This window comes from Xanthomonas citri pv. citri (genome assembly GCF_000961215.1).
Lineage (GTDB): Bacteria > Pseudomonadota > Gammaproteobacteria > Xanthomonadales > Xanthomonadaceae > Xanthomonas > Xanthomonas cissicola.
On sequence record NZ_CP008998.1, the window covers coordinates 1667631 to 1782220 of the forward strand.

Consider the following 114590-nt stretch of genomic DNA (forward strand, 5'->3'; position numbering starts at 1 on the left):
CACCGCCGTGCGTTCGCTGGAGCTACGCGCGCAGGCGCAGAACGACGCCGTGCAGACAGCCACGGCCGCTTTCGATCTGGCGCAGCAGCGCTACCGCGCCGGCATCGGCAGCTATCTGGACGTGCTCAGCGTGCAGGAGCAGTTGCTCGTCGCACGCCAACGCATGGCCGGGCTGCAGTCGCAACAACTTCTGGCCTCGGTGAGGTTGCAGCGTGCGCTGGGCGGCGGATTCACGCCGGAGCCCGCACGCGATACCGCACGCACCGCGCCCACTTCCGCACAACCGAATTCCTGAGACATCGACGATGAGCCAGACGACTTCAACTTCTCCTCAACCCGCACCGGCCGCGCCCAGCAAGCGCCGTGCTGCGCTGCGCATCGTGGCCATTGTGGCGATCCTGGCGATCATCGGCCTGGTGGTGTGGTACTTCCTGGTCGGCCGTTGGCACGAAGACACCGACGATGCGTATGTGCAGGGCAACCAGGTGCAGATCACCCCGATGGTGGGCGGTACCGTGGTCAGCATCGGCGCCGAAGACGGCATGCGCGTGGAGCGCGGCCAGTTGCTGGTGCAGCTGGATCCGGCCGACACCGAGGTGGCCTTGCAGCAGGCCGAAGCCAACCTGGCCAAGACCGTGCGTCAGGTGCGCGGTCTGTATCGCACCGTGGAAGGTGCGCAAGCCGAATTGTCCGCACGCGAAGTCACGTTGCGCAGCGCGCGCTCGGACTTCGCGCGGCGTAAGGATCTGGCCGCCACCGGCGCGATCTCCAACGAAGAACTGGCCCATGCCCGCGACGAACTGGCCGCCGCCGAAGCGGCCGTGAGCGGCTCGCGCGAGAGCCTGGAGCGTAACCGTGCGTTGGTGGACGACAGCGCGGTGGCCAACCAGCCGGACGTGCAGACCGCCGCCGCACAGCTGCGTCAGGCGTATTTGAATCATGCGCGCACCGGCGTGGTGGCGCCGGTGTCCGGCTATGTCGCACGGCGCTCGGCCCAGGTGGGTCAGCGCGTGCAGCCGGGCAGCGTGTTGATGGCGGTGGTGCCGCTGGAGCAGGTGTGGGTGGAAGCCAATTTCAAGGAAACCCAGCTCAAGCACATGCGCCTGGGCCAGGAAGTGGAACTGCATTCTGATCTGTACGGCGGCGGCGTAAGCTACACCGGCCGTATCCAGAGCCTGGGCCTGGGCACCGGCAGCGCGTTCTCTCTATTGCCGGCGCAAAACGCCAGCGGTAACTGGATCAAGATCGTGCAGCGCGTGCCGGTGCGCATTGCGGTGGATTCCAAGCAGCTTGCCAGCAATCCGCTGCGGATTGGTCTGTCGATGAAGGTGGATGTAAACCTGCACGATCAGCAGGGCAGTGTGCTGCCGACCAAGGTCGCCAACGGCGCGGTGTTCGCCACCGACGTGTATGCGCAGCAGCTCAAGGCTGCCGACGCCGACATCCAACGCATCATCCAGGACAACCTGCCGTCGCAGGCTGCCAGCAAGGCGGGCTAAGCCACCATGTCTTCGCAAGCTCCCACCGCGTCCGGCGGCCCGGCGGCACCGGCGCCAGCGGCCGGTTTTCGCCCGGCCAGCGTGGCGTTGTGCACCGTGGGCCTGGCCATGGCCTCGTTCATGCAGGTGCTGGACACCACCATCGCCAACGTCTCGCTGCCGACCATCGCCGGCAACCTCGGCGCCAGTTCGCAGCAGGCCACCTGGGTGATCACCTCGTTCGCCGTCAGCACCGCCATTGCGTTGCCGCTGACCGGCTGGTTGAGTCGCCGGTTTGGCGAAACCAGGTTGTTCGTGTGGTCCACGCTGGCGTTCACCATTGCCTCGCTGCTGTGCGGTCTGGCGCAGAGCATGGGGATGCTGGTGGTGGCGCGCGCGTTGCAGGGCTTTGTTGCCGGGCCGATGTATCCCATCACCCAGAGTCTGCTGGTGTCGATCTATCCGCGCGAAAAACGCGGGCAGGCGCTGGCGTTGCTGGCGATGATTACCGTGGTGGCCCCGATCGCCGGGCCGATTCTCGGCGGCTGGATCACCGACAACTACAGCTGGGAATGGATCTTCCTGATCAACGTGCCGCTGGGCATCATCGCCAGCAGTATCGTGGGTTCGCAGTTGCGGCATCGCCCCGAACAGCTCGAAAAGCCGCGCATGGATTACATCGGCCTGATCCTGCTGGTGGTCGGCGTGGGCGCCCTGCAGCTGGTGCTGGATCTGGGCAATGACGAAGACTGGTTCTCTTCGGACAAGATCGTGGTGTTGGCCTGCATTGCGGCAGTAGCGTTGGTGGTGTTCGTAATCTGGGAGTTGACCGACAAGGATCCCATCGTCGATCTCAAGCTGTTCCGGCATCGCAATTTCCGCGCTGGCACGCTGGCAATGGTGGTCGCATATGCCGCGTTCTTCAGCGTGAGCCTGCTGATCCCGCAATGGCTGCAACGCGATATGGGGTACACCGCGATCTGGGCCGGCCTGGCCACCGCGCCGATCGGCATCCTGCCGGTGCTGATGACGCCATTCGTCGGCAAATACGCGCTGCGCTTCGACCTGCGCATGCTGGCCACCATCGCCTTTATCTTCATGTCCTTCACCAGCTTCTTCCGCTCCAATTTCAACCTGCAGGTGGACTTCGGCCATGTGGCCACGATCCAGTTGGTGATGGGTGTGGGCGTGGCATTGTTCTTCATGCCGGTGTTGCAGATCCTGTTGTCGGATCTGGACGGTCGCGAGATTGCGGCCGGCTCCGGCCTGGCCACCTTCCTGCGCACGTTGGGCGGTAGCTTCGCCGCATCGTTGACCACGTATCTGTGGGCACGCCGTACCCAGGTACACCACGCGCACATCACCGAGCACATTTCGGTGTACACGCCCGGCATGCAGGAGCAGGTCACTGCGATGGGGCAGGGCGACCTGCAACGCGGCGCGGCATCGCTCAATAACATGATCAACCACCAGGCTTCGCAGATGGGTTTCAACGACATCTTCTATCTGCTTGGATGGACCTTCCTGGCGATCATCTTCTTCCTGTGGTTGGCAAAACCGCCGTTCGGTGCCGGGGCCGGGAGTGCGGCGGCGGCCGGGGGGCATTGAGCGACGTTGAGGGTTGAACAACGAAAACCCCGCTCGAATGCGGGGTTTTCGTTGTGACGGATTTGACGAGCTTGGCCGATTGCCGCAGCGTCGAGCCGGTCGATGCGACGCATGGCCTGCCGCAGACGCTGGCAAATGCGGATGTCGCAACCCGAATGCCTAAACGAAAAAACCCCGCCGAAGCGAGGTTTTTACGATCTACCGTGAGTCGTGGTGCCCAGGAGAGGACTCGAACCTCCACGAAGTTGCCCCCGCTAGCACCTGAAGCTAGTGCGTCTACCAATTCCGCCACCTGGGCGACTCAGGGGGCGAATTGTGCAAGCTGCGCGCAAGACTGTCAACGCACGCGGCACATTTTTTTCGTCTCCCCATACGCGGCACGGCAACGAACCAGTGCGATGGTGGCGCACGCATGCATCGGTGCCTGCACCACGTGCGCTCACGGCAACTGTGCCGCCTGCAGCGTGACCTCCGCAGTTTGCACCGGCTCGCTCGTCGAACGCGCCAGTTGCACGCGGTAAGTGCCCGCGGCGATCGTCCAGCGACGTGCCTTGGCATCGAAATCGGCCAAGGTCTTGGGTTCTGCGACGACCTGCACGCTGCGTTTTTCGCCAGGCTTTAGCGTGAGCTTTTGCCAGCCGATCAGCCGCAGCGGGGTGGCGTGGCCGTCGGGCAGGGCGACGTAGAGCTGCGGCACGGCGGCGCCTTCGCGCGGGCCGGTATTCTCCACCTCGAAGCTGGCGGTGAGCTGGCTGCCGCGTGCCTCCACCTGCAGCCCGCCCATGCGGAACTGCGTGTACGACAGGCCATGGCCGAACGGGTAGCGTGGTGTCAGCTTGCGCGCGGCGAACCACTTGTAACCGACATTGGCGCCTTCGATGGCGTAGTCGATGCTGTCTTCGCCCGGTTTGGCCGGCTTGAAGCCCAGCCCCGGAATCGACGGGCGCGGCAGCTGCGACTCGTCCACCGGCCAGGTCACCGGCAGGTGGCCGGAAGGATTCACCGCGCCGGTCAGCAGGTTGGCGATCGCCTCGCCGCCGCCGATGCCCGGATACCACGCCTGCAACACCGCCGGCACGCGTTCGGCCCACGGCATGCGCACCGGTCCATTGGTTTCCAGCACCACGGTGGTCTTCGGGTTGGCCTTGGCCACGGTCTCGATCAACGCGTCCTGGTTGTCGGGCAAGCGCATGTCCGGCAGATCCACCGATTCGGCGGCCCACTGGGTGGCGAACACGATCGCCACATCGGCCGCCTTGGCGGCGCGTGCGGCCGCGGCGCGGTCGGTGCCGTCCAGGTAATCGATCTGCACGTTCGGCAGTGCCGCACGCAGTGCCTGCAGCGGCGAGGACGGATGGATGATCACCGGGCCGGGCCAGGTGGTCGGCGTGATGCCCGGTACCGCGTTGCCGCCGTTGATGGTGTAGTCCACGCGCGAAGAGCCGCCGCCGGACATCACGCCCTTGTCGGCGTAGCCGCCGATCACCGCGATGCGGCGCACGTCCTTGGACAGCGGCAACGCGGCCTGTTCGTTACGCAGCAACACGCTGCCTTCTTCGGCCACGCGCTGCGCAGCCAGAAGACCGGCCTTGCCATCGATGGGTTGACGCTGGGTAGGATGATCGAAGGCGCCGTGCGCGAACAGGCTGCGCAGCACGCGCTTGACCATGTCGTCGAAACGCGCGCGCGGCACCACGCCGGCAGACACCGCCATGCGTAACGGCGCATCGAAAAACACTGCCGCGTCGAACACTTCGCCGGCCGATTGTTGATCCAGCCCGGCCAACGCCGCCTTGGATCCGCTATGCACGCCGCCCCAATCGGACATCACGTAACCGGGGTATTTCCATTCCTGCTTGAGCACCTGGTTGAGCAGGTAATCGTGCTCGCAACCGTAGATACCGTTGATCTTGTTGTACGAACACATCACCGAGGCCGGGTCGCCGATCTTCAGCGCAATCTCGAAGGCCAGCAGGTCCGATTCGTGCATCGCCTGCTCGCCGATCTGCGCGCTATGAAAGTTGCGCCGCGTTTCCATGTCGTTGAGTGCGAAGTGCTTCATCGTGGAAAGCACATGTTCGCTTTGCACGCCGCGAATCGATTCGCCGACCATGGTGCCGGCCAGCAACGGATCTTCACCCGCGTATTCGAAATTGCGCCCATTACGCGGGTCGCGCTGCAGATTGACGCTGCCGGCGAGCAACACGTTGAAGCCCTGCTGCCAGGATTCGCGGCCCATGGTCTTGCCGCCGGTATACGCCAGTTGCCGATTCCAGCTCGATGCGGTCGACGGTCCCGACGGCATCGCGGTGGCATAATCGCCCTTGCGGATGCCGCCGGGGTTGGTCACGCCCACGCCGGCATCGGCCAGTTGCTGGGCGGGAATGCCCAGACGCGGGATACCGGGAACGTAGCCGGCCGAACCGAGCGCGCCTTCGGGCTTGGGAATCTTGTCGGTGCCCAGGCCGAAATAGCTGCGCAGCATCTGGAATTTTTCATCCTCGCTCATCTGCGCCAGCAGGCGGTCGGCGCGCTGGTCCGGGGTCAGTGCGGTGTCCATCCACGGCTGCGAAGATGGCGCGCCCTGCGCGACTGCCAGCGGTGCGGCGAAGGCGACGCCAAGGCCCATCACGACCGCCAGAACCAAGGGGCGCGGACGATTCTGATGGGCTGTAAACGGTTTCATATCGAGCTGTGGCACGGGATTTCCTTGTAGTGCTGGTTCAAGACATAAAGAGGGGCACCAAAATGCCCACAATCGGGAGGGCGCGAGCATTCCGCGCGACGCGTGCAGAATCGGCGGACGGCTAGAAGTCGGTCTGCGCGGTGCGGAGTACCGGGTAGAGCTGGTAGCGCTCATCCCACGATGCGTGGCGCTTGGCGAAGAATTCCAGCCGCGCCTGCGGGTTGTTGGAAAAGTCCGGATCGCTGGCGATGCGCTGTTCGAACTGCGCCCTCAACGCGGCATCGCGCCCAAGCATGTCGCGCGCTACCTCTTCGGCGACGTAGGCTTCCATGTATTCCTTGCGCTCGAACGCGGTATTGAAAAAGCCCCACTGCAGCAGCGAATCCGGCGCCTGCGGTTCCAGGATCGCCATCACCAGACGCGCCTTGGGTTGGGCGATCGGCACGAACAAGGAGCCGGCCGGCACGCTGCGGGTTTCATTGCGCCATTGCCCGCTGAGTTCGACTGTCTGATGGCTTTCGTTGGAGCGTGCCGAGAACTTGACCGCGTCGGCGCGGAAGGTTTGCACCGGCCGCTCCGCCGCATTGCCGATGGTCGTGAATTGAATGCCATGCAGGCGCAGTTTTCCGCCGACCAAGGCGGCTTGCGCAGCCGGGACCAGGTAGCCGCCGCGTGGCGCATCCACCACCGCATCGGGTTTGATCTGATCGCGCAGCGGCACCTTCCAGACTTGCGGCTTGCTCTCGTCGTAGCGCGTCATCAGCGCGCCGGAAATCGGCGACGGTGTGCGCGTATACGCGTAGCCACGAAACGCGACGGTGCGTGCGTCTGGGCCCGCAGCGAAGCTCAACGGTTCGGTCGTGCCGGCCAAACGTGTGGCGCGCTGATCGGCAGCCAATGCATCGGCGCGCCACTGGCTGCCATGGCGTGCGGCCTGCTGCAGCACCGAAACGATGGCATTGCGGGTGATCCGCACACGCGTGGGGTAATCCTTCCACGAATGCGTTTCCACCAACATGCCGAAGCGGTTGCGTAGCAGGAAATAGCCGTGCGAAAAGCGCGGCGGCGACACATCATCGGCGAAGCCGGAACTGGGGTCGTCTTCGTGCACGAAGGACGGGTAGTAGGGCAGCGGCAGCGAGCCCTGTTTTTTCAGGTCGGCAAGCACTGCGTCGCGCCAGCGGGTGCCATCGCGCTGCAAGGTCGTATCGCCGGCATGCACCGGTTCCACCTGCACTGACACATCGTGCTCGAACTTGGCGCCGTCGGTGACGTGCAGGTCTACGACCATCAGCGGGTCCCACTGCTGCACCAGTTGCAGCATGGCCTGCATTTCCGGCGCGTCCGCTTTGACGTAGTCGCGGTTGAGATTGAGGTTCTGCGCGGTGGTGCGCCAGCCCATCTGTTCGGGGCCGCGCTGGTTGGGGCGGTTCCAGGCACCGAAGCGCTCATGTCCGTCGACGTTGAATACCGGTACGAACACCCACACCAGCTTGTCGAGCACGCCGTTGCCGGCCTTGCCGTCGAGCAACTCGCGCAGAGCGAGAAAGCCCGCATCCTTGCCATCGATCTCGCCGGCATGGATGCCGCCCTGGACCAAGACCACCGGCAACTTGCGTTGCGCGGCCGATTGCGGGTCGAGCGCGCCACTGGTGGAGGCGATCAGGGCCTTCATCGGCCTGCCCTCGGGCGTAGTGCCGAACTGGATGCAACGCACGGCCTGCGGGTAGCGCTGCGCAAACGCATCGCACAATGCAATGACTTCGTCGTAGCGGCCGGTCTGGATAAAACCGCTGCGCTCTGCCTGAGTGGTCAGCGGCGCGGCAGCCAGCGCGGCGGGGGCGGAAGTCAGCAGCAACAGGCTCAGGGCCAGGCGAGTGAAGCGGGGCATCCAGCGGTCCAGTGTTCCAGGAAAACGTTTGCAATGTAGCCGAGCCAGCGTGCAAGGCCAATCTGCACTGCGTCATGATCCTGCTGTGATCGGTGCCATGTGCGTGGGTTTCACCTGGGACGCGGGGCCGGTTTTCGTTGGCCAGCTGAGCGACATTCGAGGTAGGCGCAAACGACGCGGAGGCTGTGCAACGCTTGGAGCAATGTCGTTTCCGGCCGGCCTGTAGGTCATCGATCATGCCGAAGTGAGGTCCGCCAGGCGCATCCGCTCGGTGCCCGCGTCCGGCACTCCCGGGCGGGCGATGGCGGCCGGCGGGTGGGCGCCGGTACGATAGGGCCTGTTTTCAGCATGACCGGACTGCCTTTGACCACCTCCATCTCGCCAGGCGCATCTGCCGGCGCGCGGCTGCCGCTCCAGATTCCTTTCATCATCGGCAACGAGGCCTGCGAGCGTTTCAGCTTCTACGGCATGCGCAACATCCTGGTGCAGTTCCTGATCACCTCGCTGTTGCTGCAGGAAATCAGCGGGCCGGGACGCGAGGCCGAGGCCAAGCACATCCTGCACAGTTTCATGATCGGGGTGTATTTCTTCCCGTTGCTGGGCGGTTGGCTGGCCGACCGCTTCTCCGGCAAGTACAACACCATTTTGTGGTTCAGCCTGGTGTATTGCGCCGGCCACGCCTGCCTTGCGCTGTTTGAAGGCAGCCGCGACGGGTTTTTTCTCGGTCTGGGCCTGATCGCGCTGGGCGCAGGCGGCATCAAGCCGCTGGTGGCGTCGTTCATGGGCGACCAGTTCGACCAGTCCAACAAGCACCTGGCCAAGGTGGTGTTCGACGCTTTCTACTGGATCATCAATTTCGGCTCGCTGTTCGCCTCGCTGCTGATTCCGCTGGCGCTGAAGAATCTGAGCCCGGCCTGGGCATTCGGCATTCCCGGCATCCTGATGTTCGTGGCCACGCTGGTGTTCTGGCTGGGGCGCAAGCGCTATGTGCTGGTGCCGCTGCCGCCGAAGGACCCACATGGGTTCGCTGCGGTGGTGCGCACCGCGTTACTGACGCACGCGCCGGGGCAGGGGCGCCCGGGCCTGCTGCTGGCGGTCGTCTCGGTGCTGCTGGCGCTGGCTGGCTTCGCGCTAATCGAGCCATTGGGCATCGTCGTGTGCCTGTGCATTGCGCTGGTGCTGTTGCTGGCCGGGATCGGCGGCGGGACCTGGTGGCAGCTGGAACGCGCGCGTGGCACCCATCCGGATGTTGCGGTGGAAGGCGTGCGTGCGCTGTTGCGGGTGTTGGTGATCTTCGCGCTGGTGATGCCGTTCTTTTCGTTGTTCGACCAGAAGGCCTCGACCTGGGTGCTGCAGGGGCGCGAGATGACCATGCCGGCCTGGTTCACCGCCTCGCAGATGCAGGCGCTCAATCCGCTGCTGGTGATGCTGCTGATCCCCTTCAACAACCTGGTGCTGTACCCGCTGCTACGCCGTGGCGGCTGGGAGCCCACCCCGTTGCGCCGCATGACCAGCGGCATCGCCTTCAGTGGCGTGGCCTGGATTGCGGTGGGCGCGATCCAGATGATCATGGATGGTGGCGAGCCCATGCACATCGCCTGGCAGATCCTGCCGTACGCACTGCTCACCTTCGGCGAGGTGCTGGTGTCGGCCACTGGCATCGAGTTCGCCTACAGCCAGGCGCCGCCGTCGATGAAGGGCGTGGTGATGAGTTTCTGGTATCTCACTACCACCGTCGGCAATCTATGGGTGCTGCTGTCGAACGTGGCGGTGCGCAATGCGACGGTAACCGCGCATATCGCCGATACTGGACTCAGCGAAGCGGCCTTCTTGATGTTCTTCTTCGCGGCCTTCGCGTTCCTGGCGGCACTTGCCTTCGGCTTGTACGCACGCCGGTATCGCATGGTCGACAATTACCGTACTGCCTGAGGTCTGCATGATTACCCTGATCCTGATCGCCATCACCGGCATCGTCTCGTGGATGGCGTTCAACAATCGCAAGTTGAGCGACCGGCTGATCCTGTGGCCGCCGGCGGTAGACAAGCACAAGCAATACGACCGCCTGGTGACCTATGGCTTCATCCATGCCGATCTGGGGCACCTGATCTTCAACATGATCACGCTGTTCTTCTTCGGACGGGTGATCGAGAACGTGATGGCCCAGCTCACCGGCAGCGTGCTGACCTATCCGTTGTTCTATCTGGCCGCACTGGTGGTCTCGATCCTGCCGAGCTACCTGAAGAACCAGAAGAATCCGAATTACCTCAGCCTGGGCGCGTCCGGTGCGGTGTCGGCAGTGCTGTTTGCCTTCATCCTGCTGCAACCGTGGACGATCATCCTGGTGCTGTTCATTCCCGCCCCGGCAATTCTCTATGCGGTGTTTTATGTGGGCTACAGCCTGTGGATGGACCGCCGCGGCGGCGATCGCATCAACCACAGCGCACATCTGGCCGGCGCCGCGTTCGGCGTGATGTTCATGCTGATCATGGAGCCGCGCGTGTGGCAGGTGTTTCTGGAGCAGCTGTCCAATCCGCGCTTCGGCTGAGCGCGGCCGGCGGCGGTTAGGTCACCCAGGCTCAGCGCGCTGGACGCCGTCGCAGGTGGGCGTGGACTTTCGTGCGCGGCCGGCGCATGCCTTCTGCAAGCCGAAAGCGTGGTTGCAGCTAGCGCAGTGGCACGCCCGACGACTGCTGGCGTGTACGGACTGGACCGTTGCGGGAGCGGATCAAATCCGGGGCCTGATGAGGCCGAGCCAGGTCAGACCCGCGCGATGGCACGGTCTCGACAGACTTGCCAGATGAGAGCAACGACTGCACAGCGGATGAGACCGCTGCGCAGCGATGCGCCAGCTCAAGCCGCGTTGCGTTCCTGGTCGGCGCTGGATGCCACGCCGTAGGCCTGCTGCAGGCGCTCGTACACCGTATCGTTGAGCTGCGTGAAATCCGGATTGTGGGTGTCGCCCTTGAGAGCGAACTGGAACAAGCCCTCCAGCAACGAGCTGTCGCTGTCTGCGCTGTGTCCTGCCGAATCGTTGTTCATGCGGTGGCTCCCTCGTAGGTAAGGCGAAGACGTCGCTGCTTCCGCACACCGGTTGCCGCGATTGCCTTCAGGTCAGCTATCGGCGCCCCCCCGGGAGAACTTGAGGGCGCGTTGCGCAAGCTGCGCGGCCGATCACAGCAGCGATTCACTTTCACGCAGGCGCGGCATCGCGCTGGTCACACTGACGCCACTTCTTGCAGGCGCAGAACATGACGGAGGCGTCGACAGTGCACGTAGAACACGATCCGGTCCGGCAGCGTTTCAACGTGGACACCGATGGACATCGTGCCGAACTGGCCTATCGGCGCGAAGGCGAGATCATGACCATCACCCACACGCAGGTGCCGGACGCCGTCAGCGGACGCGGAATTGCCGCGGCATTGGTCGAGGACGCTTTGGCATTCGCACGGCAACATGGTTTGAAGGTGGTTCCGGCATGTCGCTATGCCGATGCATATGTGCGGCGACATCCGCGGTATCAGGATCTGCTGGCCTGACCGGCATTGGCCTTTCGTAACACGATTCAGACAGGGGAGCGGGCGGTAATGGGGCGGTTGCTTGAAGTGAAGGCAGTGCAGGGCTTGCTGGTGCTGGCCGTGTTGGCAGGGTGTACGCAGCGCGCGCCGACAACGGCAGAGCCGAACGCGCCTGCGGCCGATTCGGCGCCTGCGGCAGCGCCGCCTGCAGAGCCGACCGTGGTACAGAGCGGCCCGCTGGAAGATGTGATCGAACATGCACCGGCCTATATGGTGGGCATCAGCTATCCGCACGGGCTGGATGCATATCCGGAACTCACTGCGCTCATTCGCGGCTATGCGCAGGACGCACGTGCCGAACTGATGCAGGCCGTGTCCGGTCTGGGCAACGACAAGCCGCCCGCGCCGTATGAGCTGTCGCTGGCATTCGAAACCGTGTTGCAGACCCCGGATCTGATCGTGATTTCCGCCGACGGCAGCAGATACACCGGCGGTGCGCATGGCGAGCCGCTGGTGGCGCGCTTCGTCTGGCTGGTCAAGGAGCACAAGCAATTGGCCGCGCAGGCGCTGATTCCGGATCCGGCAGCCTGGGAAAAGATCGGCCGGGAGGTCGCAGCGCAATTGCATGCAGCAGCGACCCAGCGTGTCCAGGCCGATCGCGTGCCGGTAGAAGAGCAGGCTGAGCAGGTGGCTTCGGCCGATCGCATGATTGCCGAAGGCACTGCCGCGCAGGTGGACAACTTTGCGCAGTTCGTGCCCGTGTTGAATGCAAATGGGCAGATCACTGCCGTGCGCTTTGTGTTTCCGCCCTATCAAGTCGGCCCCTACTCGGATGGCACGCAGATGGCAGAGGTGGCTGCCTCCACATTATTGCCTTCGGTCGCACCGGAATATGTACATCTCTTCGCGCGCTGAGGTGTCGCATCGCGCATGTTGTGATTGAATGGCCCGGCCATTCAGCAATGTACTCGACGGGTGATATGAGTAGTTTCGATCCGACCGCAAGTCGCGTGGACCACACCTGCGTGCGTTATCCGGCGTTCCCACGGGAGCCGGCAATATTGGTGAGACTGATCAAGCATCTCTACAAGCGCCTGCATACGCTCGGGTGCGTGCGGCTCAAGCCTTATGGCATCAGTCCGCCGGAATACGAGATCTTGATGATGCTCTATGGCACACCGGAGCAGTCGATCACTCCGACCGAGGTGGCCGAAGCCGCCAGCGAAAAGCCGGCCAACATCACCCGGCTCACCGATCAGCTGTGCGAGAAAGGCCTGATCACGCGCACCAGCAGCCCCGAAGATCGGCGCAAGATCGTACTGACGCTGCAACCGGCAGGCTCGGCCTTGATCGAAAGCCTGTTGCCCGATGCCTGCACGCTGTTGCATGCAGAGACCGCCAGTATGAGCGAGGCCGAGCAGCTACGGTTGGAGAAGCTGCTGAAAAAGCTTCTGGATGGCGTGGACGCGGTCGAACTCTGAGCGGCGCGCGTTGCGCGTGCGATAAGCGCTGCAAACGCAGCACGCAAAAAAACCGCCCTGGTCGCCCAGGGCGGCGTTGTCATCTCATCGGTTCTCAAGCAAAGACTTGTCGATCGCGAGCATTTGATGTCTCGTCTGATGTCCAAGATCGGCATGCCCGAAGGGGATATGCCGATCCTGCCGCCACACGCGCGGCCTCACCACCGCGCGCGGATCGTGCAGCCGATTTACGGCCTGGACTGCGGCGCTTCCGGTGTCGCACCATCGCCGCCTTGCGCGCTGAGACCGCGCTTTTCGAGCAGCGGCTCGATCTGCGGGGCATGCCCGGCGAAGTTCTGGAACAGCTCCATCGCATCCACGCTACCGCCGCGCGAAAGCAGGGTTTTGCGGAAACGATCGCCATTGGCGCGGCTCAGGCCACCGTGCTGCTTGAACCACTGCTGGGTGTTGGCGTCCAGCACTTCCGACCAGATGTAGGCGTAGTAGCCTGCCGCGTAACCGCCCATGATGTGGCTGAAATACGGGGTCTTGTAGCGCGGCGGCACCGGTGCATAAGCAATGCCGTCCTGCTGCAGCGCCTTGGCTTCGAATGCCATCACGCCAGCGGCGTCTGGCACCTGGTTGGCGCTGACCTGGTGCCAGTTCTGATCCAGCATTGCCGCACCCAGGTACTCGGTGGTGGCAAAGCCCTGGTTGAACTTGGATGCGGCAATCACCTTGTCCAGCAATGCCTGTGGCATCGGCGTGCCGTTCTGATAATGCTTGGCGTAGTTCTTCAGGATGGACGGCTCGTCGGCCCACATCTCGTTGACCTGCGAGGGGAACTCGACGAAGTCGCGCGGCACGCTGGTACCGGAGAAATACGGGTATTTGACGTCGGAAAACATGCCGTGCAGCGCATGCCCGAACTCATGGAACATGGTGGTCACCTCATCCCAGGTCAGCAGCGTCGGCTGGCCGGCCGGCGGCTTGGGAATGTTGAGGTGGTTGGCCACCACCGGCTTGAAGCCGGTCAGGTCCGACTGCGACACATAGGAGTTCATCCATGCGCCACCGCGCTTGGATTCGCGCGCATACATGTCGGCAATGAAGATCGCCAACTGCTTGCCGTCCGCGTCGAACACGTCGTAGACGGTGATGTCGTCGCGGTAGGTCGGCAGGTCGGTGCGCTGCTTGAAGGTCAGGCCGTATTCCTGATTGGCCGCATAGAACACGCCGTTTTCCAGCACGTTCTTCAACTCGAAGTACGGCTTGAGCTGCGATTCGTCGAAGTTGTACTTGGCCTGGCGCACCTTCTCGCTGTAGTAGGCCCAATCCCAGGCTTCGAGCTTGAAGGTCGGCTTGCGCGCGGCCTTTTGTTCCTTGTCGATCATCGCCTGCAGATCGGCGGCTTCGCGCTTGGCATTGGCCACCGCGGCCGGTGCCAGTTTGCCCAGCATCGCGTTGACCGCTTCGGGGGTCTTGGCGGTCTGGTTTTCCAGCGAGTAGGCGGCATAGGTTGGGAAGCCCAGCAACTTGGCCTTGTCGGCACGCAGCTTCATGATGCGCGCCACCAGCGCGGTGTTGTCGTACTGGCCGCCGTGGCTGCCGCGCGACACCGAGGCGTCGTAGATCTTCTTGCGCAGCTCGCGATTCTTCAGCTGGGTCAGCGGCGGTTGGCCGGTGGTATTGAGCAGCGCGATGACGTACTTGCCGTCGAGCTTGCGTGCCTTGGCGGCTTCGGCGGCAGCGGCAATCTGCTCCTGCGACAAACCATCCAGTTGCTTGACGTCGTCCACGACCACAGCGGCAGCATTCACTTCGGCCAGCACGTTCTGGCTGAAAGTGGTGCCCAGGTTGGCCAGCTCGGCATTCATAGCCTTGAGCGTGGTCTTGTCGGCGTCGGAGAGCTTGGCGCCGTCGCGCACGAAGTCGCTGTAGTACTTCTCGACCAGGCGCACGCCCTGCGCATCCAGCCCCAGCTTGGCGCGTTGGTCGTACAAGGTCTGGATGCGTGCGAACAGCTTGCCGTTGAGCGAAATCGCATCGCGGTGCGCTGCGAACTTCGCCGAATAGTCGGCTTGCAATTTCTTGCGTGCGTCGTTGGTGTCTGCGCCGACCAGGTTGAAGAACACCGTGGTGGCGCGGTCGAGCGTGGCACCGCTCTTTTCCAGCGCGATGATGGTGTTGTCGGAACTGGGCTTGGCCTTCTGGCTGGCGATTTTTTCCACTTCCTTCAACTGCTCGGCCATGCCCGCATCGAAGGCAGGTGCGAAATCGCTGTCCTTAATTTTGTCGAACTGCGGGTAATGCAGCGGCAGCGTGCTGTCGGCGAAGAAGGGGTTGGCTTGGGTGGCGGCCTGCGTGGCAGCGGGGGCGGCGATGCTGTAGGACGGCATGGCAAGTCCCAGGGAGGCGGCCAGGGCAAAAGCGAGACGGGTGGTCAAGAGAGTTGCTCCAAAGTGCGAACCGCCGAGGCTAACCCAGCCAGTCGGGACAGGCGTGTGACAAAAGGCATGGCTGCCAAGCCAATGCAACGCCATCAGGCGGGCACAACCGTCGCTCGCGTTGCATGGTACGAGTCGATGCAAGCGGAGCATGGACCGCCGCAGGACGTGCGCCCGCTGCACTCCGTGGCAGGCCCGAGCTGGCTGTCTTCGGCTGGCTTTGGAAGATCCCGGGCCGTCTGTTTGACGATCCCGGCCTGTCGCGCGGAAGGCGATCTGTCGCACGACTGACCTCTGCCATCCTTCTTCCGCCGCGTGGCCGCCGTGCAGGCGGCTACGGTACGCTGCCCGTCTCGCACATTGCAGGGCAACCATGAGCGACATCTCCACCTTCGCATTCACCGACCTGGAAGGTCGCACCCAGTCGATGCGCGATTATGCCGGCAACGTACTGCTGGTGGTCAATGTCGCCTCCAAGTGCGGGTTTACGCCGCAATACGCGGGGCTGCAGGCCCTGTGGCAGCGTTATCGCGAACGTGGACTGGTAGTGATCGGTTTTCCATGCGATCAGTTCGGGCACCAGGAGCCGGGCGATGCGGCGCAGATCCGCCAGTTCTGCTCGCTCGACTATGCGGTGGATTTTCCGCTGGCCGCGAAAATCGACGTCAACGGCAACGGCGCGCATCCGCTGTGGCAATGGCTCAAGCACGAACAACGCGGCGTGCTCGGGTCCGAGGCGATCAAGTGGAACTTCACCAAGTTCCTGATCGGCCGCGACGGCCGCGTGCTGGAACGTTATGCGCCCACCACCAAGCCGGAGGCATTGGCTACCGAGATCGAGCGCGCGCTGGACGCATGATCCGGCAGGGCGTGGTGCTGGAATCGTAGGGGCGCACCCGGGCGCGACGAGGCGTTACCGGGAACGCTTCGTTGCGCCCGGGGGCGCTCCTACGACAGCGGGTTTTTCAGACGAAACGCCGCGCCGCACGGGTCTTGCATGCGCGGCGCGTCACTTTTCGACGAATGCGCGCTCGAACACGTAATGCCCCGGCGTGCCGATGCGCGGCGAGGTCTGGAAACCGCGGCTATCCAGCAGGCTGCGCAGGTCGGCCAGCATCTGCGGGCTGCCACAGATCATGAAACGGTCGTTGGCCGGATCCAGTGTCGGCAACCCGAGCGTCTGCTGCATGCGTCCATCGGCCATCAGCTCGGTCAAACGGCCTTGGTTGGCGAAGGTTTCGCGCGTGACGGCCGGGTAGTACAGCAATTTTTCGCGCAGCAGGTCGCCGAGAAATTCGTGCTGCGGCAATTCGCGTTCGAAGTAATCGCGGTAGGCCAGATCCTGCACGAACCGCACGCCCTGGGTGAGGATCACCTTGTCGAAACGCTCGTAGGTTTCCGGGTCCTTGATGATCGACAGCCACGGCGCCAGACCGGTACCGGTGCCCAACAGATACAGGTTGCGCCCGGGGTGCAGATCACTGATCAGCAGCGTGCCGGTGGGTTTCTTGCCGACCAGCACCTTGTCGCCGGGCTGGATGTGCTGCAGCCGCGAGGTCAGCGGGCCGTCCGGCACCTTGATGCTGAAGAACTCCAGATGTTCTTCCCAATTGGCGCTGGCGATCGAATACGCACGCAGCAACGGACGCGTTTCGGTTTCCAGCCCGATCATCACGAACTGCCCGTTTTCGAAACGGAAGCCGGCATCGCGGGTCGTGGTGAAACTGAAGTAGGCATCGGTCCAATGACGGACCTCAAGCACCGTTTCGGCGCCAAAAGCGGAAGACATACCGGTCGTGTCGTGGGAGGAGTACGCGCCAATTCTACCTCAAGCTGGCCAAATGAGATGAACTCTCATTTGGGCGGGAATCGGGAATCGGGAATTGGGAATCGGGAATGAGGTGCAGTGCCGAAAGATCTGTGCCCCTTCAGGATCCGCAGGCTCAGTACCTGGCAGCCGCCGGGGCGCCGCTTCTAACAATTCCCCATTCCCCATTCCCAGCTTCACCGATACCCCGCCGCCTGCAATTCGAACAATTCCGCATACCGGCCGCCCTGCGCCATCAGCTCTTCGTGGGTGCCATTGGCTTCGATGCGGCCGGCAGCGAGCACCAGGATGCGGTCGGCCATGCGCACGCTGGAGAAACGGTGCGAGATCAGCACCGCGGTGCGGTTATCCGAGAGTTCCTTGAAGCGCTGGAACACCTCGAATTCGCTGCGCGCATCCAGCGCGGCGGTGGGTTCGTCCAGGATCATCAGCTGCGCATCGCGCATGTAGGCGCGGGCGATGGCGATTTTCTGCCATTGCCCGCCGGACAGATCCACGCTGTTCTTGAAACGCCGCCCGATCAGTTGGTTGTAGCCATCGGGCAGGCTGTCGATCAGCTCGCCGGCCATGGCGCGTTGTGCGGCGGCGCGGATGCGTGCCGTATCGTCCATCGCGTCCACCTGGCCGACGCCGATGTTTTCGCCAACGCTCAGGTGATAGCGCACGAAGTCCTGGAAAATCACGCCCAGGTTGGCGCGCAGCTCGTCCAGATCGTAGTCGCGCAGATCCTGGCCATCGAGCAGGATGCGGCCTTCGTCGGGGTCGTAGAGCCGTGCCAGCAGCTTGACCAGGGTGGTCTTGCCGGCGCCGTTTTCGCCGACCAGCGCCAGCACTTCGCCGGCGCGCAATTCGAAATCCAGATGCCGCACCGTCCACTGTTCGGCATCCGGGTAGCGGAAGCCGACATCTTCGAACACGAAGCCCTGGCGGATCGGGCGCGGCACCGGCAGCGCGTTCGGGCGCGAGCGGATTTCCGGCACGATGTTGAAGAACGAGTACAGATCGTCCAGATACAGCGCCTGGCCGGCGACCTGCGAAAAGCCGATCAGCAAGCCTTCCAGCAATTGCCGCAGGCGCAGGAAGCTGCCGGCCAGAAAGGTCAGATCGCCGATGCTGAAGTCGCCGCGCACGGTGCGCCAGGCGATGTAGCCGTAGGCCATGTAGTAGCCCAAGGTGCCGAGCGCGGCCAGCAACGCCCCCCACATTGCGCGCTTGCGTGCCAGCGCACGGTTGGCCTGAAAGAACTTGTCGGCCAGCCGGCGGTAGCGCGCAATCAGGAAGCGGTGCAGGTTGAGGATTTTGACTTCCTTGGCCGTCTCCACGCTGGCGCCGACCTGGCGCAGGTAATCGAGCTGGCGCCGTTCCGGCGTCCACTGGAAATTGAGCGAATACCCCAACGCATTGAAGTGTGCCTCGCCGATGAAGGCCGGAATCAACGCAACCGCCAGCAGCACGATCAACCAGGGCGCGTAGACCACCAGGCCCACCGCCAGGCTGATCACGGTAATGGCGTCCTGCACCTGGCCGAACAGCTGGCTCATCAGGTTCATGCGGTTCATGGTCTGGCGTCGCGCGCGATCCAGCTTGTCCTGCCGGTCCGGGTCTTCGAAATCCTCCAGATCCAGCTGCGCGGCATGTTCCATCAGACGCACGCTGGCGGCGTTGTTGAACAACTCCGACAGCAGCGCATCGGCGTAGCCGACCAGCCGGCCGAGCAGGTCCGAGCCGATCGCCAGCGCCAGTTCCAGCGCCAGCAGTTCCAAAAGCCGGTTCAGGCGGCCGCTGCCCAGGGCCTGCGCGAACGAGTCGAATGCCGACGGTTGGCCGACCAGATGGATCGCCTCGTCGATGATCAATTTGCCGATGTATAGCGTCGCCACCGGCATCAGCGCGCGCAGCACGCGCAAGCCGATGCTGCTGGCACTCAGCCAGCGGCTGGTCTGCCAGATCTGCTGCAGGAACGGCGGGAGATTGCGCAGCGCATCCAGGCGCTCGCGCAGGGTAGGGCCGGTACGGGGGGCGGCAGGCGCAGTAGCGCCGGAACGGGAAGCTGACATCGCGCCAGTGTGCCGCGCCCGGCGTGGGCGCGGGGTGTTGGGCTGGGTGACTGGCTGATGGGGCTGGGCGCGGGCCAATTACGTGCCTGCCCACGGCGCGCCGAGATACCGCCAGCCGCTGCAGGGGCAACGGTCGGCGCATTCGTCGCTGGCTATCACCCGAGCGCCACCGCAGTGGCGCACTGACGAAACGCACTCTCCGGCAACGCTCAATCGCATCGATTGACATTGCGCCCGGACGCGCCTGCGGTTTGCTCTAAAATGGCCGGATTGCCCCCGCCAGCCGTAGAGCCAGCCGTGACCTCGATCAAGCAGGAAGACCTCATCCAGTCCGTCGCCGATGCGCTGCAGTACATCAGCTACTACCACCCGGTCGATTACATCAAGAACCTGTCCGCCGCCTACGAGCGCGAAGAATCGCCGGCCGCCAAGGACGCCATTGCGCAGATCCTGATCAATTCGCGTATGTGCGCCGAAGGCCACCGCCCGATCTGCCAGGACACCGGCATCGTCACCGTGTTCCTGGAAATCGGCATGAACGTGCGATGGGACGACGCCACGCTGGGCGTGGAAGACATGGTCAACGAGGGCGTGCGCCGCGCCTATAACCACCCCGACAACAAGCTGCGCGCCAGCGTGCTGGCCGATCCGGCCGGCAAGCGCGCCAACACCCGCGACAACACGCCGGCGGTGGTCAACACCAAGATCGTGCCCGGCGACCATGTCGAGGTGATCGTCGCGGCCAAGGGCGGCGGCTCGGAGGCCAAGAGCAAGTTCGCCATGCTCAATCCGTCCGATTCCATCGTCGACTGGGTGCTCAAGACCGTGCCGACCATGGGCGCCGGCTGGTGCCCGCCGGGCATGCTCGGCATCGGCATTGGCGGCACCGCAGAGAAGGCGATGCTGCTGGCCAAGGAAGCCTTGATGGAGCCGATCGACATCGTCGACCTGCAGGCGCGCGGCCCCTCCAACCGTGCCGAAGAGCTGCGTCTTGAGCTGTACGAAAAGGTCAACGCGCTGGGCATCGGCGCGCAGGGCCTGGGCGGCCTGACCACGGTGCTGGACATCAAGGTCAAGGATTATCCGACCCATGCCGCCAACCTGCCGGTGGCGTTGATCCCCAACTGCGCCGCCACCCGCCATGCGCACTTCACGCTGGACGGCAGCGGCCCGGTGATGCTGGATCCGCCGTCGCTGGAAGATTGGCCCAAGCTCACCTACAACCCGACCAATGCGCGCCGGGTCAATCTGGACACCATCAGCAAGGAAGAAGTGGCCAGCTTCAAACCGGGCGAGACGATCCTGCTCAATGGCAAGCTGCTGACCGGCCGCGATGCCGCGCACAAGCGCATGATCGACATGCTCAACCGCGGCGAAACCCTGCCGGTGGACTTCACCAACCGCTTCATCTACTACGTCGGCCCGGTCGATCCGGTGCGCGACGAAGTGGTCGGCCCGGCTGGCCCGACCACCGCCACGCGCATGGACAAGTTCACCCGGCAGATGCTGGAACAGACCGGCCTGCTCGGCATGGTCGGCAAGTCCGAGCGCGGCGATGCGGCGATCGCCGCGATCCGCGACAACAAGGCCGTCTACCTGATGGCGGTTGGCGGCTCGGCCTATCTGGTGTCCAAGGCGATCAAGGCCGCGCGCGTGCTGGCGTTCGAGGATCTCGGCATGGAGGCGATCTACGAATTCGAGGTCAAGGACATGCCGGTGACGGTCGCGGTGGATTCCAGCGGCGAATCGGTGCACAAGACCGGCCCGCGCCAATGGCAGTCGCGTATCGGCAAGATTCCGGTGGTGGTGGAGTAACTGCGACGATCCAACCGGCTGCACCTGCGTTGCGCAGGCGTGGCCGGTGCCGGTGAGTTGCAGGGACGATGCGCGCATGCGGCACCGCGTTGAGGGCGTTGCGATATCGAGGCGCGTGCCGGTGCAGCGGGGATTGCAGCACACAGGTCTTCGACAGCCCGGTAAAAGCAGCGACAATTGCAGTGACCCGCGCAGGCGTTGCCCGCCTTGCGCACCTGTCCCTACCGATCCCGGAGCCCGCATGGTCGCCACGTTGTACCACTCCCCCAGCACCGCAGCGTTGGTGGTGCATTGGCTGCTGATCGAACTGGATATCCCGCACGCACTGCACCCGCTGGATTTCGAACGCGGCGAACACAAATCGCCGCAGTATCTGGCGCTCAATCCGGCCGGCGTGGTGCCCACGCTGGTGCTCGACGGCCAAGTGCTCACGGAAGCCGCAGCCATCGTGCTGCAGCTGGCCGATCTGCATCCCCAGGCCGGGCTGGCCCCGGCAGTCGGCACGCCCGAGCGTGCGGCGTACTACAAGTGGATGTTCTTCTGCGCCAACACCCTGCAGCCGGCGTACCGCGCCTGGTTCTATCCGAGCGAGCCTGCCGGGGCCGGGCAGGCCGAGGCGGCGCAGATGCACGCCCGCCGCAAGCTCGAAGCGGCCTGGACCCAGGTCGATGCGCATCTGCAGGCCCATGGCCCGTATCTGCTCGGCAAGACCGTGTCGGCGGCCGATTTCATGTTGACCATGCTGATGCGCTGGTCGCGCAACATGCCGCGGCCGACCGATACCTGGCCGGCGCTGCGGGCGCACGCAATGCAGATGAAGGCGCGCCCAGCATTCCAGGAAACCTATCGCCGGGAAGGCCTGACGGACTGGACCTGAACCTGCGTCCGCGCAATGCGTCGGCTGATCGCAGATGCCCATCCGGCCCGTTGGGTCGCGTCCGCCACATAGTACGATCGCGACACCAACCACACAGCAGGGGGGCTCGTCCATGTCGCATTCCGCATCGCGTCGAAAATTGCTGCAGTGCGCCTGTTGCGCGCCGATCGCGGCCGCTGCGGCGTCCCTGCCGTTCGCCTTACGCGCGGCGCCGTCCAAGAAAACCGATTTGAATGCCGAGCAGGCGCTGGAGATTCTGCGTGACGGCAACAATGCATTCGTCCAAAACCGGCCCAGGAAAGTGATCTCCGACAGCAAGCGCCGTCTGGAGCTCGCGCTGGGCCAGACCCCGTTCGTCGTCCTGGTGTCGTGCTCGGATTCGCGCGTGCCGCCGGAGCTGCTGTTCGGCCGCGGCCTGGGCGAAATGTTCATCGTCCGCAACGCCGGCAATACCGTCGATACCACCGCGCTCGGTTCGATCGAATATGCAGTCAGCCAGCTCGGCGTGCCGCTGGTGGTGGTGATGGGCCACGAAAGCTGCGGTGCGGTGGCGGCGGCAGTGTCGGTCGTGGAGAACAACACGTTCTTCCCGGGCGCCATCGGCTCGATGATCGAGCCGATCGTTCCGGCGGTGCTGACCGCCAAGGCCAAGGGCGGTACCGACCTGCTGGCCGATTCGGTCAAGGCCAACGTCAAGCGTACCGTCGACCGCTTGCGCGCGGCGTCCGAACCTGCGTTGCTGGAACCATTGCGCGCCGGCAATGTGCGCGTGGTCGGTGCGTACTACACCTTGCAGGACGGCAAGGTGGACTTTTTCGACGTTTGAGTCGGGCGCAGGCAAGCCTCGGCCATCGCAATATGCTTTGGTCCGCCGGTAACGTGTCCTGCAGCATGGTTGCGTAAGACGAAAAGGCCGACATGCGCACATGCCGGCCTTCTATTTGATCGGCTCGGTACAGTTTGCCGATCAACTCCCTCGCACGATGCGCCGCCCGTGATGCAGGCGATCATCGGCAGCAGCGCTTGTCGTGAGCACCTACAAGACCATTGACCGCTGCCAGAGCGATCAAGAAAAGTGGCCGGCAGTGGGCACGGGCGCATCGGGCTCGCAAAGTTGAAGTAGTACACACCGAACACCGACACCGGCTGCGCCCGCGTGGCAGTGAGCGCAGCCGGTGCTGGGAGTGCTTAGAACCACTCCAGCAACGACACGCCCACACCGATGTAGGTTGCCTTGTGGTTGTAGTCGATCATGCTTTCGCCGTAGCCATCGAACACCTGCACATGGCCGCGCAACAGGTTGGTGATCGGGAAGCCGTAATCCAGCTGCACCGAACCGTGCGAGCGGTCGCCGCCACGCAGCGAATGGCGCGCGATCAGCGCGAATTCGTGGCCGTCCTTGTTGTACACCAGCGTTGCATCGCCGCGGCCCATGTAATCCTCGATATCGGGATTGTTGTCGTCGGCGCGGTCTTCCTTGATGCGGAACCACGGGCGCAGTGTCAGCGCCCAGTTCTCCCGATCCAGCCCGAAGTTCAGGATCACCCGATTCCACGAGCGCGACAGCGGGTCGGCGCGCCCGTTGGACATGTGATTGAGGCTGATGCCGCTCATGCGGCCCTTCCAGCCGAAGATGCTGTAGTTGTTGCGAAAGAGCAGCATCGCTTCGGGCTCGTAATTGGTCTCGCGGAACGGGCGCGACGCATCGGTGTTGTAGGCCTGCCAGCGCGAGCTCTGGGTGTAGCCCATCCAGATATCGCCGTTGTCGCCGAACAGGTCTTCCACCACCTTGGTCTTGAAGCTGAGCTGGAACTTGAGCTCGGTGCTGTCCAGCTGCTGCGGGGTATTGACCGAGTTGGCCGGATTCGGCGACTGCGGGGTGCGGTTGGTGTCGCTGGTCCAGAACGCCGGCAACAGGTACACCGGCTTGTAACCGCGTAGCTGGAAAGTGCCCAGCTTGGAGTCCTTGGCCAGTTCCCAGCGTCGGTCCAGCAACGAGCCGCGGCCGGCATTGGCCACGGCTTCTTCTTTCGGTTGGTCCTGGCCGTCGGCGCGGAAGAAATCGCCGACCCGGCTGATCGCGCGCGTATCGTCGGGCTTGGCCTCCTTCTGCTTGGCCAATTGCGCTGCGGCATCTGCCTCTGCGGTTTGCTGTGGCGTATAGCCCAGCGCCTTGTCGTAACAGGCCAGACGAGCGGCATCGGAGGTCACCGAGGTGCAGGCTTGCGGCGAGGCCGGCTGCGGTGCGATTTCCTGCGCATATGCCAATGGCGCGGCGGCCAGTGCGATCAGCATCAGGGGGCGGGTGTGGTGCTTGGACATGGGCAGTCTGGCCGAAGTGAAGGCGCCAGGCAGGCGCAGAGATGCGCAGCTTAATGGTCGCGTCTGCATACGCAGTGTGTACACGGCGGCATAACATTCGACCGAATCACCTCAACTCGGCGTTTGCTTGCAACGTGCCGCCCTAACGCGGGCATGTGGATGGTCTGCCCCGCCACGCGTCAGCCACTGAGCGCATGTGGCCGTCACGCGCTCATGGACAAAGAGCGCATGCACCGACCTCAAGCTTTTCCGAAGCCCTAGAAAAACCAGCCGATGGCGAACGCGCCCAGCATGCACAGGCCGAGCGCCAGCTTGGTGGCGGTGCCGAGCATGATGCCCACCCAGGTGCCGATCCCGACCTTCGTGGCCTGGCCGGACTTGCGTGTCTGGTAGTACTCGCCCAGCCAGGCGCCAGCGAACGGGCCGATGAACAGCCCGATCGGCATGAAGAAAATGCCTGCAATGCCCCCAATGACCGAACCCCACAACGCCATCTTGCTCGCACCTACCCGCTGCGCTCCGTACAGCGTTGCCAAGAAGTCGACCAGGTACGACAGCGCAGTGATCAACCCCAGCACGACCAGCGTCACCCAGCCGATGTGGGTGAAATTGTCGGCCCAAGCGGCGACCAGCAGGCCGGCGAACACCAGCGGCAGGCCCGGCAGGGCCGGCAGGATGACGCCAGCCAGGCCGATCAGCACCAGCGCTGTGGCCAAGACGTAGTAAACGACGGCGGTGTCCATGATGGTTACACAGGTCCTGATTCAGGCTTGACAAAAAGGCGCAAGGGGTGCTTGAAAATTCATTTTGCGCAGGTTAAGTTGCAGCCGCTGCTGTTTGCAAAGGTCACCGTGAATCGTGGCCTGATGCGGTAGATCGTCTGATCCGCTACATCCTTGTACCTCGCTTCCTCCTTGCAATCACAGCCACCACCGCTAGTCCATCACAGTGTCGTAGGGAGTCAGTCGAGATGTCCAATATCGAACGCGAAAATGGTGTCGTGAAGTGGTTCAACGACGCCAAAGGCTTTGGATTCATCAGCCGCGAAAATGGCGAAGACGTCTTCGTGCATTTCCGCGCGATCCAGATCCAGGGCTTCAAGAGTCTCAAGGAAGGTCAGAAGGTCAGCTTCACGGTCGTGCAAGGCCAGAAGGGCCTGCAGGCCGATGCAGTGCAGGTGGTCTGAGCCGGCTGCGCGGAGCGCGGTAGCCACGCAACAAAAAGGCCCGTCGCCGGGCCTTTTTGTTGCGTGGCGACTGTGTTGTCGCGGCCGTTGCCGAAGGGCACTGCAGTGGCGGCACGTCTACGCCACCAAGCCGATGGATCAGCGCAGCACGACCTTGCCGTTGACCACGCGCACATACGCGTTCTCGCGCACGCCCGCCAGGTCGCGCTGGTTGACCACGATCACGCGGCCGTCGTCCATGCGCACCTGCACGTCGAAGCTGGCGCTGGTGACGTTGTTCTGGATGGCGTTACCTGCCAGCGCGCCGGCAGCGGCGCCGGCCACGGCCGAAACGTTCTTGTTGCCCGTACTGCCGCCGGTTTCCTTGGAAATCTGGCGGCCGGCCACCGCGCCTACGATGCCGCCGAGCACGGCGCCAGTGCCGGTCGGCGCGGTGCGGGTCGGGCCGACTTCGTCGATCCGGGTCACGATGCCGCAATCCACGCAACGCTGCGTCTGCGGGTAGCCCTGGTCATAACCGCGATCGCCGCGATAGCTGCCGTATTGGGGTTGGGAGGTGGCGCAGCCTACCAGGGTCGCGGTTGCAGCCAGGCCAATGACGAGCAGTCGGGTCTTCATGAGATCTCTCCGGGGTGGTTCGAAAAGGCGGCCGGGGCCGCGGCGACGTCATCCTGTGATGGTCCAGGTGAACGGCCCGCCAACTACGGCACTGCAGGCTTAACGAAACCCGAGCGTCGTATTCATCAAACCTCAGCGAAAGTCGCGATGGCAGGCCTCGCAAGCATCGGAAACGCGGGTGTGGAGTTGGCCTAGCTGCCTGCAATCGGTCGGCGTCACGCCCTGGGCCCGATCCAACACGGCACGCAATGCCTGTGCGTGCTCGCCGAAGCGGCGGTCCTCGCCAATCGCGGGGAAGGCCGGCTCGACTTCGTCGGCCAGCAGGCGCAGCGATTGCAGCCGCCGCTGTTGCTGCGCCGGCATGCAGGCGGCGCCTGCGTCCGGCCGCAGCGTGCGTAGCTGGTAGGCCATGATCTGCATCAGGCTGTCGGGCACCGGGTCGCGCCGCGCTCGTAGTGCGTTGGCCACCATGACCGTGGCGACCAGGCCGATCAGCAGGCCCAACACCAGCATGAAGGCGTAGCGGGCCGCGCGGGACTGGGTGGGAGGCGGGGCGTGCATGAGGTGGCTCCTGGGACGCAACGTTCGTTGCGGCAGCGTGGGCGCGCCCTGAGCGGGGCGCGTAAAATAGGCCGATGAAAGCACAATGGCGTGAACGCTTTGCCGGTATCGACCGGCTGTACGGGGTCGGCACGGTCGAGCGCTTGTCGGCGTGCCGCGTGGCGGTGGTCGGCATGGGTGGGGTGGGCTCGTGGGTGGTCGAGGCATTGGCACGCACCGGGGTGGGGCACATCCGCCTGATCGATGCCGATGACGTGTGCGTGTCCAACACCAACCGGCAGCTGCCGGCGCTGGCCGGGCAGTACGGTCGCAACAAGGCGCGGGCGATGGCCGAGCGCTGCGTGGCGATCAACCCGGACATCGAAGCCGACGCGGTCGAGGCTTTCCTGACCTCGGGCAATATCGAAACCTTGCTGGGTCAAGGCTTGGACCTGGTGATCGATGCCTGCGACAGCTTTCGGGTCAAGGTGGAAACCATCGCCTGGTGCCGTCGGCGCAAGTTGCCGCTGCTGACCGTGGGTGCGGCCGGTGGGCGCACCGACCCCACGCTGGTGCGCGTGCGCGATGTCTCGCGCACCGAGCACGATGCGATGCTGGCGCTCACCCGCAAGAAGCTGCGCAGCGAATTCAATTTCCCCAAGAACCCGCAGCGCTACTTCGGCGTGCCCGCGGTGTATTCGCTGGAAAACGTGAAATACCCGCAGGCCGATGGCAGCGTCTGCGGCATCCGCCCACAGCTCGATGCCGATGCCACGCTCAAGCTCGATTGCGGGGCAGGGCTCGGTGCGGCCACGCATATCACCGGCACCTTTGCATTCGTGGCGGTGGGCAAGGCGCTGGACATGTTGCTCAAGCCCAAGGCTGCGGTGGCGATGCCGGCAGCCGAGGCGGTTGCGGCGTCGTGATGCGGCCTGCGCGCTGTCGTGCTGACCGCGCGCGCTAATGCGCACGCTGCGCTCAGTGCGGTAGGCCGAACAAGTTGCGTGCGTTGGCCGACGTCTGCGCAGCAATGTGCGCAGGATCTTGCCCGCGCAGCTGGGCGATGCAGTCCAATACCGTGCGCAGATACGCCGGCTCGTTGCGTTGGCCGCGGATGCCGGCGTCGGGCTGATCCGGCGCGTCGGTTTCCAGCAACAGGTGCTGCAGCGGCATGCGGGCCACCAGCCCGCGCAAGCGATTGGCGCGGGGGTAGGTCACCTACCGCCTTGATGCGCGCGATGACCTCCTCGGTGGCGCGGCGTGCATGCACGATCAGCGGCAGGTCGAAGCGCTTGGCCAACTGCAGCTGAGCATCGAAATAGTCGCGCTGCGCGTGTGCATCCAGTCCGTCGACGAAAAAGTCCAGGCCGCATTCGCCGATCGCGCAGGGCCGCTCGCGTTCGATCCACTCGGCCAGCTGCTGCAGGTGCGCAGGGCGGTGCTGCTCCAGAAACAGCGGGTGCAGGCCGTAAGCGGGGTGGAGGCCAGGCGCCTGATCGCAGACCGCACGCAGGCCCGGCCAACTGGCAGCGGTGATCGCCGGCACCACTTGCTGCATGACGCCGGCGGCCTGCGCGCGCGCGATCACCGCCGCGCGGTCGTGGTCGAACTCGCCTGCATCCAGATGGCAATGGCTGTCGATCAACCGCATCAGTCGCGGCGCACCGGTGCCGGCACCGGCGCCTTGCGGGTTTTCCAGTTGGCCAGCAGCAGCGTGGCCAGGCCGAACAGCAATTCGTCCAGGAACGGGATCGGATCCGGCATCACCATGTCGATCAGAAACAGCGCGGCGGCCAGCTTGAACAGGGTGGGATATCGCAGCGTGCTGGCCCAGTCCAGCGCGCGTGCGGTCAAGGGATTTCGCATGCGAATGCTCCGGCTGTTAGAGATGCATGAAGTAACCGCTAGCTGAACTTAACCGTCGTGTTCATGAGCGAGCGCCTTTTCGTTCAGGGTTCCCATGCTGGAATCACGGCCGTCAACAACGCGGTGCGTCCGCAGGGAGCTGGTTATGAAGAGCAATACGACAACTATACTGGTCTCTGCTGGTGCCTTGCTGGTCGGAGGCGTCGCCACTGCCGCTTTCATGAACAACCGCCCATCGTCCGGCGATTTTGTCGCCAACGGCCAGCCAGCGCCGCGCGGCCTGGAATATGCCGATGTGGTCAAGGTTGCCCCCATCACCCAGCGCGAGCCGCAGTACGCGCAGGTGATCAACAGCAACGCCGTCCGCGAGACCACCACCAGCACCTCGCCGCGTGAAGTGTGCCGCGATGTCGTGGTGCAGGAGCGCCTGCCCGAGCGCGACGGTAACGTGGGCGGCACCGTGGCCGGTGCGGTCATCGGCGGCCTGATCGGCAACCAGGTGGGCGGCGGCAACGGTCGCAAGCTGGCGACCGCCGCAGGCGCGGTGGGTGGCGGCTTTATCGGTAACCGCATCGACCGCAACCACGTTGGCGGCCGGGTGGTCGATCGCACAGAGCGCCAATGTCATACCGAAAATGCCAACTCGCAGTCCTCGCGCGTGGTGGGCTACGACGTGACCTATCGCAATGCCGATGGCACCACCGGCACCATGCGCATGGACAGCAAGCCGGGCGAACGCATCTCGCTGGGCGACGCCGACAACGTGGTGGCCTATGACGTCACCTACCGCTACGACGGCTTCGAAAAGACCGTGCGCATGAACGACAAGCCCACCAGCGACCGTCTGCCGGTGGTCGATGGCCAGCTGGTGACCCAGATGGCATCGACGGCGGGCGATTCCAACGTGCGCCAGGACGGTTTGAGCACCCGCCAGTAACGGGTAGGCCGAAGCGACGCGCAGTCAGCGCAGTGGTAAGAAAAGAGCCGGCATTGCCGGCTCTTTTCGTCTGCGCCATCCCCTGGAGCGGTGCACTGCCATGTTGGTCCGGCAACTGGCAGATAATCGCGCTTTCAGCTTGCGATGGAAGCCAACATGCCGGTGCACCCCGATGACCTGTTCGACGTACGCGCGCTGCTCACCGACGAAGAGCGGGCGGTGCAGGACGCGGTCGCGCGCTTTACCGATACGCGGGTTGTACCGGCCATCGGCGACGCCTTCGATGCCGGGCGCTTTCCGCGCGAGTGGATTCCGGAGCTGGCGGAACTGGGGCTGCTGGGTGCCAGCCTGCCGGTACGCGACGGCGGTGCGGGCCTTGGCGCGGTGTCCTACGGATTGATCTGCCAGGAACTGGAGCGCGGCGACAGTGGCCTGCGCAGCTTCGTCAGCGTGCAATCGTCGTTGTGCATGTATCCCATCCACGCCTACGGCAGCGACGAACAGCGGCAGCGCTGGCTGCCGGAGATGGCGGCAGGCCGGGTCATCGGCTGTTTCGGCCTGAGCGAGGCGCAGGGCGGATCGGACCCGGCCGCGATGACCACCCGCGCGGTGCGCGAGGGCGAGGGCTGGCGTTTGAACGGCGCCAAGATGTGGATCACCAACGGCAGCATCGCCGGGCTGGCGATCATCTGGGCGCAGACCGACGATGGCGTGCGCGGCTTTCTGGTCCAGACCGACAGCGCCGGTTTCAGCGCGCACGACATCAGCCACAAGATGAGCCTGCGTGCGTCGGTCACCTCGGGCCTGTTCCTGGACAACGTGTTCGTGCCCGAGCAGATGCGGTTGCCGCAGGCGGCCGGTTTGAAGGCGCCGCTGAGTTGCCTCAACCAGGCACGCTACGGCATCGCCTGGGGCGCCATTGGCGCGGCAGTGGCCTGCCTGCGCGAGGCGCTGGCCTATGCCGGCGAGCGCATCCTGTTCGGCCGCCCGTTGGCGGCCACGCAAAGCGCGCAGATCAAACTGGCCGACATGGCGCGGCGGATTTCCACCGCCCAGCTGCTGGCATTGCAGCTTGGGCGCTTGAAGGAAGCCGGGACGCTGCAGCCGGAGCAGGTCTCGCTGGCAAAATGGAATAATTGCCGCATGGCGCTGGATGTGGCGCGCGAATGCCGCGACCTGCTGGGCGCGGCCGGCATCACCACCGAGCATGTGGCGATCCGGCATGCGCTGAACCTGGAATCGGTGATCACCTACGAAGGCACCGAAACCGTGCACCAGCTGGTGGTGGGCCGTGCGCTGACAGGACTCAATGCGTTTTGACGAGGAGTGGGGGTTTGATCAGCAAGGATGTGATGCGACGCCTGTTCGGCGTCTTCTGGACCATGTGTCTGCTGGTCGGCGCGAGCCTCGTGCCAGCACGGGCCAACGAGGCGCCACGCATGGCTCCGACGCCGGGCTGGGTGGTGGCAGATGCCGTTTCCGAGAACGTGCCCGGCGCTGCGGGGCTGCGCTACGAGCTGGTGTCAGACCAGGTCGATCTGACCGGCCGCGTGCCGCAGGCTTACCGCCGGCTCAGCTACACCGTGCAGCGCGCCAAGAGCTTGGAGGAAGCCGGGCAGATTTCCATCGACTATCAGCCGCAGTACCAGCAGCTGGAGCTCAACAGCCTGGATGTCTGGCGTGCCGGCAAGCGCATCGATATGCGCACGCAGGCGCATTACGCCAGATTGCGGCGCGAGAGCGGGCTGGAAAATGGGTTGATCGATGGCGCGCTGACGCTGTCGATCACCTTGCCGGACCTGCGCGTGGGCGATCGCGTCGACTATGGCGTGACCATCAGCGGCAGCAATCCGGTGTTCGGCAAAGGCTATTACGACGTGTTCGAAGCGCGCTACGGCGTGCCGCTGGGCGAGCGCCGGGTACGTGTGCGCTATCGGGCCGACATGCCGCTGCAGTGGCGCATCAGCGCCCCGGGGTTCGGCCGGAACGTGCGTACGCTCGATGGGGTGACGCAGTTGGACATCGGCGCCCGCAACATCGCGGCGGTGCAGGAAGAAAAAGACGCGCCGGACGATGTGGACCCGTATGGCGCGATCGAAGTGTCCACCGCCGGCAGTTGGGGCGCGGTGGCGGCCTGGGCGTCGCAGCTGTATCCGCGTGCATTCAACCAGACGCAGGTGGCCGCCAGGATGGCGCAGAGCCTGACGTTGCGTCGCGGCGACCCGCAAGGGGCGTTGCTGCGCGCCGTGGCGTTCGTGCAGGGCGAGATCCGTTACGTCGGGCTGGACATGGGAGAAAACTCGCACGCCCCGCACGCGCCCGAAGTGACGCTGCGCAACCGCTATGGCGACTGCAAGGACAAGGCGACGCTGCTGATCGCACTGCTGCAACTGGCCGGCATCCGCGCCGAGCCGGTGCTGGTCAACAGCGACAAGGGGCATGGGCTGGAAAAGCGGCTGCCCAGTCCGTACGCCTTCGATCATGTGGTGGTGCGTGCGCATCTGCCGCAGGGGGAGGTGTGGGTGGATGCCACGCGCGATCGCGAAGAGGGCCCGTTGGCACAGCGGCGGCCACTGCCGTTCGTGCGCGGATTGCCCGTGATTGCAGGGCAGGACACGTTGGTTGAAGTGCCTGCGCCGATGCCCGCGTTGCCACAGATCGAAGTGAACGAAGAAATCTCCATTTCGCTGCGCACGCCGCAGCGCTGGGCAAGCTTCACGGTGGACACCATCTATCGCCAGGGCCGCGGCGAGCGTGTCGCCAGCAGCTTCGACGACGATGGTGCGCAGACGGTGGGCGAGCACTATCTGGAATTCATGCAGCAGTACTACACCGCACTGACCCAGGTGAGCGTGCCAAGCATCGACGCTGCCGACCCGCTGAATGTGCGCACGCACGAGGCCTACCGGCTGGAGTGGCCAGCGAAGGAGGGCGATGAGCTGGGTTTCCCGTTGTTCCAGCTTGGCGAGTGGATGGATGCGTTACCGAAAGAGGCGCGCAAGAGCCCGCTGGCGCTGGGCGGGCCGCGGCTGGCGCGGCAGACCGTAAGCGTTCAAAGCGACCCGGCGACTCAGGTGGCAGCAGACACCCAAGTGGTCGCCAATCCGTGGTTCCGCTTCTCGCGCAGCATCGCGATGCGCGACGGAAAGCTGGTCATCGTGGGCGAGTGGCAGCGCTTCACCGACCGTATTCCGGCCAGCGGCGTGGCGCGTGCGGCTGCCGACATGGAACGCGCGCGCGACCTGCTGTATTTCAATCACGATCTCGCGCCGCGGCGGCGCACGCAGCCTCCGGACTGGCGTGCGCTCGGCTACCCTGTGGCCGGCTTGGCGGCCTTGGTGTTGTTGCTGGTGGCATGCTTTTTCTGGTGGCGCGGCGGTGGCCTGGGCGGAATCGTGTTCGATCCACATGCCACGGTGACGCGGATGCCGCAGCATGCTCGGATGCGCCGGAGCGCCTGGGCGGTGTTTGCGGCCACCACGCTGCTGTCGGCGTGGGTGTGGCTGCATGCGCTGCCGCTCTGGGCCAAGGCCGGTGGGGTCAGTGTTGTGGTTGCAATCGCCTTGCTGGGATGCGTGTTGCTGAAGCAGATCCTGCGTTGGGTGGGCAGCAGCGCCCGGCTTGGGACGGTGTTGCCGGCAATGGCCGGCTGTGCGTTGCCGTGGCTGGTGTGCCTGCTGGCGGCCGTGGTCGCGCTCAAGGGCCAGGTCGCATTGCTGCGCATCGGCGCGACCGATCCGGCCGGCATGGCGCAACTGGCGACATGCATCCTGCTGCTGATGCTGGGGGCGCTGTGGTGGTCGGTCTGTTCGGTACAGGCCGCCGCCGCCGCCGCCGGCTGTGCGCGCACGCGTGCGTTCGGCGCCTGGGCGCTGACGGTGGCGGCACTGGGCATCCTGATCGCGGTATTGAGTGTGCCGGTGGCGGTAGTGGTCCTGGCCTGACGCAGGTCGGCGCGGCAGTGCACGCAAAGCTGGCATCGGTGCGTCGCTGCTGCGTGGAGGGCTTTGCAAAGGCACGCGGGGCTGTGACACTGCCAGCCCCTCGTTGCTGCCGCGGAGCCAGCCAGATGTCGACCGTGCGTCCCCCGTTGACCGTGCATGGCATGTCCGGTTCCGGCAATTGCTACAAGGTGCGCCTGCTGCTGGAACAACTGGGCAGCCGCTATCACTGGGTCGAGGTGGACAGCGTGGCCGGGCAGACCCGCACGCCCGACTATCTGGCCAAGAACCCTAACGGCAAGGTGCCAATGGTCGAGCGCGACGATGGCCGCGTATTGACCGAATCCAACGCGATCCTGTTCTGGCTGGCCGAAGGCACGCCGTATCTGCCCACCGATGCGTGGCAGCGTGCGCAGGCATTGAGCTGGATGTTCTTCGAGCAATACAGCCATGAACCCTATGTGGCAGTGGCGCGGTTCATCAGCCTGTGGACGCCGCGCGATGCCGCACGCCGCGCCGAGTTAGCACAGCTGCGCGCACGCGGCGAGCAGGCGCTGGCGGTGATGGAGCAGCACCTGCAGCAGCACACCTGGTTCACCGGTAGCGACTACGGCATCGCCGATATCGCACTGTTCGCTTACACCCATTGCGCCGAAGACGGCGGTTTCGATCTGGAGCGCTGGCCGGCGATCACCGCCTGGTTACAACGCGTGCAGGCGCTGCCGCGTTATGTGCCGATGCCGGCAGCTGCATCGGTGGCGGCATGAGCCGTCTGCGCGATCTGCACGTGGCGCGCTGCGTCAGCGCTGCGTGCTCGGCGGACGGCTGTCTTTACTCTCCGGCATCGGCATCGGCATCGGCATCGGCATCGGCATCGGCATTCGCCGTGCGCCTGTTCGGGCGCGTACGACGCGTCGTGCGTGCCGGCGCCGCCCGGTTAGTCGCGGCCGGCCGGCAGGAGCGCTGACGATGTGCGGATTGGCAGGAATGTTGCTGGCCTCGCCGCGCCTGCATGGCGAACAGCTCGATGCGCTGGTGCGGCCGATGGGGGCCGCCTTGCGCCACCGCGGCCCCGACGATGCCGGCACCTGGTGCGATGCGCAGGCCGGCGTAGCGCTGGCGCATCAGCGCTTGAGCATTCTGGATCTGTCGCCGCTCGGCCATCAGCCGATGCGCTCGGCTGACGGCCGCTACGTGCTGGCCTATAACGGCGAGGTCTATAACTTCGCGCAATTGCGCGCAGCGCTTTCCGCGCTTGGGCATCGCTTTCGCGGCCATTCCGATACTGAGGTGCTGCTGGCGGCCGTGGTGGAGTGGGGGCTGGACGAGACGTTGACCCGCTGCAACGGCATGTTCGCCATCGCGTTGTGGGACGAGCGCGACAACTGCCTGTTCCTGGCCCGCGACCGCGTCGGCAAGAAGCCGCTGTACTACGGGTGGGCCGGCGACACCTTGGTGTTCGGTTCCGAACTCAAGGCCTTGTGGCAGCACCCGGATTTCGACAACGGCGTGGATCGCGATGCGCTCACCCTGCTGCTGCGGCTTGGCTATATCCCGGCGCCGGCCTGCATCCACGAGCACACCTTCAAGCTGATGCCCGGCCGCGTGCTGCGCATCGATGCACAAGCCGTCGCAGCCGGCGCGGCCGCGCATCGTCCCGATCAGGCGCAGCAACCGTTCTGGAACGCGCGCGAAGCGATGCAACGCGCGCTGGCGACGCCGTTCACCGGTACCGACGCGCAGGCCGAAGAGCAATTGGATCGCGTGCTGCGCGATGCGGTGGCCTTGCGCATGGTGGCCGATGTGCCGGTTGGCGTGTTTCTCTCCGGCGGCACCGACTCGTCCATCGTCACTGCGATGATGCAGGCGCAGAGCGCGCAGCCGGTGCACACCTTCAGCATCGGCTTCGAAGGTTCGCATCACGACGAAGCGCCGCTGGCGCGCGAAGTGGCCACGCATCTGTGCACCGACCACACCGAACTGTATGTCAGCGGCGCCGATGCGCTGGCGGTGGTGCCGAACCTGCCGGACATGTTCGACGAACCCTTCGCCGATGCGTCGCAAGTGCCGACGGCGTTGGTCGCACGGCTGGCGCGCGGCGGAGTCACGGTGGCGCTGTCCGGCGATGGTGGCGACGAATTGTTCTTCGGCTATGGTCGGTATCAGCGCGCACTGCGCAATTGGCGCATGCACGGCCTGGTGCCGGGCCCGCTGCGGCGGTTGATGGCGGTGGCGGCGCGCCGCAACGGCGAGTCCTCGCGCACCGGCGGCCTGGCCGCGCTGGTGGCCGAGGCCGGCGCACGCGGCATCGGCGATATCTACCGCAACCGCATTTCGCGCTGGCGCGATCCGGCCGCGGTGGTGCTGGGCGCCACCGAGCCCGACAGTTTCTACAGCCTGGCCGACCCGCTGCATGGGTCCGGTACGCCGGCCGACGCGATGATGCTGGCCGATTTTGCCGCCTACTTGCCGGACGATCTGCTGTGCAAGGTGGACCGCACCACCATGGCGGTGGGGCTGGAAGCGCGTGCGCCGCTGCTGGATTGGCGCGTGGCCGAATTCGCCTGGTCGCTGCCGCTGTCGCTGAAGTATCGCGATGGAGTGAGCAAGTATCTGCTCAAGCGCGTGCTGTGCCGCTACCTGCCGGACGCGATGGTCTACCGCGGCAAGCGCGGCTTCGGCGCACCGGTCAGCGCATGGCTGCGCGGCGATCTGCACGGCTGGGCAGACGATCTGCTGGCGCACGGCGCCCTGCAGCGCGAGGGCGTATTCGCCGCAGACAGCGTGGCCCGCCTGTGGCGCGACTTCAACGGTGGCGAGCGCAAATGGCATACGCATCTATGGACGGTGCTGATGTTCCAGGCCTGGCAGGCACACTGGCGCGAACAGCGGGCGGCCGTGGTGCGCTGACGCCTGGCGCTGCGGTGTGGACGCTGGTCGGCAGTGGGCGAAGCCTCCTGCGAACGTTGCCGCGCTCGCGTGTACGCACCGCCGCTTGCGCCACAGATGCCGGCGGCGTTTCACCAGCCCTGAGCATCCGGCTGGTTAGGGTGGGGCTCTGTTTTCCACGGAGCATTCCCCATGAGCAAGCTCACCATTGCCGTACTGGTCGGCAGCCTGCGCGCCGAGTCGTATAACCGCCAGCTGGCGCGCGCGCTGGAGCATCTGGCCGGCGACAGGGCCGTGTTCGAGTACCTGGAGATCGGCGATATCCCGTTGTACAACCAGGACCCCGATGGCGATTATCCCGCCGAAGGCACGCGCCTGAAGCAGCAGATCCGCGCTGCCGATGCGGTGCTGTTCGTCACTCCCGAATACAACCGCTCCATTCCCGGCGTGCTCAAGAACGCCATCGACACCGGCTCGCGCCCCTATGGCGATAGCGCGTTTGCCGGCAAGCCGGCGGCGGTGGTGGGCGTCTCGGTCGGCGCGATCGGCACTGCCACCGCGCAGCAGCACCTGCGTAACGTGTTGGCGTATCTGGACATGCATGTGCTCGGTCAGCCGGAAGTGTTCCTGCAATACAAGGACGGCCTGTTCGGGCCCGACGACCAGGTCGCCAACGCCGACAGCCGCAAGTTCCTGCAGGGCTTCATCGACCAGTTCCTGGGCCTGATCGGGCACCTCAAGCGCTGAGTTGACCACAGCGGCGCCGTGCGCACGTGCGGCGCCACGTTGGGACCTGAGTGAGGGCGGAAACCCAAACGGCGCAAGGGTCTCGGTACTTGCGACGGCCGGCGCGTAGAACGCTGGTGCACTGGCTATACACCAGTTATCCACAGAGTTGTGCATGGTCGCCGGCTGCGCCGATGACTATGCTTCCTGCCCTCGTCTCCTCGCGTCAGGTTTGTTTGTCCATGTCCGCTCGTCCTGGTTTCCGTTCCAAGCGCAGTCGCGATCGCGACGACGACGATTACGATCGTCCCGAGCCGCGTCTGGACCAGCTGCGGGTACCGCCGCATTCGGTCGAGGCCGAGCAGGCGGTGCTGGGTGGCTTGATGCTGGCGCCGGACGCGTTCGACCGGGTCAACGACCAGCTCACCGAAAACGACTTTTACCGGCGCGACCATCGGCTGATCTACCGCGCGATTCGCGAACTCAACGAGAAAGACCGCCCGTTCGATGCAGTGACCCTGGGCGAATGGTTCGAGTCGCAGGGCAAGCTGGAGCAGGTGGGCGATGGCGCGTACCTGATCGAGCTGGCCAGCACCACGCCGTCGGCGGCCAACATCGCCGCGTATGCGGAAATCGTGCGCGACAAGGCGGTGCTGCGGCAGTTGATCGAAGTGGGCACCACCATCGTCAACGACGGCTTTCAGCCGGAAGGGCGCGACAGCGTCGAGTTGCTGTCCTCGGCCGAAAAGGCCGTGTTCAAGATCGCCGAAGCCGGCGCGCGTGGGCGCACCGATTTCGTGGCCATGCCCGGGGCATTGAAGGATGCCTTCGAAGAGCTGCGCAACCGCTTCGAAAACGGCGGCAACATCACGGGTCTGCCGACCGGCTACACCGATTTCGATGCGATGACCGCCGGCCTGCAGCCGACCGACCTGATCATCCTGGCGGCGCGTCCGGCGATGGGCAAAACCACCTTTGCGCTGAACATCGCCGAATATGCGGCGATCAAGTCCAAGAAGGGCGTGGCGGTGTTTTCGATGGAAATGTCGGCCTCGCAGTTGGCCATGCGCCTGATCTCCTCCAATGGCCGCATCAATGCGCAGCGCCTGCGTACCGGTGCGCTGGAAGACGAGGATTGGGCGCGCGTGACCGGCGCGATCAAGATGCTCAAGGAAACCAAGATCTTCATCGACGACACACCTGGCGTGTCGCCGGAAGTACTGCGTTCCAAGTGCCGCCGGCTCAAGCGCGAGCACGACCTGGGCCTGATCGTCATCGACTACCTGCAGCTGATGTCGGTGCCGGGCAACAGCGAAAACCGCGCCACCGAAATTTCGGAAATCTCGCGCTCGCTGAAAGGCTTGGCCAAGGAGCTCAACGTGCCGGTGATTGCGTTGTCCCAGCTCAACCGCTCGCTGGAAACGCGCACCGACAAGCGCCCGGTGATGGCGGACTTGCGCGAGTCGGGCGCGATCGAGCAGGACGCGGACATGATCGTCTTCATCTACCGCGACGACTACTACAACAAGGAAAATTCGCCGGACAAGGGCCTGGCCGAAATCATCATCGGCAAGCACCGCGGCGGACCGACCGGCTCGTGCAAGCTGAAGTTCTTCGGCGAATACACCCGGTTCGACAACCTGGCGCACGACTCGGTGGGCAGTTTCGAGTAAGCGCTGTCGTGGAACGGCCGGGTGGTCATCCGCCGCCCGGCATCGCGCCATCGTGGCGCCCGCTGGCTTATGCTGCGCAGCCTCATTGTTTGCTGCCGAGTTCGTATGTCATACGCCATCGTCTGGTTCCGTCGCGATCTGCGTCTGGAAGACAACCCGGCCTTGCGCGCCGCACTCGATGCGGGGCATCACCCGATTCCGTTGTACATCGACGCGCCGCACGAAGAGGGCGAATGGACGCCTGGCGCCGCATCGCGCACCTGGCGGCATCGCTCGCTTGCAGCGCTGGACGGCGCCTTGCGCGCGCTCGGCAGCGGGCTGGTCATTCGCGTCGGCAACAGCGCGCAGGTGCTGGATGAGGTGATCGCGCAGACCGGTGCGGTGGCGGTGTACTGGAACCGCAAGTACGAGCCGGCCACCCAGCCGCGCGATGCGCAGATCAAGCGCGATTTGCGCGAGCGCGGCATCGAGGTGCAGAGCTGCAATTGCGCATTGCTGTTCGAACCGTGGCAGTTGTCCACGCAGCAGGGCGGCCCCTACAAGGTGTTTACCCCGTTCTGGCGCAACGCGCTGACGCAGTTGCAATTGCCCGCCGCGATAGGTGCGCCGCGCAGTCTGCCGCCATTGCCTGCAAGCTTGAAGACCGATGCGCTCGACACGCTGCAATTGGTGCCGGGCCTGCAGTGGGACCAGGGTTTCTGGGAGCACTGGCAGCCCGGCGAAGCCGGCGCGCACGAAATGCTGGAGATCTTTATCGACGGCGCGTTGTCTGGATATCGCGAAAACCGCGATCGCCCCGATCGCGTCGGGACCTCGCAACTGTCGCCGCATCTGCACTTCGGCGAAATTGCGCCGTGGCGGATCGCCAACACCCTGGAGACGCATCGCACTGCGCGCAATGGCGCAGAAATCGATGCCTATATCCGGCAGCTTGGCTGGCGCGACTTTGCCTATCACTTGCTGCATCACTTCCCGGACACCACCAACCAGAATCTCAATCCACGCTTTGCAGGATTCGATTGGGCAACGGTCGATCCGGTTGCATTGCAGGCCTGGCAGCGGGGCCGCACTGGCATTCCGATCGTCGATGCCGGCATGCGCCAGCTCTGGCATACCGGTTGGATGCACAATCGCGTGCGCATGATCGTCGCCAGTTTTTTGTGCAAGCATCTGCGCATCCACTGGATCGAAGGCGCGCGCTGGTTCTGGGACACGCTGGTGGATGCGGACCTGGCCAACAACACCCTGGGCTGGCAGTGGGTGGCCGGCACCGGCGCCGATGCGGCGCCGTATTTCCGTGTGTTCAATCCGGTCACGCAGGCGGAGAAGTTCGATCCGCAGGCCGCCTACATCACGCGCTGGGTACCTGAGCTCGGCAAGCTTGCGGTGAAGGAACGCTTCGCGCCGTGGCTGCATCCGTTGTCGCTGGCGCGGCTGGCACCGGAGTATCCGCGCACGCCGATCATCGGCCTGGCCGAAGGGCGCGATGCGGCGCTGGCGGCGTATGCGAAAACGCGCGGCTAGGCGCGCGGCAGGGCGAGCGAGCTCCTGATTGCGTGGTCAGCGGATGCTCGCTTCTGCGCGTTTTCTTCTGCAAGGCTGAGGCGTTGCACGCGTGTGCTGCTACGCCTGTTTCATGCATCAGTCAGTGCATTAGGCGCGGGCATGCCGCTGTCCAAGCAGAAAACGTTTTCCTGAATGTAGCACTAGCTGGGCGCGATTGGAGGCTGGTTTCATCATGCGCCAGTCGCGTGGGCCTGTTTATCCTCGCGCACACGATTGAGCGCCGGATGGCCCGGCCATAGGAGAACACCATGTCCCCAGCAGCCACCAAGAGTCTTGCCGTTGCATTGGCCAGCGCCATTGCGCTGTCCGCTTGCGCCACCGGCGGCTCGTATGTGCAGCGCGACCAATACGGCGAGCAGACCCAACAGCAGAATCGGACCGGCCGCAACGCCCTGATCGGTACCGCCATTGGTGTGGCTGCAGGCCTGCTCACCGGCGACAGCGCTACCGAGCGTCGTCAGCACGCAATGGTCGGCGCCGGCATCGGTGCACTGAGCGGCGCGGCAATCGGCCAGTACCAGGATCGCCAGGAGCGCGCACTGCGTGAGCGCACCGCTAACACCGGGATCGAAGTGCAGCGCCAGGGCGACAACATCACCCTGAACCTGCCCGACGGCATCACCTTCGACTTCGGCAAGTCGGCATTGAAGCCGCAGTTCTACAGCGCGCTCAATGGCGTGGCGTCTACCCTGCGCGAGTACAACCAGACCATGGTGGAAGTGGTCGGTCATACCGACAGCGTCGGCAGCGACGCGGTCAACCAGCGTCTGTCCGAAGAACGCGCCGGCGCGGTCGCACAATATCTGACCGCACAAGGCGTGCAGCGTGAGCGCATGGAAACCATGGGCGCCGGCAAGCGTTACCCGATCGCCGATAACAGCACCGATGCCGGCCGCGCACAGAACCGCCGCGTCGAAATCCGCCTGATCCCGCTGCGTGCGGAAGGCGCGGCCAGCAACGCCGGCATGCGTTGATGGGATGCAGTGAATCGTGGCGGGTCGGATGACTCACCCGCGATGTACTGATGTACGCAAAACAGGCCGCGAAAGCGGCCTGTTTTTTTGCTGCATGGTGTGATCAAGAGCAGCTAACCAATCGCTTGGGCTTAGAACGGCTGGTCTGCACGCTTTGAGGTCTCGATCTTTCTCACGTCATCGGCGCTAATGTGTCGGCGTAACTGTGGAACTTCAAGGCGCGGATCTGAGTGTTGCTGCAGGGCCCTTGCCCGCCCACCATCGCGGGACACGCTGCAAGTACGTCCATGTAAGCTCCGTGGCGGCATCCATGCCGCCAAGGGTCCCGCGACGGTGAGCGGGCAAGGACCAGTCGAGTTGGTCGCTGTATTTGTGCAAGCGATAGATGCGTTCGCTAGCGATTTAAGGAGGCGCGGCTAGCTCGCAGTGCTCAGGCGAGAAGGTATCTCCACCACCTTTCCTGCGATGGGCCGCTTTCCGAGCGACCGACCAACGTTCTGGCGCGGTGTCCTCGCCGCTTGCGGGACCGTTGGCGGCATGGATGCCGCCATCGAGCCCCCATGGATGGGTTGACGGCGTGTCCCGCGAGCGGCGAGGGCACCGCGCGCGCGACCGAGTCGGCTTTGCACTCATCGGGTGATCGCATCCGACGACGCCACGACTGACGTCTCGATCTTTCCCAACTCACCGCTTACGGCAGTGAGATCATTTGCAAAGCGAACGAGCTATCGTCGGCTGTACGCGTGCGGTGACAGAAATGCATTCACTGCGTTGCAACGATGAACTTATGGCCTGCGCCAGACGGCAACCACCGCCGGCGCAGTCGATCCGGCACTACGCCGTGACGTTCTCCAGGATGCGCTTGCCTTCCGCACGCAATTCCGCCTCTGCGCCCACTTCGACTTTCGCATCGTTGTCGGCCTTTTGTGCGGCTAGACGGGCAGGGCACTGCGCCATCATGTAATCCGCATCGAAGTTCATGCGCGTCACCAAAAAGTCCACGAACGCACGCACTTTCGGCGACACCAATCGACCGCCCGCAAATACTGCATTGAAGTCCACCTCAGGCCCCGTCCACCCGGCCAGCACGCGACGCACCAGACCCGATTGCACGAACGGCTTGGCCATCACGTCGCCGGTGAGCAACAGGCCTTCACCGCACAATACCGCACCGTTGAGCGCAGCCGGATCGTTGGCCACCATCAGCGGATTGACCGGGAAATCGCGTACATCGCTGCCGTCGCTGAGCGACCAGAAAAAGCGGTTGTTGTGCACGTTGCGGTTCTTGCGCAAGGCCAGCGTGCGATGGAATTGCAGTTCGTCCGGATGCAGCGGCTCGCCATAGCGTTCGATGTAGGACGGGCTGGCGAACACCTGGGTGCGCAAGCTACCGAGCTTGCGCGCCACCAGGTTGGAATCGGGCAGCGCGCCGACGCGCAATGCCAGATCCGCTTCGCCACCGATCAGGTCCAGCTTCTCGTTGCCCAGATGCATGTCCAGCTGGATTTCCGGATATTGCGCATGGAATTCGCCCAGCAACGGCGCGATCCAGGTAATGCCCAGCGAATACGGCACGGTAAAACGCAACCAGCCACGCGGGCCGGATTGCAGTTGTCCTACCGCGCTTTCGGCTTCTTCCAATTCGCGCGCGATGCGCTGGCAATGTTCGTGGTACACCGAGCCGGCTTCGGTCAGGCCGATGCGGCGCGTGGTTCGATGCAACAGGCGCGCACCCAACCGGGTTTCCAATTCCTGCACCTTGCGGCTGACGGTGGTCTTGGGCAGGCCAAGCGCATTGGCGGCCGCGATGAAGCTGCCTTGTTCGACCACCTTGACGAAGATCAGGGTGTCGTTGAGATCGTGAGTCATGGGATGCCTTCCGGGGGGGCAGGAGGGATTAGACCGCTTGCGGGACGATTATTCCCCTAAATCCGGACTAATCAAGTGCTGCTTTGAAGCCTAACGTATGCGGCATCCCCTCCATGCAGGAGCACGGCCATGTGGTTGTGCAACGTTTTCGGCGTGTCCTCCAGTCACCGCAGTGCGATCGAAAGCGCCTTCGATCCAGTCGTTTCCGCGGAAAATCGGCCCCGCAACAGTGCCTTGCGCGGATTCTCCAGCTCGCCACGGCGGCAGGCTGGTGGCGCGCCGGCGCAGCGAACTGGACTGCAGGCGCGATGGGCACGGCATGGAATTATCCCGATCTCGGGAGCAAAAATCCCATGAGTGGGATGGTTCAATCCGAGACGGCCGTCATTGGCGGCGCGGGCAACGTCGGCATGGGCATCGTCGCCGCGTTGCTCGACGCCGGCATGCCAACCGTGGTGATTGGACGCGATGCCGCCAAGCTGGACGCACTGCGCGCGCAGCATGGGCACTCGCCGCTGCTGGACATCGTCCAGGGGTCGGTGGCCGACGATGCGTCTGCGCGCCGCCTGGCCACTGAGCTGGCCCAGCGGCACCGACCGCTGGGCGCGGTGATCGCCAGCCTGGGCAGCCCGCCCAAGGCAGGGCGGCTGTTGGATCGGCCAGTGGCTGTCCTGCGTCGCCGCCTGGAGCGCGACGTGTTGCCGCATCTGGCTGCCGCCCGCCATCTGCTGCCGCTGCTGGCCGAGGCCGACGGCGGCGGTCGCTATCTGCTGCTCGGCAGCCCGTGCGCGCTGCGTGCCTGGTCGGCGCATGGCGATCGTTCGGTTGCGGCCTCCGCCACGCGCATGCTCGCGCAGGTGTTGCACGAGGAAGCCAAGCCGTTGGGCGTCCGCGTGCAGCTGCTCTCGGTCGAGCAGCCGGTCTGCACGCCCGGCCGCGCCAAGGACGCCTGTCCGGAATGGATCCGCGCCGTGGACGTCGGCCGCGCCGCTGTTTCCCTGATTGCCGGGCCTGGCCAGCCCGGACAAGCCATCGTGACCGTGAGTCGTCGCCCACATGCCGCACCGTCGGCGAGCCGGCTGGCCGGTCTGCACGTTTCCATCCCCACCCGAGAGATTTCCCCATGACCACGAACGCCACCCCGTTCCGTTTTCCCTTGCGTACCGTGCTGGCGGGCGCCGTGCTGGCGGTCGTGCTTGCCGGCTGCGGCAGCAAGGCCGCCGAGACCGGCGCACCCCCGCCGCCCAGCGTCAGCGTCGCGCCGGTGTTGATGAAGCAGATCAGCCAGTGGGACGAATTCAGCGGCCGCATCGAGCCGGTGGAAAGCGTCGAACTGCGTCCGCGCGTGTCCGGCTATATCGACAAGGTCAACTACACCGAAGGTGCAGAGGTGAAGAAGAGCGATGTGCTCTTCACCATCGACGAGCGTAGCTACCGTGCCGAGTTTGCGCGTGCCAACGCTTCGCTGGTGCGTGCCCGCACCCAGGCCACATTGGCGCGTAGCGAAGCGGCGCGTGCACGCAAACTGTCCGAGCAGCAGGCCATCTCCACCGAAACCTGGGAGCAACGCCGCGCCGCCGCCGACCAGGCCGACGCCGACCTGCAGGCCGCCCAGGCCGCGGTGGACACCGCCAAGCTCAACCTGGATTGGACGCGCGTACGCGCTCCCATCGATGGCCGCGCCGGGCGTGCGATGGTCACCGCCGGCAACCTGGTCACGGCCGGCGACAGCGCCAGCGTGCTGACCACCCTGGTGTCGCTGGACAAGGTGTTCGTCTATTTCGACGCCGACGAAGGCACCTTCCTGCGTTATTCGCAGATGGCCCGCAACGGCGAGCGCCCGGACGAACGTGGCGGCGAGTTGCCGGTGCGGATCGGGCTGGTCGGCGAGCAGGGCTTCCCGCACACCGGACGCGTGGATTTCCTGGACAACCAGGTGACCCGCAGCACCGGCACCATCCGGGTCCGCGCGGTGCTGGACAACGCGCAGCGACAGTTCACGCCAGGCCTGTATGCGCATGTGCAATTGCTGGGCAGCGGCCAGTTCAAGGCGATGCTGGTCGACGAAAAGGCCGTGCTCACCGACCAGGACCGCAAGTACGTGTACGTGGTGGACAAGGACGGCAAGGCGCAACGCCGCGACGTGGAGCTCGGCCGCAATGCCGACGGCCTGCGCATCGTGCGTAGCGGCCTGGCCGCCGGCGACCGCGTGGTAGTCGATGGTGTGCAGAAGATCTTCATGCCCGGCATGCCGGTGGAGGCCAAGACCGTGGCCATGGCACCGGCGACGGACAAGCGCACCGCTTCCAACTAGCGATCGCCACGCCTGTTGCGCGCCGTCGCGCCTAGCTGGCGACGGCGTAACACCTGCAATGGCTGTACTGCTGTATCGCTGCATCGCAGCCCAAGACTGCCGGCCTCGTCACCAGGTCGGCCCGGGCCCGCCGTGCCGCGCCGCCACCCGGCGGCAACCTCTTTCAGGACCATCCCAATGGACTTTTCCCGTTTTTTCATCGACCGGCCGATCTTTGCCGCGGTGCTGTCGATCATCATCTTCGCGGCCGGCCTGATCGCCATGCCGCTTCTGCCGATCAGCGAATACCCCGAAGTGGTGCCGCCGAGCGTGCAGGTGCGCGCGGTGTATCCAGGCGCCAACCCCAAGGTCATTGCCGAAACCGTCGCCACGCCGCTTGAGGAAGCCATCAACGGCGTGGAAAACATGATGTACATGAAGTCGGTGGCCGGCTCGGACGGCGTGCTGGTGGTCACGGTGACCTTCAAGCCCGGCACCGACCCGGACCAGGCGCAGGTGCAGGTGCAGAACCGCGTCAGCCAGGCGCAGGCGCGTCTGCCCGAAGACGTGCGCCGCCAGGGCGTGACTACGCAGAAGCAATCGCCGACGCTGACCATGGTCGTGCATCTGACCTCGCCCAAGGGCAAGTACAACTCGCTGTACCTGAGCAACTACGCCACCTTGAAGGTCAAGGATGAGCTGTCGCGCCTGCCGGGCGTGGGCCAGATCCAGATCTTCGGTGCCGGCGACTACGCCATGCGCATCTGGTTGAACCCGGACAAGGTGGCCGCACGCGGGCTTACCGCCAGCGATGTGGTCGCCGCCATCCGCGAGCAGAACGTGCAGGTCTCCGCCGGCCAGCTCGGCGCAGAACCCATGCCCAACAAGAGCGATTTCCTGCTCTCGATCAATGCGCAAGGCCGCCTCACCACCGAAGAAGAGTTCGGCAACATCGTCATCCGCAGCGGCAACAGCGGCGAGATCGTGCGGCTGAGCGATGTGGCGCGCCTGGAGCTGGGCGCCGGCAACTACACCTTGCGCTCGCAGCTGGACAACCAGAACGCGGTGGGCATGGGCGTGTTCCAGTCGCCCGGTGCCAACGCGATCGAATTGTCCGATGCGGTGCGCGCCAAGATGGCCGAGCTGGAAAGGCAGTTCCCGCAGGACATGGCCTGGTCCGCTGCGTACGACCCGACCGTGTTCGTGCGCGATTCGATCAGCGCGGTGGTGCACACATTGCTGGAAGCGGTGCTGCTGGTGGTGCTGGTGGTGATCCTGTTCCTGCAGACCTGGCGCGCCTCGATCATTCCGTTGCTGGCGGTGCCGGTGTCGGTGGTCGGTACGTTCGCTGCGTTGTACCTGCTGGGCTTTTCGATCAATACGCTGAGCCTGTTCGGTCTGGTGCTGGCGATCGGCATCGTGGTCGACGACGCGATCGTGGTGGTGGAAAACGTCGAGCGCAACATCGAAGAAGGGCTGAGCCCGCTGGCGGCAGCGCATCAGGCCATGCGCGAAGTGTCCGGGCCGATCATCGCCATCGCGTTGGTGCTGTGCGCGGTGTTCGTGCCGATGGCGTTCCTGTCGGGCGTGACCGGCCAGTTCTACAAGCAGTTCGCGGTGACCATCGCCATTTCCACGGTGATTTCGGCGATCAACTCGCTGACCCTGTCGCCGGCGTTGGCGGCGATGTTGCTCAAGTCGCACGACGCGCCCAAGGATGGCCCGTCGCGGTTGATCGACCGTCTGTTCGGCTGGTTGTTCCGCCCGTTCAACCGTTTCTTCACCACCAGCTCGCACAAGTACCAAGGTGCGGTGTCGCGTGCGCTGGGCAAGCGAGGTGCGGTGTTCGTGGTCTACCTGCTGCTGCTGGTCGGTACCGGTTTCATGTTCAAGCTGGTGCCGGGCGGCTTCATTCCGACCCAGGACAAGCTGTATCTGATCGCCGGCACCAAGCTGCCGGAAGGCTCGTCGCTGGAGCGCACCAACGAAGTGATCCGCCAGATCACCCAGATCGCGCTGCAGACCGACGGCGTGGATCATGCAATCGCGTTCCCCGGCCTGAATCCGCTGCAGTTCACCAATACGCCCAACACCGGCACGGTGTTTCTGACGCTCAAGCCGTTCAGTCAGCGCAGCCGCACCGCCGCGCAGATCAATGCGGAAATCAACGCGCGCATCAGCCAGATCCAGCAGGGCTTCGCGTTCGCCTTCATGCCGCCACCGGTCCTTGGCTTGGGCCAGGGCTCGGGCTACTCGCTGTACATCCAGGACCGTGCCGGCCTGGGCTATGGCCAGTTGCAGAGTGCGGTGAATGCGATGTCCGGTGCGATCTCGCAAACGCCGGGCATGCAGTTCCCGATCGGTACTTATCAGGCCAACGTGCCGCAGCTCGACGCCAAGGTCGACCGCGACAAGGCCAAGGCGCAGGGCGTGCCGTTGACCAATCTGTTCGACACGCTGCAGACCTATCTGGGTTCGTCCTACATCAACGACTTCAATCGCTTCGGTCGTACCTATCAGGTGATCGCCCAGGCCGATGGACAGTTCCGCGATAGCGTGGAAGACATCGCCAACCTGCGCACGCGCAACGCCAACGGCGACATGGTGCCGATCGGCAGCATGGTCACGCTGGGCCAGACCTACGGCCCGGACCCGGTGATCCGTTACAACGGCTACCCGGCGGCCGACCTCATCGGCGAAGCGGACCCGCGCGTGCTGTCGTCCACCGAGGCCATGCAGAAGCTGTCCAGCATGGCGCCGCAGGTGCTGCCCAACGGCATGAACATCGAGTGGACCGACCTGAGCTATCAGCAGTCCACGCAAGGCAACTCGGCATTGATCGTGTTCCCGATGGCAGTGTTGCTGGCGTTCCTGGTGCTGGCTGCGCTGTACGAAAGCTGGACCCTGCCCCTGGCGGTGATCCTGATCGTGCCGATGACCTTGCTGTCTGCGTTGTTCGGTGTGTGGCTCACCGGCGGCGACAACAACGTGTTCGTGCAGGTGGGTCTGGTGGTGTTGATGGGCCTGGCGTGCAAGAACGCGATCCTGATCGTGGAGTTCGCCCGCGAACTGGAAATGCACGGCAAGGGCATCGTCGAAGCCGCACTGGAGGCCTGCCGCTTGCGCCTGCGTCCGATCGTGATGACCTCCATCGCCTTCATCGCCGGCACCGTGCCGTTGGTGTTCGGCCATGGTGCTGGCGCCGAAGTGCGCTCGGTCACCGGTATCACGGTGTTCGCCGGCATGCTCGGTGTGACCTTGTTCGGCCTGTTCCTGACTCCGGTGTTCTACGTGGCGCTGCGCAAGTGGGTGACCCGTCGCGGGCCCGCGACACCGCCCGCAGTTGCGCACGATCACGCGCACGTCAACGCCTAAGCGCGTTGCTTCCCCCTGCATACATTCGAAGGATTTACACATGAGCAACACCAAGATCGCATTGGTCACCGGCGCAACCCGCGGCATCGGCCTGGAGACCGTTCGGCAATTGGCCACCGCCGGCGTGCACACGCTGCTCGCCGGCCGCAAGCGCGACGACGCCGTGGCCGCCGCACTGAAATTGCAGGCCGAAGGCCTGCCGGTGGAGGCCATCCAGCTCGACGTCAACGACGACATCAGCATCGCCGCCGCGGTGGGCACGGTGGAGCAGCGCCATGGCCATCTGGACATCCTGATCAACAACGCCGGCATCATGATCGAGGACATGCAGCGCGCCCCGTCGCAGCAGAGCCTGGAGGTGTGGAAGCGTACCTTCGACACCAACTTGTTCGCAGTCGTCGAGGTAACCAAGGCCTTCCTGCCGCTGCTGCGTCGCTCGCTGGCCGGGCGCATCGTCAACGTGTCGAGCATCCTCGGGTCGCTGACCTTGCACAGCCAGCCCGGCTCGCCGATCTACGACTTCAAGATTCCTGCCTACGACGCTTCCAAGAGCGCGTTGAACAGCTGGACGGTGCATCTGGCCTATGAGTTGCGCGACACCGCCATCAAGGTCAATACGGTGCATCCGGGTTACGTCAAGACCGACATGAACGGTGGCGGCGGCGAAATCGAAGTGGAGCAGGGTGCGCATAGCAGCGTGCAGATGGCGTTGTTGGATGCACACGGCGCCACCGGCAGCTTTACCCATCTGGGAGAGGTGTTGCCATGGTAAGAAACGTCCTGAGTGTGGCCCTGGCCGCGCTTGTGCTCAGCGGTTGCGCGGTCGGGCTGGATTACCGTCCCGATCCGCCGGCGGCGGTGACGCTGCAGGGCGCGCAAGACCCGGCATACAGCGCACAGTCGCCGGTGGGCAACTGGTGGTCGCAGTTCGACGACCCGGTGCTGGAGCAGTTGGTGCGCGACGCCTTGTTCGCCAACCACGACCTGCGCATCGCCGTGGCGCGCGTCAAGCAGGCGCGCGCGGTGTTCGTCGAGCGTCGTCTGGATCAGGCGCCGCATATCACTGCGCAGGGCAGCTTCGATCGCCGCGAACAGCAGCAGGTGATCGCCGGCAATCAGCGCTTTCTGACCGAGCAGACCACGCTCGGTCTGGATGCGGCCTGGGAGCTGGACCTGTTCGGCCGTCAGCGGCGTGCATCGGAGGCCGCGCGTGCCGACCTGGATGCCGAGCAGGCCAACCTACAGGACGTGCAGGTCACCGTTGCTGCCGAAGTGGCGCGCAACTATTTCGAACTGCGCGGTACCCAGAAGCGGCTGGATGTCTCCAAGCGCACGCTCACCAACCTGCGCGACACCCAGAAGCTGACGCAGACGCGTTGGGATCTGGGGGCCGGCAGCGAGCTGGATGTGCAGAGCAGCCTTGCGCGGTTGAAGGCGATCGAAGCGGATATTCCGCTGCTGGAAACCGCCGAGGCGCAATATCGCCATCGTCTGGCTGTGTTGCTGGGTCAGCAACCCGATGCCTTGGATGCCACCTTGGCCGCGCGCGAGATGCCGGCGTTCGCGCGCCCGCTGCCGCTGGGCGATACCGCCGGCTTGCTGCGTCAGCGTCCGGATGTGCGCGGCGCCGAGCGCCGGCTGGCGGCAGCCACCGCGCAAGTGGGCGTGGCCACTGCCGACCTGTTTCCGCGCATCAGCGTGAGCGGGTTCGTCGGCTTCCTGACCGGCGACGCGGCCAGGTTGACCGAAGGCAACGCCAAGGCCTGGTCGGTCACCCCGTCGATCAGCTGGGCCGCCTTCGATTTCGGCACCGTGCGTGCGCGCTTGCGTGCCAGCAAGGCGCAGGCCGAAGGCGCGTTGGCGCAGTATCAGCAAACCGTACTGCTGGCGCTGGAAGACACCGAAAACGCGTTGATCGGCTATGGCCGCCAGCAGGCGCGTCTGGCCATCGTGGTGGAGCAGGCCAATGCCGCGCGGCGTGCCGAGCAGCTGGCGCAGATCCGCTACCGCGAGGGCTCGGAAGACTTCCTCACCCTGCTGGATGCGCAGCGCACCCAACTGGCTGCCGACGATGCGTTGGCGCAGGCCGAAACGGCAGTGAATGTCGGCGTGGTCGGCGTGTACAAGGCGCTCGGTGGTTGGAAGCAGGACCAAGCACCCGCTGCACCGGTGGCCGTGGTCAATCGTTGAGCGATGCGTGCGGGGCGGCCAGTGGGTCGTCCCGCAGTTCTGGCTGCAGCGTCAGAGCCAAGCGGGGCGGTCGAACGTGTGCGGCTGATGGCTGGCGATGCTGGCCATGCATCCGACGCCATCAGTGCGCGCACCTCGGCTGACAGGCGCGCTACCGGCGCTTTCGTCAACCCCATCGCATTCGCGACCAATGCGTAACCCATCCGCCAGGTGCGTGTGCCTACGCAGACCCGGACGCTTACATGCCGCCAGGCGCTTATTCGGCAACCCGCACGCTGTCGCGTCCGCCGTTCTTGGCCAGATACAGCGCTGCATCGGCACGCGAAAACCAGTCCTGCCAATGCGTTTCGCCATCGTGGCGCGCCGCGCCCAACGAGACGGTGATGCGCCCGCCGGGTCCGCGCAAGCCGTTGCGTATCACCTTGCGCAAGCGTTCGGTGGCCGCTTCCAGTTCGGCCAGCGAGCCGGCACGCAGCAGCACCACGAATTCTTCGCCGCCAAAACGGAAGACCTGGTGCGGTTCGCGTACTTCGAAGCGCAGGATGGTAGCCAGATCCGAGAGCGCCGCATCGCCGGCGGCATGCCCGTACAGATCGTTGACCTCCTTGAAGTGATCCAGATCCAGGATGATCAGGCTGTTGAGCCGGTCGTGCGGTTGGCGTTGATCGATCTGGTGGGTCAGCGCACGTTCCAGCATGCGACGGTTGGGCAAGCCGGTCAGCGCATCCAGCGAGGCCAGTTCTTCCAGGTGCACGCGGTCGTCCTGCATCCGCAGCGAAAACGCGTAGCCCACCGCCAGCGTCACCAGCGTCACCACGATCGTCGACACGCCCTGGCCAGGGCTGGTAATCAAGCCTGGCAAGAACAACAAGGCGGCCAGCAGCGGCAAGCTCAACAACACCGCGCGTCGCGGCCCGCACAGGAAATAATTGGTGGCCAGCACCGGGAACAGCCAGGGCAGGGCGCCGTCGCCACCGGTCCAGCACGCCACCAGGCACCCGCCGACGTTGATCGACGCCAGCCACACGCCGCCGGCGCCGGTGTCTTCGGCACTGCGCATCTGCCAGCCGCGCCATACCGCGAGCACGCCCAGAGCGGCGGTGACCAGGCACGCAACTACCTGACCGGTCATGGCCAGGTACACCGCATAGAGGCAAAGCAACAGCGCGGTGATTGGCCCGAGCATCTTGACGATGCCGAGTCGAAAATCCCGCCGCAGGTGGAGGATCACAGGGAAGGTTCGATAGGAGTCGGCATCATTATCGGCGGAGTGCGGTCAAAGTTGAGCGTGCCTTCATGGCCGCAACGGGTAGGAAAGTGAAGCGTTGCAGCGCAACGCTTCGCACATCCTTGACGGCGCTGCCGCAAACGTATCGTTTTGGTTGTCGGAGTCTGGCATGCCCACCCGCGAAGAACTGGCCACGCGCCTGGACGCGTTGCAGGAAGAGTTGCCCAAGTTGTCGGCAGATGAAGATGCGGATTTCGACTACCTGGATTTTCAGGCGCGTGCCGAAGCGATCCTGAGTAGCGCCGCGCAGGACGATGCCGTCTATGTGCGCACGCGTATCGACGGCATGCTGGCCGGTGCGGGCCTGATCCCCACCGACGACGCGGGCCACGCCTGCGGCTGAGGCCTCGTCTTGGCATGAGCGCATCTGCTTGAGCGTTTGTCGCTGCAATGCGCGCGCCGGCGAATGATCCGAGCATCTTCGTTAGGCGCTCGCACCCGGGTTAGCCAAGCGCGTGCGATGCGGATCTGAGCGTCGACTGCGCGACACAGGCCTCTGCGACAGACCGCAGCAGCACGCCCGGCTGCTTGCGTTCAGGCCACGGATGCAAGCCCATCCGCGCTCACGACCTGATTGCGGCCACCCTGTTTGGCGCGATACAGCGCCGCGTCCGCCCGTTGCAGCAACGAGGCCACGGTGCTGGCGTGAGCGGGAAAGCTGGCCGCGCCGAACGAGGCGGTGACCTTCGGCAGACAGACGCCATCGCCCATGACCTGCAGGGCCTCGATGCCGGCGCGCAATTTCTCCGCCATCATGCACGCGGTTGGCAGATCGACTTCGGGCAGGATGATCGTCAATTCTTCGCCGCCGTACCGGCAGCAGATGTCTTCGCCACGCGTCTGCGCCAGCAACAATTCGCCAATGGCCGCCAGCACGCGGTCGCCGCCGCTGTGCCCGTGCAGGTCGTTGAACCGCTTGAAGTGATCCACATCCAGCATCAGCACCGACAAGGGCAGCTCGCGGCGCGTGCAGCGCGCCAATTCGTGACTGAGGGTTTCTTCCAGATAGCGGCGGTTGTACAGGCCTGTCAGCGGGTCGCGGATCGATTGCTGGCGCAGCGTTTCGCGCAGGCGCAGGTTGTGCAGCGCCAAGGAGAGTTGTTCCGCTGCCGCCTCGGCCACGGTCAGCGAGGCAAGATCGTCAGGGTCTTCGCTACGCAATGCCAGCATTCCCAACTGCGTGCCCTGCGCCGATAGCGGAATACAGGCCGTGGCCGCATGCGCCGGAAGGTTGACGCCGGCATGCTGGCACAGCATGCCCTGGCCGGCGTCCATCACCACATGGGTGCGGTCGCGGCGCAGCGCCCAGCAGTTATCCGGCGCGATGCTGGCACTGGCGTCGTCTGCCATCTCGCCCCAGGCGACCACCTGTTCGGCGCGATCGCGCGAGGCGCGTAGCAAGTAGACCGCGCCGGCAGCACCGGGAATCAGCGGTGCAATCGTGCGTGCAGTGATTTCCAGCGCTTCTTCGGCATCGCGGCAGTTCTGCAGCAACCCGGAGTAGCGTGCCAGCGCCTCCAGGCCAGCGGAGGTGCGTTCGAGTGCGGAAAACGACTCGATCAGGCGCTCGCTGGTCCGGCTGGCGTCGTCTTCGGCACGCGTACGCCGTTCCAGCTCGCGCGACAACAAGCGGTAGGCCAGCAGCATCACCAGCAAGCCACTGGCAATGCCGATCACAGTCACCCACAGCACCCACTGTGCGCTGCGGGTGGTGGCTGCGTTGCGCCGGATCAGTTGCTGCCGCTCCAGCTCCGTCATGGTCTGCACCTGGCGGCGCAGCGATGAAGAGGTCTGGAACACCCCGCGCGCGATGGCAGCACGCGCGCCATCCAGGCCTTGCTTGCGATAGCTATGCAATAACTCGTCGATCTGCACCAGGCGCGCGTCCACCAAACGGCTCAGCACGACCACATTGCGCCGCTGCGTCGGGTTGTCCTGCACCAGGGCATCCAGCCGCACGATGCGCTCGGGCAGGCGGCCGATCGCATCGGCATACACGCCCAGAAAGGCCTCGTTGTCGGTCAAGACATAACCGCGCGCCGACGATTCCGCCGACAGCATGCCCGCCTGGATCTCGTCGATGCTGGCAATCACTTCCTGCGTGTGCGTCACCCAGCCGGCGTCCGACAGCGAACGCTGCGTCGTGAGATACCCGCCCACGCCGATCAGGACAAAGATCAGCCCGCCCACCAGCAAGGCCCCGGCAGCGCGACGTTTGGTTCTTTTGGTCAACACCGCGTTCCCCCGGCACGATTGTCTGGTCGAGGCCGATGCAAGCCGCGTGCCTACGCTCCACTTCGCTTGCCGAGTCAGCTGGCAGACGGCACATCGCCCCCGGCCGTAGCGTCGTGGCGGTATGCTGGCAAGCAGTCACCGAAAAGGGCGCCCGTTGGTCATTTTTCTAGGCAATTACCAGCTCACCTGTCATGCCGCCAAAGGCGATACCCCCGCCCATGGCTGGGTGGCCGGCTGGGATATCGCGCAGATCGGCATCGGCCGCGGCGCGAACTTGGCAGCCGCTGCGCTGTCGTCGACCTTTCCCGACCATCGTAGCGCCATGGCAGCCGCCCGCATTGCCGGCATGGTCACGCTGGAAGCCATGCACGCCAAGGCGCAAGAGCAGCGCGAGTACGCCTGAGCGACAGGGTCTGACGGCTGGCACGCGATTTGCTCCGGTCTGATCAGGGCGCCGTCGAGCGTTTCTGGAGCAAGTGCAATGGAAGAGCCCAATAAAAGCGCACTGGCGTTGCTGCAACACGAAGCAAGCGCGTTGCTGGCCTTGTTCGATCAACTCCGCGGCGATGCCGCCCCGCGGTGTGCAACTGCCGACGACTTGGCAGGCGCCCTGGTTCGTCGCGATGAGCACGAACATGCCGCGCGCGTCACTAACTGACGCAGTGCGTGCAGTCTGCATCGGTCCTTCGCAATCTCCAAAGCCTGGACCTCTGCATCGGGGAATCCCGGCCTTGGCCGTTTTGGTCATGAGTCCTTCCCCAAGTTCCATGGCAATGTCCATAGAGAGAACGCGCTCGCCTGGGGATCCGACGGTCAGCTGATCCATGGGTGTGTCATAGATCGTGGGGTACTCCATGGAGCCAAGCACGGCGCAGTGGGGGTTTCGCCAATGCGAGACTCTGAGCAGGTAGCTCTCTTCCACCGAGCGGCTGATCGTCTCCCCTAGGGCCGCTCGCCATCCGCCCAAACGGGCCGACTCCTTCGTGTAGAGGCCCCGGCGACGCAGCAAACGGCGCAGAGTGTCCGGGATCATGGAGGTCAAGCGCGCATTGCGCAGTGCACGCGCACAAGCGGCATGGCCGAAGAATAATTCGTCGCCTCCATCGCCTCCATCGCCTCCATCGCCTCCATCGCCTCCATCGCCTGTCAGCATGTGACTGACGTGACGGCGCGCGGAGCCTGCTGCAAGCAGCGTCGGAATCTGGGACGAGTCAGCAAAAGGTTCGCAAAACGCCTCCGATATCTCCGGCAGAATGGCCATGGCCTGCTCATCGCTGATGCGTTGTTGGAATGCCGCGTACCGAGATGGCTCGCGACCTTCTGCGCCCAATGCATTTCGTCGTGATCGGCATCCTCAAATCCGATGGTCACGGTATCGACAGGCGTTGAGCGTTGCGACTGCAGGAGGGACGTGATGAGGCTGGAATCGGTTCCTCCCGACAGGAATGAACCAGTCTTGCGATCGCCGACGCGGTCAACCGCCATCGAGAGCGCATCCTGCAGGCGGCTGATCGTACGCTCTTCGGCGACATGCTCTCTTGCTTGGATCAAGTTGCTCACATTGCTTTTTGCATGCCAGTGGCGCGATCCCACGTTAGGGTCGTGATGAGGCGCACCGCGTTCCACATCCAGCGTGCTGAAAACTTGAATGGTTCCTGCCGGTAGTTTGAAGATGCCTCGATGGATGCTGTAGGGCGATGGAATGTAGCCGTATCGCAGCAGAGTGTCAGCGCATTCCGATCTAGCGAGTTGCTAAAGCCGTGACACGAAGCGATTGCTTCGAGTTTAGAAGCAAACACAAAACCCTGATGTGTCCAGCCATAGTACAGGGCTGCATTGACCGATGCGGTCGCGCACTAGCGACAGCGTCTGTGATCGACGATGAAGGATGGCCAGGCAGAAGCTGCCATCGATGAGCTCTGGGGTTCGCCGGGGCCCCAGCGACTGAACGCGCTGCGCGATCCTTGCGGCAGAGGTGTCGTTTCACAAGCATCTCGTGTCCTGTAAAGCGGCGAGAGGCCATTGGCGCGTCCAGCGAGGGCAACAAGATAGGGATCATAGGCAGAAAAGCCCATGCGAGACCCCGGGGTGCCAGAGCTCCCGCGTGCGGCAAGTACCAGGGATGCGTCAACAACGGTTGCCACACACGCTTTATCTCCCCGGTGCTTCATCACAGCAACCATCGCACTCCCAAGCCGTCTTCGCTTGCCGCTGTCTTTGTGAGAACTTGGTTCCAATCACAATCCACAGATGTCCGACATCTGACCCGTCCGCCCTTGACCATAGAGAGGTGCACTGGGCCGGGCAACGCGACTTGCTGGCGACGTCGTTCCCGATCCGGTGCGGCGCGCATGGTGGGCTGGCCGTATCTGAATTCCGCCTGGAAATCGATCAAGGAACGGTTGAGAGGGCTCTGTTTTTTTGAGCGCTTTGCATCGATGTCGCTCCGGTGCGCTGCGTCATGTCGAGCGCGTGGATGGCCGCGTGCAACCAGGCGCAGGGATGACTCGAACAGGTGGCAGATGGCGCTGGCCCGATCGATCTTTCGACCGCCACGCCGCCGGCAGCCAATATCTGCCCCTATGCGGAGATCGTGGCGGACAAGGCGCGCAGGCATCCGCTGATCGAAGTCGATACCGGGATATCGGCCCGCTTGCCGGCGCTGGCGGAGTCCGAACGCAGCGTTGGCACGGCCTATCGCAACGTGGGTGAGGGCATTGTGGGGGTGTCGACGTTGGCCATCGACTGCATGCCCCCAAAAGTACCCCCAGCGTCGCATGGCCTGCTACGTTCACGTACGCACTGCGTCGCACATGAAAAAGGCCGAGAACCCTTGTTTTACGGGGGTTCCCGGCCTTCTCAGGACCTTGTGGGTCCGCTCATTGGTGGAGGTGGGCGGAGCCTGTAAACGCCCTCAGACAAACCCTTGAACCTAAAGAAATTAGAAGTCAATGGATGGGTTTGCTTTGATACCTCGGATGATACCTCTAGATGGAGGAAGCTACTGGCGTCGCTTAATCCAGTCCCAGACATTTTCATTGAGCCATCCGTCGTTCTGGCTAGCGTTTAGCTTGCTCACAAAAATGCGGTCATTGTCGTCGAGCTTCTGACGGAGATCGTCTCTTAAAGCCAACGCGCTGCCTGTGCTTTCCACCCAACGAACGCTTTCCAAGCCCCTGTCCTGCACATTGGGATGGCGTTCCAAGTGCTGGATGAACTGACGGCGCGCAGCATCATAGTTGCTGCGTTCTTTGTTCAGGTTCCAAGTTACGACGTAGACAGCCATTGCGCTTCCTCCCAGATCAAATTGCTGCGGATTTTTGTAAGCACCAGTCGTCGCTGATCACTGATCGAAGATAGAGGGGCGTTAGCTGGCGGCCCACCGCCCCTCTGTTCTCTTAGGCGTGCTGTTTCAACACCCAAGTCACGGCTTTTCCATCGTAGGGCGGCATGCGATTGCCCTTGGCGATGGGAGCGGTGGTGCTGTAACCAGAGGGCTGCCACACACCGCTCTCGGGGCAAGTTTCGCCAGTCTTGGCGGTCGTTCCGATTGGCTTACGGGTGCTCATAAGACTTTCTCCTGCCAAGCCAGTCAGAAGAATTCCGACTACAAAGACTTGACGGAAGCGACAATACGCCCCCCTTGTCGACTTCGTCAAGTATGATTTGTCGCCCACCACAATTTAGGATTACCCGATGTCTGATCTCTTCCCAGCCCGTTTGAGAGAGGCCAGGGATAGGCGAGGTCTGACGCAAGCAGAACTGGGCAAGGAAGCAAGTCTGCCGTCAACGACCATCTCCCACTTTGAAAGTGGATCAAGGAAGCCCTCGTTTGATAATTTGCGTCGTCTAACGAAAGTTTTGGGCGTGAGCACCGACTACCTGATGGGTCTCGTTGACAGCCCCGATGACATGGCAGCAGCATCAAGAATTGCTCGCCATTTGGGGCAAGCAACGGAAGACGACATCAAGATGCTTGAAGCCGTCGCTAAGTCATTAGCCGATACAAGGAAGAGGGATGGATAGCTACCGAAGACAGCAGATCGAAGCCAAAGCGCAGGACATGCTTAATGATGCAGGAGCGCTGTCACTCCCCATCAATCCAATGGAGATTGCCAAGCACCTGGATATTCAAGTGCATGCGAAACCAGCCAATTCTTCTGGCGCGTCTGGATGGCTTGTGAGGCAAGGCAATAATTTTGCCATTATTTATGCTACCCACATCGAAAGTCCTGGGTTTCAGAATTTCAGCGTGGCCCATGAGCTAGGCCACTATTGTCTAGACGGCCATCCAGAACATATTTTTAAACAAAGTGAACAACATGCTTCTCGCGGTGGATTCGGGTCTTCGGACCCCATCGAGCGAGAGGCAGATTATTTTGCGTCATGTTTAATGATGCCCAAGTCGCTGTGCAAGTCGATTGTTAATAAAAGCGGCGATGGCATGGTTGCCGTTTTATCATTGGCAGCCACATGTAATACGTCTTTAACAGCGGCAGCGCTGCGTTACGCAGAGATCGGGCATCTGCCCACGGGGGTTCTACAATGCTTAGACGGTAAAGTTGAGTTTTGTGCGATTTATCCCCTTCAATCTCATGTGGGTTGGGCAAGACCGTTGGGACGCGGCTCAAAAGTTCCCCCGGATAGTGCGACACGAAGATTGGCTGACGATCCGGATGGCGTAAGACGGGCCTTAGAGGACAGTGATAGCGCGGAAGCAAGCGATTGGTTCTCTGGTGCCAAGAGCGGGATCTATCTCATCGAAGAGGTGATTGGACTAGGCTCTTTTGGCAGAACTTTGACGTTATTGACCTTGGAAGAAAATGACGAGGACGAGGATGATTAAAGCTATGATGGTGTCTGTAATTATCTAAGATTGTCCCTCGTTTCATTTTTCAAACAAGGAGATTGTGATGGGTGGTTTTAAAAGTGGGAAAAAAAAGCGCTATCGTGTTGATGTGATAAAGCGGCCAGGCAAGAAAGATGGTTATCAAATCTTCGACATTCAATTGGGCAAGCACGTGGGCCCTGTGTATGACAGTCGAGAGGAGGCGGACAAGATCTGTGCGGAGGCCAATTTAGGTCTTAGGCTCTGACATTTTTGTAATTCTGAGGAGTGATCCGGGTTCGATATCATTGAGCGTTGGGCATTGAATAAAAGATGGAGTAGTGCTCAGCTGATCATCTGCAATTACAAAGCAATGGAAGAATTCTGGAGGCGAATTTGTGTCAACAAACCCTTTTTCTTCAAGTTGTAGGGTGAGGCTGCTTGGATAATCCTTTTTCGGAATGACCTCGATCAAAAATTTCATGCATGTGCTCAGTGGGATGAGATATTATTCATAAGGTGCCTGACAATCTTGTCAAGTCTACAAATTTTGCAAAAGCTTATAGCTTGCTCTTAGAAGCGGCATAGGACCTTTTACTTTAAGCGATTGAATGATCTATCATTCAAGAACTTACCAAACGAGATATCCTCTGATGTCCAAATCAACCCTAGATTCCATTGCTACGGCCAAAGCCAAGCTTGCAGAAGAGCTGAGAAAGCTGGAAGAGCAAGAAGCCAATCTGTTGGAGGAAGAGGCATCGAACGCTTTTCAGCAAGCCTCAGATCTGCTGACCCGCTTCGGCCAGCACTTTACCGCCAAGCAGAAAGCAGATCTTGCAGCTCAACTCGGGGCTTCTGTTGGCGGATCTGGCCGCCCGAAGAAAGCAGCCGGCACTCGCAAGGAAGTGGCCCCGAAGTATTGGCTTCCCCACACGCAAGAAACTTGGTCTGGTCGGGGTAGGACTCCACGCGCTTTTGCAGCTTACGAAGGATCGGCGGCTTATAAAGAATGGAAGGCAAAGCATCCGGATGAAAAATTTCCGAAGTTTCCAGGATAAAAAAGGCCCCGAAAGGGGCCTTTTTACTGATCCGTCTGGTGTCAAATTGTTGCTCTTTGAGCTAACTTCTCAGCTTTTTAACCGTCGCCCTCGTAAAGGGACGAACGCAGATTAGTGCTAGGATTCCGGAGGCTATAACACCGATGTATGCGGCGTAAACTTCATGGCCAGAATCAATAAAGTGGGATCGCCAAATCGTCAAAACGCTAAATATAAAAATACTCAGTAAGGCGGAGGGGAAAAGCCAAAGAGCAGTTTTATCTTTAATCCACATAATTCGCTAAACTCCGTGCTGAGCGGCATTGGCACATGCTAGCACAAGTAGAAACCAAAATCGCCTTTTACTTGGTGTTCCGCTAATGCTAGTCTTCGCAATCCTTTAAATCGATACTAGGTGCGGATCCTATCCTTAGCCAAGCAATGTCCCTTGCAGAGGGCAAGTTAATTTTTCCAATAGTGCTTACCCTTTCGCGAGCTTCATAGTCAGACTGCGATCTTTGGAGAGCCGACGCCCGCCTATCAAGCTTTTCGATTTGATCATCAATAAAACGACTGACCTCCTGATCACTACCTGTGGCAGCCATTTTTGCCATTTTATACAGCGTGAGAGACTGCTGAATGTCAGCTCCCACCGCTTGTGACAGGTATGACCGAATTCCCACTTGGTTCTCAGGCTGATAGGCTGCTGCTAAACTCAGGAGAGCTAACCCACTTCCACGATTAATTGCCGACCGGGAAATCTGCGGCGCGATCTTTCGATAGATAATCAGCTCCTCAGCAGTATCTAAGGTAGAGGCTACGGAAAATGCATTACCTGCTGCGTAGTTGACCATGGCGGCTAAGTTTCCATTTTCGGCAGACCGCCGCCACATCCTGGAAATTTCTGAAGCATTGACCTCTTCAGTGCCTTCGCAATGGGCCAAGTTGGCGTAAAATTTCGCCTTATCTAAGGGCAGAGCGATTTCTGGCACACCGTCGCTTTCGTCCTGACTTGTAGACGTTACATCATCTGCATGGCTGATCTGTTGCTGAGCCAAATTGCATTTTTGATACTCCAATGCCAGGCGGCATGCAGCACCGGCATCGCCTTTAAGCGCGCGTGCTTTCAAGTTGTCGGCCACTAGACGGAAGGGAGTATTTCCCGGTGGCAGTGGGGCGGTTGCCCGAGAAGGTTTAGCGGGTGACTCGTGCGAAGCTCGTGCTTGCACGTTAGCTTCAAAGTTGTGTTCTTCTTTTTTTGAACGCTGATAAATTAATCCGCCTGCGCTAGCTAGCACGATAACGGAAAATATTACTGCAATGGATAAATTTCTTTTTTGCATAATTAAAAAGCTGGGAGGCATTGCCTCCCAGCGATCCTCATTAATAAATCATGATCTCACAAATTGGAGGGCCGTTGTTTACGGAGGAGCAGCCAATCTTAACTCGATTGCCTGTGCCACCAGCAGTTCCGACAGGCACACCCATGTGGGTGAGACGAGCAGTGAATTGCGTCAAGTCGTTGCTGCTTCCTTGGCCAAACACATACTCGCGATAGCCGCCACCCGTGATATCTTGCACCGTTTCTGGAATGATATTGTTGAAGTTGTCACGTGCAGTCCCGGGGATACGAGTCCACATCTTCGTCTCAGGTTTCCAGATATAGCGCGCCGTAGTTCCATCAGCAAATACAACGCGCACAGATATCGGAACAGCCGCAGCATTGAAGCCCTTAATGAGGGGCATAGCTAACAAACCTTGCTGATACGAATTAATAGCGCCTGCCAAAGACCCTTCTACGCGATTGTGAATAACTACGTCGTATGATGGGCTAGCGATTGCTTCATAAGCTGATTGTGGATAGTCAGCTGCTGCTGCTGCGCTGATCCTGCTACGAGACGCCGATGTCGCCGCTGCGGAAGAGCCAAGCACCACCTGCCCGCCAGGCGGCATTTGAGCATGAATTGCGGATATGAACTGACCGACTTGTGGTTCTAGGGGAGAGTTGATACCCCAAGCCCTGAAAACATCGGTTTCCCAATTAAAGTTCTGATTTACATTGTGGCCATACATCACCTTGATAACAGTGCCATCTTGTATGTTGGTAATGTAAACCGGGGGGTGAGCGCTGCGGTAAGCAACCTTAGTTACTAATGATTGCCCTTGTGCGAACATCTCTGCGGCTGAACAGCCGTCACAAGCTACCTGAGCTTTTGCTTGGCCACATATCGCCATGGCCGCAACAATTAAAACTCCTAATTTTGTGCGCATATCTCTCCAATGCATCCGTTAGCGGAAAATAAAATGAATATTTGAGTTGAGGCGAGGGGGATTTTTTCCAATCCAAGTTAATCATGCAAAGGGCGCATATGAATTATTTTAAATCAGATGCATCTTTTAAGGAGATGTTGTCGCCCCTGATCATTATAAGGAAATATCTGCTTAGGTTTGTTAATCTTCCAGTCAGGGATTGTCGCATGGAAGTGTAGGGATTTTCTGACATCAATTATCTGTCCAAGGTCTTGTTAGGGCCTGGTAAATTATTTGATAATTGATTTTTTCATGCTTTAAACAACTTTTTATTTGATAATGCTTTTGCAAATTGTCCAGGGGTGTAGGCGGGCAATTCGACGCCTGGATTAAATCTCGAAACTGTCGAATATATTGCTTTAAGTTCGGGAGGACATTGATCCCGGTCAATGTAGGTTTGTAGTCCTGGAACATGCACGCTGTCTGGCTTCGATCCTTGAACAGCGTGGCCGGTAACCAAAGCCACTTCTGCCACACCGATCCCATGTTTGGTTAAATTTGTTGAAAAGGTATGGCGGAAAGCATGGGAGCCGATGCCTTTATCAAACCCCATTTGTTTAAGGCGCTTACAGAAGTCCCGGATAACTTTGTCACCATAACCCAGGTAGAAGGCTTCACCCTCATAAAGCTTATAGCCGGCATCGAGATGGGGGAACAGGCGCGGATGTTTGGTTGCTCTAACTTCTTCGACATAGATAAGGAAGCCTGCATCGATCAGTGGTTGAGCCAGTGGAATGACGCGAACAGAGGGCTTATTTTTGACACGCTGTTCTTTTTGAGTAACGCGAATGGTGATGCAGCTGATGCCATCAATGGTAGCAATATCGGCAAGTCGAGGCTGGGCAATTTCGCTGGCTCGGGCACCTGTGTAGAGACAAAGCTGCGGCACCCACCACCGTTCTGGACGATCTTTAACCCAACGCTTAAATTCAATCGGTTCAAAAATCGCAGCTAATTCTTCGATGTAGAGCGGCCTTCTGCTTTTTCTCTCTGTTGACGTGTCAATTCTCGTGGCGACGCCAATGCAGGGAGAATTTTTGATCACACCCATTACAATTTGTCGTTGAAAGAATGCACAGATCCTCGCGAGATGGTTGTTGTAAGTGCTAGCTGCAATGGTCACTGGTTTGCGTGACCGGCCTATGGCAAGAACCTCCGTGGTGCTCATGCCACGAAACTCTTTTCTGGACTTTGCATTTTTGGGCCACCACTGAAAGCTATCGAGCACTGAGCGAATGTGGTCTTGGTTGATCTGATCGACAGGAATGTTGCCAATAACGCTAGCAGTGATGCTGAGGGTTTGGGTAAGTCCGACGATGCCGCCAAGACCTTTTTTCTCTCGTTTGATGTCTCGCCGATACTTTTTGATTTCGTCTTCTAGAAGATGGAGATCGCCAGAAGTATTCGGGGAAGATGAGTTGGTCAAGCCCTGTGCCATACGCAGTTGCTTGATCATTCTTACGAAACGCTGATCGGCGTTTGGCCCTTGAACCGTGAAGCCTTCGAGCACCAAGTTGCCCGATATCACCCGAGACACACTGCATTGCCGTTCGTTTAAATTATTTTCGATTTGATCTTTTTTCATGAGCCACCTTTGAACACCAAACTTAATGAGGAGCAGAGGTGTGTCAATGGGGAAGCCTTAAAATCAACCAAACTTCGTATCTATGAGGCGGTTTAATTTATAACCATATTGGTCCTCTTGGTAGAGCTGGCGTGGGTTTCCGTGTTGCGTTTAACTAATTAAATAGTTTTTTGACTTTTTTCTACTTAGTGGATTGTGCCGCCTTCAACGAGACTTTCGAGTTCATCTGCGTCAATTTCACCTTCAATGAAAAGCTGCGCCAGCTTTTCTGTTGGTAAGGATATTTCGTCGCCCGTTAACGCAAGCGCTTCCTTCGCGCGCTGAACTTGATTTGCTCGCTCTCTTCTCTCTTGTTCGCTGATTTTATGTGTCGCCATTTGGATTCCTCCTGCGAATCGCTTTGTTTCAATAGTTATAATGCGAAATTGCGGTCGGTCAACTATGCTAGTGGCTGTTTTGCTGTGCTGTTCAATCACTTAGAAACGCGAGCGTTCAATAGTGCGCTCAGCTCTTTATCGCTAATTAGGCCATCGACATAGAGTTGGGATAGGTGCTTCACCCGCTTGGGTGGACGAACATTGTTGGCTCTGAGGACTTTATAAGTTGTTTCTACCATTTCAGTCCGGAACGCTCGCTCTTCTTCACCAATAAGAGGCTTGGTGAGATGATACTCAGTCGGCGTCGCTTTTCTGCCCATGCTAGATTTATAATCCAGAATCAGCTCCAGTCAACGTGATTCCTGAGTCCATGCAGGAATCGCCGCGAGGCGGCATAGCCCGATCCGATTCTTGTGAATTAGGTATCATCTAAGGCTGGGGCTAGTTCTGCCTAGTAGAGTTGAGACTTCACTCTTCTGCTGCTTTGAGATCGGCCTTTTTTTACATCATGGCTTATGGCCGATTTGAATGAGATAGATGAGAATTTTTGTGGCGAGGCTGCAAATTTGAACGAAATGAAGGATGAGTGGGAGAGGGGGATTTCTAACTAGTCGTGCAGGTTGACTGTCTTGTTTAAAAAAAGAAAGGCCCCGACTGGGGCCAACTTTTACTGTGTCAAACCATATTATTTAGAGCTTTAGTCCCTCATTGACGGCTTGTCGAATGAGTTCATACCATTTGTCCATCTCGCGCTCGTTTCCAAATTTGACCGTCCAACTCGGGTGGTCGATGTCCCGGACATTCACAGTAATCGTTCCCACATGCTTCGATCGGTGCCAATGCTTATCCCATGAGCGAACATCCGAAAACTGATAAGTCTTTGAAACACTGGCCATTTTAAATTTGATGGATGAGCGAGCTGTGGAAATGGCAATAGCGGTGCGCTTATTAAAATGGAATCGCTGATAATTTTCTTTAAAACCCGCACGCTCACCGTGCAGCTTCAAAGCCACCACCGATCCAATAACAATAAAAAATGCGCCGCCAACCAGCAGGAGAAGGAGGAAGGTCCAGACCGTCATCGAAGTTCCAAAATGGGGAAGGAAATATCAAAGAGGTGGTCGTCACTGGATGCGACGGGTCACCTTCCAAACGCCGCCCACTTGGGTAAAGGTATAGACCCCGTCCATTTCGTGCCCAAAATCGCGGCCCATCGCCCGAACTTTGGCACTGACATCGCAAGAAAAGCTGGGTGCGTCTTCTGCCTTTGTGCACTTGCCACTCTTGAAGTCTTCAATCCTGGCGTCGTCGCTGCCGTTGTCTTTCACATATTGCAGAAATGCATGCTCTCTTTCGGTCTGAGCCGGGCCACCTGCCAAGCAGGCTGTCAGCCCCGCAATGAGCAAGGTGACGAGGGAGACATGAAGCTTCGACATGGTTGGGTCCTTTGCCTTGGGTGGGTGTAACCACGGGGGTTGCAACGAAGCAAAAGATACGCTAAACGTAACATACGGGCAACGTAATTTACGAACAACGTAGCTTACGTTCATCCTTGGGGTATGACTTCTCCCAACGCTCGCAGTGTTCGTGTCGTCTTCGCCGCCCGTATGAAGAAGCGGAGGAAGACACTTCGGCTCAGCCAAAAGGCCTTAGGAGTGCTCATGGGACTACCAGAAGATGTCGCAGGCGTTCGCATCAATCGATACGAGCGGGCAGTGCATGAGTGCGATAGTGAGACGGCTCAGAAAATGGCAGACGCTCTTGGCGTCTCGCTTGCCTACCTTTATGCAGAGACAGACGAACTGGCAGAACTCATCCAGGAGTTCATGCAGCTTCCCGCCAAAGACCAGCACGCGCTCTTGGCTGATATCAAGTCTCGCTCCAAGACAAATCGTGTGCGCTAACTGGCATCACGTTTGTCGGTGAAGTGCGCAGTGGTTGTAGGGGTTTTCTGATAATCATCGAGTTTTGATGATTTATGTGACGCGTATCACTTTTCGTGTGATTTTTGCCTTGCTTTGACATAGTTGTCAGGGCATGTTGCCCGGGCTTCGTCAGTGCGTCGAAATTTTATGGATGGAAATTTTGAGTTAGCGCCGCTTGATTTGGCCTTTGCGCCACTTCCAGGACGACGCGATGCGCCTGACGCTTCTGTTTGGCTCGATGCGTCCTTTTCGGTCTATACGCCAGCGCTGTTGGAGCCACCACTTCGAACCCATGAAAAAATAGGGGATTACCAACGCTTTGAGTCAGATGCACAATGCGTCGGTTACCTTTCAGCCATATCTTCCAGGCTAATTCACGTATGCAGAGGGAGTTGGAAGTTCGCCTCGATTCCTGATTTGAGGGCAAGTCGCCAAGCGGCGTCAGCCATCAATGCGTCCCTCAGAGCAGGACTTCCAGATACGCATGGTATTTTAAATTGGTCATTAAATTTGGCCAAAAATTTAGGCAATAGCCAAGTCAGAAGCCGTACAGATAATGCATGGGTTGGTGGTAAGAAACCGTCAGAAGCGTGGCTTGTTTTACCGCAGGCAGATCAACTGCCTTCTCTTTTGAAAAACCTTGAAGATTTGCTACAAGGCAAGAGCGCCCAGCCGGTCAACTGCGCATTTTTCGAAGCCATTGCGTATCAGATAATCTGTATCCATCCGCTCAGTGACACCAATGGACGGGTGACTCGCACTCTCTTGATTAATCTTGCGGGACGCTATCGAAATTTTTATCCACTATACATTGCTCACTGCCTGGTCTTTGCCAAACAGCGAACAGGTCAAACCTGGATGCATGCATCCTTGACGGCAACAAGTCGAAATCTCAGTAATTCAGAAGCGTGGTTGGATCAAATCAAATTGATCTTGCAAAAAATTTCTGACTTAGCAACAGCTGGTTTAGATCCGAGAGCGCTGTGGTCGCTTCTCTCATACGGATATGTATCCGTAGAAACGCTTAGTGCTGGCAAAAATGCATGCAGTCCAGCGCTTGCTGCAAAAATTATGGGGCGTCTACCGGCGCTTTTGGAACAGGAACAGGGGATATTTTACTCAGCCGAGCTTGAAATCCTGATCATGGGAATTGATCGCTCTATTAATAAGGATAGTTATGAAATTGAATGAGTCGCAGGACGGCAAGCCCAAGCAGCTTAAAGCTGCGATCAGGCGAACCATTTATCTGACATTGATCTTGGCTGGTGCAGCAAGCGTGTTGTCGCCCTTGGCATCAGCCTCGGACACCGACGGGACCACAACAATGCCGCCTGTTGAAGTGCCGCCTCCCTACATACCACCACCGATTGAAAATCCGCCACCGCCTTACTATCCAGATCCAGGCGATGGTGGCGGTGACAATGGTGGTGGTGGCGGTAGTGGAGAGGATCCTGAGGTGGTTTGCGCAAACCTGAGAGCCACTAAACCGGCTATGTGTCCGAACCCGATCCCGCTTCCAACTGGCGCGACCTACGCCCAAGATAAATTGCCAGGAGCAAGCATTAACGGCAAATCGACGGTGCTCATGGCCATTGGCTACTCTCAGGGCAGGGCATTTGGCCCTAACGGGACGACAGCTGCCCCCAATGCAACTGCCGCTTGGCTGATGGACTTCGCGTTAAATAAACAGACGGAAAATTACGCAAATCCAGGCATGTCTTTTAAGGATGCGACCAAGGTTTTTCGAGAAGACATAAAGCAAGTCTGCGAGTTGGAGAGTATTGAGTCTAGCAAGTATCGAATTCCCGGCCAGCTGACCGTTCCTGAGTATTATTGCTTCGAGATTATGAAGGCGCTTGATATTGAAGCAGACGATCAGATGAATTTTGTGCAGTTTTTCATCGATTGGTCAAAGCGCTATGCAGTCAATCTTGAAAGCTATGTGCCAGGAGCAGTGATAAGTTCAGGGAGCTTGGACAACTCAATCGGCGTAAAATGGAAAGTCACATCTGCTGACGGTGCATGCTCCGCATGGTGGACCAACTTCCAGCAAAATCAGTGCAGTCTATGATGGATATAACTATGAAAGCAAAAATGATCTTGTCCATGGCACTGCTTTCCGGCGCGCTTGCTGCGTGCGGAAAGGCCGACAAGCCAGCGGAAAACAGCAACACAGCATCATCCCCGGCTGAAACTTCTATGACTGCAAATGCTGACCACGGCACAGCTGTGGATGGAGCGCAGCAGGCGGCAAAGGTAGCCCAGCCTAGCGGCGTGCAAGATGCTAAGCAGTATTTGTGTCAGGGTGGCAACAGTGCCTGCAAGGCAAGTGGCCCGCTGGTGGCCAACTCGGATGCCGAGGCAAATTGGCTTTTGTCTAACGGTTATCCGACTGAGGCCGAACTTGCACGACTGGATAAGTTGACTTTGGATCAGCTGAAAGCAGAGTCGCAGGCAGGTAATAAGGCCGCAACTGTTATTTATGGAAAGAAGACGGCAACGAGTGGCCATTTCCAAGAGGGGCTTGGCATTTTAAGGAATGCGGCATCTGCTGGAAACTTGTATTCGTATTATGGGCTGTCGGATATTTATGCCAGCGACACAAAGGATAAAAATCTGATCGATAGCGCCGCGTATCTACGCCTAGCCTATTTGTTGGGCGACGGCAAAGCGTCTGCCGACATTGCTCTGCGAGGGCTGAGCAGTGTAGAAAGCGTTGCTGCCGATGAGCGCGCAGCCTCGCTTTACAAGACATTTTCTAAATATCAGCGTCCGTCTCCAAGGCCTGTTGAGTAAAAGAGTCTAGCTAATAAACGAAAATGAGGAGGCGAAACCCTCCTCATTTTTTTTTTGCGTAGTTTAAGCTAGATGCGATGCTTAATGGCTTGTGCCTAGCTGACGCTCGGTAATCCCCCCACAGGTTAGCTGACGCCAGAAGTGGAATTTTCTCGTACCCTTTTCTGAGGAGGTTCCATGAAGACATCCCGTTTCACCGACAGCCAGATCATCGCCGTCCTCAAGCAGGCCGAGGCCGGCGCGTCAGTGCCGGAGTTGTGCCGAGAACACGGCATCAGCTCGGCAACGTTTTATAAGTGGCGCAGCAAGTTCGGCGGCATGGATGCGTCGCTGATGTCCCAGCTCAAGGAGCTGCAGGACGAGAACCGGCGCCTGAAGAAGATGTACGCCGAATCGCAAATGACTGCCGAAGTACTTCGTGAGGCGATGGCAAAAAAATGGTGAGGCCATCTCAACGCCGGGAGATGGCCCGATGGGCGGTGGCGAACAAGGCGATGAGCATCCGGCACGCCTGCCAGGCGTTTGAGGTCAGCCAGACCTGCTACCGCTATCAAGCCAAGGCCAGCGAGGAGAACGTCCAGATTGCCGATTGGCTTGTCCGGTTGACCACGACCTATCGTGATTGGGGGTTCGGCCTATGCTTTTTGCACCTGCGTAACGTGAAGGGCTTCGGCTGGAACCACAAGCGGGTGTACCGCATCTACCGGGAGCTGGAGTTGAACCTGCGGATCAAGCCAAAGAAACGACTGGTACGTGAGCGGCCAGAGCCGTTGTCGGTACCGGAGGCGATCAACCAGGTCTGGTCGATGGATTTCATGCACGACCAGTTGGCCGATGGTCGCAGCTTCCGGTTATTTAACGTGCTCGACGACTTCAATCGCGAGGGTCTGGGCATCGAGGTCGACCTGTCGCTGCCATCGGCCCGGGTGATCCGCTCGTTGGATCAGATCATCGACTGGCGCGGCAAGCCAAACGCCATTCGCTGCGACAACGGCCCGGAGTACATCAGCGGCGCGCTGCTAGCTTGGGCACAGCAGCGCGGCATTCGGATCGAGCACATCCAGCCGGGCAAACCGCAGCAAAATGCCTACGTCGAACGTTACAACCGCACCGTCCGCTACGCCTGGCTGGCCACAACATTGTTCGACACCATCGAGCAGGTTCAGGACAAGGCCACGCGCTGGCTATGGACGTACAACCATGAGCGCCCCAACATGGTGCTCGGCGGTATCACCCCAGCAATGAAATTGGCGATGGCCGCGTAGCTCCACTTTTGGCGAACGCTAAAAGCGGGGGGATTACCGCTCTTCAAGAAGATCTTTAAGTTTATTTGCAGAAATCAACTCTCTACATATGGTATAGAAGAGCCAGGCGCACCATAGCGAGACCGCGAAGGCAAACAGCGATGCATGTCTTTGCTTGGGCACTTCTTTTGCTAGATGCGGTTTAAGTGTTGGATCTGCCCAAACCTGGCAAAGAATTTTAAGATCTCGGGGGTCGAAGGTTGCAGGGATGACTTGTTTGTCGGCAGTGTTTTTGCACTGGTCGATAGTTAAAGTATCTCTCCTGCTTGAAAAAAGTCCTGTCGTTTTTGCTTCGGTTTCAGCAATATATAAATCTGTCCCCGTTTCTTTTAAGCTAACTAGTAAGCTATCTTTTGTGGCAATCATGCACAATATGGCAGCAAGAAAAATAGATGCCACGAATGGGATCAATGGCAAAATCATCCACCACTTTGAGTGAACTCGTTTTGGGTGGATGACATGGCTTTTGAGATCAAACGCCCACCCTGCATGTCCAATCAGTTTGAGCGGGATGTTGTGTAAATCCGAAAAGGCAATGAGGGCCTTAGCGTCTTTAAGAGTTTGGGCGCGAATTTGATGTGCCATTCGAAATCCCGCAAGTGCAGAGTGATCCGCTAAATTCTTGCGAATGACTTCGTCTTCAATATCGTCTTTGCTAATAAAAAGGCGCAGCACACGGGTGTTGATAGGATGGAGAGAGCCGGAGCGCCAGCATGCAAATACGGCTGCTAAGAGAAACGCGATGATGGAGCCAGCAGCGATCTCGCCTGTTGAAAATTTAAGCCATTCCATTTGTTGTAAATGCCTTCTGATTGTAGTCGGTGGTTTTTTAGTTAATGCAATTGTTTGGAAAGTATTTGTGACACCTAATCATTTTTTGATCCGTACAGGTTTTGTTCATCTAGTTCAGGCGTTGCCAAATTTTGTTGACAACCCACGACCTATGTCTTATCATTTATATATTCAAATACTTTTAAGGAATATCAAAAAAAGAGAGAGGTAAGGGCCCACATATGGTTATTTGCTTCGCAAAAACCGTGGGCATCGCTTTCGCGATGAGAAGCCGTCTCTGACGAGACGAATAAGCCGTTGTAGCATGCGAATAATAGTAAAAAACACCGTGACGTATCTCTCCGATTTATAATCGTCCTTATCATCTAGACGGACAAGCAATTCGCCATTTTGATATTCCCACTATCAACCAACCTCAACCGGGAATCAATGGCAATTTATCATGTCAGCATCAAATCGTTTAGTCGTGGCAAAGGTCAATCATCAGTGGCTGCGGCCGCTTATCGTGCAGGGATCAATCTGCGGGATACAACTCACAAGACAACGCACAAATATGGGAAAAGATCGGGCGTTGTTTCACAACAAATGCTTGCTCCCGATGGGGCACCGAGATGGTGTCTCAATGTTCGAAGCTTCTGGGATATTAATGAGCAGCAAGAAACGAGAGCAAATGCTCGCGTGGCGAGGGAAGTCGAAGTTTCCTTGCCAAACAGTTTAGACGCTCCACAGCGCAGAATGCTTGCGGTTGCACTTGGCCAGCTGCTTGTCGATCGTTATCAAGCTGCTGTGCTGGTGGCTGTTCACTCACCTGGTCGAAGAGGAGACCAGCGAAATCATCATGTGCATCTCCTCGTCTCAGCCCGAAAAGTCGATGCCAATGGACTAGGGGAGCGGGCCTGTGCCGAGTTAGATGCAAGGCAGGGGGCAGGAGCCACTGAGATGAAAGTCTTACGGGGCAAGATTGCATCAGTGATCAACGCGCACCTTGTCATGGCCGGCGTTGAAGCACGAGTGGACCACCGAACACTGAGAGCCCAAGCGCAAGATGCGTTCAAGCGAGGCGATTACGAGAAGGCCAGAGCACTCGCCAGAGCGCCGAAAAAACGCATCTCTCGTGGGGAATTCTTCCAGGCCAAACGCCATCAGAAAGCTGTGGTCTTGGGAGAAAAGGTAACATCAGCGGATCGACGCTTTGCTCAACTTTTAAAAGAGTGCCAGTCTTCCCGGGAAAACCGTCTAGTCCATGATGTGCCTGCTAGCCACAGTCATGAAGCAGCGCTTCGGGATCGCGCGAGAGAGAAAGGGCAGGGAAGCTTTGTTCGGCAGGAGAGTGGTCGTTTTGATGAGCAACTTTATTCGAATGGCCACAGACCAAGTCAGCAGGTTCTAAACCGTATCCATACTCGATATAGCCCATTAACTAGGCAAGCCAGCAAGGTCACACGATTGGCAAGAGCGACCGGAAAAGATGCAGAGGTTTTAAATCAAGAGGCGGAGCTGATTGAGCAGTGGTTAGAAGCGCAGCATGAGACCGCTCGGCAAGCGTTGGATATCCTCAACAGCATCCCTGGCATCCAGATTGAAGACTGCTTTAACCGAGCGTATGACGCTTTGATGTGCCGGAGAGTGGATCACTACGCGACAAAGCCATTTCTGTTCGAAGACACTGAGCAGCTCGGTGAATCCATGGTGCGTTATGCGAGGATGCTGGTGAGCCCTTACCGTGCGCAGTGCGATTACCTCGCTGCAAAGGCCAGACTCTCGGAATTCGATGGTGAAGCGCCAACGGCTGAATCAGCGTTGGCCGCTCGTCAAGCTCAGAAGGCAAGGCACATGGTCTCGAAGCGAGTCATGAAGTTGAGAGAATGGCGGACCGACCGAACACGCGAATCGATGATAAATATCTGTCAAAGCTTAATAGGCCGTTTTCAGGTCAATAATGTTAGTGCTTCGGTTTTTTTAGATAAGACGATCGAAAATGGAAGTGCGACGGCGGGCCCCCAGTTCAAATTTAAGCCTCGTATATGATGGAGTCCGGATATAGGCCATTACTAGTGCAAGTGGTTTTAAATGTTTCTTTTCGTGTTGACATGGCTGAAAAACATATTAAATTTCTATAATGGAAAATTTATTCAATACTCCAGTGACCGCAGTAGAAATTTGGGGGCGAGCATACCTCGTCTCCCTTCATAGCTATTCATCAAAGAAAGCGAGAAAAAAAGCGGACAAGGCGCTGAAAATATATCTTAAACGGATGACTTCTTTAAATTCTGCTGAAAATAAGGTTTCTCATGAAAATCCTCAGTATCGGCCATCGTTTGGAAGCTTGTGGGATTTTGTTGAGTTTAAATCAGAAGTTCCCGAGGGTGTCGGTGCTGAGCAACACGAAGCATTTGTGCGTGCTGCGAATGCCTCGCAAGCTAGATGTCGGCAGGCGAGACTTTAGTTTCAAGAGGGGCTCTTTTTCGCAGTCTCGTATAAAGAATTTTTATTAAATTGTGGTGTGCTATTAGGTTCTACTTGTTTGTGGTGGATAGCGCTTACAATTTTTTTTAAGTCAGAGGTGTTGAGGGTTTCTACGAAAATATGACCACTATCAGACGTTAGTAAACATCTTGTTTCATAGGATCGGTTTTTGCAGATAAAGCCAACATAATCTTGAAGTTCTTCTAGGCTGAGTCCCAAGTGGTTCCAATACCTCGTCTTACTAATAAGACCTGAGATGAGTCTGGCAGATTTATCCAGGAGCATCTCCGGAGTAATACTACTAATTTGCTCATACTTAATGTCGCCGCCTTCTTGCCAAACTGGCGATTGGGATGCTCCTAGGCAATGCGAGGTTATAAATAGTGTTGCTGTGTTCATATGAGGAGCATCTATTCCAAGCTTACTCAAATCTTTAATATTTAACTTGTGCTCTTTGTATATCGCGAAAATATAGGGTTTGATCGCGAAATGGCTGATTGTTGGGTCCCAATAGAGGAAGTGGTGCCCTCTCATTGATTGAGATAACCGGTGCCAATTCTTTTCTTGGGTTTTCGAGTCCTTGTCATTAATTGCTTTGCCATATTCGTTTAGTGTTTGGCAAATTGTTTTAAATAGCGTTTTTGGTTTTGGTTTTTTATCAACGGTTTTGTTCCACTCCTCTTTGATGGTGGATGAGGTCGACTTTACTTCGAATAAGAAGAATTTTTCATCGAAGGCGACTTCTAAGTCTCCTAGATATGTTTCTGGATTTCCTTCAAGCGAAATCATTATATCCGGCTTTGCTGCTTTTGCGCGTCGATTTATCCACTGCCAGTCCCGAAATGCTATAACAACTGAGCTTTCAGCTAAACGTGCCATTGATTCCTCTCATCATTTGAGTGGGTCTTATTCGCTAGGTTGCTTTTGAGTGCGCGTTGCTAATGTCTCTGAGGATGGAATCAACCGATGGCGATAGGGCCACATGATTAACCGCAACAATGTCCACCAGAGCACGATGGTTGCCGTCGAAGCAAGCTGCTCATCTTTAATCAGGCCGTGACCATAGAGATTTCTCAGGTTGTGACCCGATCGGTGCGTAAGAATGGCTTTCAGCTCTATCACGATGTCTTCGTGGAAAACCTGAGCGATGTCTTCGTGGATCAATAACTCACTTAAAGATTTCTCTTGCTCTACTCCATCTTTGATGGCGAGCGTATTGATGTTGTGCCGCTTAAACGCAGCACGCACAAATGGCTCAGCTTGTGGAATTAGAAAGATGGCAGCCTCTTCCCAATCGTGTTCCAAACCCGCGAGGAAGCCTCTCGCCAAGGACCACTCGTGTCCCTCGGGAACCATTGGGGATGCATGAGTAAGTGCCAACAGGTCATTGAGCGTTGGCTCGCATCGATTACGAACCAGGCTGGTGGCGTGCATGACCGCAACATTGGCAAGCAGCGGATGATGAAAACGACAGATGTTTTCGATCATGTGCTGTTCTAAATTGGTTGGATCGTTGGCATCGAACGCATCTCCTCGTTCCACTGGAACGCCTTCATCGTTATAGACGACTCTCGCAAAGAGATGTTGGAAAACATATTTCTTAGAAGTCTCGATGACTTCTGCTTTTATTTGCTCGACCGAAGTGAAATCCGAGAACGCAAACGCTATTTGGAAGAGTGCCGTAGGGAGATCGGGGCTTGTGACTTGCTGCTCGATGAAAGCAATGAGGTCTTTGGTATCGATGGCGTGACTGACGGAGTGCATCTCATCCGAGATGGTCCTTCGGATCTCAGCTAGCTCTGATTGCAGTTCTTTAATTTTAGTTCTGTCACCTCGGTGCCTTCGAAGCAAAGCGATGCCTTCTGCCATCCAATCGGCTCGCACCATGGCCTGACGATCACCACGAGCTTTGAGAATCAATGCATCGGCAGCCTTGTGATAACACGCCTCAGATCGAGCACTGTTCTTAGCGGCATGCCAAAGCCTGGCCGCTTTTTTGTAGAAGCTTGGGATGTTATCAACGACTGCTTCGTGATCCTTGCTAAACCAAGTATCAACGGCCTTTTCTAGCTTTTCAGCGGTGCCTTCTGCGTAGGCATGTTGTCTTCCAAGGATTTCTTCTTTGAGTGCTGAAATGATTCCAAGATGTTGTCTTTTGATCGCATCATCGATTGCATCAATGGTCGTTCCCCAAACTTCCTCTCGGAACGCATCTTCTTTTCTGCGAAATTTCCAGCCCAAATGCATGGCCCGCTGCAAGCACTCCACAGAGTCCATCGCCCTGAGGGGCTCCTCTCCGGTGAGAAATTTCGTTGCGTGATCTAAGTAGGCACGGGCAGCGATTGCTCCCATTTCTCCCATTTCCCGGCCTTTTAAGCCAACCAGCGGCCCTGCAACGCAGGCCACATCAGCCAACCGCGCTTTAAGCCAAGGATTTTTTGCTGACCTTGCCATAGCTTGAAGAAACTGCACATCCAGTTGGCTAAGGTGCTGTGGTGCCGGCGAGCAGCGATTATCGCGCTGCCACATAGGTTTAAATGGCTCAGTCACGTTGCCAACGAAGTGCATCGAAATGACTGAGCTGAGTAACTTCAAGACCAAGGCCTCCTGTTGGTGACCTTCCTTAGCCAATTCTTCGGATCTTTGATTCGTTAGCTGAGTAGCATTCCAACGATGGTCGGTCCAGTCATAATCAGTAAGATGAGACTGCCAATCCATAATCTCCAAGATTTCAAGCGGAACAGGTTTGTTGATGATGGATGGAATTGGGGGAGCGATTGCAGTTTGCTCCTTTTCCACCTGATCTCGATCTTCCATGCGCAAAAGCCTCGTGTCTAATTTTTCCAGCCAGTTTTATTTTTTACCGCAACTACTTCTTGCTTTGCAGTCTGTCGTCGCCGTTCCATGTGACGAACTTGCTTAAACGAAAGATCAAATTGCTTGGGCTGATAGGCTGGCAAATCGACGGGTGGGCCAAATTTTTCCAAGGCTTGCAACCGGGCTGGAACCGTGGGCGGATCAACATAATGTTTCAGCCCAGGTGGGAGCGTCAGATCATGCCCTGTAATCTGCTGAGTGGTCATCACCGAAACGCCATGCTCATTGATCAACGCATTGGAAATGGTGTGGCGAAAGCAGTGGAAGCTTTTGAGTCGTTGCGTCAGTCCGCATTTTTTAGCATAGGACCGGAATTGATCGCCCAATGCGTCCCCGTAGCCATGTTCACTGTGATACGGCAAATGTGGAAAAAGTCTCTCAAAACCTGCGGCCTTGACCTCATCGCGATAGATCAAAATTCCTGCTTCAATCAGCGCAGAGGGAAGGGGCACAAAGCGCGAGGAATGCGCATTTTTCAAACGCTGATCGGCTCGTGCCGCACGAATGTGGATGCCCCAACATCCTCCAACGTGATCGAGATCATCCACATAAAGCTGTGCGACTTCATTGATGCGGGCACCTGTGGTCAATCCCAACAAAGTGCCGAACCAACGATGAGGATACTTCGAAGCCCAGATTTTAAATTTTGAAGGCTCGAACAAGGCATTGAGTTCGTCTTTGGAAAATGGATTGCGACTCGGCTCATCGGTGCTTGCCTTGGACCGATTGATAATAGCCTTATGCGGTGCTTTGCTGATCAGATCTTCGCTGGCCAACGCATTAAAAAATGCAGCCAAACGGTCTCGATGCTTTTCTTTTGTGCGCATCCCAAGCTTGGCGTAACTGCCTTTTTTGGCTTTCTTCAAAATGTCAGCAGGAGCCAGTCCTGCAAATTCTGCCTTTTTACTCGCGTTGCTGGGGTAGTGCTCGATGGCTTCCAAGAAGCTCCTCACATCATCGGCCTTGTAGTCTTCCACAGGCTTGTCGCCTACCAATGCAACGAACAATCCGAGGCTGTATTCGGTGTCGAAGATGTTGGTCGCACTTCGACCGACTCGTTTCATCTCACGAACATGGATGGCTGCGCGTTCAGAAAATAACGGCCCGTCCTTCTTCCTCACTTCGGTGGAAGAGGGCAGCGGGAGATTTTTCAACGCTTCGAGCAGCCGAGCATGGTCTTCGGCTCCGTTAGCAGACAGTTCCATCCCACCCACCTTGATGGTGTAGGGCCGAGCTTCGTTGCCTTTCAATGCGGCCAAAGCCTGGCTCAGCAAATCGTCCTTCATGCTGCTTGCCCCCCGCCGCATCCGATCGAATGCTTCCGAGAGTGCCACAGCAGTTCGAGCTACGGCCAGTCGGGCAGCATCACCCAGGCACAAGCGAACGGGACGGACAAGGTAGCGCGAGCCAACGAGAGCTTGGAGGTCGGTCGGGACGAAGAAGCGCACATAGAGCCCAGCAGGGCGGCGCAAAAAATAAGGCTTCGGCACGGGGTTTGATACCTCGTTTGATACCTAACGCAGGCTCAAACTGAACATCAAACCCCGGGCCTAACCTTCGCGAAATCAAGCACTTACTGCTCTTTTCCGCGATCAGATGGTGGAGGTGGGCGGAATCGAACCGCCGTCCGGAAGCACTCCATCCCCAGCACTACATGCTTAGCCCTCCGTTAGATCTCGTTCCCAGGCAGCACGGTTGGCAAAGCGCACCTGGAAACCAGCCTGCTTTATCTGACCGGTAGCTGACAGGCAGCCACTACCGATGGTTCCGTGATAATGACCCTACACCTACGAGCACGGGCACAAGTAGGTTCGGGGGTTCGCCTTAGGCGGCTGTAGAACTACAACTAAAGCCAATTAAGCGGCGATAGCGAAGTCCGAACCGTAGTTGTCATCGTTGGCAACTAAAAGTTTGCTGCTGGATTAACGAGGAAAGCTGCCCCCTCGGCATGCGCCAAGCGACTTCGCGACCCCCGTCGAAACCAGTGCACCCCCGGGGAAAGCAATAAAACGCCGACCGGGTCAGTGTAGGGATCGGCGCGCCCTGTCACAAGTGGTGAGATGCGCAACGCTTACAGTGGCTTCAGTCCCGTACCGAACGGAACAGTCTGCAAACGAAGGAGCGAAGCGATGGCGACAAGCAAGCCCCCACGTTCGAAACCTGCACGCGCGCTACCGCGCAAGGCTGCTGCAAGCACGCAACAACCGGCGCGGCCGCGCACTGCGCGTGCGCAGCAGGCCGGGGCCCAGGAGTCCGCGGCGACCCGCGTGCAGGGCAAGGCGCGCACGGTGATCTACATCCATGGCATCGGCAACAAGCCGCCGGCTGATGTGCTGCGTTGTCAGTGGGACAAGGCCTTGTTCGGGCGGCCCATGGGCGAGCGTACGCGGCTGGCGTACTGGGTCAATCGCGAGCGCTATCCAGTGGCCGAGCCGGGCAATTGCGATGCGCGCGATGTGGGTCCGGCGCTCAATCAAAGCGTGCAGCGTGCCTTGAGCACGCTTGGCCTGGTGCCGGGCGAACAGGACCTGCACCTGTTGGCAGACGCGCTGGCGCAGAGCGAGCAGGAACGTGCCGATCTGCATCGGCTGCTGGACGAGCTTCAGGGCGCGTCCGTGCGCGGCAGCGTGCAGGCCAAGGGGGCCATCGATGCGATCAACCGGGTGTTGCTGCGGCTGATTTCCGCTGCATTGTTGCAGGACGTGCATGACCTGTTCTTCGTGCCGGAACGTGCGGCGCTGATGCGCGAAAGTCTGGCGCAGCGGCTGCGTGCAGGCGGCGGGCCATTCGTGGTGGTGGCGCACAGCCAGGGTTCGATGATCGCCTTCGATGTGCTGCGCCAGCTGAAGGCTGCCGACTGCGAGGTCAGTTTGTTCCTCACCCTGGGCTCGCCACTGGGGTTGCCGCAGGTGCGGAGCATGTTCAAGCGCTGGACCGGCACGCGCAAACTGCCGTTCCCCGGGTGCGTACAGCGCTGGATCAATGTGACCGAAACGCGCGACCCGATCGCGCTGGACCCGGACCTCACCGACGACATCGCCAATGCAAAAGGACGTTTCGAAAACCTGGCCGCTGCGCGCTTGAATCCGGACTGGCAGCACAACCCGCATTCGGCTTCGGGCTATCTGTCGATTCCGCAGGTGCGCGCCGCGGTGCGCCAAGCCGTGGGTGTGGGCTTCGATCAGCCGGTGTCCAATGCAGTGCTGATCAAGGACCTCAGCGAGCAGCTCGAAGCGCATGGCCCGGAGCACCGACACGATGTGCTGATCGAGCTGGATCGGCGCGTGTTGGGTAACGACCCTGCCGGTGCGCGCGCATTGCTGTTGCAGCATGTGCGCCAAGCCGCTGCGCGCACCACCGGCTTGAGTGGTGATGCGCTGGATGAGGCGATCGAGCTGGAAGACAGCCTGCAGCGTTTCGTGTCTGCGCGGCTCACCCGATTCGAGATCGAATCGCTGCAGGATCGCTATCGCACATTGGGCTTTCGGCGGGTGTGGCGCAATGCCGGAAAACGCGCGTTGATCCATGTGTCGGGCAATGTCCTGCATGCCGATGCGGCACGCACGGCGTATCGCGCGCGCGGGCAGCAGATCGGTTGGGCGGTGATGGATACCGGCATCGCGGCCGGTCACCCGCATTTTTTCCTCAAGGGTGAGCGCGACAACGTGGTGGCACAGTGGGATTGCACGCGGCGCGGTGCGCCCAAACGGCTGACCCGCGCCGACGGCACTGCGTTTACCCGGCTCGATCGGCATGGGCACGGCACGCATATCGCCGGCATCATCGCCGGGCAGTGTCGCGCTTCGATCCCGGATGCGAGCGGCACGCCCGGCCGTACGCTTGAATTTTCCGGCATGGCGCCGGATACGCAGCTGTATGGCTTCAAGGTACTCGACGATGCCGGAAACGGCCGCGACTCGTGGACGATCAAGGCGGTGCAGCAGGTGGCCGACATCAACGAGCGCGCCGGCGAGCTGGTCATCCATGGCGTCAATCTGAGCCTAGGCGGCTGCTTCGACCCGGAGAGCTACGGCTGTGGGTTTACGCCGTTGTGCAATGAATTACGCCGGCTGTGGCGGCAAGGCGTGCTGGTGGTGATCGCTGCCGGCAACGAGGGCCTGGCCTGGTTGATGCGCAACGATGGCGATGCGTATGCGGCCAACATGGATCTGTCGATCAGCGACCCGGGCAACCTGGAAGACGCCATCGTGGTCGGCTCGGTGCACAAGAGCAGCCCACACAACTATGGCGTGTCGTATTTTTCCTCGCGCGGGCCGACTGCCGACGGCCGCAGCAAGCCGGATGTGGTCGCGCCAGGGGAGAAGATCCTGTCGGCCTACTACGACTTCGACCCAGGCGACCCGGCCGGCCTGATGGTGGAGATGAGCGGCACCAGCATGGCCGCACCGCATGTCTCCGGCGTGCTGGCGGGTTTCCTATCGGCGCGCCGCGAGTTCATCGGCTTCCCCGATCGGGTTAAGCAACTGCTGCTGGATACCTGTACCGACCTGCAGCGCGACCGCTATGTGCAGGGCAGGGGAGTGCCGAATGTGATGCGGATGCTTGGAGCGACGTGATTCGGGAAGCGGCAGTGGGGAGTCGGGAATCGTAAAAGCGACCAGCATCCACGACCTCAGCTCGTGCTCAGCCGGCTATATCGCTGCCGCTGCGGGAAAGGATCTTGCCGTTGCGATTCCCGATTCCCGATTCCCAATTCACGCATCGCGATTATGCCGCCGCATCACGCGCTGCTTGTCGCGCTGCCAATCGCGGTCCTTGGCGGCGTCGCGCTTGTCGTGATTCTGTTTGCCCTTGGCCAGGGCGATTTCCAGCTTGACCTTGTTGCTGCTCCAGTACAGCGCGGTAGGCACCAGGGTGTAGCCTTCGCGCTCCACGCGGCTGAGCACCTTGTCGATCTCGGCCCGGTGCAGCAGCAGTTTGCGGTCGCGCCGTTCCACTGGCACCGTGTGGGTGGAGGCCTGGATCAACGGCGTGATCTGCGCGCCGATCAGGTAGATCTCGCCGGAGCGCACATAGGCATAGCCGTCGACGATGTTGGCGCGGCCGGCGCGGATCGCCTTGACCTCCCAGCCCTGCAGTGCCAGGCCGGCTTCGTAGCGTTCTTCCAGGTGGTATTCGTGGCGCGCACGCTTGTTCAACGCGATGGTTTTCGTGGCCTTCGCGCCGTTTGCTTTATCCTTGGTCTGTTTCTTGCTCATCCGCCCATTGTCGCCGATTCGGTGTCGTCAAACGATCTTCCGTCTTTCACAAGTTAGCGAATGCCTACCATCCGTCGCAGCGCCCTAGTCGAACACAGCGCCACCCGCATGTTCGATCTGGTCAATGATGTCGCCGCCTACCCGCGCCGTTTCGGCTGGTGCGACGCTGCCAATGTGCTTGAGCAGGACCAGGCGCACATTGTGGCGCGCCTGGATTTGGGGCTGGGGTCGTTCCGCACCTGGTTCACCACCGAGAACATCCTCGAGCGCCCGGAGCGCATCGTCATGCATCTGCGCGACGGCCCGTTCAAGCGCCTGGAAGGCTTGTGGGAGTTCCAGGCGCTGGGCGAGGGCGCCTGCAAGGTGAGTCTGACCCTGGAGGTGGAGACCAGCTCGCGGCTGCTTGGCCCGGCGCTGGCGCTGGGCTTTCAGGGCTTGGCCGACCGCATGGTCAACGATTTCGTGCGCGTCGCCGATCGCGGCGACGTCTAGGTTGCGCGGCGGCATGCGTATCGAAGTGGTGCTGGCCTGGCCGGATCGCTACAGCTCGGTACAGCTGGAATTGCCTGAAGGCGCAACGGTGGCCGAAGCCGTCGCCACGTCCGGTTTGGCGTTGCAGCAAGCCCCTGCCGCGCATGCGGTGCACGGGCTGGTCGCGCGGCCGGAGCAGGTGTTGCGCGACGGCGACCGGGTCGAATTGCTCAGGCCGCTATTGCTGGATCCCAAGGAGGCGCGGCGCAGGCGTGCCGGACCAAGCAAGAAAGCCGGCCACAACAGCTAGCGACTTCCAACGCTGCGACGCCGTACTCGGTCTCGCCGCAAACCAAGCGCTTTTGGCCGTCGTCTTGAAGACTTCATGATGTGTTCGATGAGGTCGAACGAGCGCGCCTCGACCTAAGGCTGCAACAACAACAAGCGCGACGGACCGGTCCTGGGCCCGGCGCTGCGGGATCACTGAAGCGCTCTTTGGCATCCGGCAAAACGAAAAACGCATCCGTTTAAGGGGATGCGTTTTGGTCCGGTCAGGCGATCACGACACCGCAGAGCAACCGCATCAACGGCCGCGTTGCTTCTTCTTGTCGCGTGCCAGGTTGCGGCCGAATTGCTTGGGCGCGGCTTTGGCCAGCTGCTCGTCCTGCGACGGGAAATAGTCGCCTTCCCAGCGCACGACCTGTTCGTTCTCGAAGAACACAGTGAAATTCTTGATCTCGGTACGCGCCAGACGGTCCACGCGCTGCGTGGAGGTATAGTCCCAGCGCTGGGCATGGAACGGGTCGGGGATCGAGGGCGTGCCCAGCAACGCGCTGACCTGCTGCTTGCTCTGGCCTACCTGCAGTTGCTCCACGGCGTTCTGTTTGATCAGATTGCCCTGGTAGATCGGCTGCTTGTAGATGATGCCGCAGCCAGCGGTGGAAAGAGCAACGGCGGCGACCAGCAGGAGATTACGCATCGGGGATTAAGTGCTGAGGAAATCACGCCGATGATACACTTCCGCCGGTCGCCGCGACCCGTTTGATGGCAGCTGGCGCTAAATCGCCAATGAACGGAGAACGTATGGAAACCCACGACCTGCGCAAAGTCGGGCTCAAGGTGACCCATCCGCGCATGCGGATCCTGGAACTGCTCGAACAGAAGAGCAATCAGCATCACCTCAGCGCAGAAGACATCTATCGCCAACTGCTCGACCACGGCGACGAGATCGGCTTGGCCACGGTCTACCGCGTGCTGACCCAGTTCGAGGCGGCCGGCTTGGTGCTGAAGCACAATTTCGAAGGCGGGCAGGCCGTCTACGAGCTGGATCGCGGCGGTCACCACGACCATATGGTGGACGTGGATACCGGTCACGTGATCGAGTTCGAGAGCGAGGAAATCGAGGCGTTGCAGCGCCAGATCGCCGCCAAGCATGGCTATGAACTGGAAGAGCACTCGCTGGTGCTGTACGTGCGCAAGAAGCGTGCGCGCTGAGCTGGGGCGTAGCTAGCGCTAGTGCGAATGACAAGGCGGCTTCGGCCGCCTTGTCCGTTGTGGGGCGGTTGGTGGATTCGATGCACGGCTTCCCCCATCCGCCCTTCGGCACCTTCCCCCGCGGGCGGGGGGAGGGAGCCGGCGGGCGACCGTTCGCAGTGCAGCCGACAGATCGCGCTCAGCCAGACCGCGCTTCTCCCGCTGGCGGGAGAAGGTGGCGCGCAGCGCCGGATGAGGGGCAATCGCATGCGCCTGTCGTGGTCGCGTCGCAGCGATGTCGCCCCCATCCGCCCTTCGGGCACCTTCCCCCGCAGGCGGGGGAAGGGAGCCTTGTCAGACGGCGGAGGAACGGGGGAGTCTGAATTTGCGGCCGACTCGCCCGCTCAGGCGCTCTGCAGCAGCTTGCGGGCGGCCGCGCGCGCTTCCTTGCTCACTTCCACACCACCCAGCATGCGTGCCAATTCTTCCTGGCGGGTCTGCGGGCCGAGCAGTTCGACCGCGCTCTGGGTCATGCCGTCCACCGGCGCCTTGCTGACCCGGTAATGCGCATGGCCCTTGGCGGCGACCTGCGGCAGGTGGGTGACGCACAGCACCTGGCGCTCTTCGCCCAACGCGCGCAGCTTCTGCCCGACGATGTCGGCCACCGCGCCGCCGATGCCCGAATCCACTTCGTCGAACACCATGGTGGGCACGCTGTCCAGGCCCAGCGCCGCCACTTCGATGGCCAGCGAAATGCGCGACAGCTCGCCACCGGAGGCAACCTTGCGCAAGGCGCGCGGGGGCTGCCCGGCGTTGGCGGCGACCAGGAATTCCACCCGTTCGGCGCCATTGGGGTCCGGCCGGGCGCTCTCGTGTGGCTGCAGCTGGATCAGGAACTGCCCGCCACCCATGCCCAACTCGCCGATCAGCGCCGTGGTCGCGGCCGACAACGCCTCGGCAGCGGCAGTGCGGCTGTCGCTGAGCGCACCGGCCGCGCTGCGCCAGGCGCCGGTGGCGGTTTCGATGTGCTTGTCGAGCTGCTGCAGGCGCTCGTCGGCGCCGCGCAGGCTCTCGACTTCGGCGCTCAGATGGTCGCGATGCGCGGCCAGCTCGTCCGGTGTGACGCGGTGTTTGCGCGCCAGATCGTGCAGACGGCCGAGGCGGCGCTCCATGGCCTCGAACTGGGCCGGGTCGGCCTCCAGGTCGTCGCGCACGCGGTCGAGCAGGGCCAGCGCTTCCTCGATCTGGATCACTGCGCTGTCCAGCAGCGCGTCCACCTCGCCCAGCCGCGGTTCGTGCTCGGCCACGCGCGATAAATCGTGGCGGCTGTCCTGCAACAGGCCCAGGGCGCTGGCGCCGTCGTCGCCGTTGAGCTGCTGGGCGACGCTGTCGCAGGCGCCGATCAACGCGGTGGCATGGGCCTGGCGGCGGTGATTGACGTCCAGTGCGGCAATCGCGGCCGGGTCAAGGTCCTCGCGTTCCAGTTCGGCCAGTTGGTGTTCCAGAAAGCCGATCCGGTCGGAGACATCGCCCTGCGCGGAGAGGGCGTCGCGCTCGTCCAGTAGCGCCTGCCAGCGTTGGCTGGCCTGGCGCACCTGCTCGCGCTGTGCGCTGTTGCGGGCGTAGGCATCGAGCAGTGCGAGCTGGCTGTGCCGGGCCATCAGCGCCTGGTGCTCGTGCTGGCCGTGAATTTCGACCAGCTTCGAGGCCAGTTCCGCCAGTTGCGAGGAGGTGACCGGACGGCCGTTGATCCACGCGCGCGAGCCGCCGTCGGCGCGGATGATCCGGCGCAGCTGGCATTGCGCCTCGTCGTCGAGTTCGTTGTCGGCCAGCCAGCGCAGCCCGGGATGCTCGGCTGGCAGCTGGAATTCGGCCGACAGTTCGGCGCGCTCGGCGCCATGACGGACCACGCCGCTGTCGGCGCGCAGGCCGGACAGAAAGCCCAGCGCGTCGACCATCAGCGACTTGCCGGCGCCGGTTTCGCCCGAGACCACGGTCATTCCCGGCCCGAATTCCAGTTCGGTGGCACGGACAACGGCGAAATCCTTGATCGAGAGGTGTCTGAGCATGAGGTCGAGTGTGAACGCTTTGGGGAAGCTTAGGGTGGCAGGGGCAAACGGGGAATCGGATGCTTGCCATCCCCGGGGCCAGACATTATCTATGCGCTGTCTCACCGGATGATCCCATGCGCGCGTCCCAGTCCCCAATGCTCGACCCCCGCGCCCGTCAGTTGCTGCGCACACTGATTGCGCGCTACATCCGCGACGGCGAGCCGGTGGGCTCCAAGACGCTGGCCCAGCATGCGGGCCTGGACGTCAGTCCGGCCACCATCCGCAATATCCTGGCCGACCTGGAAGACGTGGGCCTGCTCAGCTCCCCGCATACCTCGGCCGGACGCGTGCCGACCGCGCATGGCTACCGGGTGTTCGTCGACAGCCTGGTGCAGATGCAGCCGCCCGGCGAAGAGGAAGTACGTCGCCTGCGCGCGGAGCTGGCCAGCGGCAACGGCACGCAATCGTTGCTGGGCAGCGCCTCGCAGATGCTGTCGGCGATGAGCCACTTCGTCGGCGTGGTCAGCGCGCCGCGCCGCGAGCAGTTCGCGTTTCGGCATATCGATTTCGTGGCGCTGGATGCGCGCCGCGTGCTGGCGATCCTGGTGTTTGCCGACAACGAGGTGCAGAACCGGGTGATCGAGCCGCGGCGCGCCTACGAGCCGGCCGAGCTGGAACGGGTGGCCAACTACCTCAATGCGCAGTTCGCCGGGCGCGCGCTGGCCGACATCCGCGCCTGCCTGCTGCGCGAGCTGCGCATGGCCAAGAGCGAGATGGAACAACTGCTGGCGCACAGCGTGGAGCTGGCCAGCGAGGCGCTGGTGCCGGCCGATGCCGACGACATGGTGATGGCCGGGCAGACCCGGCTGATGGGCGTGCAGGACCTGTCGGACCTGGATCGCCTGCGCGAACTGTTCGAGGCCTTCGCCAGCAAGCGCGAGATTTTGCAGCTGCTCGAACGCACCATCCAGGCCCCGGGCGTGCGCATCTTCATCGGCGAGGAAACCGGCATGGTGTCGCTGGAAGACGTCTCGCTGGTCACTGCACCTTACGCCGCCAATGGCCAGGTGCTGGGCGTGCTGGGGGTGATCGGGCCCAAACGCATGGCCTACGACCGGCTGATTCCGCTGGTGCAGACCGCCGCCGACGTGCTGGGTGCGGCCATGCAGTCGCCCGGCGCGCGATAACCGGCATCGATCGGCGCGATCGTGTTTGCTTGAAACGCGCGCAGGCGCCCATATACGGGGTGACGTTGGGGCGGGCGTTCCGCTTGCCCGGGAACTGCACATGAACCAAGACCACCCCGAATTCGACTCCGAAGACCTGTCCCAGAATCCACCAGAGACCGATCCGCTCAAGGCCGAGATCGAATCGCTGCGCAGCGAGATCGCCCTGGTCAAGGCCGACGCCCTGCGGGAGCGCGCCGACCTGGAAAACCAGCGCAAGCGCATCGCCCGCGACGTGGAAAACGCGCGCAAGTTCGCCAACGAGAAGCTGCTCGGCGAGCTGCTGCCGGTGTTCGATAGCCTGGACGCGGGACTCACCGCCGCCGGTACCGAGCCCAGCCCGCTGCGCGATGGCCTGGACATGACCTACAAGCAATTGCTCAAGGTGGCCGCGGACAACGGCCTGACCCTGCTCGATCCGGTCGGCCAGCCGTTCAACCCGGACCAGCACCAGGCGATCAGCCAGGGCGAGGCCGAGGGCGTCGCGCCGGGCCATGTGGTGCAGGTGTTCCAGAAGGGCTACCTGCTCAACGACCGCCTGCTGCGCCCGGCCCTGGTGGTCGTGGCCAAGCATGACTGAACCGCAGCGCCGGCTGAACTGCCAGGCGCAGGCATGAAACACAGATGTGCGCCGGTGGCTTGAACACCTGCGCACCACCCCCACATCTCAGCCAGACCCGGCGTCGCCGGACACAGCTACAGAATCATCAGGAGCGTATCCATGGGCAAGATCATTGGTATTGACCTCGGCACCACGAACTCGTGCGTGTCGATCATGGACGGCGGCAAGGCCCGCGTCATCGAAAACTCCGAGGGCGATCGCACCACGCCTTCGATCGTCGCCTACACCAAGGACGGCGAAGTGCTGGTCGGCGCTTCGGCCAAGCGCCAGGCCGTGACCAACCCGAAGAACACCTTCTACGCGGTGAAGCGCCTGATCGGCCGCAAGTTCACCGACGGCGAAGTGCAGAAGGACATCTCGCACGTGCCGTACGGCATCCTGGCGCACGACAATGGCGACGCCTGGGTGCAGACCAGCGACGGCAAGCGCATGGCGCCGCAGGAAATCTCCGCGCGCGTGCTGGAAAAGATGAAGAAGACCGCCGAAGACTTCCTCGGCGAGAAGGTCACCGAGGCGGTGATCACGGTGCCGGCGTACTTCAACGACAGCCAGCGTCAGGCCACCAAGGATGCCGGCCGCATCGCCGGTCTGGACGTCAAGCGCATCATCAACGAGCCGACCGCCGCAGCGCTGGCCTATGGCCTGGACAAGAACGGCGGCGACCGCAAGATTGCCGTGTACGACCTGGGCGGCGGCACCTTCGACGTCTCGATCATCGAAATCGCTGAAGTCGATGGCGAGAAGCAGTTCGAAGTGCTGGCCACCAATGGCGACACTTTCCTGGGCGGCGAAGATTTCGACAACCGCGTCATCGAGTACCTGGTCGATGAATTCAACAAGGATCAGGGTATCGATCTGCGCAAGGATCCGTTGGCGCTGCAGCGCCTGAAGGACGCCGCAGAGCGCGCCAAGATCGAGCTGTCGTCCAGCCAGCAGACCGAAGTGAACCTGCCGTACGTCACCGCCGATGCCTCGGGCCCGAAGCACCTCAACATCAAGTTGACCCGTGCCAAGCTCGAAGCGCTGGTGGAAGACCTGGTCAAGAAGTCGATCGAGCCGTGCCGCACCGCGTTGAACGACGCCGGCCTGCGCGCCAGCGACATCAACGAAGTGATCCTGGTCGGCGGCCAGACCCGTATGCCGAAGGTGCAGCAGGCGGTTGCCGATTTCTTCGGCAAGGAACCGCGCAAGGACGTCAACCCGGACGAAGCCGTGGCCGTGGGTGCGGCGATCCAGGGCGGCGTGCTGGCCGGCGACGTCAAGGACGTGCTGCTGCTGGACGTGACCCCGCTGTCGCTGGGCATCGAGACCATGGGCGGCGTGTTCACCAAGATCATCGAAAAGAACACCACGATCCCGACCAAGGCCTCGCAGACCTTCTCCACCGCCGAAGACAACCAGTCTGCCGTGACCGTGCACGTGTTGCAGGGTGAGCGCGAGCAGGCCCGCTTCAACAAGTCGCTGGCCAAGTTCGACCTGTCCGGCATCGAGCCGGCGCCGCGCGGCATGCCGCAGGTGGAAGTGTCCTTCGACATCGACGCCAACGGCATCCTGCACGTGTCGGCCAAGGACAAGAAGACCAACAAGGAACAGAAGGTCGAGATCAAGGCCGGTTCGGGTTTGTCGGATGAAGAGATCCAGCGCATGGTCGCCGACGCGGAAGCCAACCGCGAAGAAGACAAGAAGTTCCAGGAGCTGGTGCAGGCCCGCAACCAGGCCGATGGTCTGATCCACGCTACCCGTACCGCAATCACCGAGCATGGCAGCAAGGTCGGTGGCGATGTGATCGGCAAGGTGGAAGCGGCTCTGTCGGATCTGGAAACCGCCATGAAGGGCGACGACAAGGCGCAGATCGAAGCGCGCACCAAGACGCTGGAAGAAGCCGGCCAGTCGTTGTACGCAGCAGCTGCGGCAGCAGAGCAGGGCGGCAACGCCGATGCGGCCAGCGGCAACGCCCAGGCCTCCAAGGCCGCCGATGACGTGGTGGACGCCGAGTTCACCGAGGTCAAGGACGACAAGAAGTAAGCCGTGATTTGGGAGTCGGGAGTGGGGATCGGCAAGCGCTAAAGCTAGCCGTTCCCCATCCCGATATCCTTTACGCGTCGCGTCGCCAGGGCGGAACAGCACACGCTGTCCGCTTTTGCGTTTCAACGAATCTCAAATCACGAATCCCGAATCCCGGCTTATGAGCAAACGCGATTACTACGAAGTGCTGGGCGTTGCCCGTGGCGCCAGCGACGAGGAGCTGAAGAAGGCGTACCGGCGTTGTGCGATGAAGCACCACCCGGACCGCAATCCTGGCGATGCGGCTGCCGAAGCGGCGTTCAAGGAATGCAAGGAAGCCTACGAAGTGCTGTCCGATGGCAATAAGCGGCGCGCCTACGACGCGCACGGCCATGCGGCGTTCGAGCACGGCATGGGCGGTGGTGGCGGGCCGGGTGGCCCGGACATGGGGGATATCTTTGGCGATATCTTCGGCAATATTTTCGGCGGTGGCGCCGCCGGTCCGCGCGCTGCGCGACGTGGCGCCGACGTCGGTTACGTGTTGGAACTGGATCTGGAAGAAGCCGTCGCCGGTATCGAGCGCCGCATCGAGATTCCCACGCTGATCGAATGCGCGCCCTGCCATGGCAGCGGTTCGGAAGACGGCAAGGTCGAGACCTGCGGCACCTGCCATGGGCGCGGCCAGGTCCGCATCCAGCGCGGCATCTTCGCCATGCAGCAGAGTTGCCCGCATTGCGACGGGCGCGGCACGCTGATCCAGAACCCCTGCAAGACCTGCCACGGTGCCGGACGGGTGGAAGAAGACAAGGTGCTGTCGATCAAGGTGCCCGCCGGCGTGGATACCGGCGACCGGATTCGTCTTGCAGGCGAAGGCGAGGCCGGCCCGGCCGGCACGCCACCGGGCGATCTGTATGTGGAAGTGCGCGTGCGCGAGCATGCGATCTTCCAGCGCGACGGCGACGATCTGCATTGCGAGGTGCCGATCCGCATTTCGCAGGCGGCGCTCGGCGATACCGTGCGGGTGGCAACCCTGGGCGGCGAAGCGGAAATCCGCATCCCGGCCGAAACGCAGACCGGCAAGTTGTTCCGTCTGCGCGGCAAGGGCGTACGTTCGGTGCGCAGCCGCAGCGAGGGCGACCTGTATTGCCGCGTGGTGGTGGAAACGCCGGTCAATCTCACCGCCGATCAGCGCGAACTGCTGCAGCAGTTCGAAGCGACGTTCACCGGTGAGGATGCACGCAAGCATTCGCCCAAGTCGGCCACCTTCATCGATGGCGTCAAGGGGTTTTGGGATCGGATGACGTCCTGACCCAGGCGGCGTGATGTCACGATGGCCCGGCATGCGGCATGCGGCATGCGGCGCGTTGGGCTATTTTGGGGCTGCTCCGAAGGCCGCCCGTGATGCGGTCAATGTGTCGAGTTGCGGATGGAACGCGATGTCAGCGCGAGAATTGCCGGGCCAGCCGCGCGTGCGTTTCATTAGCGCCACCGCGTGAGATTGCCAGCGACATCTCCGCCCATCGCACGTGCGTCTTGAAGCGTCGCCATTGCCTTCAGGCGCAGCACGTTGTTGCCCGCAACGCGAGCAAAGCCAAGCCCTGATCGTGCGGTCGGGCCATTGGCCTGCAGCATCGGCCGAGCGCCTTTTAGCGTCTGACCTTGCTCAACGACGGTATTGCCAAAACTGCCGGTGACGTCGTTCATCCACGACATCCTTGCAAGGTTACGCGGATAATCGGTGCCCTCTTTTCCAGCACGGCCGCCCGCATGAGCGATGCAACCGACAGCCACCTCGTCCATGGTCGCCGCCAGCGTCCGGATGGCCCTTCGCCGATCGACGTGATCTCGGTGCAATCGCAATTGGTCTATGGCCATGCCGGCAACAGCGCTGCGGTGCCGCCGCTGCGCGCGCTGGGACTGCGTGTGGCCGAAGTGCCCACCACATTGCTGAGCAACGCGCCGTTCTACGCGACCCTGCGCGGGCGCATCCTGCCGGCCGACTGGCTGGCGGATTTGCTGCTGGGCGCCACCGAACGTGGCCTGCCGCAGCGTGCACGCATGCTGGTGTCCGGCTATTTCGGCAGCCTGGCCAACGGCGAAGCCTTCGCCGACTGGCTGGCGCAGACCTTGCCGCAGGCCCCGCAGCTGCGCTACTGCCTGGACCCGGTGATTGGCGACACGCACACCGGCCCATATGTGGAACCCGGGCTGGAGCGCGTGTTCGCCGAGCGTTTGCTGCCGCACGCCTGGCTGGTGACGCCCAACGCATTCGAGTTGGGGCGGTTGACCGGCTTGCCGAGCCTGCAGCAGGACGATGCCATCGTCGCCGCGCGCGCATTGCTGGCACGTGGACCGCAGTGGGTGCTTGCGCACAGCGTGGCCGGTGCCGCGGGCGAGCTGGTGACGTTGGCGGTCAGCGACACGGCGGTGTATCGCTGGGCCAGCCCGCACCTGCCGGTGGATGTTGCCGGTACCGGCGATGTGCTGATGGCGCTGCTGATCGGCCTGCTGTTGCGCGACGTGCCATTCGAGCAGGCGGTGGGCCACGCACTCAGCGGCGTGCATAGCGCGCTGGAAGCGACCCTGGCTGCGGGGTTCGAGGAGTTCGACGTGCTGGCAGCGGCGCCGGCCGCACTTGCCGCAACGCCACGATTTGCCGTCGAGCGCTTGGCATGATCGCACAGCCGGTGGTCGGCATCGTCGGCATCGCCGGTGCGTACGGGCGCTGGCTGGCACAGTTCCTGCGCACGCGCATGCAGCTGGAAGTGATCGGGTCCGATCCGGCCGACAGCGACAGCATGGATGAGGCCACGCTGGCGCAGCGTGCCGACGTGCTGATGTTCGCCGCGCCGATTCGCCATACTGCCGCATTGATCGAGCGGTATGTGGAACTCACCGGCGCACGCGCTGCAGCGCAGCTGTGGCTGGATGTCACCTCGATCAAACAGGCACCGGTCGCTGCAATGCTGACCTCGCAGGCGGACGTGGTCGGCCTGCATCCGATGACCGCACCGCCAAAATCGCCGACCTTGAAAGGGCGCGTGATGGTGGTCTGCCAAGCGCGGCTGCGACACTGGTCGGGATGGGTGCAGAGCTTGTGCAGCGCGCTGCAGGCCGAATGCGTGTACGCAACGCCAGAGCACCACGACCGCGTGATGGCGCTGGTGCAGGCGATGGTGCACGCCACTCACCTGGCGCAGGCCGGCACCTTGCGCGACTACGCACCGCTGCTGGGCGAGCTGCGCGCGCTGATGCCGTACCGCTCGGCGTCGTTCGAACTGGATACCGCAGTGATCGCGCGTATTCTTTCGCTCAATCCCTCGATCTACGAAGACATCCAGTTCGGTAACCCGTATGTGGGCGAGATGCTCGACCGGTTGCTGCTGCAGTTGCAGCAGCTGCGTGCCCTGGTCGGGCAGGGCGACGATGCCGCGCGTGCGCAGTTCCGCACCCAATTCCTGCACGACAACGCGCAAGCCCTGCAGCACGACGCGCTTGCGGCAGGCAATTACACCTACGAGCGCGTGGGCTATCTGCTGGCCGATCTCACCGAACCGCTGACTTTGAGCGTGTATCTGCCCGAAGACCAGCCCGGCTCGCTGCGTGCCTTGTTGCATGTGTTCGAGCGGCATGGGGTGAACCTGTCGTCGATCCACTCATCGCGCACGCCGGTTGGCGAGCTGCATTTCCGTATCGGCTTCGAGGTGGCAAGCGATCGTGCGGCATTGGCGCAAGCAGCGAGCGAGATCGATCGCAGTGGGATCGGTCGGGTGCTGGAGCGTTCCGGTGACTAGTGGCGCAACGAAGCCCGTTCCCGTCGCCATCGTTTCATCCACACAAGGTGTGGATGAAACTTGCACAAGCATGTGGATAACTGCGCGCAGCCCTTGCAGCGCAAGGGGTGTGCGGTGGCTGGTCAAAAATTGACCAGTGCCGTTTGAGGTGGCGAGCTGGACGACGTCGTCGTTTTTGGCAGTCGCGTCCCTGAATCGGCATCTTCTCCTCGTACACCCCGCGCCGCCCAACGCTGCAAGATGACGACGCGCGAGGTCTTGGGGCCGTTCCTAGAGTGCGGACAGGCGCAGCTCACCGCCGTCGGTGACGAAGCGCTGCCCCTGACGTTGCAGATGTCGGCCATCGGGAAGCTCGTAACGCGGCGCCGACTGTGGGGTTGCGCGGGGTTGTTGCTCGTCGCGAAATTCGATGATGACGTAAGGCTCGCCATCTGCGCCGATTGCGGGAAATTGCCGGAAAGACATACGCACCTCCGAAAGTTCCTAAGGTTGCAGTGCGGATCGCGATGGATCCGCACGCCCGGCGCGCGGGCCGGTACCGCGAGCATGCGCACGCAGGTGTTATCCAAACGTCGTCATGCGGTGAGGGATGCAGACCTGTTGGTTGAGCTCGTCAGGCGAGGCGAGGCGACGACGTGATTGTTCACGTCGACAAGCTGCCGTGCACGCGTGCGTTGCAGAGGCGGCTGCCTAGCAGCGAGGGAGCAGACAGCTGCAGCCTCGGGTTCGACAAGGCTTCAAGGGCGCTGAAGCGTCGCTGGGCACGACAGCCAGCCACCTGCGTGGCGGTTGAGTGCGTCCGCTGCGGAGGCTTTGCTTCAACCCACAGGATGCCAAGCAGCGGCATCGCGAGGTCGCTCGCACAACCGCGCAATTGCCCCGCATCACCGCGTCCGCCCGACGCGCAGCCGACCCATCAACGACTCAGCTGCAAGGCATCCCGGTCGGCGGTGGCCGCCGCCAGTTCGGCACGCGCGGAGGCGATGCGTGCCTGCGCATCGATCAGGCGTACGCGCGCGTCGTTGGCGGTTTCCTCGCGCTGATTGACCAGGAAAAAGTCACCCGAGCCCAGCTCGAAGCGCCGCCGCTCGGCGGCCGCCAGGCGGTCTGCCAGGCCGCGTTCCTCATCGGCGATCTTGGCCAGCCGTTCGGCGCCATTGAGCGAAATGACGATCGATTCGACCTCGATCGAAATCTGGTCGCGCAGAAAACGGCTGCGCTGATCCAACGCTTCGATCTCGGCGCGCGCTTCGGCCACGCGGCCCCGGGCGGCGCGGTTTTCCAGCGGCACGCTGAAACGAAAGCCGATGATGGCGTCGGTCAGCGACCGGTTCGGGCCGCCGACGCCGGGCGGGCCCAGATCCTTGCTGACTTCCACGCTGACATCCAGGCGCGGTTTGAGATCGTTCTGCGCCAGCATCAGCCGCGCGGTGGCCTGGTCGATGCGGGTCAGCACGGCGCGGTAGTCCGGGCGCTCCACCGGCGTGGTGATCTTGCTGGCGCCGGCCAGTCCTTCCAGCGCCGAGGTGTCGGCCGGCAGGCGTTCGGCGGAAACGACCAGCGGCATGCCGGCGTCGTCGCGCAAATACAGCGACAAGGCGTTGGCCGCGTTGGCGAAGTCCTGTTCCGAGCGGACCACCAAGGCGCGACGGCGCACCAGGTTCTGGTCGTTTTCGGTCAGCAAGATGGTGGGGCGCGCACCGAGCGTGACCTGGCGCGAAATCGCATTGCGGCGTTGCTCGGCCAGTTGCAGCAGCTCGTTGTAGGCGCGCAACTTCAGCCCGGCGGCGACCCAGTTCTGGTAGGCATCCACTGCGCGCCGCTGCACGCCGATGGCCACCATTTCCGCCTCGTACTTGGCCACATCGATGTCGGTGCTGGCGATGCTGCGCTTGGTGCGGCGTTCGTCGATCACGCGGTCGCGCAGCAGCGCGTACAGCGCGCCGACCTTCACTTCGCCGCCGCGATCGGTATAGGACTTGTCTTCGTAGATCGGGAAGGAGCCGCGCGAGGAGCGGTAGCCACCGTAGTAATAGCCGCCGTTCTCTTCGAAAGGCCGCTTGACCCCGGTTTCGATCGTACTGCCGTCGTAATAGCCGGCCTCGCGCGAGCGGCCTTCGATGTCGAACACCGTGTCGAAGGCGCCATCGGCCGAGATGCCCTTGCCTTCGGCCTGGCGCACCTTGGCCAGCGCTTCGACGATCTGCGGTGCCGAGCGTGCCGACGACTGCAGCACCTCATCCAGCGTCAGCGCAGCGGCCTGGGCGAATGCCGCACCGGGGCAGAGTGCGATCAACAGGACGACAAGACGGCCGATCATTTCTTGCCCGTCGCTTCGTCTTCGGACTTGGGTGCGGCCGGCTTGGCCTTGCCGTCTTCCTGCGTAGCCGCAGCCGGGCGCCGGCCGAATTCCAGCGGGAAGTTGTTGAGCTGGCGCCACAGCTCGTAGCCGACCTTGACCGTTTCGCCCTGCACCCAGCCGCGCACCTTGCCGCCCTGGCGGGCGAATTCCTGCGCCGGCCACGCCGGCTTGCCCGGCATCGGCTCCACCAGAATGCGGAACAGCCCATCGGGCGCGGCGTTGGGGTCGATGGCGCGCACCCGGCCGTCGAACATGCCGTGCGCCACCGACGGCCAACCGCTGAATTGAATCGCCGGCCAGCCTTCGAATTCCAGCCGCACCGGACGGCCGGGACGGATCAGCGGCACGTCGCGGCCGTCGATGTACAGCTCGACCGCGCGTTCCACCCGTTCCGGCGCGATCACCGCCAGCACGGTGCCCGGCGAAACCATGGCGCTGCCGCTGGCGGCATTGAGCTGCTGCACGCGGCCGTCGCGCGGGGCGCGGACCAGCTGTGCAGACTGGCGATTCAACTGGATGTCGATGCGGGTCAGCTTGGCGCGCGATTCGGCCAGCTTGGCGTCGGCTTCGGCTACTTTGATCTGGGTCAGCTCGTAGTCGCGGCGGCCGGCCAGGCCTTCGGCCAGCAATTGCCTGCTGCGCGCCACATCGATGCTGGCCACCGCGCGCGATTGCTGGATGGCGGCGATTTCCGCCTGCGCCTGCGCGCGCTCGCTGGCCAGGCGGGTGAGCAGGTCCGGGTCCAGATCGCCGACACGCGCGATCGGGTCGCCCTTGGCAACATGCTGGCCGTCATGCACGTACCAGCGCTCGACGCGGCCCGGCACGAAGGCGGTGACCGGTTGTTGCCGGTCGCTGGGATCCAGCGACACGACCTGGCCTTTGCCGCTGGCGGTCTGCACCCACGGCGCCAGTGCCAGGATCGCCGCAGCGATGCCGATGCCGATCAACAGCATCCAGGCGACCGCCTTGGCGATGCTGGGCGGTCGCATTGCCGCCAGGGTCGGGAAATGCGCCATGCGATCAGGGGCGTGCGGCATGCGGCACCTCCTGCGTGGATGCGATCAACTCGGCGCGTGTGGCGTAGCGTTGCTGGCGCTGCGGCTCCAGCCGGAACCAGCCATCCAGGGTGATGTCCTCCGGCCGCCCGGTGCACAGCAGCACGGTGGTTCCTGCATCCTTCAACCGTCGCAGAACCCGGGTCAGGCGCTCGGCCGGGATCAGGTCGTACAGCTGCGACAGCATCAGCACGCGCGGGCGCACCAACAGTGCATTGGCCAGCTTCAGCGCCATGACCTCGCCGATCCACAACGGGAACCCGGACGCGGCAAGCCGGGTGTCCAGGCCTTGCGGCAACGCGGCGATGCGCGCGCGCAAGCCCACCGCGTCGATGGCTTGCAGCATCGCTTCGGACGTCACATCGGCCGAGGCCATCGCCAGGTATTCGCGAATGGTGACCTCCACGATGGTCGGGCGGTCGAGCACGGTGACTTCCGAACGCAGCAGGTACATATCGAAGGTGGCCATGTCCGCGCCGCCCACCATCACCAGCCCGCGGTCGGGGACCACGTGGCGCTTGAGCACCATGGCCAGCAGGCGCTCGGCGCCGCCATCGGCCAGCGTGACCAACTGCTCGCCGGCTTCCAGCGCGAAATCGAAACGCGCGCCCTCGATCACCACGCCATCCAGGCGTACCCCGCTGTTGCGCGGCGCCTCGCCGGCGGCAAGCACCGGGCGCTCCTGGGGGATGGCGTACAGCAGCGACAACTCCTCCGCACTGGCCACCAGGTCGTAGAACATGTCCAGGTAGCTGCCCAACTGTGCGATGCCGTAGAACACCGCGCTCAGGATCAGCTCGGCTGCCACCAGCTGGCCGATCGACAGCTCGCCGCGCAGGATCAGGCTGCCGCCCAGTGCCAGCAGCGCCGCGCTGGCGACCGCATAGGTGAGCAGGAACGCCAGCGTCTGGGTGAAGGTGTAGCGGAAATGGCGCCGATGCCGGTCGACATAGTCGGCGGTCACCTTTTCCGAGCGATCCATCGCAAAGTTGAGATGGCGGCTGGATTTATAGAACCCGTTGGAGCCGCCGACGCTTTCCAGCCAATGCGCGGCATTGTGCTTGGCCTGGCTCAGTTCGACCGCCGAGCGGATCGAGCCGCGCGACCAGATCATCCAGATCGAGAAGATGGTCAGCAGCAGCAGCGCGTTGAAGCCGAGGAAAAACGGGTGATAGAAGCTGGTGACGATCAAGCCGACCGCCGACTGCAGCACGATGGTGAACGCACCGACCGCCAGGCTGGGCACTGCCTTTTGCACCACCACCAGATCGAAGTAGCGGTTGAAGACATCGCCGCGGTTCTGGTCGGCGAAGAACGGGTTCTGTGCATGTACCGCGCGCACGGTGATCTCCGCCACCACGCGTGCGAACAGGCGACGTTCGAACAGCGCCATCACCCACACCCGCATCGCGCTGAGTGCCGCCACCAGCAACAGCAGGCCCAGCAGCAGGCCGGACAACGTCCACAGCGGCGTGGGCAGCGCGGTGTTGGCAACGCTGTTGATCAGCAACTGCACCGAGATCGGCGTGGCCAGCGAGAGCAGGCTGATCGCAACGCCGTACACCAGGGTCAGGCGCACATACGGCATGTCCGGTCCGACAATTTCCGTCAGCCAGCTCGCCGCTTCCCGCCATCCAATCCGCTTGGCCGCCATTCGATATCCGTTGATGAGTTCAGTGAAGCATTGACGAGTTGCCGGCCCGCAAACAAGGCCATGGCGCTTATTCGGCACATAGGATTTTCCTATGCAGCCACCGCGCGCAGCAGATTGGCGATCAAACCGAAGGCCGGTGCGCGACCGGCACCCTGGCGCCAGAGCAGACCGATCTCCCTATAGTAGCGCCCGCCTTTGACCGGCCGAACCACCACCTCGTCGCCTTCGCGGATTTCCTGGCGCACGTACAGGTCCGGGAGCAAGGCAAGACCCATGCCCATGCCGGCCATCTGGCGGATCGCGTCCAGGCTGGTGCCTTCGTAATCGCGCAAGACATTGGCGCCCACATCCATGGCGATCGCGGCAACCTGTTCTGCCAATCGGTATTCCGGCATCAAGGTCAGCAAGTTGGCGCCGCGCAGATCGGCCGGGGTGATGCAGACCTTGGTGCGCAGCGGATGATCGGCAGCCATGGTCACATGCAGCAATTCGCGAAACAGCCGCTCGCTGTGCAGGCCGCGGCCGGCCACCGGCAGTTGCGCGAGGACAAGATCGTGCGTGCCGTTGCTCAGGTCGGCGGCGAGTGCGGTTGGCAGGCCTTCGCGCACATGCACGCGCAGGGCCGGATGCTCGCGATGCAAACGTGCCACCAGGCTGGGCATCAGATAGGCGCCCAGCGTGGGCGAGACGCCGAGGCGGATGGTGCCGATCAAGGTATCGGCGGCGGTGGCGCGGACCTCTTCCAGATCGTTGACATCGAGCAGGATGCTGCGTGCGCGGTCGAGCAGATCGCGCCCCAGCGGGGTCAGGATCGCCTGCGTGCCGCGCTCGAACAGCGGCGCGCCGATGATCGCTTCCAATGCGCGGATCTGCTGCGACAACGATGGCTGCGAGACGCCCATCTGCTCGGCGGCGCGGGTAAAGCTGCCGGTATCTGCCAGCGCGACGAAATAGCTCAGCTGGCGAAGGGTGGTTCTGGGGCGCGGCATGGGGTCACATCGGATTGCGTGGGAGCGCACGGCCGGCGTGGCCGGTGAGACCAGACAGGCGAAGTGGGGCTAGCGAGTGCAGCGGCAACTCGTCCGGCGAGGATGGACGAGCCGCGGTAACCGCAGTGTACGAGCGGTGCATGCCGATTCCGAGCACCGGCGCGCCCGCATCGCGGTGAGCGCAGTCGTTTCGCTAGGTGCGCCAGGTGCCATCGCTGGAACCACGGCGCCTGGCGGGGCTCATTGGTCGATGAACTGCAGCCGCGCCAGCTCCGCATACAGACCGCCTTCGGCGATCAACTGCGCATGCGTACCCTGCGCGACGATGCGGCCGGCATCCATCACCACGATGCGGTCGGCTTTGAGTACGGTGGCCAGGCGATGCGCGATCACCAACGTGGTGCGGCCTTCCATCAGCCGCTCCAGCGCCTGCTGCACGGCGCGCTCGCTGTGCGCATCGAGCGCGCTGGTGGCTTCGTCCAGCAGCAGGATCGGGGCATCCTTGAGCAGCGCACGCGCAATCGCCACGCGTTGCTGCTGGCCGCCGGACAGGCGCGTGCCGCGCTCGCCCAGTTCGCTGGCGTAGCCCTGGGGCAGGGCGCGGATGAAGACATCGGCTTCGGCCGCCGCCGCCGCCGCTTCCACCTCGGCATCGCTGGCGTGCAGGCGCCCGTAGCGGATGTTGTCGGCGGCGCTGGCGGCAAACAACGTGGGTTGCTGCGGTACCAGCGCGATGTGCTCGCGCAGCAGGACCGGGTCGGCGTCGCGCAGGTCGATGTCGTCGATGCGCACCTTGCCGCTGACCGGGTCGTGGAAACGCAGCAGCATCGACAGCACCGTGCTCTTGCCCGCTCCGGACGGGCCCACCAGCGCCACGGTTTCGCCGGGGCTGACATGCAGGTCGAACCCGTCCAGCGCCGGCGCGTCCGGGCGGTGCGGGTAATGGAAGACCACCTGGTCGAAATGGATCGCGCCGCGCAGCGGCTGCGGCAAGGCCTGCGGCGTGGCCGGCGCCACGATCAGCGGTTGTTCGTCGAGCAATTCACTCACCCGGCCCATGCCGCCGGCGGCACGCTGCAACTCGTTCCAGACCTCGGCCAGTGCACCGACCGAACCGCCGCCGATCAGCGCGTACAGCACGAATTGGCCCAGCGTGCCGGGCGTCATGCGGCCAGAAATCACATCGTGCGCGCCCAGCCACAACACCGCGACGATCGCACCGAAGATCAGCATGATCGCCACTGCGGTCACGGTGGCCTGGGTGCGGATGCGCACCTTTGCGGTGTCGATGGCGGTCAGCAGTGCCGTACTGAAACGTTGGCTTTCGTAACGCTCGCGCGCATGCGCCTGCACGGTGCGCACGGCGCCCAGGGTTTCGGCCGCCAGCGTATTGGCGTCGGCCACGCGGTCCTGGCTTGCGCGCGAAATCTTCTGCAGGCGGCGTGCGCCCAGCACGATCGGCAGTACCGCCAGCGGGATGCCGATCAAGGTGAAGCCGGCCAGACGCGGGCTGGTGACGAACAACATCACCACGCTGCCAATGACCGTTGCCACGCTCCGCAAGGCCACCGACATGGTGCTGCCGATCAGCCCACGCAGCAATTCGCTGTCGGCCGACAGGCGTGACACCAGTTCGCCGCTGCGGCTGCGGTCATGAAATCCGGCGTCCAGGCCGATCAGGTGTGCGTACAGCCGGCCACGCAGGTCGGCGACCACTTTTTCGCCCAGCAGTGCGACGAAATAGAAGCGGGCAGCGGTCGCCACCGCCAGCACCACCGAGACTACGAACAACAGCGCGAACGCCTGATTGATCTGCGCATCGCCGGAGAAGCCTTGATCGATCATGCGCTTGACCGCTGCCGGCAGGCTCAGTGTGGCGGCAGCGGAAATCGTCAGCGCGACCATCCAGGCAACGAACAGGCCGCGCTGGCGTTGGATGAAGGGCCACAAGGTGCGCAGGCTGCCCAGCTTCCGCAACGGGCTGGGACGTGCAGCGGCTGGCTGGGTCATGCGGCTTCCGGGGTTGAGAGGTGGACACGATTGCGAGTGGCGTCGCACAGGCGGGTTTTCAAGCCGGCGAGCTGATCGGCAGGCAGTTGCACACGCAACGCTGCACCTTCGGCGTCGAAGCGTTCGTCCAGTTTGTCGGCATGGAAGGCCGCCAGTGCGGCGTGCACCAGGCCCAGATCGTCGAACCGGCACTGCACCTGCACCCGCGACAACGCGATCAATGGCTGTCGCGTTGCCAGCCGAAGGCACTCGGCCGCGGTACCGCCGTAGGCACGCACCAGCCCGCCGGCCCCGAGCTTGATGCCGCCATACCAGCGCGTGACCACGACCACCACCCGATCGAAGCCCTGGCCGTCGATGGCGGCCAGGATCGGCCGGCCGGCGGTGCCGCTTGGCTCGCCGTCGTCGCTGGAGCGGTAGTCCTGCCCGAACCGGTAGGCCCAGCAGTTGTGGGTGGCATCCGGCACTGCCACGCGCTGCACGATCTCCAGCGCATGCGCGGGAGTCTCCAGTGCGGCAGCGCGGGCCAGAAAGCGACTGTGCTTGATGTCCAGGCTGTGGTGCGCGTCAGCGGCGAGGGTATCGAGCATCGCCGCCATTCTATGCGAGGCGGTGTCGCGGGTTGCTGCGGCCATCGTGACTGCCGTTGCAAGCTGGCAGATCGAGGCGATGTTGTGCGACCGCGCTGCGCGCGGTCTGAACCTCGCCGTGGAGTGCGTCGCTGGCCGCCATCGCGCTGGTCGATGCCGTGGTGATGCGCGCAGTGCCCCGCCGCGCGGATGCATGCAGTGCCGCAGCGTCGAAGAGACGGGGCGGCTAACGCTTACACCAGGGTGGAGCGACGCTTCTCGTCGATCCACTTCGACGCCTGCGCCGGAGTGTAGTGCTGCATCCATTCGAGCATCTGCTCGATATCGGCGCCGTACCACAGGTCGGCGCGCTGGTCTGGATGCAGGAAGCGCTCTTCGACCATGCGGTCGATCATGCCAATCAGCGGTGCGTAGAAACCTTCGATGTCCAGAAAGGCGCACGGCTTGTTGCCGATGCCGAGCTGGCGCCAGGTCAGCATCTCGAAGATCTCTTCCATGGTACCGAAGCCGCCGGGCAGGGCCACGAACGCATCGGACAGCTCGAACATGCGCATCTTGCGCTCATGCATGGAGCCGACGATTTCCAGCGTGGTCAACCCGCGGTGCGCCACTTCCCAATCGGCCAGTTGCTGCGGGATCACCCCGGTCACTTCACCGCCGGCCGCCAGCACTGCATTGGCCACGGTGCCCATCAAGCCAACGTTGCCGCCGCCGTACACCAGGCGCAGGCCCTGCTTGGCGATGCGATCGCCCAACGCAATCGCGCGCTCGACATAGGCGGGTTTGTTGCCGGCATTGGAGCCGCAGTAGACGCAGATGCTTTTCATGGGAACCGGAATCGGGAGTGGGGAATCGGGAATGGGTCAACGCAACTGCAGAAGCCGGAACGCATGACGCCGGACCTGGGTCCGGCGTCAGCATGAAGAGTGAAGTGATGGGAGCGCTTCTACGATTCCCGATTCCCCACTCCCGATTCCCGACTTAATTGGCCTTATGAATCGCGCGCTTGCTCACCGCCATCGCGGCATCGTGGATCGCTTCGGACAGCGTCGGGTGCGCGTGGCAGATGCGGGCCAGGTCGTCGGCCGAGCCGCTGAACTCCATGGTCAGCACGCCTTCGTGCACCAGCTCGGAAACGCCCACGCCCACCAGGTGCATACCCAGCACGCGGTCGGTTTCGGCATCGGCGATCACTTTGACGAAGCCGGCCGGCTCGCCCATCGCCACCGCGCGACCGATCGCTGCGAACGGGAAGCTGCCGGCCTTGTAGGCGACGCCCTCGGCCTTGAGCTGCTGCTCGGTCTTGCCGACCCAGGCGATTTCCGGCTCGGTGTAGATGACCCACGGAATGGTGTCGAAATTGACGTGACCCGGCAGGCCGGCGATCAATTCGGCCACCGCGATGCCTTCCTCGAAGCCCTTGTGCGCCAGCATCGGGCCGCGCACGCAGTCGCCGATCGCCCACACGCCATCCACGCCGGTGTGGCAATGCCCGTCGACCTCGATCTGGCCGCGGTCGGTGACCTTGACGCCCGTGCCGTCGGCCAGCAGGTTCTTGGTGGCGGCCTTGCGGCCCACGGCCACCAGCAGCTTGTCCACGGTCAGGGTCTGCTCGCCGGTCGCGTCGGTGTAGCTGAGCACCACCTGCTTGGCGTCGTCGCTGCCGGTGATCTCGGTCTTGCCGACCTTGGCGCCCAGCTTGATGTCCAGACCCTGCTTCTTGAATTCCTTCAAGGCGGTCTTGGCCACTTCGGCATCGGCCAGGGCCAGGAAGTCCGGCAGCGCTTCGAGGATGGTCACCTCGGCGCCCAGGCGCTTCCACACGCTGCCCAGCTCCAGGCCGATCACGCCGGCACCGATGACGGCCAGACGCTTGGGAACGGCGGTGAAATCCAGGCCGCCGACGTTGTCGACGATGGTGTCGCCGTCGAACTTGGCGAACGGCAGTTCGATCGATTCCGAACCGGCCGCCAGGATCACGTTGGTGCCCTTGAGCTCGATCTCGCCGCCTTCATGCTGGGTCACCTTGACGATGTTGCCCGGCTGCAACTGGCCGAAGCCGTAGTACGGGGTGATCTTGTTGGCCTTGAACAGCATCGCGATGCCGCCGGTGAACTGCTTCACGATCTTGTCCTTGCGGCCGATCATGGTGGGCACGTCCATCTTGGCGTCGTTGAAGCTGATTCCGTGGTCGCCGAACAGGTGGCCCATGTTCCAGAACTGGCGCGAGGAATCCAGCAGCGCCTTGGACGGAATGCAGCCCACGCGCAGGCAGGTACCGCCCAGTGCCGGCTTGCCGTCCTTGCCCAGGGCCGCGTCGATGCAGGCGACCTTCATGCCCAGCTGCGCCGCACGGATGGCGGCGTGATAACCGGCCGGACCGGCACCGATGACGACGACGTCGAATTGTTCGCTCATTTCATTTGCTCACGGGAATGGGGAATAGGGAATGGGGAATCGCAATAGCGCACGCGCCCTTGGCGTCCCATCCAGGTCCAGGCGGGAATGGAGCGGTCCATGGGCGCTTGTCCCATTCCCGTATCTCCATTCCCGATTCCCGGCGCTTACAGGCCGAACAGCATGCGGCCCGGGTTTTCCAGCTGGTTCTTGATGTCGACCAGGAACTGCACCGAGTCCTTGCCGTCGATGATGCGGTGGTCGTAGGACAGCGCCAGGTACATCATCGGCGCGATCACGACCTGGCCGTTCTCGGCGATCGGACGTTCCTTGATCGCGTGCATGCCCAGGATGGCGCTCTGCGGCGGGTTGATGATCGGGGTGGACAGCAGCGAGCCGAAGGTGCCGCCGTTGGTGATGGTGAAGGTGCCGCCCTGCAGGTCGTCCAGGCCCAGCTTGCCGGCGCGCGCCTTGGCGGCGTAGTCGGCAATGCCTTGCTCGACATCGGCGAACGACTGGCGCTCGACGTTGCGCAGCACCGGCGTGACCAGGCCCTTGTCGGTCGACACCGCGATCGAGATGTCGCTGTAGCCGTGATAGATGATGTCGTCGCCGTCGATCGAGGCGTTGACCAGCGGGAAGCGTTGCAGCGCGTTGGCGGCAGCCTTGACGAAGAAGCTCATGAAACCGAGCTTGATGCCGTGCGCCTTCTGGAACTCGTCCTGCAGCTCCTTGCGCGCGGCCGACACCTTGGCCAGGTTGACTTCATTGAAGGTGGTCAGCATCGCGGTGGAGTTCTTGGACTCCATCAGGCGCTTGGCGATCGTCTTGCGCACGCGGGTCATCGGCACGCGCTCTTCCGGGCGGGCACCAGAGGCCTTGCCGACGCCGCCGGCCTTGGCGAAGTTGACGATGTCTTCCTTGGTCACCGCGCCACGACGGCCGGTGCCTTCGACCTGCGAAGGATCCACGCCCTGGGTGATCGCGGAGAAACGCGCGCCCGGCGGCAGCGAATCGGCAGCGGACTTGGAAGCAGCAGGCGCCGCGGCGGCTGCCGGTGCCGGAGCGGCAGCCGGTGCCGCAGCAGTCGCAGCCGGGGCAGCGGCCTGCTTCTCTTCAGCTGGTGCCGCCGCAGCCACAGCGCCTTCTTCGATGATCGCCAGAATCTGGTTGCTGGTGACCGTGCTGCCGGTTTCGAACTTGATTTCCTTCAGTACGCCGTCGACCGGCGAAGGAACTTCCAACACGACCTTGTCGGTTTCCAGGTCGACCAGATTCTCGTCGCGCTTGACCGCTTCGCCGGCCTTCTTGTGCCAGCTGGCGATGGTGGCGTCGGAAACGGATTCGGGCAGTACCGGAACTTTGACTTCGGTGGCCATTCGGGGAGCGTCCTAGGGTTTTCGTTCTTTGGGGAAGAGGAGTTATTCAGCGACTTGGTCGTTGAACGGGTTGAGCAGCGCATCGGCGACCAGCTTCTGCTGCTCGATGATGTGGTCGGCCATGTGGCCGGCGGCAGGCGAGGGCGAACGGGCACGGCCGGCGTAATGCAGGCTCTGACCGCCGGCCAGGCAGAAGTTGAGGTGGTGGCGGATCTGGTACCACGCACCCTGGTTCTGCGGTTCTTCCTGGCACCACACCACATCGGTGGCGTTGGCATAGGCCTTCAGTTCGGCCGCCAGCTGCGCGCGCGGGAACGGATACAGCTGCTCCACGCGCAGGATGGCGACATCGTCCTGGCCACGCTTGGTCTGGTCTTCGAGCAGGTCGTAATAGACCTTGCCCGAGCACAGCACCACGCGCCTGACCTTGGCCGCGTCGGCCTTGGCGTCCGGGATCAGATGCTGGAACTGCCCGTCGGCCAGTTCTTCCAGGCTCGACACCGCCAGCTTGTGGCGCAGCAACGACTTGGGCGTCATCACCACCAGCGGCTTGCGGGTCGTCATGCGCATCTGGCGGCGGATCATGTGGAAGCACTGCGCCGGCGTGGTCGGCACGCAGACCAGCATGTTCTCCAGCGCGCACAGCTGCAGGAAGCGCTCCAGACGTGCGGAGCTGTGTTCCGGGCCCTGGCCTTCGTAGCCATGCGGCAGGAACAGCGACAGGCCCGCGATGCGGCCCCACTTGGCCTCGCCGGCGGCGATGAACTGGTCGATCACCACCTGCGCGCCATTGGCGAAATCGCCAAACTGCGCTTCCCAGATGCACAGCGCATTCGGGTCGGTGGTGGAGTAGCCGTATTCGAAGCCCATCACCGCTTCTTCGCTCAGCAACGAGTCGATGACAGTGGCGTCTTCCGGGTTCTGCACCAGTTGGCGCAGCGGCAGGTAGTAGTCGTCGGTCTTCTGGTCGTGCAGGATCGCGTGACGGTGGAAGAACGTGCCGCGGCCGGCGTCCTGCCCAACCAAGCGCAGCTTGTGGCCTTCGGCCAGCAAGGTGGCGTAGGCCAGGTTCTCGGCAAAGCCCCAGTCGCCGAGCTGATCGCCGGCGGCCATCTTGACGCGATCTTCGTAGATCTTCGCCACGCGGGCGTGCAGTTCGACGCCTTCGGGGATGGTGGTGATCAGCTTGGCCAGGCGGTCCAGCTGGTCGCGCTTGACGCGCGTGTCCACCGGATCGGCAGCGGTGCCGACCAGGTACCTGGACCAATCGATGGCGAATTCGTCCGGCTTGCGCTTGGCCAGTTCGGTGGTGTACTCGCCCGAATCCAGCTTGTTGCGGTAGCCGTCCACCAGCGCCTTGGCCTCGTCGGCGCTCAGCACGCCTTCGCTTTCCAGCTTGGCGGCGTACAGCTCGCGGGTGGTCTTGTGCTTGCGGATGGTCTGGTACATCACCGGCTGGGTCGCTGCCGGTTCGTCGGCTTCGTTATGGCCCCAGCGGCGGTAGCAGACCAGGTCGATGACCACGTCCTTCTTGAACTGCTGGCGGAACTCATAAGCCAGCTTGGACACGAACATCACCGCGTCCGGATCGTCGCCGTTCACGTGGAAGACCGGCGCGCCGATCATCTTGGCCACGTCCGTGCAGTACAGCGTGGAGCGGGCGTCGTCGCGGGTGCTGGTGGTGAAGCCGATCTGGTTGTTGACGACGATGTGCACGGTGCCGCCGACCGCGAAACCGCGCGCCTGCGACATCTGGAACAGCTCCATCACCACGCCCTGGCCGGCGAATGCGGCATCGCCGTGGATCAGGATCGGCAGCACGCTCTTGCGCTCGGCATCGCCGAAACGCTCCTGGCGCGAACGCACGCTGCCGACCACGACCGGGTCGACGATTTCCAGGTGCGAGGGGTTGAAGGCCAGCGCCAGGTGGACCTGCTTGTCGGTGCCCACCGCGATATCGGCCGAGAAGCCCATGTGGTACTTGACGTCGCCGGTGTGCGCACGGTCGTCATGGGCATGCTCGAACTTGCCTTCGAATTCGTCGAACAGCTTGCGCGGGTTCTTGCCCAGCGTATTGACCAGCACGTTGAGGCGGCCGCGGTGGGCCATGCCGATCACGATGTCCTTGACCTGATCGTTGCCGGACTGGCGGATGATCTCGTCCATCATCGGGATCAGCGAATCGCCGCCTTCCAGCGAGAAACGCTTCTGGCCGACGTACTTGGTGTGCAGGTAGCGCTCCAGGCCCTCGGCAGCGGTGAGCCGCTCCAGGGTGCGCTTGCGGCTGGCCGCATCGCCGGCAATCTTGCCGCCGGCGTCTTCCAGGCGCTTGTAGATCCACTGGCGCTGATCGAACTCCTGGATGTGCATGAACTCGGCGCCGATGCTGCTGGCGTAGGTCGCCTTCAGGCGCGTCAGCAGATCCTTGAGCTTCATCCGCGGCTGGCCGCCGACACCGCCGGTGCTGAACTCGCTGTCCAGATCGGCCTGGGACAGGCTGTGGAACGGCAGGTCCAGGTCGGGCGGGTTGACCGGCGGGACCAGGCCCAGCGGGTCGAGCTGGGCGCCGAGGTGGCCACGGGCGCGGTAGGCGGTGATCAGACGGCCGACATTGCGCTCGCGCTCGTCACTGGCGCCTGCGCCGGTGCCGGCATTGGCAGCCTGCTTGGAGGCGGCGAGGATGTGGGCGATGGCCGCCGAGTGCGGCACATCACCGGCACCGCGACCTTCGAAACCATCGAAGTAGCTCTTCCACTTCGGATCGACACTGTCCGGGGCGACGAGGTACTGCTCGTACAGATCCTCGATATAGGCGGCGTTGCCGCCGGCGAGTTGCGATGACTGCGCGAACTGCTTTAGGAGATTATCCACGATGGTAAGTCGGGTCTGCTGTGGGGATGATTGTGCGGAAGCGGCAGGGCGAGATGCCCTATCGGTCGGTCTCAAATCTCGAAAAATTATACCCCCTTGCGCTAGTGAGGGGGCGTCTGCAAGCTGACCGACGGGGTAGACCAATCGCGCGCGCGCCTACGTGCAAGGGGCGCTGCGGCATCAGATGCCGAGCGCGCGCGGCTCGTTCCAGAGCGCGCTGCGCTCCCATATCTGCGCGAATTCGCGCTCCAGCTGGCGGCTGCGCGCTGCGCCCGACAGCCAGGTTTCGCCATCATCGAAGCGATGACCTGTTGGACGAAAGTAGTAGGCGTCGTCGCCGACAACATAGACCGATGCAAAACTTGCATCGACCGGGTCGCTGACCGCGCGGAACCGGAACACGCTGGGCAGGCGCTGTGCCAGGCGCAGCATCGCGCTGCTGCTGGCCGCGGCACTGGCGGTGTCTTGCACCAGGACATGTACACGCTTGTCGTGGCGGGCGGTGGCGAAACGACGCAGCGCGTCGAGCACCGCGGCGTTGTCGAACAGGGCCGGGTCCAGGGCGCGGGTGTAGATCAGCACCTGGCGGCGCGCGGCGCACAGCAGCCCGGTGGTGGCGGCCAAGGCTGCGGTGAAGGAGTCCACTGCCATCGGGCCGTCGAGGCGACGGTGCACGACGGTACCGGGCGCATCGTGGGTCTGGCCAATGCGCTCGGGTGAGGAGAGGGTGCCAGCGTCGGGCAGAAAGCCCAGGCGCGCGAAGACCGCTTCCGCAGCAGGGCTGGGACATGCGCGCAGGCCAGGCCAGCCGCGCTGCCGTGCCGCGTCGACTGCGGCAGCGAGCAGTTGGTCCGCCACGCCACGGCGGCGCCAGTTGGACAGAACGCCGAGCCGGTCGAGGCGGCGGTCGGCGGTGAGCCGCACCGAGGCGATCAGCTGGCCCTCGGCGCGTACGGCCAGATGCAGGCTGAGCGGGTCCAATGCATCCCACTGGACACCGCCGGTGGCGCCAGCGGTGTCGGTGGCGCAGGCCAGCCGCAGCGCACGCAGCGCCGCGGCGTCGGCGGCCGGGTCCAGCGTGACGATCTGCGGTCTGGCGTGCGCGGTCATGCAGGCTTGGTGGTGTCGTCGCTGTCGTCGGAATCGGTCTCGTCGGCGATCGCACTGTCGACGTCCTGCTCGGCTTCGGCATCGTCGCCGGGTTCGACATCGGCCTCCAACGCCTCTGGCGGGGTATCGGCAGCGTCGGCAACCTGTTCGACATCGGCGTCGGCATCGATGTCTTCGTCCGCCTCCGGCGCGTCGTCCTCGGAGTCTTCGTCGTCGTGGTCGGCCGACACGCTCAGCGCATGCGCGTGGTCGTCGTCTGCGATGGCGTCCTCGGCATCTTCGTGGGCGCGCTGGTAGTGGCCGTGTGCCAGCAGCTCCAGTACCACCTCGCGGCCACGCGGGGACAACTGCGCGTACAGCGTGCCGTCGATCTCTTCGGCCGCGGCCAGACGGGACGCATCCTTGGCCGACAGCGCAAACTCCAGGCCGCTGCAGAACAGCGTGGCGCCGCGCTTGGCGCGCCGCCAGGCCAGCCGCGACCACGGGTGGCGGTGCAGCAGCACGCCTTCTTCCAGCGCCTGCTCGACCGCTTCGCGCGGGATCGGCTCGGGCGCCGGCACCACGTCGCCGGAGGCGCGGTAGGTGGTCATGAAACGGCCGAACCAGTCGCCCAGACGGTCGGGGTCGTTCATGCGCAGCGCATTGAGCGCAGCGACCACGCGGTTCATCGCGGTGACGTCGATTTCGTAGGGGTCGGCCGGCACCTTGAGGTCTTCGTCGTGATAGCGCACGGCCTCGTCGGCATCGGCAATCAAGGTGTCCAGGTAATCGCCGATCAGCTCGGCCGAGGACGGTGCGCGGGTGCCGATGGAGAAGGTCAGACAGGCGTCTTCGGCCACACCGTGGTGCGGGATCAGCGGCGGCAGGTAGAGCATGTCGCCCGGGCCCAGCACCCAATCGTGGGTGGGCTTGAACTCGCGTAGCAGCTTGAGTTCGACATCGTCGCGGAACGCCAACGGCGTGGCCTTGCGGCCCTGGACGGTGCGCGCGTCGATCTGCCAGCGGCGGTGGCCCTGGCCCTGCAGCAGGAACACGTCGTAGTGGTCGACATGCGCGCCCACCGAACCGCCAGTGGCGGCGAAGCTGATCATGATGTCGTCGATACGCCAGCGCGGCAGGAAGCGGAAGTGCTCCAGCAGGGCACGCACGTCGGCGTCCCATTTGTCCACGTCCTGCACCAGCAAGGTCCAGTCATGGGCGGGCAGGCCGGGAAAATCGGTTTCCTGGAACGGGCCGGTGCGCACGTCCCAGCCGTCGGTGGCGCGGTCGTGGCTGATCAGGCGTGCCAGCACGCCGTCTTCGCAGGCCAGCCCGGCCAGATCTTCCGGCTGCAGCGGCGAGGCGAAATCCGCGAACGCATTGCGGATCAACAGCGGGTGCTTGTGCCAGTAATTGCGCAGGAAACGCTCGACCGGCATACCCAGCGGCTGTCCCGGACGGGCCTGGACTTCGATGGCAAGTGGGGTCGCTTTACGTACGGCCATGTGGGGTCCTTACACGATGTAGATAGAGAGTGCGGTGCGCGGCATCGGCCGGCGCCAATGGCCTATTGTCGACTGCCCGAGCCGGATGTGCACCTGTGCGGCGCGCAGCGAGCCGGCTCCCGTTCGCCGCTGCGGGGCTGGCCAGCGATTCCGATCGCTTCTTCGTGCTGATGGCCGTGCGAGCGGCATGGTGGCGCCTGCCGCGCACGCCGATCGCCGCGCGCGCGGTAGCGCACCGGCGCGCATCACATCACCTTGTTGCCGCTGCCGCGATCGTCCCGTAAGGGGTTGCTGGAAGGGTTGACGGTGTTGTCGTTGCCGGAAAACCGCACCTGTTTCACGGCGCGCGCCAGCACCAGATTCCTGTTGCCCTGTATGTCCACGCGATCGACATCGGTCAGATTGAGCGTGTTGTCGTGACCGCTCACGCTGAGCTGACCGAGTTGCCTGTTGAGTACCGTGACGTTGCTTCCCTCCAGCCGAATGCTGCGCGCGGTGTCCAGATTCATCGCGCCACGCGAGGCGGTGATGGTGACCGTGCCGCACGCGCCGTGCAGGATCCATTCGCTGTCATCTCGGGTCAGCCGGACATCTTTGCCGGCACAGTCTGCGCCGCTGGCCGGAGCAGGGACAGTGCCGTGTGGGTGACGCGCATCGCCGGTCTGGTGAAAAGCAAGGCCGGCACGATAGCAGTCCGGTCAGGTCACCCATGTGCAGGTCCTCGCCAACCATCCAGTCCGCTAAGGCCGTGCGACGCATCCGACGCGAGGCGTCGTCATCACTGGCCTTGATCGTGCGTCATCGGCATGCGCTGATGCCGATGACGCCTCGCCGATGAGGTCGATGACGTGGCCCGCTTCGCAAGCTCCCACCGAAGCTCGCGGTTCGGTCAGCTCAGATCGCGCGCGCCAGCTGCTCGGCCAGCCCGGTGTAGGCGCCCGGGGTGAGCGCGCGCAGGCGCTGCTTGTCTTGTTCCGGCAGTTGCAGACTTTCCACGAAGGCCTGCATCGAGGCGGCGGTGATGCCCTGGCCGCGGGTCAGCGCCTTGAGTTGTTCGTAGGGGTTCGGCAGGCCGTGGCGGCGCATGACCGTCTGCACGGCTTCGGCCAGCACTTCCCAGGCCGCATCCAGGTCGGCATCCAGCCGCTCGGGGTTGACGGTGAGCTTGCCCAGGCCCTTGGCCAGCGAATCCAGCGCGACCTGGGTATGGCCGAACGCGGTGCCGAGTGCGCGCAGCACGGTGGAATCGGTGAGGTCGCGCTGCCAGCGGCTGATCGGCAACTTGGCGGAGAAATGTTCGAACAGCGCGTTGGCGATGCCGAAATTGCCCTCGGCATTTTCGAAGTCGATGGGGTTGACCTTATGCGGCATGGTCGAGGAGCCAACTTCGCCCTCTTTCAGCTTCTGCTTGAAATAGCCCAGCGAGATATAGCCCCAGATGTCGCGCGCCAGGTCGATCAGGATGGTGTTGGCGCGGCGGCTGGCATCGCCGATTTCGGCCACATTGTCGTGCGGCTCGATCTGGGTGGTGTAGGGGTTGAACACCAGGCCCAGGCTTTCCACGAAACGCTGTGCGAACGCCGACCAGTCCAGGTCCGGGTACGACACCAGGTGCGCGTTGTAATTACCGACCGCGCCGTTGATCTTGCCGGTCAGTTCGACCGCGGCGATCTGCTTGCGCTGGCGCTCCAGGCGCGCGACCACGTTGGCGATTTCCTTGCCCAGCGTGGTGGGCGAGGCGGTCTGGCCGTGGGTGCGCGAGAGCATCGGCTGGGCGGCCTGGGCGTGGGCGAGGGTGCGCAGCGCGGCGGTAATACCATCCAGGCTGGGCAGCAACACCTGACGGCGTGCCTGCTCCAGCATCAGCCCGTAGCTCAGGTTGTTGATGTCTTCGCTGGTGCAGGCAAAGTGCACGAATTCCAGCGCCGGGCCGAGTTCGGCATCGTCCTTGAGCTGCTCCTTGATGAAGTACTCCACCGCCTTGACGTCATGGTTGGTGGTGCGCTCGATTTCCTTGACCCGCGCGGCATGGGCCACGCCGAAATCGTCGGCCAGGGCGCGCAGCCGCTGCGTGGCAGCCGGCGAGAACGGCGCCAGTTCGGCGATGCCCGGCTCGGCGGCCAGTGCCAGCAGCCATTCGATTTCGACCTTGACCCGCGCCTTGATCAGGCCGTATTCGGAGAAGATCGGGCGCAGCGCATCCACTTTGGAGGCGTAGCGGCCGTCGAGCGGGGACAGGGCGAGCAGAGCGGAATCCGACATGGGCAGGAGAGGCAGCGGTGACGGTGGGGCCAGCATTCTACGCCGCCGAGGCTGCGGGCAGGCCCGGTGCCCTGCAAAACGGGTTCCCAAGCCCACGGCAGAATGGCTGAATGGCGGGCTACCTGCGCGGCAGAGGAGCCCGACATGGCGCGACCTGCACTTTATGGTAGAGCTCCCTGCGCTGTTCCGGCTGCCATGCGCCCGATCTTCGCTCGCCTCGCCTTTGCGATCTTTACCGCCGCGCTGCCCGCCGCCGCGCAGGATCCCGACTTCGCCGCGCAGGCGGCGGCGCTGTATCGCACCCCGCCTGCGATCGCCAGCTGCCGCGCCGGAGACCTGCAGCCGGCGCAGCGGCAACACGTGCTGGCGCTGATCAACGACATCCGTCGGCTGCACGGGCTCGACGCGGTCGACGACGACCCGGCGGCCGAGCCCGAAGCCACCCAGGCGGCCTTGGTGATTGCCGCCAACGGCCGCCTCAGCCATACGCCGACGCCGGACTGGCGCTGCTATTCCGACACTGCAGCCAAGGGCGCGCGCCGTAGCCTGATCTACGGCGGAGTCAGCTCGCCGCTGCTGCGTTTCTCCAGCGCCGAACAGATCGTGATCGAGTGGCTGACCGACGCCAACAACGTCAGCGCCGGTGGACTGGGGCACCGGCGCTGGCTGCTGGATCCGTTTCTGCAACGCGTCGCCTTCGGCATGGTGGCCGGTCGCGACGGCGCCACGTTCAGTAGCGGTGCCGCGCTGCGCTTCGTTCCGGCGGTCGGCGTCGCGGCGCGGACGCGTGAGGATTTCATCGCCTGGCCGATCGGCGAGTACCCGGGCCGCTACTATTCCGACGATGCGCTGTTGTCGTTCACCGCATTGCCGGACCGCAAGCGCAAGTTCGCCAATCGCGATGTCGACTACGCCGATGCGCAGGTGCAGATCCGCGAGCGCGATGGACGCCAGCTGCAGGTACGCAACCTGAGCGACGACCACGAAGGTTTCGGGGTGCCCAATAGCCTGCAGTTCCGGGTGCCGCGCCTGCAGCCGGGTGTGATCTACGACGTGACCATCCGCGGGGTGCGGTTCGGCGGGCAGTCGCGCGATTACCGTTATTGGTTTCGCATCG

The 114590-nt window shown here is 62.2% G+C and carries 99 protein-coding genes, 1 tRNA gene, 1 other RNA gene and 4 pseudogenes (2 of these 105 cut by a window edge); 54 read left to right on the top strand and 51 right to left on the bottom strand.

Annotated features, from left to right (window positions below; all coding sequences use genetic code 11):
• The 3 genes in view from AMD14_RS07865 to AMD14_RS07875 are tightly spaced (at most 10 nt apart) and all read left to right on the top strand, a layout consistent with a single transcriptional unit that may run on beyond the window.
• Positions 1-295, top strand: partial view of an AdeC/AdeK/OprM family multidrug efflux complex outer membrane factor gene (locus AMD14_RS07865; RefSeq protein WP_011050918.1) — the 3' portion only. Its footprint begins 1196 nt before the window's first position; 295 of the gene's 1491 nt are visible here — the last part of the coding sequence; its start codon lies off the left edge, out of view; the stop codon is at positions 293-295.
• 10 nt (positions 296-305) lie between these two features.
• Positions 306-1499 (top strand): HlyD family secretion protein, encoded by a 1194-nt coding sequence (locus AMD14_RS07870; protein ID WP_003483502.1) that lies wholly within the window; start codon positions 306-308, stop codon positions 1497-1499.
• A gap of 6 nt (positions 1500-1505) precedes the next feature.
• Entirely contained in the window at positions 1506-3086 is a 1581-nt protein-coding gene (locus tag AMD14_RS07875; protein WP_005919973.1) for a DHA2 family efflux MFS transporter permease subunit, read from the top strand.
• A 211-nt stretch (positions 3087-3297) separates the two neighbouring features.
• Here the strand turns inward: AMD14_RS07875 and AMD14_RS07880 are convergent.
• From AMD14_RS07880 to AMD14_RS07890, 3 genes are all read right to left on the bottom strand, one after another.
• Positions 3298-3384, bottom strand: a tRNA-Leu gene (locus AMD14_RS07880).
• A 141-nt stretch (positions 3385-3525) separates the two neighbouring features.
• The gene (locus AMD14_RS07885) at positions 3526-5715 is read right to left on the bottom strand and encodes a beta-glucosidase family protein (RefSeq protein ID WP_040107594.1); all 2190 of its coding nucleotides are present in this window, start codon (positions 5713-5715) and stop codon (positions 3526-3528) included.
• A 178-nt stretch (positions 5716-5893) separates the two neighbouring features.
• Positions 5894-7663 (bottom strand): M14 family metallopeptidase, encoded by a 1770-nt coding sequence (locus AMD14_RS07890; RefSeq protein WP_011050920.1) that lies wholly within the window; start codon positions 7661-7663, stop codon positions 5894-5896.
• A gap of 348 nt (positions 7664-8011) precedes the next feature.
• Between AMD14_RS07890 and AMD14_RS07895 the strand changes: the two genes are divergently transcribed.
• Positions 8012-9592, top strand: a complete 1581-nt coding sequence (locus AMD14_RS07895) for a POT-type proton-dependent oligopeptide transporter (protein ID WP_015463003.1) — start codon at positions 8012-8014, stop codon at positions 9590-9592.
• 7 nt (positions 9593-9599) lie between these two features.
• Positions 9600-10208, top strand: coding sequence for a rhomboid family intramembrane serine protease (locus AMD14_RS07900; RefSeq protein ID WP_003483519.1), 609 nt, complete (start codon positions 9600-9602; stop codon positions 10206-10208).
• 305 nt (positions 10209-10513) lie between these two features.
• Here the strand turns inward: AMD14_RS07900 and AMD14_RS07905 are convergent, their stop codons facing one another.
• Entirely contained in the window at positions 10514-10702 is a 189-nt protein-coding gene (locus AMD14_RS07905; RefSeq protein WP_005911777.1) for a hypothetical protein, read from the bottom strand.
• A gap of 227 nt (positions 10703-10929) precedes the next feature.
• On the opposite strand from AMD14_RS07905, the gene AMD14_RS07910 reads away from it, so the two are divergent.
• From AMD14_RS07910 to AMD14_RS07920, 3 genes are all read left to right on the top strand, one after another.
• Entirely contained in the window at positions 10930-11199 is a 270-nt protein-coding gene (locus AMD14_RS07910; RefSeq protein WP_040107742.1) for a GNAT family N-acetyltransferase, read from the top strand.
• A 48-nt stretch (positions 11200-11247) separates the two neighbouring features.
• On the top strand, positions 11248-12093 hold the full coding sequence (locus tag AMD14_RS07915; protein ID WP_015463004.1) for a DUF3298 and DUF4163 domain-containing protein: 846 nt from the start codon (positions 11248-11250) through the stop codon (positions 12091-12093).
• Between the two features lie 65 nt (positions 12094-12158).
• Positions 12159-12659 (top strand): MarR family winged helix-turn-helix transcriptional regulator, encoded by a 501-nt coding sequence (locus AMD14_RS07920; RefSeq protein ID WP_011050926.1) that lies wholly within the window; start codon positions 12159-12161, stop codon positions 12657-12659.
• A 227-nt stretch (positions 12660-12886) separates the two neighbouring features.
• Here the strand turns inward: AMD14_RS07920 and AMD14_RS07925 are convergent, their stop codons facing one another.
• A complete protein-coding gene (locus tag AMD14_RS07925; protein WP_040260453.1) occupies positions 12887-15085 on the bottom strand; it encodes a M3 family metallopeptidase in 2199 nt (732 codons plus the stop codon).
• Between the two features lie 373 nt (positions 15086-15458).
• Between AMD14_RS07925 and AMD14_RS07930 the strand changes: the two genes are divergently transcribed.
• Entirely contained in the window at positions 15459-15944 is a 486-nt protein-coding gene (locus AMD14_RS07930; RefSeq protein WP_005925748.1) for a glutathione peroxidase, read from the top strand.
• 150 nt (positions 15945-16094) lie between these two features.
• Here AMD14_RS07930 and AMD14_RS07935 read toward each other — a convergent pair whose 3' ends face one another.
• Together AMD14_RS07935 and AMD14_RS07940 are read right to left on the bottom strand one after the other, a co-directional pair.
• A complete protein-coding gene (locus AMD14_RS07935; RefSeq protein WP_005911788.1) occupies positions 16095-16874 on the bottom strand; it encodes a ferredoxin--NADP reductase in 780 nt (259 codons plus the stop codon).
• A 215-nt stretch (positions 16875-17089) separates the two neighbouring features.
• Positions 17090-18970: an ABC transporter ATP-binding protein gene (locus AMD14_RS07940; protein ID WP_003483538.1), complete on the bottom strand. Its 1881-nt coding sequence runs from the start codon at positions 18968-18970 to the stop codon at positions 17090-17092.
• Positions 18971-19267: 297 nt separating this feature from the next.
• Here AMD14_RS07940 and AMD14_RS07945 point away from each other — a divergent pair, with 297 nt between their 5' ends.
• The 3 genes from AMD14_RS07945 (at position 19268) to AMD14_RS07955 (ending at position 22488) form a co-directional block, all read left to right on the top strand.
• On the top strand, positions 19268-20785 hold the full coding sequence (locus AMD14_RS07945; RefSeq protein ID WP_011050928.1) for a fumarate hydratase: 1518 nt from the start codon (positions 19268-19270) through the stop codon (positions 20783-20785).
• Positions 20786-21026: 241 nt separating this feature from the next.
• Positions 21027-21662, top strand: coding sequence for a glutathione S-transferase family protein (locus tag AMD14_RS07950; RefSeq protein WP_003483541.1), 636 nt, complete (start codon positions 21027-21029; stop codon positions 21660-21662).
• A 187-nt stretch (positions 21663-21849) separates the two neighbouring features.
• Positions 21850-22488 (top strand): carbonic anhydrase, encoded by a 639-nt coding sequence (locus AMD14_RS07955; protein ID WP_170914543.1) that lies wholly within the window; start codon positions 21850-21852, stop codon positions 22486-22488.
• 362 nt (positions 22489-22850) lie between these two features.
• On the opposite strand, the gene AMD14_RS07960 is transcribed toward AMD14_RS07955, so the two are convergent.
• Entirely contained in the window at positions 22851-23984 is a 1134-nt protein-coding gene (locus AMD14_RS07960; protein ID WP_040107595.1) for a phospholipase A, read from the bottom strand.
• Between the two features lie 257 nt (positions 23985-24241).
• Positions 24242-24727 carry a DUF456 domain-containing protein gene (locus AMD14_RS07965; RefSeq protein WP_005911800.1) on the bottom strand — a complete coding sequence of 162 codons (486 nt, stop codon included), beginning with the start codon at positions 24725-24727 and terminating at the stop codon, positions 24242-24244.
• Positions 24728-24954: 227 nt separating this feature from the next.
• On the opposite strand from AMD14_RS07965, the gene AMD14_RS07970 reads away from it, so the two are divergent.
• Positions 24955-25170 carry a cold-shock protein gene (locus AMD14_RS07970; RefSeq protein WP_003483561.1) on the top strand — a complete coding sequence of 72 codons (216 nt, stop codon included), beginning with the start codon at positions 24955-24957 and terminating at the stop codon, positions 25168-25170.
• 138 nt (positions 25171-25308) lie between these two features.
• Here the strand turns inward: AMD14_RS07970 and AMD14_RS07975 are convergent, their stop codons facing one another.
• Both AMD14_RS07975 and AMD14_RS07980 read right to left on the bottom strand, forming a co-directional pair.
• Positions 25309-25788, bottom strand: coding sequence for a glycine zipper 2TM domain-containing protein (locus AMD14_RS07975; protein WP_005911807.1), 480 nt, complete (start codon positions 25786-25788; stop codon positions 25309-25311).
• A gap of 132 nt (positions 25789-25920) precedes the next feature.
• Positions 25921-26349, bottom strand: coding sequence for a cytochrome c (locus AMD14_RS07980; RefSeq protein WP_015463007.1), 429 nt, complete (start codon positions 26347-26349; stop codon positions 25921-25923).
• A 74-nt stretch (positions 26350-26423) separates the two neighbouring features.
• Here AMD14_RS07980 and AMD14_RS07985 point away from each other — a divergent pair, with 74 nt between their 5' ends.
• Positions 26424-27254: a tRNA threonylcarbamoyladenosine dehydratase gene (locus AMD14_RS07985; RefSeq protein WP_011050933.1), complete on the top strand. Its 831-nt coding sequence runs from the start codon at positions 26424-26426 to the stop codon at positions 27252-27254.
• 52 nt (positions 27255-27306) lie between these two features.
• Here the strand turns inward: AMD14_RS07985 and AMD14_RS07990 are convergent.
• A pseudogene (locus AMD14_RS07990) lies at positions 27307-27979 on the bottom strand (TatD family hydrolase).
• On the bottom strand, positions 27979-28194 hold the full coding sequence (locus tag AMD14_RS07995) for a DUF6116 family protein (protein WP_011050935.1): 216 nt from the start codon (positions 28192-28194) through the stop codon (positions 27979-27981). Before AMD14_RS07995 ends, AMD14_RS07990 begins: the two are co-directional and overlap by 1 nt.
• A gap of 145 nt (positions 28195-28339) precedes the next feature.
• Here AMD14_RS07995 and AMD14_RS08000 point away from each other — a divergent pair, with 145 nt between their 5' ends.
• The 9 genes from AMD14_RS08000 (at position 28340) to AMD14_RS08045 (ending at position 40900) form a co-directional block, all read left to right on the top strand.
• Positions 28340-29131, top strand: coding sequence for a glycine zipper 2TM domain-containing protein (locus AMD14_RS08000; protein WP_011050936.1), 792 nt, complete (start codon positions 28340-28342; stop codon positions 29129-29131).
• A 144-nt stretch (positions 29132-29275) separates the two neighbouring features.
• Entirely contained in the window at positions 29276-30451 is a 1176-nt protein-coding gene (locus tag AMD14_RS08005; RefSeq protein WP_011050937.1) for an acyl-CoA dehydrogenase family protein, read from the top strand.
• Between the two features lie 62 nt (positions 30452-30513).
• On the top strand, positions 30514-33075 hold the full coding sequence (locus AMD14_RS08010; RefSeq protein ID WP_043929591.1) for a DUF3857 domain-containing transglutaminase family protein: 2562 nt from the start codon (positions 30514-30516) through the stop codon (positions 33073-33075).
• Positions 33076-33200: 125 nt separating this feature from the next.
• Positions 33201-33839, top strand: a complete 639-nt coding sequence (locus AMD14_RS08015) for a glutathione S-transferase family protein (protein ID WP_015472337.1) — start codon at positions 33201-33203, stop codon at positions 33837-33839.
• A gap of 202 nt (positions 33840-34041) precedes the next feature.
• A complete protein-coding gene (asnB, locus tag AMD14_RS08025; protein WP_011050940.1) occupies positions 34042-35982 on the top strand; it encodes an asparagine synthase (glutamine-hydrolyzing) in 1941 nt (646 codons plus the stop codon).
• 171 nt (positions 35983-36153) lie between these two features.
• Positions 36154-36708, top strand: a complete 555-nt coding sequence (locus tag AMD14_RS08030; protein ID WP_011050941.1) for an NADPH-dependent FMN reductase — start codon at positions 36154-36156, stop codon at positions 36706-36708.
• A gap of 221 nt (positions 36709-36929) precedes the next feature.
• On the top strand, positions 36930-38360 hold the full coding sequence (locus AMD14_RS08035) for a replicative DNA helicase (RefSeq protein WP_003483586.1): 1431 nt from the start codon (positions 36930-36932) through the stop codon (positions 38358-38360).
• Positions 38361-38465: 105 nt separating this feature from the next.
• On the top strand, positions 38466-39884 hold the full coding sequence (locus tag AMD14_RS08040) for a cryptochrome/photolyase family protein (RefSeq protein ID WP_015463011.1): 1419 nt from the start codon (positions 38466-38468) through the stop codon (positions 39882-39884).
• A gap of 290 nt (positions 39885-40174) precedes the next feature.
• Positions 40175-40900 carry a YiaD family glycine zipper/OmpA-like lipoprotein gene (locus tag AMD14_RS08045; protein ID WP_003483591.1) on the top strand — a complete coding sequence of 242 codons (726 nt, stop codon included), beginning with the start codon at positions 40175-40177 and terminating at the stop codon, positions 40898-40900.
• A gap of 834 nt (positions 40901-41734) precedes the next feature.
• On the opposite strand, the gene AMD14_RS08050 is transcribed toward AMD14_RS08045, so the two are convergent.
• The gene (locus tag AMD14_RS08050) at positions 41735-42769 is read right to left on the bottom strand and encodes an XC_2801 family transcriptional regulator (RefSeq protein WP_003483593.1); all 1035 of its coding nucleotides are present in this window, start codon (positions 42767-42769) and stop codon (positions 41735-41737) included.
• Between the two features lie 129 nt (positions 42770-42898).
• Here AMD14_RS08050 and AMD14_RS08055 point away from each other — a divergent pair, with 129 nt between their 5' ends.
• The 6 genes from AMD14_RS08055 (at position 42899) to AMD14_RS08080 (ending at position 50627) form a co-directional block, all read left to right on the top strand.
• A complete protein-coding gene (locus tag AMD14_RS08055) occupies positions 42899-43126 on the top strand; it encodes a hypothetical protein (RefSeq protein WP_033479867.1) in 228 nt (75 codons plus the stop codon).
• Positions 43123-43896, top strand: coding sequence for an SDR family NAD(P)-dependent oxidoreductase (locus AMD14_RS08060; protein ID WP_039581607.1), 774 nt, complete (start codon positions 43123-43125; stop codon positions 43894-43896). Before AMD14_RS08055 ends, AMD14_RS08060 begins: the two co-directional genes overlap by 4 nt.
• Positions 43893-45083 (top strand): efflux RND transporter periplasmic adaptor subunit, encoded by a 1191-nt coding sequence (locus tag AMD14_RS08065; protein ID WP_011050944.1) that lies wholly within the window; start codon positions 43893-43895, stop codon positions 45081-45083. Before AMD14_RS08060 ends, AMD14_RS08065 begins: the two co-directional genes overlap by 4 nt.
• Positions 45084-45260: 177 nt before the next feature.
• Positions 45261-48437, top strand: a complete 3177-nt coding sequence (locus tag AMD14_RS08070; RefSeq protein WP_011050945.1) for an efflux RND transporter permease subunit — start codon at positions 45261-45263, stop codon at positions 48435-48437.
• 40 nt (positions 48438-48477) lie between these two features.
• Entirely contained in the window at positions 48478-49209 is a 732-nt protein-coding gene (locus AMD14_RS08075) for an SDR family oxidoreductase (protein ID WP_003483598.1), read from the top strand.
• Positions 49203-50627 (top strand): efflux transporter outer membrane subunit, encoded by a 1425-nt coding sequence (locus AMD14_RS08080; RefSeq protein WP_011050946.1) that lies wholly within the window; start codon positions 49203-49205, stop codon positions 50625-50627. The genes AMD14_RS08075 and AMD14_RS08080 overlap by 7 nt, the downstream gene beginning before the upstream one ends.
• 256 nt (positions 50628-50883) lie before the next feature.
• Here the strand turns inward: AMD14_RS08080 and AMD14_RS08085 are convergent, their stop codons facing one another.
• The gene (locus tag AMD14_RS08085) at positions 50884-51858 is read right to left on the bottom strand and encodes a GGDEF domain-containing protein (RefSeq protein ID WP_005919921.1); all 975 of its coding nucleotides are present in this window, start codon (positions 51856-51858) and stop codon (positions 50884-50886) included.
• A 94-nt stretch (positions 51859-51952) separates the two neighbouring features.
• Here AMD14_RS08085 and AMD14_RS08090 point away from each other — a divergent pair, with 94 nt between their 5' ends.
• Positions 51953-52258 (top strand): hypothetical protein, encoded by a 306-nt coding sequence (locus AMD14_RS08090; RefSeq protein WP_040107596.1) that lies wholly within the window; start codon positions 51953-51955, stop codon positions 52256-52258.
• 191 nt (positions 52259-52449) lie between these two features.
• Here the strand turns inward: AMD14_RS08090 and AMD14_RS08095 are convergent, their stop codons facing one another.
• Positions 52450-54105, bottom strand: a complete 1656-nt coding sequence (locus AMD14_RS08095; RefSeq protein ID WP_033482736.1) for a sensor domain-containing diguanylate cyclase — start codon at positions 54103-54105, stop codon at positions 52450-52452.
• A gap of 199 nt (positions 54106-54304) precedes the next feature.
• Here AMD14_RS08095 and AMD14_RS24585 point away from each other — a divergent pair, with 199 nt between their 5' ends.
• Together AMD14_RS24585 and AMD14_RS25005 are read left to right on the top strand one after the other, a co-directional pair.
• Positions 54305-54553, top strand: a complete 249-nt coding sequence (locus AMD14_RS24585) for a hypothetical protein (RefSeq protein WP_015472329.1) — start codon at positions 54305-54307, stop codon at positions 54551-54553.
• A gap of 78 nt (positions 54554-54631) precedes the next feature.
• The gene (locus tag AMD14_RS25005) at positions 54632-54808 is read left to right on the top strand and encodes a hypothetical protein (RefSeq protein WP_003483614.1); all 177 of its coding nucleotides are present in this window, start codon (positions 54632-54634) and stop codon (positions 54806-54808) included.
• Positions 54809-55339: 531 nt separating this feature from the next.
• Here AMD14_RS25005 and AMD14_RS25470 read toward each other — a convergent pair.
• The 4 genes and pseudogenes from AMD14_RS25470 to AMD14_RS25010 all read right to left on the bottom strand — a co-directional run.
• A pseudogene (locus tag AMD14_RS25470) lies at positions 55340-55411 on the bottom strand (hypothetical protein); the annotation flags it as partial.
• 86 nt (positions 55412-55497) lie between these two features.
• Positions 55498-55635 (bottom strand): annotated as a pseudogene (locus AMD14_RS25475) (asparagine synthase-related protein); the annotation flags it as partial.
• Positions 55636-57151: 1516 nt separating this feature from the next.
• Positions 57152-57436, bottom strand: a complete 285-nt coding sequence (locus AMD14_RS08105; protein WP_011050951.1) for a hypothetical protein — start codon at positions 57434-57436, stop codon at positions 57152-57154.
• Between the two features lie 112 nt (positions 57437-57548).
• Entirely contained in the window at positions 57549-57719 is a 171-nt protein-coding gene (locus AMD14_RS25010; protein ID WP_015463016.1) for a hypothetical protein, read from the bottom strand.
• Positions 57720-57846: 127 nt separating this feature from the next.
• On the opposite strand from AMD14_RS25010, the gene AMD14_RS08110 reads away from it, so the two are divergent.
• The 3 genes from AMD14_RS08110 (at position 57847) to AMD14_RS08120 (ending at position 59246) form a co-directional block, all read left to right on the top strand.
• Positions 57847-58176 (top strand): helix-turn-helix domain-containing protein, encoded by a 330-nt coding sequence (locus tag AMD14_RS08110; protein WP_011050952.1) that lies wholly within the window; start codon positions 57847-57849, stop codon positions 58174-58176.
• Positions 58169-58996: an ImmA/IrrE family metallo-endopeptidase gene (locus AMD14_RS08115; RefSeq protein ID WP_011050953.1), complete on the top strand. Its 828-nt coding sequence runs from the start codon at positions 58169-58171 to the stop codon at positions 58994-58996. The genes AMD14_RS08110 and AMD14_RS08115 overlap by 8 nt, the downstream gene beginning before the upstream one ends.
• A gap of 67 nt (positions 58997-59063) precedes the next feature.
• A complete protein-coding gene (locus tag AMD14_RS08120) occupies positions 59064-59246 on the top strand; it encodes a hypothetical protein (protein WP_015463017.1) in 183 nt (60 codons plus the stop codon).
• On the opposite strand, the gene AMD14_RS24600 is transcribed toward AMD14_RS08120, so the two are convergent.
• On the bottom strand, positions 59229-59462 hold the full coding sequence (locus AMD14_RS24600) for a hypothetical protein (protein WP_015472326.1): 234 nt from the start codon (positions 59460-59462) through the stop codon (positions 59229-59231). The two genes, AMD14_RS08120 and AMD14_RS24600, sit on opposite strands and share 18 nt — an antisense overlap.
• Positions 59463-59631: 169 nt before the next feature.
• On the opposite strand from AMD14_RS24600, the gene AMD14_RS08125 reads away from it, so the two are divergent.
• The gene (locus AMD14_RS08125) at positions 59632-60036 is read left to right on the top strand and encodes an H-NS histone family protein (protein ID WP_011050954.1); all 405 of its coding nucleotides are present in this window, start codon (positions 59632-59634) and stop codon (positions 60034-60036) included.
• Positions 60037-60398: 362 nt separating this feature from the next.
• Here the strand turns inward: AMD14_RS08125 and AMD14_RS08130 are convergent, their stop codons facing one another.
• From AMD14_RS08130 to AMD14_RS08145, 6 genes are all read right to left on the bottom strand, one after another.
• On the bottom strand, positions 60399-61379 hold the full coding sequence (locus tag AMD14_RS08130; RefSeq protein WP_011050955.1) for a hypothetical protein: 981 nt from the start codon (positions 61377-61379) through the stop codon (positions 60399-60401).
• 19 nt (positions 61380-61398) lie between these two features.
• Positions 61399-62286: a hypothetical protein gene (locus AMD14_RS24605; protein ID WP_125459536.1), complete on the bottom strand. Its 888-nt coding sequence runs from the start codon at positions 62284-62286 to the stop codon at positions 61399-61401.
• A 289-nt stretch (positions 62287-62575) separates the two neighbouring features.
• Complete coding sequence (locus tag AMD14_RS08135) at positions 62576-63910, bottom strand: site-specific integrase (RefSeq protein WP_011050957.1); 1335 nt, start codon at positions 63908-63910, stop codon at positions 62576-62578.
• Positions 63911-64095: 185 nt separating this feature from the next.
• Positions 64096-64287, bottom strand: coding sequence for an antitoxin VbhA family protein (locus AMD14_RS24610; RefSeq protein WP_015472316.1), 192 nt, complete (start codon positions 64285-64287; stop codon positions 64096-64098).
• Between the two features lie 689 nt (positions 64288-64976).
• Positions 64977-65369 carry a hypothetical protein gene (locus AMD14_RS08140; protein ID WP_015463018.1) on the bottom strand — a complete coding sequence of 131 codons (393 nt, stop codon included), beginning with the start codon at positions 65367-65369 and terminating at the stop codon, positions 64977-64979.
• Positions 65370-65411: 42 nt separating this feature from the next.
• Positions 65412-65723, bottom strand: a complete 312-nt coding sequence (locus AMD14_RS08145) for a hypothetical protein (protein WP_015463019.1) — start codon at positions 65721-65723, stop codon at positions 65412-65414.
• Positions 65724-65894: 171 nt separating this feature from the next.
• Between AMD14_RS08145 and AMD14_RS08150 the strand changes: the two genes are divergently transcribed.
• From AMD14_RS08150 to AMD14_RS08165, 5 genes are all read left to right on the top strand, one after another.
• On the top strand, positions 65895-66191 hold the full coding sequence (locus tag AMD14_RS08150) for a helix-turn-helix domain-containing protein (protein WP_011050959.1): 297 nt from the start codon (positions 65895-65897) through the stop codon (positions 66189-66191).
• Positions 66192-66344: 153 nt separating this feature from the next.
• Positions 66345-67403 (top strand): Fic family protein, encoded by a 1059-nt coding sequence (locus tag AMD14_RS23050; protein ID WP_234705902.1) that lies wholly within the window; start codon positions 66345-66347, stop codon positions 67401-67403.
• Positions 67390-68283 (top strand): hypothetical protein, encoded by an 894-nt coding sequence (locus AMD14_RS25250; RefSeq protein ID WP_223293161.1) that lies wholly within the window; start codon positions 67390-67392, stop codon positions 68281-68283. The genes AMD14_RS23050 and AMD14_RS25250 overlap by 14 nt, the downstream gene beginning before the upstream one ends.
• Positions 68235-69008: a hypothetical protein gene (locus AMD14_RS23055; protein WP_011050962.1), complete on the top strand. Its 774-nt coding sequence runs from the start codon at positions 68235-68237 to the stop codon at positions 69006-69008. Before AMD14_RS25250 ends, AMD14_RS23055 begins: the two co-directional genes overlap by 49 nt.
• Positions 69009-69185: 177 nt before the next feature.
• A protein-coding gene (locus tag AMD14_RS08165; RefSeq protein ID WP_234705910.1) for an IS3 family transposase occupies positions 69186-70273 on the top strand; the annotation gives its coding sequence in 2 pieces (ribosomal slippage) (positions 69186-69438 and positions 69438-70273; 1089 coding nt in all).
• 33 nt (positions 70274-70306) lie between these two features.
• On the opposite strand, the gene AMD14_RS23060 is transcribed toward AMD14_RS08165, so the two are convergent.
• The gene (locus AMD14_RS23060) at positions 70307-71104 is read right to left on the bottom strand and encodes a DUF6216 family protein (RefSeq protein WP_011050965.1); all 798 of its coding nucleotides are present in this window, start codon (positions 71102-71104) and stop codon (positions 70307-70309) included.
• A 429-nt stretch (positions 71105-71533) separates the two neighbouring features.
• Here AMD14_RS23060 and AMD14_RS08170 point away from each other — a divergent pair, with 429 nt between their 5' ends.
• Both AMD14_RS08170 and AMD14_RS24615 read left to right on the top strand, forming a co-directional pair.
• Positions 71534-73132 carry a MobA/MobL family protein gene (locus AMD14_RS08170; RefSeq protein ID WP_011050966.1) on the top strand — a complete coding sequence of 533 codons (1599 nt, stop codon included), beginning with the start codon at positions 71534-71536 and terminating at the stop codon, positions 73130-73132.
• Between the two features lie 91 nt (positions 73133-73223).
• Entirely contained in the window at positions 73224-73550 is a 327-nt protein-coding gene (locus AMD14_RS24615) for a hypothetical protein (protein ID WP_131829998.1), read from the top strand.
• Positions 73551-73552: 2 nt separating this feature from the next.
• Here the strand turns inward: AMD14_RS24615 and AMD14_RS23065 are convergent, their stop codons facing one another.
• The 4 genes from AMD14_RS23065 to ssrA all read right to left on the bottom strand — a co-directional run bounded on the left by AMD14_RS23065 (position 73553) and on the right by ssrA (position 78441).
• Positions 73553-74449, bottom strand: a complete 897-nt coding sequence (locus AMD14_RS23065; RefSeq protein WP_011050967.1) for a hypothetical protein — start codon at positions 74447-74449, stop codon at positions 73553-73555.
• 27 nt (positions 74450-74476) lie between these two features.
• On the bottom strand, positions 74477-76387 hold the full coding sequence (locus AMD14_RS08175) for a DUF7380 domain-containing protein (RefSeq protein ID WP_011050968.1): 1911 nt from the start codon (positions 76385-76387) through the stop codon (positions 74477-74479).
• Between the two features lie 17 nt (positions 76388-76404).
• The gene (locus AMD14_RS23070; protein ID WP_011050969.1) at positions 76405-77937 is read right to left on the bottom strand and encodes a site-specific integrase; all 1533 of its coding nucleotides are present in this window, start codon (positions 77935-77937) and stop codon (positions 76405-76407) included.
• 107 nt (positions 77938-78044) lie between these two features.
• Positions 78045-78441: a transfer-messenger RNA gene (ssrA, locus tag AMD14_RS23075) on the bottom strand.
• Between the two features lie 135 nt (positions 78442-78576).
• Here ssrA and AMD14_RS08195 point away from each other — a divergent pair.
• Positions 78577-81024: a S8 family peptidase gene (locus AMD14_RS08195; protein ID WP_011050970.1), complete on the top strand. Its 2448-nt coding sequence runs from the start codon at positions 78577-78579 to the stop codon at positions 81022-81024.
• Between the two features lie 138 nt (positions 81025-81162).
• On the opposite strand, the gene smpB is transcribed toward AMD14_RS08195, so the two are convergent.
• The gene (gene smpB, locus AMD14_RS08200; RefSeq protein WP_011050971.1) at positions 81163-81666 is read right to left on the bottom strand and encodes an SsrA-binding protein SmpB; all 504 of its coding nucleotides are present in this window, start codon (positions 81664-81666) and stop codon (positions 81163-81165) included.
• A gap of 60 nt (positions 81667-81726) precedes the next feature.
• Here smpB and AMD14_RS08205 point away from each other — a divergent pair, with 60 nt between their 5' ends.
• The gene (locus AMD14_RS08205) at positions 81727-82158 is read left to right on the top strand and encodes a type II toxin-antitoxin system RatA family toxin (protein WP_005913723.1); all 432 of its coding nucleotides are present in this window, start codon (positions 81727-81729) and stop codon (positions 82156-82158) included.
• A 1-nt stretch (position 82159) separates the two neighbouring features.
• Positions 82160-82447, top strand: coding sequence for an RnfH family protein (locus AMD14_RS08210; RefSeq protein WP_040107602.1), 288 nt, complete (start codon positions 82160-82162; stop codon positions 82445-82447).
• A 273-nt stretch (positions 82448-82720) separates the two neighbouring features.
• Here the strand turns inward: AMD14_RS08210 and AMD14_RS08215 are convergent, their stop codons facing one another.
• A complete protein-coding gene (locus AMD14_RS08215; protein ID WP_003483624.1) occupies positions 82721-83116 on the bottom strand; it encodes an outer membrane protein assembly factor BamE in 396 nt (131 codons plus the stop codon).
• A gap of 104 nt (positions 83117-83220) precedes the next feature.
• Between AMD14_RS08215 and fur the strand changes: the two genes are divergently transcribed.
• Positions 83221-83631 carry a ferric iron uptake transcriptional regulator gene (gene fur, locus AMD14_RS08220; RefSeq protein ID WP_003483626.1) on the top strand — a complete coding sequence of 137 codons (411 nt, stop codon included), beginning with the start codon at positions 83221-83223 and terminating at the stop codon, positions 83629-83631.
• Between the two features lie 383 nt (positions 83632-84014).
• On the opposite strand, the gene recN is transcribed toward fur, so the two are convergent.
• On the bottom strand, positions 84015-85679 hold the full coding sequence (gene recN / locus AMD14_RS08225; protein ID WP_011050974.1) for a DNA repair protein RecN: 1665 nt from the start codon (positions 85677-85679) through the stop codon (positions 84015-84017).
• A gap of 137 nt (positions 85680-85816) precedes the next feature.
• On the opposite strand from recN, the gene hrcA reads away from it, so the two are divergent.
• The 4 genes from hrcA to dnaJ all read left to right on the top strand — a co-directional run bounded on the left by hrcA (position 85817) and on the right by dnaJ (position 90822).
• Positions 85817-86848 carry a heat-inducible transcriptional repressor HrcA gene (hrcA, locus tag AMD14_RS08230; RefSeq protein WP_011050975.1) on the top strand — a complete coding sequence of 344 codons (1032 nt, stop codon included), beginning with the start codon at positions 85817-85819 and terminating at the stop codon, positions 86846-86848.
• Between the two features lie 100 nt (positions 86849-86948).
• Positions 86949-87467: a nucleotide exchange factor GrpE gene (gene grpE, locus AMD14_RS08235; RefSeq protein WP_003483633.1), complete on the top strand. Its 519-nt coding sequence runs from the start codon at positions 86949-86951 to the stop codon at positions 87465-87467.
• A 141-nt stretch (positions 87468-87608) separates the two neighbouring features.
• Positions 87609-89534 (top strand): molecular chaperone DnaK, encoded by a 1926-nt coding sequence (gene dnaK, locus AMD14_RS08240; protein ID WP_003483635.1) that lies wholly within the window; start codon positions 87609-87611, stop codon positions 89532-89534.
• Positions 89535-89694: 160 nt separating this feature from the next.
• Positions 89695-90822, top strand: a complete 1128-nt coding sequence (dnaJ, locus tag AMD14_RS08245; protein ID WP_003483637.1) for a molecular chaperone DnaJ — start codon at positions 89695-89697, stop codon at positions 90820-90822.
• A gap of 170 nt (positions 90823-90992) precedes the next feature.
• Here the strand turns inward: dnaJ and AMD14_RS23080 are convergent, their stop codons facing one another.
• The gene (locus AMD14_RS23080; RefSeq protein WP_015463029.1) at positions 90993-91217 is read right to left on the bottom strand and encodes a hypothetical protein; all 225 of its coding nucleotides are present in this window, start codon (positions 91215-91217) and stop codon (positions 90993-90995) included.
• Positions 91218-91280: 63 nt separating this feature from the next.
• On the opposite strand from AMD14_RS23080, the gene pdxY reads away from it, so the two are divergent.
• Together pdxY and AMD14_RS08255 are read left to right on the top strand one after the other, a co-directional pair.
• On the top strand, positions 91281-92189 hold the full coding sequence (gene pdxY / locus AMD14_RS08250) for a pyridoxal kinase (protein ID WP_011050976.1): 909 nt from the start codon (positions 91281-91283) through the stop codon (positions 92187-92189).
• A complete protein-coding gene (locus tag AMD14_RS08255) occupies positions 92186-93307 on the top strand; it encodes a prephenate dehydrogenase (protein ID WP_011050977.1) in 1122 nt (373 codons plus the stop codon). Before pdxY ends, AMD14_RS08255 begins: the two co-directional genes overlap by 4 nt.
• 270 nt (positions 93308-93577) lie before the next feature.
• Here AMD14_RS08255 and AMD14_RS08260 read toward each other — a convergent pair whose 3' ends face one another.
• The 15 genes and pseudogenes from AMD14_RS08260 to purB form a co-directional block, all read right to left on the bottom strand.
• A complete protein-coding gene (locus tag AMD14_RS08260; RefSeq protein ID WP_003483645.1) occupies positions 93578-93772 on the bottom strand; it encodes a hypothetical protein in 195 nt (64 codons plus the stop codon).
• Between the two features lie 451 nt (positions 93773-94223).
• Positions 94224-95627, bottom strand: a complete 1404-nt coding sequence (locus tag AMD14_RS08265; protein ID WP_011050978.1) for a TolC family protein — start codon at positions 95625-95627, stop codon at positions 94224-94226.
• Complete coding sequence (locus tag AMD14_RS08270; protein ID WP_005913738.1) at positions 95624-96709, bottom strand: efflux RND transporter periplasmic adaptor subunit; 1086 nt, start codon at positions 96707-96709, stop codon at positions 95624-95626. Before AMD14_RS08270 ends, AMD14_RS08265 begins: the two co-directional genes overlap by 4 nt.
• On the bottom strand, positions 96693-98381 hold the full coding sequence (locus AMD14_RS08275) for an ABC transporter transmembrane domain-containing protein (protein ID WP_005913740.1): 1689 nt from the start codon (positions 98379-98381) through the stop codon (positions 96693-96695). Before AMD14_RS08275 ends, AMD14_RS08270 begins: the two co-directional genes overlap by 17 nt.
• Positions 98382-98470: 89 nt before the next feature.
• Positions 98471-99370, bottom strand: coding sequence for a hydrogen peroxide-inducible genes activator (locus AMD14_RS08280; RefSeq protein ID WP_011050980.1), 900 nt, complete (start codon positions 99368-99370; stop codon positions 98471-98473).
• 240 nt (positions 99371-99610) lie between these two features.
• Positions 99611-101380, bottom strand: coding sequence for an ABC transporter transmembrane domain-containing protein (locus AMD14_RS08285; protein WP_005913744.1), 1770 nt, complete (start codon positions 101378-101380; stop codon positions 99611-99613).
• Entirely contained in the window at positions 101377-101979 is a 603-nt protein-coding gene (locus AMD14_RS08290; protein ID WP_005913747.1) for an IMPACT family protein, read from the bottom strand. Before AMD14_RS08290 ends, AMD14_RS08285 begins: the two co-directional genes overlap by 4 nt.
• 224 nt (positions 101980-102203) lie before the next feature.
• Complete coding sequence (locus AMD14_RS08295; protein WP_003483660.1) at positions 102204-102797, bottom strand: LOG family protein; 594 nt, start codon at positions 102795-102797, stop codon at positions 102204-102206.
• A gap of 154 nt (positions 102798-102951) precedes the next feature.
• Positions 102952-104388: a dihydrolipoyl dehydrogenase gene (gene lpdA, locus AMD14_RS08300; RefSeq protein WP_011050983.1), complete on the bottom strand. Its 1437-nt coding sequence runs from the start codon at positions 104386-104388 to the stop codon at positions 102952-102954.
• 146 nt (positions 104389-104534) lie between these two features.
• Entirely contained in the window at positions 104535-105746 is a 1212-nt protein-coding gene (gene sucB, locus AMD14_RS08305) for a dihydrolipoyllysine-residue succinyltransferase (protein WP_011050984.1), read from the bottom strand.
• A 42-nt stretch (positions 105747-105788) separates the two neighbouring features.
• The gene (locus tag AMD14_RS08310) at positions 105789-108617 is read right to left on the bottom strand and encodes a 2-oxoglutarate dehydrogenase E1 component (RefSeq protein WP_005919841.1); all 2829 of its coding nucleotides are present in this window, start codon (positions 108615-108617) and stop codon (positions 105789-105791) included.
• Positions 108618-108797: 180 nt separating this feature from the next.
• Complete coding sequence (locus AMD14_RS08315; RefSeq protein ID WP_011050985.1) at positions 108798-109727, bottom strand: GNAT family N-acetyltransferase; 930 nt, start codon at positions 109725-109727, stop codon at positions 108798-108800.
• Positions 109724-111211: a ribosomal protein uL16 3-hydroxylase gene (locus AMD14_RS08320; protein WP_011050986.1), complete on the bottom strand. Its 1488-nt coding sequence runs from the start codon at positions 111209-111211 to the stop codon at positions 109724-109726. Before AMD14_RS08320 ends, AMD14_RS08315 begins: the two co-directional genes overlap by 4 nt.
• 245 nt (positions 111212-111456) lie before the next feature.
• Positions 111457-111846, bottom strand: a pseudogene (locus AMD14_RS08325) (DUF3060 domain-containing protein); the annotation flags it as partial.
• Between the two features lie 259 nt (positions 111847-112105).
• Positions 112106-113473 carry an adenylosuccinate lyase gene (purB, locus tag AMD14_RS08330; protein WP_003483672.1) on the bottom strand — a complete coding sequence of 456 codons (1368 nt, stop codon included), beginning with the start codon at positions 113471-113473 and terminating at the stop codon, positions 112106-112108.
• Between the two features lie 195 nt (positions 113474-113668).
• Here purB and AMD14_RS08335 point away from each other — a divergent pair, with 195 nt between their 5' ends.
• A protein-coding gene (locus tag AMD14_RS08335) for a CAP domain-containing protein (RefSeq protein WP_015463033.1) crosses the window boundary here: on the top strand, positions 113669-114590 show its 5' portion. 29 nt of this gene lie beyond the right edge of the window; the window shows 922 of its 951 coding nt (coding positions 1-922); the start codon lies at positions 113669-113671; its stop codon lies off the right edge, out of view.

Bases quoted from the DNA above. Each gene is read 5' to 3' on its own strand.
- AMD14_RS07870 (WP_003483502.1), top strand. From the start codon at position 306: ATGAGCCAGACGACTTCAACTTCTCCTCAACCCGCACCGGCCGCGCCC.
- AMD14_RS07875 (WP_005919973.1), top strand. From the start codon at position 1,506: ATGTCTTCGCAAGCTCCCACCGCGTCCGGCGGCCCGGCGGCACCGGCG.
- AMD14_RS07885 (WP_040107594.1), bottom strand. From the start codon at position 5,715: ATGGGCCTTGGCGTCGCCTTCGCCGCACCGCTGGCAGTCGCGCAGGGC.
- AMD14_RS07890 (WP_011050920.1), bottom strand. From the start codon at position 7,663: ATGCCCCGCTTCACTCGCCTGGCCCTGAGCCTGTTGCTGCTGACTTCC.
- AMD14_RS07895 (WP_015463003.1), top strand. From the start codon at position 8,012: ATGACCGGACTGCCTTTGACCACCTCCATCTCGCCAGGCGCATCTGCC.
- AMD14_RS07900 (WP_003483519.1), top strand. From the start codon at position 9,600: ATGATTACCCTGATCCTGATCGCCATCACCGGCATCGTCTCGTGGATG.
- AMD14_RS07905 (WP_005911777.1), bottom strand. From the start codon at position 10,702: ATGAACAACGATTCGGCAGGACACAGCGCAGACAGCGACAGCTCGTTG.
- AMD14_RS07915 (WP_015463004.1), top strand. From the start codon at position 11,248: ATGGGGCGGTTGCTTGAAGTGAAGGCAGTGCAGGGCTTGCTGGTGCTG.
- AMD14_RS07920 (WP_011050926.1), top strand. From the start codon at position 12,159: ATGAGTAGTTTCGATCCGACCGCAAGTCGCGTGGACCACACCTGCGTG.
- AMD14_RS07930 (WP_005925748.1), top strand. From the start codon at position 15,459: ATGAGCGACATCTCCACCTTCGCATTCACCGACCTGGAAGGTCGCACC.
- AMD14_RS07935 (WP_005911788.1), bottom strand. From the start codon at position 16,874: ATGTCTTCCGCTTTTGGCGCCGAAACGGTGCTTGAGGTCCGTCATTGG.
- AMD14_RS07940 (WP_003483538.1), bottom strand. From the start codon at position 18,970: ATGTCAGCTTCCCGTTCCGGCGCTACTGCGCCTGCCGCCCCCCGTACC.
- AMD14_RS07950 (WP_003483541.1), top strand. From the start codon at position 21,027: ATGGTCGCCACGTTGTACCACTCCCCCAGCACCGCAGCGTTGGTGGTG.
- AMD14_RS07960 (WP_040107595.1), bottom strand. From the start codon at position 23,984: ATGTCCAAGCACCACACCCGCCCCCTGATGCTGATCGCACTGGCCGCC.
- AMD14_RS07965 (WP_005911800.1), bottom strand. From the start codon at position 24,727: ATGGACACCGCCGTCGTTTACTACGTCTTGGCCACAGCGCTGGTGCTG.
- AMD14_RS07970 (WP_003483561.1), top strand. From the start codon at position 24,955: ATGTCCAATATCGAACGCGAAAATGGTGTCGTGAAGTGGTTCAACGAC.
- AMD14_RS07975 (WP_005911807.1), bottom strand. From the start codon at position 25,788: ATGAAGACCCGACTGCTCGTCATTGGCCTGGCTGCAACCGCGACCCTG.
- AMD14_RS07980 (WP_015463007.1), bottom strand. From the start codon at position 26,349: ATGCACGCCCCGCCTCCCACCCAGTCCCGCGCGGCCCGCTACGCCTTC.
- AMD14_RS07985 (WP_011050933.1), top strand. From the start codon at position 26,424: ATGAAAGCACAATGGCGTGAACGCTTTGCCGGTATCGACCGGCTGTAC.
- AMD14_RS07995 (WP_011050935.1), bottom strand. From the start codon at position 28,194: ATGCGAAATCCCTTGACCGCACGCGCGCTGGACTGGGCCAGCACGCTG.
- AMD14_RS08000 (WP_011050936.1), top strand. From the start codon at position 28,340: ATGAAGAGCAATACGACAACTATACTGGTCTCTGCTGGTGCCTTGCTG.
- AMD14_RS08005 (WP_011050937.1), top strand. From the start codon at position 29,276: ATGGAAGCCAACATGCCGGTGCACCCCGATGACCTGTTCGACGTACGC.
- AMD14_RS08010 (WP_043929591.1), top strand. From the start codon at position 30,514: ATGTGTCTGCTGGTCGGCGCGAGCCTCGTGCCAGCACGGGCCAACGAG.
- AMD14_RS08015 (WP_015472337.1), top strand. From the start codon at position 33,201: ATGTCGACCGTGCGTCCCCCGTTGACCGTGCATGGCATGTCCGGTTCC.
- asnB (WP_011050940.1), top strand. From the start codon at position 34,042: ATGTGCGGATTGGCAGGAATGTTGCTGGCCTCGCCGCGCCTGCATGGC.
- AMD14_RS08030 (WP_011050941.1), top strand. From the start codon at position 36,154: ATGAGCAAGCTCACCATTGCCGTACTGGTCGGCAGCCTGCGCGCCGAG.
- AMD14_RS08035 (WP_003483586.1), top strand. From the start codon at position 36,930: ATGTCCGCTCGTCCTGGTTTCCGTTCCAAGCGCAGTCGCGATCGCGAC.
- AMD14_RS08040 (WP_015463011.1), top strand. From the start codon at position 38,466: ATGTCATACGCCATCGTCTGGTTCCGTCGCGATCTGCGTCTGGAAGAC.
- AMD14_RS08045 (WP_003483591.1), top strand. From the start codon at position 40,175: ATGTCCCCAGCAGCCACCAAGAGTCTTGCCGTTGCATTGGCCAGCGCC.
- AMD14_RS08050 (WP_003483593.1), bottom strand. From the start codon at position 42,769: ATGACTCACGATCTCAACGACACCCTGATCTTCGTCAAGGTGGTCGAA.
- AMD14_RS08055 (WP_033479867.1), top strand. From the start codon at position 42,899: ATGTGGTTGTGCAACGTTTTCGGCGTGTCCTCCAGTCACCGCAGTGCG.
- AMD14_RS08060 (WP_039581607.1), top strand. From the start codon at position 43,123: ATGAGTGGGATGGTTCAATCCGAGACGGCCGTCATTGGCGGCGCGGGC.
- AMD14_RS08065 (WP_011050944.1), top strand. From the start codon at position 43,893: ATGACCACGAACGCCACCCCGTTCCGTTTTCCCTTGCGTACCGTGCTG.
- AMD14_RS08070 (WP_011050945.1), top strand. From the start codon at position 45,261: ATGGACTTTTCCCGTTTTTTCATCGACCGGCCGATCTTTGCCGCGGTG.
- AMD14_RS08075 (WP_003483598.1), top strand. From the start codon at position 48,478: ATGAGCAACACCAAGATCGCATTGGTCACCGGCGCAACCCGCGGCATC.
- AMD14_RS08080 (WP_011050946.1), top strand. From the start codon at position 49,203: ATGGTAAGAAACGTCCTGAGTGTGGCCCTGGCCGCGCTTGTGCTCAGC.
- AMD14_RS25005 (WP_003483614.1), top strand. From the start codon at position 54,632: ATGGAAGAGCCCAATAAAAGCGCACTGGCGTTGCTGCAACACGAAGCA.
- AMD14_RS08105 (WP_011050951.1), bottom strand. From the start codon at position 57,436: ATGGCTGTCTACGTCGTAACTTGGAACCTGAACAAAGAACGCAGCAAC.
- AMD14_RS25010 (WP_015463016.1), bottom strand. From the start codon at position 57,719: ATGAGCACCCGTAAGCCAATCGGAACGACCGCCAAGACTGGCGAAACT.
- AMD14_RS08110 (WP_011050952.1), top strand. From the start codon at position 57,847: ATGTCTGATCTCTTCCCAGCCCGTTTGAGAGAGGCCAGGGATAGGCGA.
- AMD14_RS08115 (WP_011050953.1), top strand. From the start codon at position 58,169: ATGGATAGCTACCGAAGACAGCAGATCGAAGCCAAAGCGCAGGACATG.
- AMD14_RS08120 (WP_015463017.1), top strand. From the start codon at position 59,064: ATGGGTGGTTTTAAAAGTGGGAAAAAAAAGCGCTATCGTGTTGATGTG.
- AMD14_RS24600 (WP_015472326.1), bottom strand. From the start codon at position 59,462: ATGAAATTTTTGATCGAGGTCATTCCGAAAAAGGATTATCCAAGCAGC.
- AMD14_RS08125 (WP_011050954.1), top strand. From the start codon at position 59,632: ATGTCCAAATCAACCCTAGATTCCATTGCTACGGCCAAAGCCAAGCTT.
- AMD14_RS08130 (WP_011050955.1), bottom strand. From the start codon at position 61,379: ATGCCTCCCAGCTTTTTAATTATGCAAAAAAGAAATTTATCCATTGCA.
- AMD14_RS24605 (WP_125459536.1), bottom strand. From the start codon at position 62,286: ATGCGCACAAAATTAGGAGTTTTAATTGTTGCGGCCATGGCGATATGT.
- AMD14_RS08135 (WP_011050957.1), bottom strand. From the start codon at position 63,910: ATGAAAAAAGATCAAATCGAAAATAATTTAAACGAACGGCAATGCAGT.
- AMD14_RS24610 (WP_015472316.1), bottom strand. From the start codon at position 64,287: ATGGCGACACATAAAATCAGCGAACAAGAGAGAAGAGAGCGAGCAAAT.
- AMD14_RS08140 (WP_015463018.1), bottom strand. From the start codon at position 65,369: ATGACGGTCTGGACCTTCCTCCTTCTCCTGCTGGTTGGCGGCGCATTT.
- AMD14_RS08145 (WP_015463019.1), bottom strand. From the start codon at position 65,723: ATGTCGAAGCTTCATGTCTCCCTCGTCACCTTGCTCATTGCGGGGCTG.
- AMD14_RS08150 (WP_011050959.1), top strand. From the start codon at position 65,895: ATGAAGAAGCGGAGGAAGACACTTCGGCTCAGCCAAAAGGCCTTAGGA.
- AMD14_RS25250 (WP_223293161.1), top strand. From the start codon at position 67,390: ATGAAATTGAATGAGTCGCAGGACGGCAAGCCCAAGCAGCTTAAAGCT.
- AMD14_RS23055 (WP_011050962.1), top strand. From the start codon at position 68,235: ATGCTCCGCATGGTGGACCAACTTCCAGCAAAATCAGTGCAGTCTATG.
- AMD14_RS23060 (WP_011050965.1), bottom strand. From the start codon at position 71,104: ATGGAATGGCTTAAATTTTCAACAGGCGAGATCGCTGCTGGCTCCATC.
- AMD14_RS08170 (WP_011050966.1), top strand. From the start codon at position 71,534: ATGGCAATTTATCATGTCAGCATCAAATCGTTTAGTCGTGGCAAAGGT.
- AMD14_RS24615 (WP_131829998.1), top strand. From the start codon at position 73,224: ATGGAAAATTTATTCAATACTCCAGTGACCGCAGTAGAAATTTGGGGG.
- AMD14_RS23065 (WP_011050967.1), bottom strand. From the start codon at position 74,449: ATGGCACGTTTAGCTGAAAGCTCAGTTGTTATAGCATTTCGGGACTGG.
- AMD14_RS08175 (WP_011050968.1), bottom strand. From the start codon at position 76,387: ATGGAAGATCGAGATCAGGTGGAAAAGGAGCAAACTGCAATCGCTCCC.
- AMD14_RS08195 (WP_011050970.1), top strand. From the start codon at position 78,577: ATGGCGACAAGCAAGCCCCCACGTTCGAAACCTGCACGCGCGCTACCG.
- smpB (WP_011050971.1), bottom strand. From the start codon at position 81,666: ATGAGCAAGAAACAGACCAAGGATAAAGCAAACGGCGCGAAGGCCACG.
- AMD14_RS08205 (WP_005913723.1), top strand. From the start codon at position 81,727: ATGCCTACCATCCGTCGCAGCGCCCTAGTCGAACACAGCGCCACCCGC.
- AMD14_RS08215 (WP_003483624.1), bottom strand. From the start codon at position 83,116: ATGCGTAATCTCCTGCTGGTCGCCGCCGTTGCTCTTTCCACCGCTGGC.
- fur (WP_003483626.1), top strand. From the start codon at position 83,221: ATGGAAACCCACGACCTGCGCAAAGTCGGGCTCAAGGTGACCCATCCG.
- recN (WP_011050974.1), bottom strand. From the start codon at position 85,679: ATGCTCAGACACCTCTCGATCAAGGATTTCGCCGTTGTCCGTGCCACC.
- hrcA (WP_011050975.1), top strand. From the start codon at position 85,817: ATGCTCGACCCCCGCGCCCGTCAGTTGCTGCGCACACTGATTGCGCGC.
- grpE (WP_003483633.1), top strand. From the start codon at position 86,949: ATGAACCAAGACCACCCCGAATTCGACTCCGAAGACCTGTCCCAGAAT.
- dnaK (WP_003483635.1), top strand. From the start codon at position 87,609: ATGGGCAAGATCATTGGTATTGACCTCGGCACCACGAACTCGTGCGTG.
- dnaJ (WP_003483637.1), top strand. From the start codon at position 89,695: ATGAGCAAACGCGATTACTACGAAGTGCTGGGCGTTGCCCGTGGCGCC.
- AMD14_RS23080 (WP_015463029.1), bottom strand. From the start codon at position 91,217: ATGAACGACGTCACCGGCAGTTTTGGCAATACCGTCGTTGAGCAAGGT.
- pdxY (WP_011050976.1), top strand. From the start codon at position 91,281: ATGAGCGATGCAACCGACAGCCACCTCGTCCATGGTCGCCGCCAGCGT.
- AMD14_RS08255 (WP_011050977.1), top strand. From the start codon at position 92,186: ATGATCGCACAGCCGGTGGTCGGCATCGTCGGCATCGCCGGTGCGTAC.
- AMD14_RS08260 (WP_003483645.1), bottom strand. From the start codon at position 93,772: ATGTCTTTCCGGCAATTTCCCGCAATCGGCGCAGATGGCGAGCCTTAC.
- AMD14_RS08265 (WP_011050978.1), bottom strand. From the start codon at position 95,627: ATGATCGGCCGTCTTGTCGTCCTGTTGATCGCACTCTGCCCCGGTGCG.
- AMD14_RS08270 (WP_005913738.1), bottom strand. From the start codon at position 96,709: ATGCCGCACGCCCCTGATCGCATGGCGCATTTCCCGACCCTGGCGGCA.
- AMD14_RS08275 (WP_005913740.1), bottom strand. From the start codon at position 98,381: ATGGCGGCCAAGCGGATTGGATGGCGGGAAGCGGCGAGCTGGCTGACG.
- AMD14_RS08280 (WP_011050980.1), bottom strand. From the start codon at position 99,370: ATGCCGCGCCCCAGAACCACCCTTCGCCAGCTGAGCTATTTCGTCGCG.
- AMD14_RS08285 (WP_005913744.1), bottom strand. From the start codon at position 101,380: ATGACCCAGCCAGCCGCTGCACGTCCCAGCCCGTTGCGGAAGCTGGGC.
- AMD14_RS08290 (WP_005913747.1), bottom strand. From the start codon at position 101,979: ATGGCGGCGATGCTCGATACCCTCGCCGCTGACGCGCACCACAGCCTG.
- AMD14_RS08295 (WP_003483660.1), bottom strand. From the start codon at position 102,797: ATGAAAAGCATCTGCGTCTACTGCGGCTCCAATGCCGGCAACAAACCC.
- lpdA (WP_011050983.1), bottom strand. From the start codon at position 104,388: ATGAGCGAACAATTCGACGTCGTCGTCATCGGTGCCGGTCCGGCCGGT.
- sucB (WP_011050984.1), bottom strand. From the start codon at position 105,746: ATGGCCACCGAAGTCAAAGTTCCGGTACTGCCCGAATCCGTTTCCGAC.
- AMD14_RS08315 (WP_011050985.1), bottom strand. From the start codon at position 109,727: ATGACCGCGCACGCCAGACCGCAGATCGTCACGCTGGACCCGGCCGCC.
- AMD14_RS08320 (WP_011050986.1), bottom strand. From the start codon at position 111,211: ATGGCCGTACGTAAAGCGACCCCACTTGCCATCGAAGTCCAGGCCCGT.
- purB (WP_003483672.1), bottom strand. From the start codon at position 113,473: ATGTCGGATTCCGCTCTGCTCGCCCTGTCCCCGCTCGACGGCCGCTAC.